Below are 115,343 nucleotides of genomic sequence, written 5' to 3'. Positions count from 1 at the left end.
TGACTATAAAGATTTGGAAATTTTACAATCATTACATGACGGAAAAAGCATAATTGCTCAGTTCCATCAGCCTCGTCCAGATTTATTTGTATTAATTAACTCAAACCCAGTGTATTGTAACGATGAAATTATTGGAGCAGTCGTTTCAGAAACTGATGTTACGAATCAAGTTGCTTTAAATGAAAAACTATTTAATATGTCACATGAAATGCACCGATTAGAACAAGAGGTCGCAAAATATAAAGATGAATTAGACCCTTTCCTTGCGATGAATGGAAAGAGCCCTGTTATACAAAGAACGATACAATTAGCTAGAAAGGTGTGTTCGGTGAAATCAACAGTTTTAATACTCGGAGAAAGTGGTGTTGGAAAAGAAGTATTTGCGAAAGCAATCCATGAAGCAAGTGAAGCAACTAAAGCACCTTTCATTTCAATTAACTGCGGCGCCATTCCAGAAGCGTTATTTGAAAGTGAATTATTCGGGTATGAGCGCGGGGCGTTTTCTGGTGCAAATAGTAAAGGGAAAAAGGGTAAAATAGAGCTCGCGCAAGGCGGTACATTATTCCTAGATGAAATAGGAGAAATGCCGCTCGATATGCAAGTAAAGCTTTTACGTGTACTACAAGAACGAAAATATTACCGAGTTGGTGGAGAAAAAGAGATTCATATTAATTTCCGCATTATCGCTGCTACAAATCGTGATTTACAAGAGGAAATGAGAAAAGGCACGTTCCGAGAAGATTTATACTATCGCCTAAATGTAGTTAGCTTGCATATTCCACCGCTGCGCGAAAGACGCGAGGATATTATTGAATTAACCTATTCTTTTTTAAACGATTTTTCAATCAACTATAACAGACCAATTCGTGACTTACCTTCCAGCATTATGCATGAGTTACTTCATTACAATTGGCCAGGTAATATTCGCGAACTTCGTAACGTTGTTGAAAGACTTGTCGTATTTGCGACTGACGGTATTATAAAACAAGAATATTTACCATTTCATACAACTGAAACGTTAGAGAATCATACGGCTCATTCCCTATTACTCAGCAACAATCATACAATCCTTTCTTTACAAGAAGAAATAGATGAACATGAGAAGAAAGTTATTGAGAGGGCTTTACGCATTTTAAATGGGAATAAATTAGAGTGCGCGAAACAACTCGGTGTTACGAGAGCCACTTTATATAACCGTTTAAAAAAACTTGGTTTACAATAACCGTTTCCCTCCTCTATATTGGCATAGTTTTTGCATTATATAATTTGTGCAAACCGAACTAGAGGAGGAATACATATGACGAATAAAGATCATGTAATTGTTTGTCGATGTGAAGAAGTTACATACGGTCAACTTCAATCGACAATTGCTGAATATAATTGCTCGGCGAGAGAATTAAAACTAAGAACACGTGCTGGCATGGGATTTTGCGGTGGCCGCACATGTAGAATGATGATAGATCGAATGATTGAAAGTGCAAATCCTGAAGTAACTACTAATGAAATTCCATTAAAATATCAACCACCAGTGCGCGCAGTTACCTTTGGAGCGGTAGGTGAAAATAAATGAATAGAATTACCCATCATCCTGTTTTAGGGAGTTTAAATAGTAGTAATCGCATCACTTTCCAATTTAACGGGCAACAATATGAAGCATATGAACATGAAACGATTGCGGCCGCTTTACTTGCAAACGGAATAAGAACTTTAAGAGTGCATGAAGATAGCGGGACGCCGCGAGGTATTTACTGTAATATCGGGCATTGTTCTGAATGCCGCGTGACAGTAAACAATCAAACGAACGTACGAGCATGCTTAACTGTTGTTGAAAAAGATATGGTAGTTAATAGCGGCAAACAGCATCCAAATATCGTGAGAGAGATGGTGAAAAAGCGATGAATGATGTCATTATTATTGGAGCTGGACCAGCAGGTTTGTCAGCCTCCATCTCTTGTGCTCGTTTTGGACTAAATGTACTTGTTATTGATGAATTTATGAAGCCTGGCGGAAGGTTGCTCGGACAATTACATCAAGAACCTACTGGAGAATGGTGGAACGGAATAGAAGAATCAAAACGCCTTCACGAAGAAGCAAAATCACTTTCAGTTGATATTCGATGCGGCATTTCCGTCTATAATTTAGATAAAGATGAAAGTTCTTGGTTCGTACATACGAATATCGGTACGTTAGAAGCGCCGTTCGTTTTACTTGCTACTGGCGCTGCTGAGTACTCCATCCCCCTTCCTGGTTGGACACTTCCAGGAGTCATGTCGATTGGTGCAGCCCAAGTAATGACAAATGTACATCGCGTTCAAGTTGGGCGAAAAGGAGTAATTATTGGCGCTAACATTTTGTCATTCGCTATTTTAAATGAATTACAATTAGCGGGAATTAAAGTGGAACATATCGTACTTCCTGAAAAAAATGAATTAAGTCAAAAGGCTGGTGAACCAGAAGAAGTATTAAACTCACTCTTACACGCTGCCCACCTTGCCCCGTCACCTTTATTACGTATAGGTAGTCGATTGATGAAATATAATTGGGCGAAACAAGTTGGATTAAACTTCTACCCTAATAAAGGTATGAAAATAAATGGAACACCACTTCACCTTCGAAAAGCAGCTCTTGAAATTATCGGTACAGATCAAGTTGAAGGTGTACGCGTTGCTAATATTGATACGAAAGGAAACATCATAACTGGATCGGAACAAATATATGAGGCAGACTTCGTTTGTATTGCCGGTGGCTTATACCCTCTTGCTGAGCTTGCTGCTGTAGCTGGCTGTCCTTTCCGTTACATTCCGGAATTAGGCGGCCATGTTCCACTGCATTCCGAAACGCTGGAAACCCCTCTTCCCGGTTTATTTGTAGCCGGCAATATAACTGGCATTGAAAGTGGGAAAATTGCAATGGCACAAGGAACTGTTGCTGGATATTCAATCGTAAAACAGGCAAATAATAAATCCCATTCGGTTGAACAACACTTGCAACAGGCGATCCAACATGTACATATCGTACGACAACAAGCTGCCATTCAATTTAATCCGATGATTGATGTCGGTAGACGGAAAATGAATGAAATTTGGCGTGATTATTCCCTGGCATATACACATACTAAAAAGAGCTGCTGAGATTACTCTCAACAGCTCTTTTTTCTACTCATCTGAGTTATTAAACTTTGCTAATGCGTAAATGCCTTCTTCTTCATCTAATTCAAGTTGTAATCTTGCTGCAAATGAATTGACATTATATTCTCTGTCAAGTAATAAGCGTAATGCTTCAATTAAGTTCGCTTGAATTAAAATTTGCTGGCGACCATTTACCTCTACTTCAGCAGAGAAACCGTAGTCATCATCATACATTAGTTCAACTAAAACTTCTTCTGGACCAACTTGTCTTTTTTCAGCGATATATACACAAAGCGCATTGATAAGTTCTTGTTCAGAAATTTTTATTGTTTCCATGCTACTTCATCTTCCTTTTTCTTACGTTGATCTTTGAAGTATTTAAATGCACGAACTGCTAACATTACGATACCAGCCATTACTAACATATTTACCATAAACGCTAATACAGAACCAAGAGCTCCCATATTTGCAAATAGGCTACCCATTAGTAAACCACCAAGACCACCTAGTAATAAACCTTTCATAAAGCTTCCTTTATTACTCTTTGGTGCTGTGTTTGTTGCCTTTGTTTTTGAATCTGTTGTTGTTTTTTGTGAGTTTACGTTATTATCTTTTTTGTTCAAATCAACTTTTGACTTTTGACCAGAACTTGGTGTGTATGATTTTTTACCAGATTTGTAACCCTTCGCTGCTGCGTGATCTACAAACATGAAGCTACTAGCTCCAAAAATAACCATGAATGCTGTCATGACTGCTACAAGTTTTTTCAACATATTATATCCATTCTCCTTTTATATAGATATATGTGAAATCTACCTTTCTAGTAAATTCAGAATGATAGATTTATTTTTAAAAACATTTTAAAGGTTCTTATGAACTTATTATATGAACTTTTGTCGAAATATGCAAGTATTATTTACTTCCGACAGTTTGGTGACAAAGGAAAAATTAAGCAAAACAGAATTGACTTTAAATGAAACAAAACATATTATAGGTTCATAAGAACTTTTTATTATTTTTGGAGGTGAAAAGATGGAAACATTTCATCTCACACGAAACGAAATGGCTACCCTTCTTCTATCATTAAGAGGATGGAATACGAAAAAGCCTCTCGGTATTTTACAAGAAGCTTGGGCAAAGTCACATAAAAAAGATATTGAAAGCGGACAAAGCGTAACTGCTTTTATTACTACCGCACTTTCACCTATTTTTGAAAAACTGATTAAAATTGATGATACAGACGTCGGTTTTTCATTAAATGAAATAGTTGCGCTTGGAAATCAGATTGAAAATACAAGTTTCTCAGTAACAGCCATGCAAAACTGGGTGAAACGAGATATAAAAGAAATGATTGGCTCTCCTCAAAAAGGAAAAAAATATTCAATTGAACAAGCAGCCTTACTATTCATTGTTGAAGATTTAAAAACAGCACTTGATTTTGAATCCATTCGTAAGCTATTACGCCTTATTGTAAATGACCCAGCCGATCGAAGTGATGACTTAATCAATCCTGTTCATTTATATGGAGCATACTCTTCTCTATTTGAAGAACTCAATCAAGGGAATTGCTTACAACTAAATGCAACAGATACAATCCATACAATTGAAAATATCGTGAAAGAAAGAGCTGATAAAATTGCAAGCAAGTTCGATCAGGTTAACAACGAACAACGTGAAGCAATTCGTAATGCGATTATTATTGCCACATTATCTGTGCATACCGCTTATGTACAAATGTTAGCAAAACGTTACGTAACAGCAACTTTATTTTTACAAAATTTAGAAGTGAAACCGTAAAAAATAGGAGCAGAAATGCTTCTATTTTTTTATGAGAAATTTTTAATAATCTTTTCATTTTCTCTTCATGAAAACTAAGCTCATATCCTGTACTATACTACTTATGAGAGACATAAAAGAATTGAAATAGCAATCCCCTATACAAATAAGGTATAATCTACACATAGTGAATCTTTTATGTTATTAAGTATAAGGTTCACCTATTCAAAAATACATAAACTAGAAGGTGCAACAATGGTAAGTAGTTTTATTCATTCAGTATTAACGTTTTTTGAAGGATTAGGTTATTGGGGCATTATGCTTGGTCTAATGATTGAGATTATTCCAAGTGAAATCGTCCTTGCTTATGCGGGATTCTTAGTATTCAATGGTAGTATCTCATTTGTAGGCGCCGTTGTATTCGGTACAATTGGCGGCGTTATTGCTCAAATCTTTATTTATTGGCTTGGACGATACGGTGGACGACCTATATTAGAACGATACGGAAAATATATTTTCATTCATAAAAAACATATAGATGCAGCTGAAGATTGGTTTAATCGTTACGGGACTGGTGTAATTTTCACTGCACGCTTTATTCCAGTAGTACGTCATGCGATTTCAATTCCTGCTGGTATTACAAAAATGCCATTATTACGTTTCACTACATTAACAGCACTTGCAATCATTCCTTGGTCTATTATTTTTATTTATTTAGGTGAAAAACTAGGTCAAAATTGGGAGAATATAAACGATATTGCGGGACCGTATGTGAAGTCTTTCGCAATTGGCGGCGTCATACTTATCCTACTATACTTCATCCTTAAAAAATGGACAAAAAAACGTAAAAATCTTGCTTAAGATAATATAAAAACCGCTATACATTCATTACGAATGTTAGCGGTTTTTATATTAGACTTGATTATGTATTAAAAATTGGATTATTTCTTCCTTATGCTTTAAGTCATGCTGAATGAGTGATGAAAAATAATGATTCAGCATGACTTTTTTAGTACCAATTTGAAAGTCATTATAAAAATTATCGGCAGGAATTCGCTCAATTTCGTCTACTAATTGTTTACGAGTATAGCTAAACTGATTGATAAGCTCTTCTCTTGAAATACCTGATCTTGCATATATCATTGCACTCTTATTCATTTCCTCTACATCTGTTGGAAAATGAGGCACTGATTGAGTACTAAGAAAATAAGGAATTCGATACTTCATTACAAAATCATCCCAAATAATAAAATGTGAAATCACATCTGCAATCCCCCACGAACCATTTTTAAATGATTGAAACCATATATCATCAGGTACTTCCTTCAATGTTTGACACCATTCTATTATATTTAACTTTTCTTCTAAAATATTTTCTTTCTTCATTATGCATTCCTTTCTCGCACTTGTAATTCATTCATATTAATATCTTCTAGAAATTGTATAAAAAGCCTCCATAATTATGTGGATAAGCAACAATTCATTCGTCCATTTCGTATATTAACTCTAAAAGGAGTGATTTCCCTATGCATTGGCAACAAAAAATACAATACTTAATCGGACGCCCTATCGGTATTTCCTTCATAAATGGGCAGGGAACTTCTGGTGTATTATGTTCAGCACATGATGGTCAATTATATGTGTATGAATACCTTTATCAAGCGCAGTTCGCAATGAAGCATTATGATTTTAGACAAATTCAAGATATACATGCCTTTCCGAATTGCCCACATCAAAATACTCTATACTAAAAAAGGAACAGCTTATAGCCGTTCCTTCTTCTCCACTCTTATTTTTCAGTATAAAAGTTTTGTACTGCTTCATCAAAGTAAATCCAGCCTTTCCAACCTAAATGAATTGTATCTTTTAAGAAATACTTATCATATTCATGGCCAGAAAAATCAACTACTGGGTATCCTGCTTTCTCAACTTGTTCCCGAACTTTTTTATAATACACTTCACGGCGTTCTTTAGGGAAACCAGCGTAATCATACCACGGTCCGTTTACAGGTACAGAAATGAATAGTGGCTTAACATTTTTCTCTTTAAATATATTTAAAACAATTTGTAAGTCATCATATTCTGGTGATTCTTCATATGATTCATTTGCTCTAAAGTTTTTTAAACCTTTTAATTTTTTCTTTAAATTATGTTTATAGTAATACGGATTTTCAATTCCGAATGTGTTTGTAGTAGATTCCGTTTTTCCTTCTTCCTCCGCATGTTTACGTGCATCTACCCAAGAAATTGAACGTAGTCCCATATTTGTTTTTTCTTTCATCGGTTCAATCTTAAATAAGGAGTTAAATACATCTCTATGATCTAAAATATTTCGATGCATATAAGCAAGTGGTTTAACTAAACCTGCTTTTATGTTATGTTTCGTATCATTATATACAATACCTTCTAATGAATTTTTTAATATATCATCTTTTTGAACAACTTTATAGTCTAATAATCGTTTCGCAATTTGCTTCTTCATTTCAACATTTATTGTATCATTAAAAATAAAATGATATGCTTGTTGTTTGGAGAAATTGTTAGTAAAATCCCCTTGTGATACACCCGTTTTAGTAAACCATTGTGGTGATAGAACAAAGACTACTTTTTTACCTTCTAACTCATCCATTGTAGACGTCATATTTAATATATGAGCTAAACTTTGTGTACCGCCAATCCCCATTAAATATGGTGTAAAACCTGCAGGATTTACTTTAAAGTAATTAGACGGATGATATGCATCCATTCGTAAAAATTCAGATGAACCATACATCGGTAAATACTGCGAATTCTCTAACATTTTTTGCTGTAAGAAAACACTTTGTAGTTTTTCTTTTTGTAAGGAAGTTGCCGCATCTTCTACCTTCTTATCACTAATAAGTGATACTAAACTTTTCGATGGGATTAATATGATAATGAAAAAAAGCACACACGCTAAAATTATGGGACCGAAAGCATGCTTCATTTTCATCGTCTCTTCCTCTTTCTATCGCTATTAAATTGTAACCCTTGTTTTTGACACGCCATCATTTCTCTCCTTTTTCTCTATACATGTCCCATTCTATTTATCTATTATATACATGTATGTATTTCTTTCCTTGTTCTATTAAGTTCTATACAAATATCGCAAGAAAATGTTTCCATAGAAACACGTTAATTATACAAGATTCTACATAAATTTCACACTGGAATTTTACTAATAATTTTATTTTTAAGACATGAAAAAATATATAAAATGTCTATAATTCATCAGGAGCTATATTAAATTCAAAATAAGATAAGATACGTCCACTATAATCAATATCATGAGTATATGTAAAACCTAACTTTCGTAAAAGATTTTTCGAATTGTCATTTGCTATTTTCACCCTAGCAATTATTCTTTTTACACCCATCGTCTCTTTTGCATATTGAATAGAAGCCCCTGCTGCTTCTGATGCATATCCATTTCCCCAATAGTCTGGATCAAGTAGATACATAATCTCTATTTCATCAGTTTCATCCACTTTTCTTAAACCACAATGTCCTAAAAGCTTTCCTGTTTCACTATTAAATAACAACCATACACCAAAATTATACTGTTCCCAATGTAATATAAGATTCCTGATATAATCATTTGCTTCTTCTTTTGACATTCCTCTTGATTTAGCAAGCCATTTGCCAACAGCTTCTTTCTTTAATATGTTATAAAATTGATCAACATATTCTATACTTGGTTTCCTCATGAACAATCTTTTTGTACATATTACTTCCTTTTCTTCAAACATAAACATCATTCCCATCCAAACATTTTATACAGACCAGTAAATTATACCACGGACTATTTCTCTAACTTTAAATAAGAAAAACAGACTATCACACATGTGAAGTCTGTTTCTCCATACTTTTATTTTTGTACATCTGCCCATTTTAAACTTGTAGCTGGACCGAATTGATGTACATATAAATCTTTCACATGCGGCTTTTGTAAGTATGATAATCCGCGCTGGAATACCGGTGCAATTACTGCATCATCCAGTAACATTTTCTCAGCATCTTGCATTGCTTTCCAACGAGCTTTTTCATCATTACCTAATTCTGTTTTAATCTTCTTAATTAACGCATCATATTCTGGGTTTGCATATTCTGTATTGTTCACACTGCTTCCAGAAAGGAATACTTCTAAGTAAGTCATTGGATCTGGATAATCCGGTAACCAGCGTGATAATGACATTTCATATTCTTTCTTCTTCTCTAACGCTAGTTTTTGCGTGTGTGGTTGTAATTTTACATTTATCTTTAAGCCTGGTAAGTTTTTCTCTAGCTCTTCTTTAATGTATTCTCCTACTTTTTTGAAGTTTTCTAAGTCATAGTTTAATAATTCAAGCGTCACTTCATTTGTACCGGTCTCTTGTTTCGCCTTTTCCCAATATTCTTTCGCCTGTTTTACATCAGTTTTATTAAACTCACCTGCTGTACTTCGAAAATCTTTTTTATCTGGACCTTTTAAAAATCCTTTTGGTACGTAATAGTTAGCAGCAACCGAACCATCATTTAAAAATGAAGTCGCAAGTCCTTTCTTATCAAACACTGTACTTAGCGCAAGCCTTGCGTTTTTATTTTTAAGAATCGGTACATTTTCATTGAATCGGAAGAAGTACATAACCGGATCTGTATATTGTTTTAGCTCTTTATTACTTTTATATTTATCGACGAATTCTGTAGAAATGACAGCTCTATCAACTTTATCTGTTTCATATAAATTTACCGCAGTTGAAATTTCTTTAACAATTTGATAGTTTACTTCATCTAGCTTCACTTCTTTCTTATCCCAATACTTATCGTTTTTTTTCAGTGTAAAACTAGCTTCATGCTTCCACTCTGATAATGTAAATGGCCCGTTATACACCGCTTTATTTGCTTCTAATCCGTACTTATCGCCCTGCTCTTTCGCATATTTTTCATTAATTGGATAGAAGGACGGTAAAATTAGTAGTTTCGTAAAATACGGTACAGGATGTTCTAGTTCTACAACGAATGTTTTATCATCCGTCGCTTTTACTCCTAATTCATCTAAACCTAATTGTTTCTTATTTATTTTCTCCGCATTTTTCACATCGTAAGCAATGTATGCATATTGAGAAGCAGTATCCGGATTAATCAGCTGCTTCCAAGCGTATACGTAATTTTGTGCTGTTACTGGATCTCCGTTAGACCATTTCGCTTCACGCAAGTGGAATGTATATGTTTTTCCATCTTTACTTATTTCATATTTTTGTGCTCCAGCCTCAATCACTTCATCATTTTTCGATAAACGGAATAATCCTTCCATTACGTTATTTATAACGTTAAACGATACCGCATCTGTTACTTTCCCTGAATTTAATGACGGAATTTCACCCGTTTCTAGTAACTGTAATACTTTCTTCTCATCTTTCGGCTTTGTCGTTGTTTTTTCTTTTGCGCATCCTACTAAAAATGAAGAAACTAATAGAGTACTAACTAATGAGTAACGAACAACTTTTTTCATTTGAAAACCCCCTCTATTTTTTAAGGTAAGTAACGACGAGCACCAGCGTATTCTTCTATATATCCTGGTGTATTTAGCGGTATAATCTCTACTGATCTTTCAGCTCTTGGTGAGTGAATCATATTTCCGTCACCAATATACATAGCAACATGGTGAACACTACCTTTTCCTTGATCATGTGCAAAGAAGATTAAATCTCCTTTTTGTAAATTTTCTTTATCAACTGCAACTCCATTTCTCGATTGCGGACCTGAATCCCGCGGAATTGTAATACCGTGTGATTTATAAATCGTATGTGTAAATCCAGAGCAATCAAATCCAAAGCCACTTGTACCTGCCCATATATACGGTAATCCTAAAAACATTTTTCCAGTGTTTATTAAATCATCAGCTGTAGGAGTTGGAATATCATTTTGCGAACGGTAAACTGTCCCATCATTTTTTCGTAGCCAAGCTTTCTGTCCGTTTGGTAACAACACGCGGTACGAAATCGTATCTTCACTAAGTAGTGGCAGTCGCGTATTATAGCTCACTTCAAGTGATTTATGTTGTTCAGAAGGATTTATATATAAAATGGCTGTCGGTTTTGTTACTAATACGAAAGGTTCATTTGTTTTATCAGCAAATTCTTGATTATATGTTAACTGTTTTTCGGGCATCCACCCTGGGTAGCCCTCTTCATTTCGAGGTGTTGGCTGACCATGGACTAACACTTTAACCCAGTCCCCTTTTTTATCAACAACCGTTACTTCTTGACCTAATAACGCTTGCGTTTCTAATTTATTTGCATTTGTTAACCAAAGTTTCTCATCAAGCGTCATTGATTTCGTCCACTTCCACAAATCAACTGGGTTTGTAGCGCTCGGTGCATCAATTGGCCGTAATGAATCAGGCGCAGTCCAAAGTGTTGCGGCAGATACATCGATAAACGCTTTACTATCTTTCTTCTCTTCAGCATTTGCTGATGTAAACGATGAAAATATAAATAAAGTTGTTAAAAATGCAGTTCCTACTTTTTTCATAAATATCCCCCTTAAAAGATAGTTTACTAGTCTCTTCTCCTAAGATTTACTATTCACTGTCGTTTGAAGGTTTACCTTTGATCCAGAATAAGTCATTCCTTCCGGTTCTTCCATTAACCAAAGCGGTGCATCCAGATCGAAGTAATGAATATTAGGATGTGCAGCAGCTAAATGGGCTACAGCGCTAACAGAAAGTGAAGATTCCATCATACTTCCGACCATACATTTTACACCAGCTGTTTCGGCAATATCGGCAATACGCCACGCTTCACGTATGCCGCCACATTTCATTAATTTAATATTAATTAAGTCTGCATATCCTCCTTGAACAATTTTCAATGCATCACTCGCTGAAAATATGCTTTCATCTGCCATAATGGGCGTTTGTACATGATCTTTGACATACTTTAACCCATCCCAATCTTTCGCATGAACAGGTTGTTCAATAAACTCGATATTTAAATTACGATTTTCCATCTCTTTAATGATCGTAACCGCTTCTTTTGGATTCCACCCTTGATTTGCATCTAATCGTAACGTCGTATTTTTTGGTACACTATTTCGAATTGCTTCAATACGTTCTAAATCTAAATGAGCAGATTTTCCCACTTTAATTTTTAAAGTTTGAAATCCTTTTTCTACATGTTGCTTTGCCTCTTTCGCCATAATAAAAGGCTCATCTACACTCACCGTAATATCTGTATGAATTTCTTTCTTTCCGCCTAATAATGCGTAAAGTGGAACGTTTTGGTGTTGACAATACACATCATATAAAGCAATATCTACCGCGGCTTTCGCACTTGGGTTTCCAATACAACTCATTTGAATGTGCTGCAGTAACTGCTGAAATTGAATGATATCTTGACCAATTAAACAGGAACGCATCGGTCCTAAAATTGCTTCTTCAATCCCGTTAGCGAAATCACCCGTAATAACTGGTGTTGCGGCTGCAGCCCCCTTGCCAATAACTCCTTCGTCTGTATGAATATATACATCTATACTTTCTATTTCAGTTACGGTACGAAGCGCCGTTTTAAACGGTGTATGAAGATTTACACGTCTACGCTTTACTTTTACATCCGTAATTTTCATATTGTTCATCCTTTCATTGTCTGACAAAGTGGAACCTTAATCCACAAAATAAATTAGTTTTTTACGGACAATTAATCTCCTCTTTCGCTTACTTTTCATATAGGAGATTAATGTGAAATAAAAAAAATCCAGCCATAAGAAGATTCTTATGGCTGGATTTTGTCTAGGAATAGGTAGACAAAGCAGCAATTTGATTATATTTTTTCTGCGCATCTTTTAACGCTACAAGTAGTGCCTTTTGAGACGAACCGAAGTATCTATTTTTTATTTCTGTTACCAATAGTGGATCATTAATATTTTTATGTAGAAACAAATATTTAACGAATTGAGATGTTAATGCAATTGTCGCTGAGCAATCTGCATCTACAATTTCCCCTGTCTCCTTAACAAGTACAAACGCTACAAAATAACTTTTGAACTTTTCGGTAATAGGATTATTTTGAGGTGCTTTCGCATCCCCTACGATATAAATTGTATTTGAAGCGTACACAGCTATCTTCCTTTCTAATACGGGATAACGGTTTTCTTAATAGTCGTATGAGTGATAAACTCAACGTTGATTAAGAAATGTATCCGCTCACCTTGTATTATAATACAATTGACAGAATTTTAACAACATTTATTTCAGTGTATATTCCATAAGTATAAAAACAGCTCAAACTCTTCATTTTTACAATATGTGATTGTTACTTGTACCATGCCATTCATACATAAAAAAACAGCTAGCAATCGCTAACTGTTCTATTACACTACTTCGGCAACACAAATATAGTTTCATTTGACTTTGAAAATTGATATTCTTTTCTCGCAAACTTCAAAATTTCTTCCTCATCGTCTGTTAAATTTTCTATGTTAGTCTTTAAAGAATCCTGGTCTTTCTTTAAAGAGACCAATTGTTTTTTTTGATTCGTTATTGTATCTTTTTTTTCTACGATTATTTCTTGTTGTTTCGTTAAAATAAATTGAAGGTACAAAGTAGCCGCCGCAATAAATATAAACATGAATATAAATCGTCTTAGTTTTTTCTTATTAATTGCTCGCTTCTCATTAGGCTGTGATAGTTGCTCTTCTATATTAGGAACATTTATTCGCTTGAGTTTCCTCATTATGAAATCCCCCTAACACATATATTTTCACTACCCTCGGCATAATCCCTTACTAACTATAATTCTATTCTTATAAAATAAGCTCCTTCACAAAAATATCTTACAAATCAACCAATTAAAGATAGCATTCGACGACATTTCCATATTTACTTTGAATTTTTTTATGTATGCTGCCATAAAATAGTAGTTTCTGTTATTCTTTTTCTATTATTGTAGAAGAGTTTTTTTACACACAAAATACCTTCCCTACATATCGATGTTATAACATGCTTACAAGGAGGAAAAAGATAAAGTGAAACTTTAATTAGTGGGGTTTTTCTTCATCCCCCACTGATTATTAGTTGAACCAATCGGGCTTTTATGGGCAGCCCAACCCCCACCTAACTTCTTTGCCTTCGCTGAATTTTGAGGTGAGGGTCTTACTGCCCATTAATGCGGGATAAATTGTCGTATATTCGATAAAACTGGAATTACTGTTTTAGAACTAAGATTTTGAGCATAGATCACCTGTTAGGAAACTTTACTAAATAAAAAAGCCCCAATTGGGCTTTTTTATTTTACAATTCAATTTCATATTCCATGCTTTTTGCTGTTTCCTCAGCAATCTCCACACCTAACAAATTTTTCACAATATGAAATGACATGTTAATACCAGCTGAAATACCTGCAGATGTAATAATGTGTCCTTCATCTACAAATTTCACATTCTCCATTACTTCTACATTCGGAAAATCTTTTTTGAAGGTTTGAATACTAGCCCAATGCGTTGTTGCTTTTAAGCCTTCCAGTAAACCGGCTTTCGCAAGTAATAGCGCACCCGTACAAACTGAAGTCATTAGCTTTACTTCTTTCATTTGCTGACGAACCCAATTTATTATAATATCATTTTGTACTTCATTTTCCCGAACACCTTTACCACCTGGAATGATTAAAATATCAACTGGTGGTAAATCTTCAATACTATAATCTGGCTTTACCTTTAATCCGTTTCTTGCTGTAATCATTTCTCCATTTTGGCTAACTGTGTAAACAGTAAATGGTTTTTCTTCATCCGCTTCAGTTACAGAAAAAACTTCAAATGGCCCCGCGAAGTCTAACACTTCTACCTCGTTAAATAAAAATATGCCTACGCTCCACTTATTTATCATACGTTCACTTCCTGTTTTAAATGGTGTAAAAGGTGATCATATTCTTTTTCTAACGCAATATCATACGCTGTTTTTCCATCATTTTTCTTAATCGCTTTATTAGCTCCATTTTCAAGAAGTAACATAACTATTTCTTCACTTCCTAATAATGCTGCTTCATGTAACCCTGTCCAACCCCCACTTTGTATAGCATTTACATCTGATCTACTTTCAATTAAGTAAGCAACAAGCTCACTTTGTTTATTCGCTATGGCCGCTTGCAAAGGTGTATTTTCATTTTCGTTTTTTGCTCTAATATGTATATCTGCCCCACTTTCTAAAAGAAAACTTGCTATCTCTTTTTGTCCAAAATAAGCCGATAAATGAAGTAGAGTCCAACCATCGTCACTAAATTCGTTAACAGCACTTGGATTCGTCTTTATAAACTCCACCACTTCTTCCTTATTACCACTTATAATAGCTTGTACTATTGATTGTAAAATCGCCATAATAATCTCCCATCTTTCAAAATATTTAAGTATACTCTTCTATATGTTCTATTGATTATTATAATTTCCTGTTAAAATAACAGTTTACATAATAATATTATCACTCTAATCTCTATCTTTTGTTTTAAATATTAAAAATTTATGTTAAAACAAAAATAATCATGTTTAATACGGAGGAGAAATTATGTTAAAAGTAATGCCTTTAAATAGTGAAGACTATGATTTAATTACAGCTGCTGAAAAAGTAATCGAAAAAAACTATAAATATGGTCGTCATCATATCGGATCAGCTGTAAGAACTAAAACAGGTAATATTTATGCAGCAGTGCATGTTGAAGCGAATGTCGGAAGAATAACAGTGTGCGGTGAAGCTATGGTGATTGGAAAATCTATTTCAGAAGGCGATCATGAATTTGATACCATTGTAGCAGTTGCTCACCCACACCCTCATGAAGACATAGAAAAATGTTGGGTTGTTGCTCCATGTGGTATGTGTCGAGAATTAATAAGTGATTACGGAAAAAATACGAACGTTATACTTTCTTATAATGGTGAACTTGTAAAATGTAACGTAATGGAATTATTACCTGAAAAGTACACAAGTGAAGTAGAATAATCATTCCTGTTTTCCATTCATCAAATAATATTATTCCAATAAAAAACAATCCATTTTAAAAACGGATTGTTTTTTATTTCTTTTATATGCAGTTTATTTTATTTTTCTATTTTCGATAATTATAAAATTATCATTAACAAAAATGAAATTCAAATATTCAAGTACGTATTGCGGTTCGTTTTTCATTTGAAAATTAAAATCCTTTTTCTCCTTACATTCGAAAAATATCAATATAAATTCTCTAAAATAAGCAGTCTTATCATACTAATCTATAACAATTCTGTCTTCTTCCCTTACCTGTTTCCTTTAACACATATGATTTTAAAACAAGCGCTGTTAATGAATCTGTTAATGTTTTATATGATAAATTAGATAACGCTAATAGATCGTTCGTATATAACATTCTATGCTTCTCTAATAATAATAGTACTAATCGTTCCGACGGTTTTAATGCCTCATCACTTTCTAGTATAAAGTCTATATTTTTCATTTCTCTAATTGTTACTCCTTATATAAAAAAATACTTGCACAACTAATTTAATATAAAAATAATACACAACAAGATTTGAAGTATATTAAAATAACATCGTTTCGAAACACTATTATACTATAACATAGAAAAAGCATTTCCCGAAATAGGAAATACTTTTTAAAATTGCTTATATGTTTCTTCCAAACTTACATTATATTTCGAATTCTTATCCGTACAATTTCCTCCTAATTTTTGCTGGTCATACCGATGTATTTGTAATCAATCGAGTTCTTCTAAAATAATATAAACAAATAAAAACGGTTAGTCTATCATACTCTAAACATGAATGAATAACCGTTTTCCAGCTTCTTCTCAAATACATGTACTACCTTAAATATTTCTTGCAATATGCGGCTTACTGTAATGACTTGTACCACCACCGCCTACTACTACTTTACCGCCTTTTTCAAAAATTAATAGTTTACTTGAACCATCTGCAAGAAGTACTATTACTTCAGCATTATTACTTGTTGCTACATAAATTACATAGCCACTTTTTGATATACATGTTTCCCAATTCGCATCAAATTCTGATCTTACTACACGATTGGAATACACTTGATTTTCAATTCTGTCTTGTTCTACGTTTTCCAAATTTATCCCCTACTTCTCTAAAATATCATTTATAGAAAAATAACATTTCTATTTGAAATAGTAACTGCCTTTAATATAAGTAGTATATGTAGTTAGTAGAAGAATGCTTGGACAACCGGAACGTAATACCATGTAAGTAATATACAATTGAAATAAGGCAGCCGATATTATATCGATTGCCTTATTTTCATACATAGTTCTTTATTTTTCGTTTCGCACAGCTTCAAAAGTAAACATTTGACTTGCATTTGACGGTTCTTTTTCATAAACATAGTCAGCGGAGTAAGTAATGTTAGAGAAACCTATACTTTCTAGCAGAAGTTTAAACTCTTCTATTCCATACCAGCGTATCGCAAAGCGTTGTAGTTCTGTTTGTACTAACTGCCCTTTACTCCATTTTTCATATTTTAAATATGATAGAGTAACTTGGTTCAGCCAATCTATTTCAATTGATTTATTTTCTAATGTAATTCCGTCTCCACTCGGCAAAGAAAAAGTCGATGTATGAATCTCTCCTGTTTTCCAGTCATGCGGAAGCATAATATCTACGATTAATCGCCCGCCTGGATTAAGATGTTCATAAAAACATTTCAATGCGTTTATAGAATCTGTACGATTTTCAATTAAACAAAAAGATCCAGTTGGAATGATAATTGCCTCGTATTTATGTGGCAGTGAAAATTGTTGTAAGCTTCCTTCATATAAATTAGGATGTAAGTTTCTCTCTTTACATCGCACGCGGCACGATTCTAGCATTTCAGGTGAATAATCTATCCCATCTACTGTAAAACCAGCTTCAAGAAGCGGGATAATGACACGCCCTGATCCTACCGCTGCTTCGAGAATTCTTCCCCTACAATTTTTTAAACGTTCCTCGTAATACTCAATATCACCATTTAAAGAATAACCGACAGGCTTAGTGAAATCATAAAGTTCCGTGCAAAGTGTACTATAAAAACTAAACATTTATTTTCTCCTCCGTTTTATACGTACGGAAGATTTTCATTCAATTAATCTTCCTGTACCTTTATTTTTAATAAAAATTCGAAAGAGCTGACTGTCATATTATATCACTCGCTTTCCATACAATATAATTATATTGTATAATATTCCATTCAAAATGAACATATGAAAATTCAGAATTATATTGAAAGGAGGATATGATGAATTCATTAATTGGATTTATTTTTCTTCTTATCACTTTTAATACACTCATTTTCTTTATAGCAAAGAAATATCAACGAATATGGAAAATAGCCAGTGGTATTTTCATACTTTCTTCGCCACCTTGCACGTAATTGATGAAAAAGTAGGAGATGGATTCGCTGGAGGTTTTGCTGGGCTTACCTTTAGTGGTCTATTGATCGTGAATGCAATTTTTTTATTTGTTGTAAGCATTTTTGTATCTACTAATAAACATTCACATTAAACTCCCCATTTCAAAGTTTAAAGAGCTTACTATGCAGTAAGCTCTTTATTCATAACTATTTATTTCACAATCGGCAATATTACTTCACTTAATTTTACTGTAAGCTTCGTGCCTGCTTTCGGTCTAATCGTATAATCATAGTCACTAGCGATTAAAATGCCCCCTATTTGATGCCCCGCTTTAAATACATAATCATCAGGCTGCATATCCCATGTGAATGTATAATCTTTGCCCGGTTGAATCGCTGTTGAATTTTCTATACTCTTTAAGTTTTGTGGATCCATCCAGCCTCTCGTTACAATTTCCGGCTTTGCTCCACCATAATCAACAAGTAAAGCAGTTAAATTTGATACAGATCGATCAATATTTCCTGTAATTGAAATCTTTGGTGTACCGCTTATACGCGTATCTTTTTGAAGTACAGGCATTGTATACACTAATCGATTGGCTACTTCTAATTCTGGGTTTTCTATTAATTGATTTGATTTCATTTTTGCATCATCCACGAATGAGAAAACTTTATTTGCAGAGCCCATACTTAATGGCAAATTAACTGCTTTGTTACTTAAATACATACGAACTTTTGACGGTACAGCTGCTGGATCCGGCCAATTTTTTATTTTATCCCAAGTTTTATTTTCACGTTGTACATCCACCATCGGTTCATTCATAATCCCATTTTCAATTCCATACAACCAGTAATCGAACCATTTATTTTGTGTTCTTTGCCAATCATTTGTTGATGTTCCACCGTGTCCACCTTGATGTAACCACATTTTACGAGGGACATCATTTTCTCCAAGTGCTTCCCACCACTGCGCAAACTGCTTCGTCTTTACATTCCAATCATTTAAACCATGAACAACAAATACACTTGCTTTTACATTTTTAGCATCTTTTACATAATTACGTTTATCCCAAAAATCATTATAATTACCAGTTTTCCGGTCCTGTCCAGCTGTTAGCTCTTTTATTACTTGTCCGCAAACTTCAGGATTTTCTCTTGTTAGAACTGCTTCTGCCATGTTATCTGTATCTTCTCCTTGGTATCCACCAGGCGCAATGACTGCACCGTTTGCACGATAATAATCATACCAACTACTAATCGCTGCGATTGGAATAATTGTTTTTAACCCTTCCACGCCAGTCGTCGCAACTGCATTTGGTAACGTACCATTATAAGAAACGCCTGTCATACCTACATTTCCTGTTGACCAATCAGCCTTAACTTCCTCACCATTTTCTGTATATGCTTTCGCACGCCCATTTACCCAATCAATGACAGATTTCGTCCCTAATATTTCTTGCTCATCCCCAGTAGTTGGACATCCGTCTGATTTTCCAGTTCCTATACTTTCACCTAAAATGACTGCATAGCCTCTTGGCACATAATAATTTCCGTATGAACCAAGATTAACAGCTCCATACGGTTTCCCTTCATACGCATACAATTCTTCATCTACATTATATACAGGAACATCTTTTAAGCCAGATCGATATGGACTCATTTCATAAATAACGGGAACTTTCACATTCGAATTAGTTTTTGGACGCATAACTTTTACTGATACACGATCCTTTTTTCCATCTCGATCACTATCAACTTCCGTCTCTACAAATAGATTTTCGATAATTGCTTCATCAAGCGAGTAAATCGGTTTTGTCATCCCATTTTCTAATTCGATCTTCGTATTTGATTGTACTCCTTCTGAAACTTTCACATTTAACTTCACGTCATTCTCATTTATGTAGTTTGTTTCTTTATTGTCTGCATACGCAGTCATACTAGAAACTCCTGATGTGACTGATAAAGATAAGATTGTTGATAATGTAATTGCTATTTTCTTTTTCCCCATACTTTTTCCTCCCCATATATGTCTCCTTTTACTATACAACAAAATAACAGAAAATTCAGTTTATATTTCATGCAACAACTTGAAAAATTTGTAGAACACTCTTCAAACGAGCTTTCGAGGTTATACATTCTGATTTACTACTCTCATATAATCAAAAAAAACATCGCCTAATAATAGACGATGCTTTTTATAGTTTCGAATTAGTCATTCTTCATATTAATATAAAATCTTATATCTCGCTCTATTGTAGAGACTCCATAATCAAAACCATGTCTTTCTAAAATACTTTGCACTATCGCTAAACCTAGTCCTGTACCAGAATGGTCTTTACTACGAGAAGATTCTAAGACGTAAAAAGGTTCCCAAATTTTATCGATATCTTTCATTTGTTCAGCATTCATACCATTTTGAATTTGAAAATATATATTTTCATTTCTATCTTCTAAAGTAATTTTTATATTTTGATTTGCTGTATATTTTATCGCATTAGATATTAAATTTTGAAAGACCATTTTCATTTTATTTACATCAGCATTAACAACTGCATCGCTAACATTATAGTTCACTTGCAAATTGATTTCTTTCGATTCCAGTTCAATCTTATGCTTATCTAATATACTTTGGACTAGTGATTTAATATCGAATTCTTCTTTTTCTAAAACATCTCTTTCTAGTTTAGAAAATCGTAATAACTCTTCAATTAGGTTTGAAATGTGATCAGTTTGTTTAATGATTGTATCTATGTATGTACCATCATCTAAACCATCTTTTATTCCCATAGAATATGCTTTCACTAATGCGATTGGAGTCTTTAATTCATGCGTCACATCACCCATAAATCGTTTTAAATGTTCATTTCGATCTGTTAAATCTTCATGCGCTTCATTTAGTTTTTCACTCATGATATTAATACTATTAGCTAAGTCCCCTATTTCATCATTTGTTTTCACTTTCGCTCGTTCAAATTTCAAATTTGAAATATCTTCTGCAACATTACTTAATTCTTTCAATGGTCTGGTGATTGTCGTTGAAAGTATCCATACAAGTACGATAATGAGAAAAATCGTAATGCCAAAAATGTAAAAATAAAATGAATTTAACACTTTTATTATTTCATTAGAATGTGCGATCGAAACTCCTACTAAAATTAACATATCGTCTTTCGCAATGTATTTCACAAAAAAACTAGATTTAATCTTTTCTTGATCATATATTTTATTCGCTTGCCCGAAGTTCTTTACTTTCATTACTTCTTCTTTTGTAATCCAAAGTTTATTAAGGGCAACCCTTTTCCTTGTAAGTTGCATACGTAACTCATCATTAATTCGATCTTCCGAATTGTTAATTGATGTATACGCAATCGTAACATTTCCTTTATTTTCAATGCTAGTAATTGCTTCATCCAGTTGTTTGCTCGGTATGGACTGTATTTGTGCTGTAATACCTTCTAAACTTTCTCGCGTTTTGTAAATATTATATTTCGGTAAAAGATAGTTAATTAATAATAAAGAGATTGTAAAAATAAGAATAACAGTTATAGAAATGCTGAGAAATAGCTTTTTTCCAAGTTTATTCACTCTGCTCCTCCAAACTATATCCTAAACCACGATGCGTCTTTATAATATTTTCTCCTACTTTTTTACGTAATCTTCTTACATGTGTATCAACAGTTCGCTCTTCTCCGAAATAGTCAAATCCCCATACGATATCTAACAATTTTTTTCGAGTTAAAATCATGCCTTTATGATTTAAAAAACACTTTATCAATTCTAACTCTGTTTTTGTAATATCTAACTCTTTGTCATTTTTATAAACTTTATTTTTAGTGAAATCTATTTTCAAATCTTGAACTTGAATGACATCATCATGCTGTATAAGTTTTTTCGCTCTAGTTATTAATACGCCTGGATGAAATGGTTTTTTTACATATTCATCTGCGCCACTTTGAAGTGCTGCTAATTCATCTTCACTTTCACTTTTCGCTGTAAGCATTAACACTTTTACGCTTGAATTCTTTTTTATTTCCTGACAGACAGTAATACCACTATGTTTCGGCATCATCCAATCTAAAACAGCTAAATCAACTTTTTCATCATAAAATATTTGAAGTGCTTCTTCTCCATCTTTTGCTAATAAAACTTCGAAGCCTTCTTTCTCGAAATAAGCCTTTAAAATCCTTAACATATCTTGTTCATCATCTGCTATTAATACTCTCATACATTATCCTCCATTGCTATTAAACAAAAACCAATTGTATTATACAACTTCTTTGTTACATCAATGTGACAGAAAAATATTTGAACGTTTTAAGGGTATAGTAAAAACGAGGTGTTGTATTATGATTAAAAAAATCGGGGTTATTACTCTTCTTTGTTTCTTATTATCAACAAATGTGTTCGCAAATACAAATCAACAAATTGAAGTGTTTGATTGTCAAAAAGAAATGGTCGTTCAAAAACAATCTTTAGATCCAGCTATTCAAAAAGAAGCTGTTCAATACGCTAAATCCATTACTGGCCCGTTCAAAAACTTAAACGTCGTTCCAAAAGATGGTCACATGATAAAAATCCCATTATCTAAACCAATTTCTATTACAAATCAATGGTTACATACAACAATTGATGAAGTACTTATTCTCCTCCCGCTTAATCAAAAACCTTATATTATGCTTTACGATGATGAAAACAATCCGCATTTTTATTATGTGAAAGGTGATCCGAAGGGATTATTGAAACAAATGAATGTTAAATTATAATGTAAGAAAGATCCCACAAATATCATTTGCGGGATCTTTTATTTATCAGTTAGCAACTACATTTTCATTTAAAAAATGAATAACCTGTCTTTTATGATGATTATCATGATCTATAAATTCTTTAATAATATATATAAGAGAATACGGCGTTCCAGTATGAGGACAATGTGATACCCCATTGGCTGTTAAAGGTGTCTTTAGATTTTCATCAGGCAGTAATCTAAGTTCTTTTACGAGTAATTCTCTTTTAGCTTTTGCTTCTTCAAGAAGTTTCACCTTAGATATACCTGATTTAGCATAATTAGATGCTAGTTTATTATATGTATCAAAATCAGGGAACTCCATTCCCTGTCCATTTCTCACTGATAATAATGTCTCACATAAAAGATAGTCATCCCAGTTCATAATATGTGATATGATCTCGCTAATAGTCCATTTCCCCTCTGATATTGGAGCCACCCACAATTCCTCTTTCATACCTTTCAATGTATTTAACCAAATTGAATATTCATTAAAATCATTAATAATTTTATTCTCTCCCATTATCTAATTCCCCATTCTAATAATAGATTCTAATAAATTATACCATCAATCTATACAAAAACGAACAAAAGTTCTATTAGAGAGATAAATATTAATTCACTACATCCTTTTATGTAAGTTCAAATAATGGCTTGCTCCCACAAATTTTATCCCTTTCAAAAATCCACTCGAAGTATAAAATTTGTCACCCTGTTCTGTATCTGTATGTAAGACAACAATATTAAAATATTTTTTCGCTTCGCCTAAAATTCGCACTAACAGTAACCTCCCTAATCCTTTCCTTCGGTATTCTTTTGCAATATAAAATCTCCTTATCCTACCAATCCTATTGTTTTCTGTATATGGGTCCTCATTTAACCCTCCTATTCCAATTAACTTTTCCCCTTGAAAAATACCATATAAACATTCTCCAGTTTTATTAAATATGTTTATTTTATTTTCATATTCACTTATTAGTTTTATTAAGAAATTAAATCCTTCTTCTTTGCTTTCTTGAACAAGATAATCGTGCTCGTATTTCATTAAATCTTCAATTTGTTGAATATGTATATCTTTCAAGTAAATTCCCCCTTAATATAAAAATACGTAAAAATGCTCAAGAATTATTTATTCTGAGCATTTTTATGGTTGTTCTTTTATTTAATTCGTAGTGTGCGTATTCTTCACTTCAGATGTAAATCGATAATATAGTTGTTTTATTTTATTATGAAAATATAAGAGCCTTGCTACACTCTAGTGTGTGGTAAAGCTCTTTAAAGTTGTTTAATTTCTATACATATAAAGATATTTGTACTCAAAAATCATTAATAAAGTTGTTTAATTCTTATTGAACTAAGGCAATTGTTTGTTTAAGTGAATACTTTTACATTTATAATATCTTTCAAATATAATATTAGTTTATATATTCACTATTCTTCTCTAACAGGTTCAAGATAAATTATAATTTGTTAATCGATACGTTTGTGTAACCACTGTTCAAATATCTTGAACTGTTCTTCAGTATGAAAATAATGTTCACCTGTCTCCATGACTTCTAATTTACAACGATGTTTTTTTGTAAAATAGTTAATAGTTTCAAATTCGCACAGTTCATCCTTGGATCCGTACATAATATATGTATCTGTATTCCATGTATTAATAGGATGTTCTTTTACATAACATAAATAATCCCAATATAACTTTTGACCAATCGGTGTCTCTATAGTCATTTCTTTTTGCAAAAGCTCTGGTGTTACATTAAACCATTTCATCATATTTTCGATAATTCGTTCCATATTAACTACTGGTGATAAAAATAATGCCTTTTCTATCACATCATTTTGATAAGCTAAAAGGCTAAAATAAGCTCCTATACTACATGCAAACACGCTTACTTTTTTCCAATGTTCTTTTGCGTAATTCATAATTATCGATAATTCACTAACACAAAACTGTACTTTGCAAGGAGTATTATCATTTTTTCTGTCTCCATGCTCAGGTAAATCAAAGCTTAATACTTGATAACCTTTTTGATTAGCTTCTTCAGCTAATATTTGAATAACTGTATCTTCCTTATTTGACCTATTTCCATGTACTGCAATAAAAACTTTTTCACTTTTATCTCCCCACAAAACCGCGGGAATATTACTAATGTTAAAATTATCTTTAAGCATATTTCCTCCGTGGAATAAGATATATAGGAATTGGCAAAAAACTGCACACACTTTATAATCCTCTACTCAGTTTTTTTAAAAATCAAACTATTACTAATTTATCACAAATGAATTCTACTCCATTCGTGGAAGAAGGATTTTTAAAATATTATATGATTTTTTAAATGAATTTATAATCTCTGCACAGTAGGCAATATTCCCTTCAACTCAAGTAAATCATCTATTACTAAATCCGCCTGCGCAAGTTCATCTTCTTGTGCAAAATCAAAGTTGCATCCAATCGCAATCAAGCCATTATCTTTCGCTGCACGTATATCAGATAACCGGTCCCCAACTACAGCTGCTTCTTTTATATCATATTTGTTTAAAATACTTTTTACTAAGTCGCTTTTATTAAGTGAGTTTATTTGCTCAATACTAAATGTTTCAGTAACCCATTGGTCTAAATCATAATAAGATACGATTGCTCGTAAATATTTAGTTAAACCATTACTAGCAATATATATTGAACAATTATTTTCTTTTATGTATGTAAAAACTTCTTTTACGTTCGGGTATAAAGCACCTTTTCCGCTCTTAATGTTTTCAATTAATCTTTCTAAAAAATATGCATCTGTTTGTTCTCTTACTTCAATAGAATGATTCGGTAATAAAGCTTCCCAGACTTTCGGCAAAGGCACACCCATAATTTCACGGTATTTTTCAATAGGTGTTACCGTATCCCATAATTGTAGTGATCTTAAGTAATCAAAAGTATCATCTAACGATAATTCTAAAATTTTATCAGTTTGAAATAACGTTCCGTCCATATCAAAAATTAATGCTTGTAACATGTCATTCTCCCCTTTTGAACTATAAGTTTTACTCGATATATTTTTCAGCATCTCAACGATAATTTCTGAACAATAATTTGCGGCAGTTTTCGCGAAGTCGTCATAAGAAATTTGCGCTTCATCATCTGCACTGTCAGAAATACATCTTATAACGAGAAATGGTACTTCATTTATGTAAGCAACATGGCCAATTGCTGCACCTTCCATTTCAGTACAATGCGGCGCATATTCGTCTATTAATCTCGCTTTTAGTTTTGAATCTTCAACAAAACATTCACCACTGACGATTCTTCCTTCATGAACCTCCATATGTAAACTACTACTATTGCATGCTGTACGTGCTAACTCAACTAATTCCATACTTGCGACAAATTCTTCTTGGAACGGGAATAAGTTTTTCATTTGAGTTTTACTTACATCATGGTGGGTAACATTCGTTGAAATAACGATATCACCAACTTTTACATCTCGGTGTAACCCTCCAGCAACACCTGTATTGATGATAGCATCTACATGAAATTTATGAATTAATGTTTGCGTACATGCGGCTGCATTTACTTTCCCTACACCAGAACGTGTAATAATTACTTTTGTTCCCATGAATTCGCCAATGTAAAAAGGCATTCCCGCAATCGTCTGTTCTTCTTGTATAGCTAGTTTTTCTAAAAGTAAGTCTATTTCGATTTGCATTGCTCCGATAATGCCGATTCTGTTCATGAATGTTATCTCCTTTTTTCTTATAAGTCTGCCAATATATTATGTAATGCACTATAATTTTCAGCTATCCAATTCATTTCATCTGCAAAACGTGAAGGTGGTACACTATTCTGATCCATATTAGTATGAATCCACCATGTACTCTCCATATACCAAAGCATTTGAATTGCCCGAACAATACTCCCTATTGGAAAGTCTAATTTATTACGGTATCCGGCTAAAAATGATGCAACAAGACTCTTATTTAATACTCCATCATGTAAGGCACAAGATATAACCGCACGCCCAATATCCAACTCTACATAATCATAATCCATACGATCAAAATCTAGAATTGCTGAGACTTCATCATTATGGAATAAGAAATTATCTACCCATAGATCACGGTGCACCCATCCTTTTTTACTACTATAAAATTGATCTATATTTACTAATTGTGTTGCTTCTTGCTGCAATTTTATATGGGAGAGAATATGTTCTTTTCCTAACTGTTCTGCTTCTTTCCTTTTATCTTCCCAATGTTTCAACCTTTCCTCTTTAGTAGGCGGAACAAATTTAGGGTTTTCTCCTTCTATTAAAGAGCCATCATTTAACAAATTATGCATTTGACCTATTGTCTTACCAAGAGAGTAGATTTCCTTTTCATTCACTTTTCCTGGTGAAATTAGATTACCTTCTTTATGTTCTAAAACTATAAATCTTTCATTATTTTTTGATGTATGCATTACATTATTTTTATAAGTTAGAAGCTTCGGACAACATACACCATTATTATGTAGTCTTTGCTGGTGATGTAATGCTTGTATTAAAAGTTCTGGGTTATACATTTTGTACCGTTCTTTATTATATTGCTTTAATACAAAAGATCCTGCATCCGTTTCGAGTTTCCACTTCAAATTTAGCCAACCACGATGAATAGGTATTGCTTTTTGAATTTTAAATTCAAATAAATATTCACATTCTACTTTCAGCTCTCGAAAAATTTCTTTAGCTTTTTCATTAGATAACGGCTCTATCATCTTGTTTATCCTTTCTTAACTTGGTGTTCCTTTCATCCTCTCTACCATAACTGAAATTAAAAATTTCGGAAGTACGAGTTGTCTCTTTAACCGTTTCGGCTGCGAAAGTAACCTATACAGCCATTCAGTTCCTGTATCCCTCATAATTTTTGGTGCTCTTTTTACAGTACCAGATATTATATCAATCATGCCTCCTATACCAATAGATAGCGGCACGTTTAATGTTTGTATGTTTTCATAGATGAATTCTTCTTGTTTTGGTGAACCTAGTCCTACTAGTAGTAAGTGCGGCTTGAATTGCTTAATTTTCATTTTTACTTCTTCTATTTCTTCGCCATTTACAAATCCATGCTGTCCTTTAAACTGTGCTCCTGGGAACTGCTCATTTAATTTTTTTAGTGCCTTTTTATTACTTTCTGGCGCAGCTCCAAAAAGAAAGACACGATATTCATTGTCATTACAATATTTTATTAAATCGTGAGTGATATCTGCCCCAGTAACACGTTCTTTCAAAGTTCCTTTTAATATTTTCGAGCCTATTATGACGCCAATCCCATCCGCTGTTATTAAATCTGCAGAAAGTAACATCTTTTTAAACTGCTTTGATTTAGCCGTGCTTTCCTTTGCAGACATAACAATTTCAGGATTTGCAGTTACTACAAACCTTGGTTTCTCTTGTTGTTCATGTAGCCAACCTTTTAATAAACTTATAGCTTTTTCATATTCTAAAGTTGAAAAAGGTATTCCCTTTATAAGTTGGTGATCCACTATACTCTCTCCTTACATAAGCCTCAAATATTCATCAACATCTTTCGAAATTTGTCTAAAAGCTTTATACCAGAATACATAGCTTGTTATATCGATTTCAAAATGTTTTTTCATAAGTTCTTCCACTGGAGCTTTTCCTGTTTCTCGTAAAAACTCCTTATATTTCGGATGAAAAGTACTTTTACTTTCTTGAGCCATCTCTAATAAACTAAAACTAGCTAAATACCCAAATGTGTATGGATAATTATAAAAAGGAACATCTGCAATATAAAATTGAATGTATTTCATCCAAACAAACGGCTGATATTCTGATAACGCATGCCCATATGCTTTTTCTTGCGATATAATAGATAATTTCTCGATTTCATCAGCACTTAATGGACCTTCTTTACACTTTTCATAAAAATTCTTCTCAAATTCAAATGATGCTCGAATTGCCATTACATAATTAAAACAGTTTCTTATTTTCCAACTAAGCAATGACTTTTTCATATCTATACTATCTGTTGTTTGAATTAGATAGTTTAAGAGTACCGTTTCAAAGCAAATAGACGCCGATTCAGCCGTACTCATTGGCAAATAATCATCTAAAAAAGAAGTAGATTGCTCAAAACTCATATTATAAAAATGCCAAGCATGTCCTAGTTCGTGCGCAAGTACTCTTACACTATCGATGCTTCCGTCATAACGCATAGAGATTCGTGATTCTTTTTCACTGAAAAAAGGAGCACAAAATCCACCAGGTGGTTTATTATCTCTCGGTTCCGGTTCCGCATCCACCCATCCACTCTCTATTGCATTCCGTGCAAATTCTGCTAATTCTTTATCTATATTTTCAAACGCATCGTATATGTTTTGAACTGCTACTGAAAAAGGGATATGAATCTCATTATTTTCCTTTACGGTCATAAGTTCATGCCATGTAATCGAAGCTTCCCCCTTCTTATACACGTTTAAAACACTTACTAATGTATCAAGATTTTCTTCTGTCGCATTCCACATTTGTAATAATACAGTTTCAGTAATACCATTAGCATGTAGAGATTGCGTTAAAATCTCTCTATCTTCTAATTCATTACTCTTTGTATTACGTAATCTCCCTATTTGATTTAATACAGTAGCAAAAATTTCTTTTTCCTTATGTAAGGCATTTGTTAATAACTCGAATACTTCTACTCTTTCCTTTTCATTATCACTATTCATTGCAATATTATTTGCTTGTCCAAATGATATTTGCTTATTATTGTGCTCTATTTCTATCTTATTTCTTAATTGTATGTACATATTTTCCCATGCACCAAGTTCATCTTTTATTAAATTAGTATTAATATTATTGGAAGTTTCCATTTCACTTTTCTGTATTACTTGCTGTACTTCTTTTTTCAAATCTTTTACTGTCATAGTCGATATAGTAAGGTCAGATGAAATACTTTCTTCAGCAGATCGGCAATACAAATAGTATTCTGCTTTTTCAATAGATTGTATAAGTTTTGAAAGAATCTCTACATCTTTTGTCGCATAATATTGTTCTTTCAACCTCAATATTGGAGTTACAATATCCTCAATTGGATACAATCGATCTAAATCCCACCTAGTAATTTCATGCATTTTTATAGCCGCCTCCTATTTTTACAAATAGTTACAGATATTTACCCTCACAATTATAAACGAAATGTAAAAAATTTAATATCTTTAAATATTTAGATTTCTACAAACGCATTCTTATTTATATTCTTTTCTTCTGCTACTGCAACGTACATAGCATAAACAGATAAACGATACAGCTACTGGAATCAGTATTACTCCTCCAATAAAAGGATAAACAACCACACAACATGTAAAAGCTACTATAGAAAAAATTTTACCTAACCTATTCTTTATTAATTTCATTCCAGCTGCAGTACCGACTATGTATGTAACAATCCCCAACGAATTCGGTATTAAAACAATTTTATCTATGCTAATATGGAAAACGAAACTTATTAACAAACCTATTATTGCAATAAAACTTACAACTTTTACTGCATTTGTTGGTGTTTCTCTTTTTTTATTAATCTGCGCTAAATAACACGGTGCAACTTCTTCTTTTCCTAGTGAATAACCTAAGCGCCCGATACTTGCGATAAATGCATTTGTCGTCCCTAAACAAATGATAAAAGCTACAAATCCAATTATCCATGCAAATTGGTCGCCTAATGCTTGCTTCATTACAAGCACAAGAGCTGTAGTATTATCAGCATTTATATGATAGGATTTCGTTCCAATTACTGATAATGCAATACCTATATATAAAACTCCAATAATAACAATTGCAAATCCCGTAGATAAAATAATATTTCTTTTTCTAGGTGATTTAAATTCAGGAGCTAAACTTGCAATAGCTTCCCACCCAAAAAACGACCAAAAAATTAATAATGATGCCTCTAAAATCGGATTTATTTCTTGCATAGAAATATGTACATTTATATTTTTTATTTCAATATAAGGTAGTGAACTAATAATTGTTATTAGCAAAATAAAGAAAGTTAATAAACCAATACATACTTGAAACAATCCACTCATTTTTAATCCATATAAATTGAAAACTATTGAAATACTTAAAATAATAAACGCTATTACGTAAGAGAAATACGGTGATAAAGCAAACACTTTCACGATATACATTCCACCAGTCATTGAGACAACAATTTGCCCAACGCTACCTGCAATAAAAAAACACCATCCTATAATAGCACCTATATTTTTACCGAAAGCTTTTTCTGCAAACGTGGCAATTCCACCTGCACTTGGGTACTCAATCGATAAAAAAGCGAATGTGAATGCAAGTGGAATACTAAGTAATATCATAATAAGCCAAGAAACAATCGCATTCCCTTCTGCAACACTCGCTGTCATACCAGGTAATATAAGAATTCCTGATCCTAAAACCGCTCCGACATATAAGGCTGTTCCCTTTTTAATAGAAATTGTTTCATCAAAATGATTAGACATTACATGCACCTCCATTTATATTTTAATTATAGAAAGTTATCAATCTATTCAATATACAAAAGTGCATGTAATTTAACATGAGATTTTATATTATGTATTTATTTCAGAAATTTACTTTCAATTTTGTAAAGGAGCATAATTCATGGATGAAATTGACAAGAAAATTACGTTATTACTACAAGAAGATGCCAGAATGACAATTACAGAAATGACCGAACACTTACACCTCAGCCGCCCTAGTGTTACAGAAAGACTAAAGAGATTACAAGATACTGGAATACTTGAGAAATATACAGCTCGGATATCATTAGATGCAGTTGGAAAATCAATTCAAGCATTTTTAAGAATCGAAAATTTAAAGATTCCATGCAAAAAATTTGAGGAGAAAATATACACAGAATATAGAATACTTGAATGTCATCGGGTGACAGGTGAAAGTAGCTATTACTTAAGAGTAGCGGTTCACTCAATGAAAGAATTAGAGGAATTAATTGATATCGTTATACCATTTGGTACAGTAAAAACTTCGATGATTTTATCTTCACCGATACCTTATCGACCAGTAATTATAGAATAGTAATAAAAAAGAGGCTATCCAAAAGGTATAAAATACCCTACTCTTTTGGATAACCCTTTACAATTTATAAGAATTTTTACTAAACTTCTTTATAAATCCATTTTATTTTCAACTGATATTTTATAAAATTTCGCAGATAATTTATAAGAGCGATTTTCATTATAAAAGTTACCTAGTTCATAGGATAGTTCAGCAACTAAGCGATGTTGTTTTTTTTCTAATCCCACTTCAATTGCTTTTTGCATATTTTTCTCATATTCATAATAATCCCCACGTATTTTGAATACTTTAGCTTTCAAACCATATAGTTGGACAAATGCAATTGGCACATCATAAATCGATAAAAAATGAAATGCTTCATTCATAGCCTTATTAACATTTTTCCAATCTTTAAGTTCTATGTATATCTCCAACATGTTTCGTAACGCATATACTTTTTGATCTTTCTGTGATAAAAATTCACTTAATTCCAAAGTTTTTTCGTAGTATTTAATGGCATTCGTATAGTCTTTCAAACCTTGATAAATTTTACCGTAATCATATGAAATGATAGGTAAATACTTTGAATCATCATTAGTAGCCAAACTATTTTCTACTTTCTGTAAAATTTCAAGTGCCTTTTCATATAACTCATCCATAATATACAATATTGCAAGCATTAAAAGTGTATTTATTACGTTTTTCTGCATACCATTTTTTCTGTATATGTTGTAAGCTTTTAGGGCATACAAACGACTAATACTTTTATCTTTATAAAGCTCCTTATATACATGACATAAATTATAGTATATATGGCCATGTTGTTCAGTTTCTTCTGCACCAAGTAAACTCTCAGCCTGTACATAAATATCATGAGCAGCAATGTAGTCTTGTTTATTATAAAAATATAAACCTCGAGCTTTTAAATAATAAATATAATCTTCAGGATCTTGCATTTCGACTTGACTTGGTATCATTTGCGAAGCTTGATCTATAAGTAACTTCACATATGGCACGTTTTTTTGTCGAGCGTGGTAGTATATCAGTACACCATATACCTTTAGTAATAAAGGGATTGAATCCACTTCACGAACATATAATTCTAACAAAGATAAGTCAGCTTCTGTAATAGTTTTATCTTTTTTATATTTATTACATATTTTAAAAATAGTAAGCTTTATCTCCTCGTAATTTCCATTTATAAGATAATCGCTCTTAACTTCTAACTTCTTAGAAACCTTTTTTATAAAAGAAGATGACGGTTTTATTTTTCCACTTTCTATTCTACTTAAATATGTTATTGAACATATTCCTGATACGAGTTCCCCCTGTGTTAATCCTTTATGCATCCGAACATGGCGAATACGTTCCCCTATTTCCATCTTTCTACTCTCCCTGCTTAACCATTTCATACTTTTTACTAAATAAGCCATTATGTATTGCATAATCTTTCATACTAAGAAAATACATAACTTTACAAATGTAAAAAAATGTATCATATATTTTAATTTTACATTCATACTATGATTATTTCTAGATACTTTGTTAAATTTAATGGTTAAAATTTAGATTTTTCGTCCATTTTTTTCATGTGATTTTACTACTTGTTATTAACAAACACAGAATCATATACTTACATTACGATAAACTTAATGAAAAGGATTTAACTACATGTAAGCTATCATTCTTCATTTAAATAGTTATAGTTCATTACATTTACCTAATACATAGAAAATATCTATTGTAAACCAAATAAATTTAATAGATGAATTATTAATATCAAATCCTAGAAATTAGTTTGTCGAATTATTCAATAAAAACGAAAGGATGATAAACATGATTGTAAAATTTAAAGATGAATCCTCACGAAAAATAGTAAGATATGTTGGAGGCGCTGTTTTACTTTTAATAATCGCTTCTTTCCTTTATCAGTGGAAAAATGACTTAGTAATTGATCAAACTGAAAGATTTAGCTTTGGACTAGCTATTATCACTTTCCTATCTACCTTCTTACCTTTTAAAGAGAAAGTGAATAAATAATTACATATAAATGAGATTAAAAAAGGATTGATCAAAAGATCAATCCTTTACTCTACTTCATTTAAGAAGAACAATGTTAACGCACCAGGTCCTGTATGCGCTCCGATTGCAGCTCCAATTGTATTTACGATAAATACTTCACAGCCAAATCTCTCTGTAATTAATGCTTTTAAAGCTTCAGCTGTTTCTATGTCATCACCATGAGTCATAGCGATTGTTTGACCTTTAAGGTCTTTTCCACGCTCTTCCATAATATCTACAATTCGGCTTAGTACTTTCTTTTTCCCTCTTACCTTTTCAAGTGGTACAAGTTTTCCTTCTTGCACGTTTAAGATCGGTTTAATGTTTAGTAAACCACCGATAAAACCAGCTACTTTACTTAAACGCCCACCTCTCACTAAGTACTGCAAGTCAGCTACTGTGAAGATATGTTCTATATGGTTCATTAGAAAATCAACACGTTTTAAAATATCTTCTTTTGATGCGCCGTCTTTCGCCATTTTAGCAGCTTCTAATACGACAAGCCCTTGACCAAGCGAAGCACATTTCGTATCAATAATTTCTAAATCTAAATCAGCATATGTTTCTTTCACTTCTTCTTTAATAACAACTGACGATTGATATGTACCAGACAGTTCAGATGAAAAAGCTAAATATATACAAGGATTACCTTCTTTTGCATAAGAAACAAATTTTTCTTGGAAAGTTTCAAGTGAAGGCAATGACGTTCTATAAACAGCGCCTTCTCTCATGTTTTGCAATAATGTAACTGACTCTAATGTAACTCCATCTAAATACTCTGTTTCTGCTTCATCATAAACACGGAGTGGAATTAAATCAATATCATATGCTTGCAGCAATTCTACCGGTAAATCCGCCGCACTATCCGTAATGATTTTAACACCCATTTTTAAACCTCTATTCTGTTATAAATATAAAAAATATAAAATAAAAATAGTACTTTTAAATTATATACGTAAAACTTAAATGAAGAAAGGAAAAGACTTTATATTGTATGCACTATTCTTCAAATGTTGAACTGTTAATAAAAATCATTCCAATTTAACCAATTGTTTATTGTTATTTTTTCTATACCACGAATAATTTTAGGGATTTTTCATTATTATATTTAAATTACTTAATTTAATGTGGTCTTTTCAAATTTATACTGTTTAAAATTAAAAGGCCAAATCCAATAAAGGAAACGGCTTTTTAATTTTTAAAAAAATAACCAAACTTTATTTTCCATCACATTGTTTGTTAACCTTATTATTCATGCAATGTTAAATATTAGTCCAATTATGATTAATATTTTAGCCTGTACTATAATTAAAAAAGTGAATACTTATCCCTAAGAAGCACCATATTTAAAAAACAGGTCAAATATTTTATAGAATATTTAATTTTACTAGTAAAGCTAATAAAATTTGGAGAAGAATTTGAACATTTACTGCTATGTCTGTATCCGTAGTCGTAACTGTAACATTTCTAGAATTTCTAATGACAGTTTCTTGTTTATTAACTTGTTTAACAGATGATTTTTGAAACAATTCTTGTGCTACACGGTCAGCTTTTTCACTATCTGCTATAGAAATACTTATTATAACCACGATAGCTGCTTGTAATGCTGCTTGAATAGATAACGCAGCTTTTGTATCTGTAGTAGTAACTTCTACATCTGCTGAATCAACAATTGTAATAGACTCTTCAGAAATTTGATAAGTTTTGCTTTCTTGTGCAGCTGCTTCTGAAACATTGGCATTTTTAAAAGATGGATGAGGATTTGAAGAATCTAATGCACTCCACTTTTTATTTTCATCTGTATGGCATGCTTTGTCCATAAGTTCACCCCCTTTCAATCTAAATAATTATTAACCTGTGATTGTATTTCAGAAACAATACTTTTAATTTGCTGTTTTTTTTCTGGCGATAAATTTTTTAACCTTTCTTCATTTATCCCATGCCTATTAAAAATATCTGAGAGTAAAAGGTCTATGATTATATTCTTTTGATCCTTATCAAACTTAAAGGAAGAAAATTTGTTTAAATCATCCATTTACAATATTCACTCCAATCAATTTTCTATAAAATTTTTAAATAACTACCAGCATTATATGTAATTTAATAAAAATTGCTTGGACAAGTAACTCAATCTTCTATTTCCACTTATTTTTACTAATAAAATCAAAAAGCTGGCTTCTAATAAGAAGACAGCTTTCCTTCACATAAACATAAGTTTCATTTACTGTTAAATAATGTATTTAAATTTTACTATTTTGCAGTTTTCCACACTTACTTTCCCATTAATATTGAATATTAATTCAGTCATAATAAGAATTCCAAGCTTGTACCACATATTACAACAAAAAATATTTACTTAGAGTGAACCCTTATAGCTAAATATAAACAGATTAGAAACATTATAAAATGTTTAGTTTAACTAATAAAGCTAATAAAATTTGAAGGAGAATTTGAACATTCACTGCAATATCTGTATCAGTAGTTGTTACGGTTACGTTTCTGGAATTTTTAATAAATGTTTTTTGTCTATTAATTTGTTTAATAGATGATTTTTGAAATAATTCTTGTGTTATTTTATCTGCCTTTTCACTATCTGCTATAGAAATACTTACTACAACCACAATAGCTGCTTGTAATGCCGCTTGAATAGATAGCGCAGCTTTTGTATCTGTAGTAGTAACTTGTACATCTGCTGAATCAACTATTTCAATATATTCCTCAGAAACTTGATCGATTTCATCTGCTTGTATAGCTTCTTCTAAAAAATTTGAATTTTTACTAAATGAATAAGAATTTAATATTTCGGAATCCTGTCTTATTGATTCAGAGTCCCCTTTTTTTGGTTCGCAATCCTGTTTTATTGGCTCAGAAACTCGTTTTTTCGGCTCAAACTCCCGATTTAATGGATCTCGGTTTTTCTTTCTTCTACAAACTTCACAATCACACATAAAATCACCCCTTGTAGTCTAAAAAATTAGCAATATGACAATATTGGCTAACTACTAGCATTTTATGTATTTTAAAAAATATTGTTTGGACAAGTAACTTGAATTTTTATTTTATTTCTAATTCTTTTTTCTAATAACAAAAAGCTGCCTTCTAATAGGAAGACAGCTTTGTTTGTGACTATTCTAGAATAGATTTCATACAATATAATTTTTCCTTTCTTATAACCTAAGCTCGTCACTTTAGTTATAAAAATATGAGTATATCCTATAGCCTTTTTGAGGAACCATCCATAATTTATTTCAGAAAAAGTGCTTTGTTTTACTGAAAGGTAGTTGAGGAAACAACCGCCTATTTATTTAAAACAAAATAAAACTTTTATATAAAGGCCCATAATTAAATACACTTAACTTCATATGATATATTGCATCCTTTCTTTTTAGAATGAGTAGTCGTTACTGAAGGGCACTTTTCGAAGTGCTCTTATATTTATATCCCTTTTCTTTTTCTGGAGGATTTTTATCACTCAGACTGATGATTACCACTTTTCCTTAATAGTTTCAATTAATACAGTAGCTACTAACCCTATAAACTCTATACGCTTAAACAATAATGCGTTACCGAACGCATGAACTAATTTTCATTTTGACTATGTAACACTAAATTCACAAGGTTATTATCCTCTGTTTGGTGAAGCTATCATTTCAATACCAACAAACCCACACCTTCAACTAATAACTTAAACAAATGTGCTATAGCTAGTTTTTTTTGATATAGCATCTTACGTTCTATATACTGAAGATAGAGCTAGTATTCTGAAGGAGGGTGTATATGAGTATTCAACTAGCCACATCTAATGATTTAGAATGGATTAATAATCAATATGACTCAATCGGTTTTGTAAGAAGTGATTTAAAAAGGGATAAAGTTGCAATTATTACTTACAACAACGAGTATGCAGGTGTTGGCCGATTAGTCCAAATAGATGAAGATACGATAGAAATGGGCGGGATTTTTATTCTCACTAAATTTAGAGGCCTACAATTAGCTGGGGAACTTGTTTCATTTTTAGTAGAAACTGCGAAGAAATTACAAGTACAACATGTATACTGTCTTCCTTTTGAGGAATTACAAAACTTTTATAAGAAATATGGCTATACTGAGGTTGATACTACGAAAGAAGTAGTTCATCCAATTATTCTAAAAAAATATAATTGGTGTTTAGATCATTATGATAAGCATGTTTTATTATTTAAGTTGTAAGTATGCCTAAAGAGAGCGTATACAAAAATATAAATTACTAGACCACTCAAATAATAACCGTACTTTATTTGGTCACCATCAGCTTCTACAAGTTATACAATTACTACATACGTTTCCTTTTTCCACTAACCTTACTTTTGTATAAAAGATTATTTTGTTTAAAATTACCTTAATTCGTATTCCAATAAACTAATCTGAAGGTGAATTCCTATATAATACAATTAAGTAATTAAAAGGAGCGTTATTCATGATAGATGTAATAAGACTCGTTATCTTTATTGTAGTTGCAATTGGTGCTATTTTTAACATTTACCTAGAATTTAAAAAACCTAAAAAAAGTATATACTCAATCGTTTTTTTATCAGTACTCTTTATCGGTGCCTCAGGTTTAATCAAAGATATTTTATCTAAACTTTTATAGTTATTGGATTAAAAATTACTGTTCTGTCAATAATGTAAGTAACATGATTGTATTTCTCCATTCTGCTTTGGAGAGGAGCAGTTAGCTTTTGCTAGCTGCTCTTTTATTTAAAAATGATTTCATCTATTATCCACAAAATACGTATCATATGCCTTATCAAAAACATATCCTAGTTTTTCTGCCAGTTTAGCAGACGTAGTATTCGCAGCATCCCAGTTTGGATATATCTCTTTTTCTAAGCAGGCCAAGATTAGCGCTGCACTAACTATAGTCGCCAACCCTTTTCTTCTATGATTGTGATCAGTCGCCACTTCAATTTCAATCCCATTATCATAAATGCTATACGATGATGCACCGCATACAACTTCACCTTGGTACAAAATACTATACCCTATACCTCGTTTTAAATAATCTTCTACTGATTGAAATTGACTTGTAAAATCTTCAGAGACCTTATGTAGTGTAGGGATATTTACGATATGTTCATCTATTCTTCGTAACTCGTATCCTTTTGGAAGCGCTGATATAAAAGATTGTAATTTTGAACGATTAAAAACTTCCGCATTACGTTTGAATTTATAGCGTAAAAACTTATCTATTTTTCTTTCGTAAAATGTTTCTAAACGCTTTTTCCACTCTTCACTATTTACGATTACTAACATTCTATCAGGAATGTTACGTAGTAATTCTTCTGTTTCTTTCCTATTTGGATCCCCAGCATAAAATGTGAAAATCCCTACCGTAACTTGCGCTACTGTTGGGTTTTCAAGATCATTTACCCAAGCAGTACCCATATGTCCTTGTAAATAAGAAAGTAAAACAACGTTATTGAAATCCTCGAACATAGTAACTAATTTTTCTCTCGTATGTATACTCGCTTCATATATCATTTACATTCCCGCTTTCTTTGGAATCAGTTTAACTCTACTTTTCATATATAAACAAAAGTTTATTAAACTATATATAATCGTAAAATATTCGTAAATATAAAATTATTATAACATCTAATAAATAGTAAGCGACTGTCCTGTATAAAGGTTAACAGTAAATATACTTAATAATAATTTGCAATCTACATGTAACCGATTATCATCTTTTATTATGTAATAGCCCTCAATACTCGTTTGAGGGTTCATTTAAATACGTATGTTATAACTCATTCTTATAAATATATGATTCTGTTCCTCCATTTTTATATACTTTAGTCAATTTAACAACTGACTTGTACGTATTATTGTCATTCGTCACCATCTTTTTCATATCTTCTATTTCAGCATTACCAGTTCCACTCTCGATTTTCAAACAGTTCGAAATGTTGAGGTATCCACTCGATGCGAAAAGAATAATAAACGTAAGATCAGGGAAATTAATGAACAGTATTCCAAACTTTAAAGGATTCGTAGTCGTATCAGATAAAACTAATAGAAAGTTTAATAGTTCCGGCACTTGAACAAAATCTTTAGAAACAATCGCTTCACCTATTATAGTAATTTGCTTTACGACATTCCCCATCTCATCTATAAATTCAGTACAACTAGGTGCATCAATTGTTTTTGCTTGTAGTGATAAATTCAATTCTGGATTGTAAAAGTCAAAAAAGAGTGTACTACCCTCTGTTAAACATTGTGGACAAACATTTCCAAGTAAACTAAAATCCTCTTCAATAAATTTAACTTTCGTTTTACAACTACAAACTTTTCCTATTCGAATTGCATCAATCCTAGAGCAATCTACAAAGATAACCTCATTGTCCTCTTGTACGAAGGATACGGTACCATTCCTCTTATTAAATGAAAGAAAATAAGATACTACAATTTCGTTTCCGGCGATTACAATACTCTCAACTTTTGTAAAAGGCTCTAGACTTCGCAAAAATTCACAAATACTATTTTGGCAGCATTGATAATTTCGTTTCGGCTCACAATCCACTTACACTCCATCCCTTCCCTATATGTTTTATCTAATACATATACTATGAACGGAGTATAAAAAAGCTTGGACAATATAACTTTAACTCAGGAATATAGGTACTTACTTATCACATTAATAATGAAATTACGCCAATAATGAGTAATAGCACATAAATTTCCCTATAAATACATATAACAATTTCATCTTTCATGAAAAAAACGTTATAATAAGGTGTAGCCTCTACGATTACGTTATAAAGGAGAATAAAACAATGGCTAAAATTAAAGTATACCAAGCAAAAGAAGAAAATATGGATGCAGTAAAGAACATCATTGATGTTGAGGAACAAAACCCAACTACTGAAAACTTACAAAATCTATATGCATGTGTATTAGAAACAGAAGATATGGCATTGCCTGAATCATACATTGAAGAAGATATCTTAATTGATTCTATGGAAGTTATGGTTAACGCTTCTCAAAACAAACTAAGAGACTTAGGTGCATACGATGTAATCGAAGTTCAAAACAAAGGTAAGAAAACACAAATTTTATTATTAGCAGACGAAGAATACGAAATTATCGAAGGCTAATCTAAATCCGTACATACGAAAAAGCTCCTTTCCAATTGGAAAGGAGCTTTTTCATTACGCTTTTGATGTTTCACTCTTTTTATTCGTTTGCTGTTTCTTAATTACCATACGCTCATTTCCCATAAAGAAAATAAATATGAATGCTAGACCTGCTGGTACTAATGCCCACATAAATGTTTGAACAATGGAGCTAGAAAGAGCGTCAATAATTTTATCTAATATGTGCGGCGGGATTTGAGATCTTGCCGATTCTGATAGAATAGCTCTTGAATCTCCTAAAGCGTTTGTATTCATTCCTCCGCTCATACCTTTAAAAGCTTCTTCTAATTGATCTTGGAAACCTGTTCTTTGAATCATTCCGAAGATTGTAATACCAAGTGTCATTCCTAATGAACGAATGAAATTACTCGTTGAAGTTGCAGATCCGCGCTGTTCCATACCGAAGTTGTGAATAGCTGCCATACTTAGTACAGAGAATGAGAAACCTACTCCAAATCCAATAATAATCATATAAACCGTTAATAATATACGACTTGTTTCTGGCGTTAATGTGCTTAATAAGAATAGTCCAATTAGCATAATAACAGCAGAAATAATCATAATGTTTCGGTAGCTAAGCTTCGTCGTTAAAAATCCACCTAACTGCGCTGTTACGACTGATCCTAACATCATCGGTAAAAGTAATAATCCTGAGTTTGTTGCGCTACCACCGTATACACCTTGAATGAATAACGGTATGTATACAGTTGCTGACATGAACGCAGCACCGTAACATAATGCAATAATGGTACTCATTCCGAATAAACGTTGTTTAAACATTTCAAATGAAATGATCGGTTCTTCTACTTTACGTTCAATAAAAATAAATGCAATAATTAAAATAGCAAATCCGCCAAATAAACTTAAAATAAAGTTAGAATCCCAATCATACTTTTGTCCACCTAGTTCTAAAGCAAACATTAGCGAAACTACTGCACCAACTAAAGTAATTGCGCCAAACCAATCAATTTTTTGCTTTCTATGAACTCGTGATTCTTTATAAAAGAATGTAATAAAAATAAATGCTAAAACGCCAAGCGGTAAGTTAATGTAAAATACCCAGTGCCAGCTTATGTAATCTGTAATATACGCACCAAGCAGCGGGCCAAAAATACTTGATAAACCAAATACTGCTCCGAATAATCCACCCATTTTCCCGCGCTTTTCAGGAGGGAAAATATCAAAAACGATAGTAAACGCGATCGGCACTAATGCCCCGCCACCAATACCTTGAATGGCACGATAAATACCTAACTGTGTAATATTTTCAGCAGTACCACAAAGTGCCGAACCAATCATAAAGACGATTAAACCGAAAATAAAGAATCTCTTTCTACCATACATATCTGATAGTTTTCCGAATATCGGCATACCTGCCATTTCTGCGACCATATAGGCAGAAACGACCCATACAAAGTTTTCAAGGCCTCCTAAGTCACCAACAATCGTTCCCATCGCTGTTACGACAATGGTATTGTCCATTGATGCCATTAAAATACCTAGCAATAAGCCCGCCACAACAAAGCCGAGCTTATTATTCTTCTCAACCATAACCTTGCTCTCCCTCGTACTACTTATATTTGTTTATGTTCTTTTACAACTGCATTACCTTTTTGATTAAAACTAGTATGATATTCTACAACACTAATTTCACATCCTGGACCAATGGTAACGTTATTTCCTCGTACTACTTCAGCAATCGTATGCTCTAAATAAATTTCATCTCCTTCAATGATAGACGTTTGGAGGCTTCCAGCATGACTTGTAAATGGAATAAATCTCGCTTTTTTACGAACGGTAATCTTTTTACCGCCGATTTCTCTCACTTTGCTGCCTTCATAACGAAGTGAAATTTCAATATTTTCAGCATTAAGTAATCCATCACTTTCAAGGCCACCAGTTAGTGATAGTTCTTCAACTTCAATATCTCCTTTCACATTTAAAGCGCCTTTCACATCTACGAAATCACCAGTAAACTTCCCTTTAACTTCTATCATACCTCTTACTTTCGTTTTTTCAATATGGGCATCACTATTCATTTGTGTATTTCCGTATACTTTTACATATTCCGCATCTACATTTCCTTGTACTTCACTATCTCCATACACGACATAATTTTTCACTTTCATATTACCGCGCACTTCACTCGTGCCGTACGTTTTAAATTCATTACAGCTCATATCATTAGAAATCGTTCCTTCACCGCGAATATTCACTTTGTTATAATCCCCACCTGCTGAACTACCAGAGCCATTGACAGTAAGACTATGTTGATGTTCCATATTACTTTCTCCCTCCCATTAAACCTGCTTCATTTCTTTTACATTTGCGCTTTTATCGACAGTAAGAACACCCGTATATTCAATGAGTTCAATCTCACAGTTCGCTCCTACTGTCACATTGTTTCCTCTTACCGTTTTTATGTGAGCATAATCAATATCAATATTGTCACCTTCTAATAGTTCAGCCTCTAACTGCATACCAAATACTGATTTAAACAGTCTACTAAAAGTACTTAGTCTATGTTTTACTTTAATCGTTTGACCACCAATTTCTTTCGCTCGACATGTACCGTGAATATTAATATTTATTTCATCGGCACTTAATAATCCACCAATTGTAAATTGGCCTTCTGAAGAAAAAGTATCCACTTCACAATTACCATCAATCGTCGCTTGACCATTGACTTTAAACTCTTCACCAGTTACATTTCCACCTATCGTACCTTTTCCTGCAATTTTCAAACTGTTCGCCTTCACATCTTGCGTAATTGTTGCTTTTCCATCAATGCGCATCGTTTCCGCGTGTACTGTGCCATCGACTTTACCCGATCCACTAATTCTCGCATTGCTACTTTTCAAATTTCCAGTAACAGCACCATATCCGTTACATTCAAATTGGTCACATTCAATATTTCCATTAACAGTCCCTTTTCCATTTAATTGCACTTTATGAAACTCGCCGCCATTCGATGAACCGTAACCATTTATAATCAAATTATCTGTACGCATACTTTCTCCTCCACTACAACAGTTTCGTTTTTAATGCTTCGGTATATTTCATAATCGCTTCGCGTAAAACAATTTTGGTACCTTTTTCAAAAATTAAATCGTCCACGTTTGAAACTAAGAAACATGTAGAAATCCCTAACTTTCGGACGATGATTAAGTCACAAGTTTTATGCTTAATTGCTTCATAATTTTCACGTAAAACTTGCAAGACCATTTTTCCTTCTTCTAAACTAATCTCTCCCGATTGTAGTAACTCTTCTAACATATACACATAAAGAATATCTACAAATTGAAACTCTGTTGTTTTATTCGTTTGTTCTATGAAGAATTGTAAAACTGGCTCTGATGCAATTCCTTTACGTAAGACGTCTTCTTTTGTTAAAAGAATTTCTCTAACACTCGGTGAAAACATATTTGCTAGTTCATCAAGTGATAAATCTTCTTTCATCGTTTGGATTTTATCAATACGCTCTAATATCTTTTCTTTCGGAAAAAATGTCTCTTGACCCGTGAATGTTGACTTTCGTACAAACCAATCTTCCGGTATTAAATTTTTTCTTTTCCACCTATATAACTGTCCGTATGAAATACCAGTTAGTTCTAATAAATCTTTTTTTGAAATTAAATCTGTACTCAACTGTATAACACTCCTTCCTGACAACAATGTAACATAACACTGTTACGCTGTAAATAGACTTTTATCGTAAGTAGCGTAACAATGTGTAAAACAAACCTGTTTCACACACGAAAAAAAGGCTCTTACACATCATGTAAAATGCGTAAAAGCCCTTATTTATCAACATGTAAACCATATTTCATAAAAATCAATCCACCCTTGTGAATTAATCATTATATTTTGTACTTTTTCGTGAGAAGTTACTTGTTGTTTGTTACGATATAAAGGAATAATATGAATGTGACGTAACAAAGTGTCCTCAATATCGCGTAACAATGTAACTCTATTCTCTAAATCTTCTTCTTTAAAATAAGGGAAGAGCTTTTTATGAAAGTCCATGCTGCTTTGCCCATGAATAAAACTATTTTTTGTAAGAAACATATATAGCAGACTATCTTCTATTCGTTCGCTAATCGTTGCACTATCATGCATCATATCAGCCTTTTGTATCGTACTGATTTCCAATAACTCTTCAACTTCAAGAAAATTATTTTCTACACGAATCCCATACTTCGCACACTCTTTCTGAATCCATTGTGCATCTTCTACATGATCTTGTCCTGTAAATGTGTAGAGTTGTAGCACTTCATGATGATACATACTCTTTTTCACTAAACATTCTATCTCTTCCTTAATCTCTACTTTTCTTTCATTTGCTAATATTAGTTTCTTAGCCACTTCTCCACGTTCTCCGCCGAGTTCTTGAACAATCCTATCGCCATGAATGATTTTATGTAGTGCCTTTCGAAACAGCTCATCTTGCATTGGTCCTTCTTTTACAAGATTGCACGTTACATATGTCACGTTCGATTCAAGCCGAGACAACTCTTTATTAGGCTTTTCTTTATCTTTATATTGCGCCTTTACTAACACGTCATACGTATTTACATTTTGCTCTACATTCATTAGTTCAATTCGGTCAAGAAAAGGTCTTTCACGATAATATAAATCATGCACTTCTAAAACAAATAATTGTGCATTTTTCTCGCGTAATATAAAAGGTCCTGTACCAATAAAGTTTCCTGCTTCATCTTCATTTACGATAGAACACTGTTCTGCACTTAGCATATGTAAAAACATCCTATTTTCCGTATGTAATTGAATTTCAACAACAAATTCATCCACTGCACGGACATTTTCAACATGTTGCAACATCCATGCGTGTGGGTTGTTTTCCGCTTTCATAAATCGATTCAATGAATGTATAACATCATGTGCGGTAAGTCGTTTTCTATTATGAAGATGAATACCTTTTCTTAAATAAAATGTCCAAACCTTTTCAGCGTCATTATATTGCCAGTGAAAAGCAAGTCTTGGCTCTATACAATTTGTTTCCTCATTCACATATACGAGTGTATCAAAAATATGTTTAACCATATGACATTCTGAGCGCATCGTAGCGTAAACCGGATCCAAAGCGATGTCTAGATTCATTTGTACTTGCAACCGAAGTACATCTTTTCTTCCTTCTGGTGTCCTTTCTATTTTATGACCAAATATGGAATCTATCCAAGCTTCATACTCTTTCTTTACTAATGGAAATTGTGAGCTGTAGCGTTCCACAAATGAGATTCCACTTTTCACATCCCCTTTTTTCGTTAGTTCTTTTCCTCTGTCTAAAATTAATATCATCGGTTGCTTTTGAAATATTAATTTAGAGCGATTCCCTCTCCCCCGCCCTGGAAACCAAGCGATCCAATTTAACTCTTCTAATTTTTTTATTATTAATTTACTATTACGCTCCGTACAAAATAAAGTTTCTGCTATCATTTGTACGGTAACTTCTAATTGTTCTCCTTCTTGTCTACCTTTACCATAGGCACACCATAGTTCAATATATTGATTTAAAATAAACATCATAATCCCCCTAAAAGGTGAAAAATAACCCCTTTTGTTTCTACCCTTTTTCCACTCCTCCTTTCATCTTATCATTTCAATATAGAAAGGAGGAATTAATATTGAACAATCTCATACTACGTTATAATAAACCCATTATTATTAGACTGTGCGGCGAATTATTAACCCGAACGACTGAATCTATGTTAGCTCTCATTATGATTATTTACGTTAATAAAATGTTAAACGGTAATATAATAATAACTATGCTCATTTTCGGACTACAACCTCTCTCAGACATTGTATTTACACTTATTGCTGGAGGGGTGACTGATAAATATGGGCGAAAGAAAATTATGTTAATCGGCTTATTGCTACAAGGCGTTGCAATCGGTAGCTTCATCTTTGCTCAGTCTGTTTTTATATTTGCTTTGCTTTACGTCATAAATGGGGTTGGCCGTTCCTTATATATTCCCGCTCAACGTGCACAAATTGCTGATTTAACAAAACAAAAACAACAAGCAGAAATTTTTGCTCTTTTGCATACGATTGCTGCAATTGGTTCCGTAATCGGTCCAATAATTGGTGCTATATTTTATCATACTCACCCTGAATATTTATTTATAATGCAAAGCATTACACTTATGGTATATGCAGTAGTTGTATGGACGCAGCTTCCAGAAACCGCTCCAGTATTTACAAAGCCAAAGCAAAAAGTTGAAGTATCATCTTCAAAACAATTTGTAAGCAAGCATTACGCCGTTTTAGGACTTATGATTACTACACTCCCTATTAGCTTTTTTTATGCTCAAACTGAGACAAATTATCGCATTTTCGCTAAAGATATATTTCCAGATTTCGTATTCATGCTCGCTTTTATTTCAACATGCAAGGCTACAATGGAAATCTTCCTGCAAGTTTTCCTTGTGAAATGGTCTGAACGATTTTCTATGGCGAAAATTATTCTTATTTCTTACACCTGCTATACAATAGCTGCAATTGGCTACGGGATTTCAACAACAATCACGTCACTATTCTTCACATTACTCTTTTTAGTCATTGGGGAAAGTATCGCCTTAAACCATTTACTTCGATTCGTTTCAGAAATCGCTCCTACAGATAAGCGTGGATTGTATTTTTCAATTTACGGGTTACATTGGGATATATCTCGTACGTGCGGTCCTGTTATTGGTGCGGTTTTATTAAGTAAACTTAACGGTAGTATACTATTTTATATTTGTACTTGTTTCTTAATAGCTGGAGGCATTATGCAAGCGCTGTTTGTTCAAAGTGTAGAACGTAATAAAATAAAAAAAGACATTTCGGAGCATACCCCTCATATTTTATAAGCTGCTTTCCTTTTCCTTTTAACAGTAAAAAGAAGGATGTCACAAAGTTTTAAGACTTTGTGACATCCTTTTTCATCACCCTGCCATTTTATTAATACTATCCTCTGGTGAAAATACAGAAATATGATTAACTTTACCTGTCGATTTTGGAATAATGAATTTCAACTCAAACTGATTGTTCACTTTATATACATATATTTTATCTTCCCCATTCACTTTAACTGAAGATGATTTTCCTAATACTTTCTCTATTTCTTTTAATGTAATTGATTTTAGCTCTGCATGATAGGAGCGTACATCAAAAACTTGTGATCCTTTATTAAAACCGAAGGAAACATTTTTATTTATAAAGGTAGCGTACATTCCGTTTTCTGCTTGTTCCGTTTTATCTGCTTTTCCCCACGCTTTTTCTATTTCTTCAATATCTCCTGTATGAGCTGCGAACGGAACATTAGGTACTTTTCCTTCTTTCGCTAGTTCAAACAATTCTTTCACATGGTTAATTGATTTTTGATTGATTACTGTATCTTTCGAGCGTGAATCTGTACCTGATTTTGTTGATCCTTCATTATTTGATTTTGCTTCAGGCTCTTTCTTTTCTTCAGAAGAATTATTTTGTTCGTTTTTACTATTTTCCGAAGTTGGATTTGTTTCCTTTTTTTCGTCTGTCCCTTTACATGCTACTAATGCCAATAGGCATGTAAAAGCGAGAAATAACATAGCTATCTTTACATACACTTTCATACATTTCAGCCCCCTATTATAATCTTATTCCTTTCGATAACCAATCCATTACGCTACTTTTCAAATTATATTTGTTCCAAAAAATAAATGCTTCACTTTCTCCTAGTGCTTGTACAACATCCTCTACAAAAGCTGTTCCTAAAAAATAACCCATTCGGTTGTATCCAAAGTATTGTCCGCCAGATAACCGGAACCACTCTTTCTCTTTTTCGAACGTCCATCCTTCTATATAATCTTCCAAAAAACGATTCTTTATTTGTTTTTCATTTTCTATATAGCATTGTAACCAACGTTCACCATCATTGTTATATGAGTAGTACACTGATTCATTTACACCTTTTATAATTTGCTTTGATAAATATGTTGCAACACCTTCACGATACAAAGTAACTGCCGCGTCAGTCCACTCAGCTTTTGTCCAATCCATTCCATCATTTTGTAACATAACATTATGATATATATGTCCTATTTCGTGAGCGACAATAACACGAAGGTGATTTACATCTGGAGATAATTTTTCTGCCGCAAAAAAGATGTCTCCAATAATTTCCCTTTCTACAAATGCATTAGAGCCAAAAGCTCCAACAAATAAATGAAACTTCATATTTACATCAAAGTTATAATTATTATGATATTCATTCGTTATCTCTTGAATAATAATCGGTAATGTTTCTGCAATGATATGAATATCTTCTATTTTTGCGGGATATCGTTTAATGGCATTAGAAACTCGTTCTCTCGTATATGGACAATGATACTTAAAGTATTCTTCAAATATCTCTGGATGCGAAGTAAAGTATTGGTTGAGGACTGCTAATTCTACATCGTTACTTTCCCATAATTTTAAAAAACTTGGAATTGTATTATTTATCATTTTTTCCATCTCCTTATATATCCCTTCTCGCCATTTACACTGCAATCCTTCCTGAAACGTAGAAAAAGCAACAAAGAAAGATGAGTCTTCTTTGTTGCTTTTTCTGTTTAATCAAACCATTTATCACCATCAGAAATCCATTTACCATAATGCAAACCATAACATTCATCATAATAATAAAAAAAAGCTATCCAAAAAGGACAGCTTTACATATGTATTTTTACACTTCGATTGACTTACCATCTTCAACAATATGATAAAGTAAGTGAGCTAAATGATGAATTGGGCCATACTCTTCCTCTTCTTCATCTGTTTCACCTTGGAACTCAAGATCATTTAAGTACAGTGCTAAAAATTGATAGTATAGTTTTAAATCAAATCCGTAGCACGCAGTTGGCTCTTCATGATCACCTTCGTATTGTAACATTAAGTATTGATCGTTTCCTTCTGCATCTTCTGCGTCAAAGAATACGAAGAATCCAACGTTTGTATCTAAATCAAATAGATGACGAGTGCCTTTTTCTGTTGCTTTGTTGAAGTCCTCTTCACTTAATTTATGTACTGTTGTCGCTTTAGCATTATCTTCTTGATGGAAATTTACTGTAAATGTTTTCAATGCTGACACCTCCTGATTGTATAATACTAGCATAACATATAAAAAGGACTGCTTACAAATGTAAACAGTCCTTACATTCATTTTCGCATTGCTCGTAATAAGAAGCTTACGATGAAAATTAAAACGATCGCACCGATTAAAGCTGGAATAATTGCATATCCACCAATGACTGGACCAAAACTACCAAGTAATTTCGAACCAATCCATGAACCGATAATACCAGCAATAATATTACCAATTACACCACCAGGTACGTCCTTTCCAGTAATTAAGCTCGCAAGCCATCCTAATATACCACCGACGATTAAAGACCAAATCATATGATAACCTCCTTTATATTTTACCAATCAAAATATAATTAGAAACAATTGCTTACCATTAGTTATGTTACATTTTTCAATAGTTATTCATACAGATCAACTATTAGATTATTTCAAAATAATGAAAGGCCAGTTTTTCGACTCGAGGTTGATGTTATTCGTAATACACATATTAAGGACAGTCAGGCTTTAATATTGTCCGCATAAACTCTTCTTTAAATGCAGGATAGTTAAAACCAACTGCAATTTTTTGAATTGGTCTATTATCAAATGTTGTTGGCTCGGCTATTTTTCTAAAGTCTGCCACACTTTGTCCTCTTGTTACGTCATTTGTCGTACTGATCCAAACTGCTGACTTTTTATATTCAAAAATATCATCATTAATAAAGGAAATGAACGGAAGTAAATCGTGAATCGGACTTCCAGCAATACCCGGGTATTCTTTTTTATAAAAGTTCTCATAATAAAAATCGATCATCGGTTTAATAAGTTTCGCCTGTCCTGTTCCTTCTTTATTAATAATATCCACCATTTCAGGAGTAATGAGGGCCGCTTGCGTTACATTTAACGGATAAATAGTCGCATTCTTTGCGTACTTCATCACAATATTTGCGGCGATTGGATCTCCATAAAAATTAGCTTCTGATACAGGAGTAACGTTACCAGGAAATAAAAACGCACCGCCCATAATATAATATGAACATACCTTATCCATTACATTTGGATATAATAAAAATAACGTTGCCAATGTTGTTAATCGTCCAGTCGCTACGATAATAATATCTTCTGGACAAGGCTCGATTAATTTAATTAACTCACAAAAATTTTCCCGTTTACAAATCCTCATATCAGGTGGAATAATCGGTCCCAAACCGTGATCCCCATGAATTTCGGGAAAGAAAAATGGTTCTTCCGCTGTCATTGGTCTAGCTGCACCCTCAATGATTTTCACTTCTGTAGCATAGTATCTTTCTAAAAAATACACATTTTCTGTTACGATTTCTCGCGATACATTCCCATATTCAGCAACAATACCTATAATATCTAATTTACATGTTTTATTTGCATAAATTAACGCCACAGCATCGTCAATACCAAAGTCTCCAAAAAAGATGATTTTCTTTTTAACTATCCTCACCCCTCTTCAACATAATCTACTATTATTATTATGTAAAAAAGACAAGGCTGTGAAACAGTGCAAACTAAAAAAGCCGCCTATTTATTGGCGACTTCAATCCTTTTATATGATAAATATGCTAATACATTCTTACTTGAATCGTATTTTGGATTATTCCCTTTTCTCGGTTCTCTCATATGTGTTTTTTCAAATCCAGGAATGTCCGGCATTTTCTCCATAAATTCAAGCATTTCTTCTTCAGTTCCTTCAATACGTACGCGAATCATTATTACTTTTCCTCAATTCTCATTTTCTCTGTACTAAGTATAACGTACTTTGAAAAGACTGCAAGAAATTTATCTTTTTAATGTCGCGCTTTTTTTACATACAAACAATGCCATTTCAGTATAAAACGAATTTATTTTATTATTTTCAATTTGAATATTAAAGAATTCTTGCATTTCAACTGGTGTTTTCATCATACACTCTGTTAATTTCATACGTTTCTGCAAAGGTACATTCATCATATCGCACCACCAGTCAAATTCAAATCTCTTGTCAAAAGTAAGACATGACTGCATTTGCAAACCGTTTTTTTCTAACAAGGTAATCCATTCTGTTTTTTTCAGCGCTCGTTCATGACTCGGATCCCGCTTTTTTTCTATAAAATTATAAAATGTATCGTATTCATTATTTTCCGGTGAAACATTATCTATTAAAATAAACAATCCATTATGTTCTAACGTACGATTTACTTCATATATAAACTGAGGTGGATTCGTAAAATGATGTGCTGCAATTCGGCACGTAATTGTATCAAAAAAACCATCAGCAAACGGTAAACTTTCAGCGTTTCCAGCAATAAAAGATACATTTTCATGTCCATTACTGATAATAAAATTTTTCGCATTCTCTAACATTTTTTCTGTTAAGTCTAAGGCAACTACTTCTTTAAACAATGGAGCTAATATATTCGCAACATGTCCACCGCCAGTAGCAATATCAAGAAGACGATTATTATGACGAGACTCAACTTGTTGAACTACATATTGTAAGTCTGGTCCATTAGCATGAATTTTACTTTTTACATATTTTTCAGCATTATTACCAAACTGTTGTTTCACAAGCTCTTCTTTACTCATTTTATCATCTGCTTTCTATTGTTATTTACATATAGGATTCATATAATAATTAAAGTTCTCTTTATGTATTTTCAAATCCTCTTTTCAGCTTACTTCTTATCACGCTTTCCTATCATCAATATAATATAAATTTTACGTTTTATTCCTAAACAAAAAAGGCTACGGAAACTTGTCCCCTAACCTGACTAAATATTTATTACATTTTTACTTTTTCATATACATCTATATAATATAAATCCTCTTTTAACTTCATAATAACGTCTACTTCGTTATAAGTAGCCTCACGAGCATGTAAACCAAATTGATCCATACCAATCCATATCCATTCAGGTGTATGCTGTAGAACATCTATGTTAAAATAATCTAATTTAATAAGCTCCGATTTTATAAATTTATCTTTATTAGCGATTTGTTTATCCATTAAGCCGTATTCTTTTCCATTTTCAAGTAGCGATATAATTTTCCCTAAAATCGGATGTTCACGTATAATAAAATGATATTCCCTTTCGTCTATATTCGCCATAATTAAACGAGAATTAGATAAATCTAATCCCAAACTCGGCATATTTATTTTAATCACCTCCAATATTGGTTTCATCTCCATCCTAACAAACAAATATTTAAATAATATTAATATAATATAAAAATATAAAGGCTGATTTCCCTTTAGAAATCAGCCTTTATATTTTTATATCGTTTCTTTTTCCTCATTATTTCTAGAAACTAAATTTCCAATAGCATCTGCCGTTACTTCAACTACAAATTCACACATACCTGCTACAACTTCTCCAATTACTTCATCCATCTTTTTCCCCCCTTATTTTATGTTACATATTTCTAGTATAGGAGAGGTTGGTTATTTTTAACTATCGGAAAACGTGACAACAACATTACAGTTTTGTAAGCTTTTTCAATTTACGTAGCTTCTATCCTTTGAAACTCCAAGTATGATTAACAAGCATATAGGCCATCATAATATTAATTAAGTTCCAATTATGCTAGAGGAGGCGTGTAAAATATACTACGTAAAATTAATTAAAGGTCAATCATTCTATGCTTTTGATCATCGTTTCTTAATGTCTGAAGAAGAAAAGGTTTCCGAGAAAGTTTATAATTACTTACGTCGTAATGAATTTTTCGAAGTACGTAAAGAAGAATATTCTGCTTAATAAAAAAAAGCATCAAGAAATATATCACGTAATTGTGATATATTTCTTGATGCCCTCATGTAATCTCCCTCTTTTGATCAATTTTGCTCAATTCTCTTAAAACATTCTATTATTTGTCCAAGCTATTTTATCGTAAATTTCATATTTTAGTATATGAGGAGGTGACAAATATGACTCATATCATTGATTACCAAGCTACTCAACCTATAAGTAAAACTGGTGAAACAACTTTTGCAATCCCAGCTTCTCCAAATAAAGCAATTCTAGCAAATTTGAAATTAAGAATTTCAAGTAGAGATTCACGTAATAATCGAGTAGAATTAATAGCTACAGTTGGTGTAGAAGGTATAACTGAGATTTCACAAATTTTATTCCGAATTTTCCGTGATAACATTGAAATTTTTAATACACAAGTAGGTATTGAATCTACAGATTCTGAACAATTCTATGCTCAAACATTTCAAGCTATAGATCAAAATGTTAGTAGTGGAACACACGAATACTCATTAACTGTAGAAAACCTAACTAGTGGTGCAAGTGCAGAAGTTATTGGTCCTCTATCTTTTAGCGCTTTAGCTATTGGACAAGAACGTAAATGCTGCTAAGCCAATCTAATATTTAATTTTGTACTTGAGAAAAGCAAGACGTAGTATATGCGTTCTTGCTTTTCTAATTTCTTTATATTTATCCTTATTTTTAATAGACACTTCATCATAAAATTTTTACATTTTCATTGCTTATTTTAGCAACTAACAAATCAAATTTTTGACAAATCAAAAAGATTGAAATCCACTCATGAAACACGTAATATAGACTCTGACTCTAAAAAAGTTCGTTAAAAATAATACATAAAATAAGGAGGTTTTATATACGAGTTTTTCATTTTAAAAGACGGAGAGGTTTTACATTATGTGGCGTAATAAAAATGTTTGGATTGTATTAATTGGGGAGTTTATTGCTGGTCTAGGGCTATGGCTTGGTATTCTTGGCAACCTTGAATTTATGCAAAAATATGTCCCTTCTGATTTCATGAAATCAGTTATATTATTTATCGGACTATTAGCTGGTGTACTAGTTGGTCCTATGGCTGGTCGTATTATCGATCAGTATGAAAAGAAAAAAGTTCTTCTTTATGCTGGGTTCGGTCGCGTTATTAGTGTTATTTTTATGTTTTTCGCTATCCAATTTGAAAGCATTGCCTTCATGATTGCATTTATGGTTGCTCTTCAAATTTCTGCAGCATTTTACTTCCCTGCATTACAATCTGTAATTCCACTCATCGTACGTGAGCATGAGTTATTACAGATGAACGGTGTACATATGAATGTAGGTACAATCGCTCGTATTGCAGGTACTTCACTAGGTGGAATTCTTTTAGTTGTAATGAGTTTACAGTATATGTATGCCTTCTCAATGGCAGCATACGCTTTATTATTCCTCTCAACTTTCTTCCTACAATTCGAAGATAAGAAATCAACAACACCAAGTAAACAAGCTGCGAAAGATAATAGCTTTATGGAAGTATTTCGTATTTTAAAAGGAATTCCTATTGCTTTTACAGCACTTATATTAAGTATTATCCCTCTATTATTTATAGCCGGATTTAATTTAATGGTAATCAACATTAGTGAAATGCAACATGATCCAACGATTAAAGGCTTTATATATACAATTGAAGGTGTCGCATTTATGTTAGGGGCCTTCGTTATTAAACGTTTATCTGACCATTTCAAACCTGAAAAATTATTATATTTCTTCGCTGTTTGTACCGCTTTTGCACACCTTTCCTTGTTCTTTAGCGATATAAAATGGATGTCTCTTACATCATTTGGTTTATTTGGTTTTAGTGTTGGTTGCTTCTTCCCTATTATGTCGACAATTTTCCAAACGAAAGTGGAAAAAAGCTATCATGGTCGTCTCTTCTCATTCCGTAATATGTTTGAGAGAGTTATGTTCCAAATTGTCTTACTCGGCACAGGCTTCTTCTTAGATACGATTGGATTGCAATATATGGTTCTCATTTTCGGTGTGATTTCATTATTAATTATTTTCATTTCATTATCTAAACAGAAACAATATGAAAAACAACCTTCGCAATCTGCGAATTTATAGCATAAATAAAGACGCATGGACCATATTAGATTAATCCATGCGTCTTTGTTATATAAAGCCTTATTTATTACGCTTATTATAATTATTTAAAGGAGTACCCTCTTTCACTTTCGAATACAGTATACTAACATGATATATACAGGAGGTGCGAAATTGTCTGATGGTATGCAGTTATTTAGTATCTTTATTTTTGTATTAGCTCTGTTTAGCATCATAAACTTTTTAGCAATTTCCTTATCTGGACATAACCTTAAAAGAAGAATTATCGCAGGTTTCATTTTTTTAATACTAACTCCTATTGTTTTTTTGCTACCGTAGCATTCGCTTCTATATTTGATAAAGCTGGATTTGGCGCAGGTGGGCTAGCCTTCATTGTTGCAATTATATATATTTTAAATGGGATAGTAATCCTATTTTCCTCTTTATTTTTCCTCAAAAGAGACATAACATAGGCTACTGTACTCGGCATGGATCTGACTTTACACTAGATTCATGCTTTTTCAATTCCGCCTAAATTTTTATGTGAAATTAAATAATTCTTTATAAAAATTTAAACTTTATTTATTACAATATTCGTATCGTATTCGCACGTTTATTAAAAATGAAAAGAAAGGAGTACAAAATGAAAAAGGTTCTATTAATTATTCCAATATTCATCGTTCTACTTAGCGGATGTAGCAATAATGATATATACGGTTCTTGGGAAGTCGTTGACAACAAAAATGGTCTTTGCCCTGCATCTTATAAATTTGAAACAGTTGTAAAAGAAGAAAAGAAAGAAAAAATTGTTCAATATTTAGTGGAGATGCAAACATCAAAGGAAAAAGAAGATTTATACAAAGGCTCATTTGTAAAGAATTCTAATGTATATCACATTGATTATGGTAACTCATTTACATCGGATCAAACTTTAAAAGTTGTCGATGGCAAATTAAATGTATACTTTTATGCAGTGGAAAAGTTATGTACATATAAAAAGAAATGATTACACTTCATATAAGACGCAGAAAATATTTTCTGCGTCTTATATGTTTCTCCTTATTATCCTCCCTCTAAATTTGTCAATCGTTTTAATTTTCATAAAAAAATGATAAAATGTAAACATGTGTTTTCAGAATAATTAAAAACGCAGAAAGAAAACACTGTTTTTAGGAGGGGTTTTGATGACTTACACGTTAGCAACTAGAATGAAAGCATTCCAATCTTCTATATTTAGTGAATTAGGGGCTTATAAAAAAGAAAAAATTGCAGCAGGTCACAAAATGATTGATTTAAGTATCGGGAATCCGGATATGCCGCCTGCTGACTTCGTAAGAGAAGAAATGGTACATACAGCAAGTGAAAAAGAAAGCTATGGATACACATTAAGTGGTATTCCAGAATTTCACGAAGCTGTAACTGAATATTACAACAACACTCATAACGTTAAATTAAATGCCGATAAAGAAGTTTTATTATTAATGGGTTCACAAGACGGACTCGTTCATTTACCTATGGTTTATGCAAATCCGGGAGATATTATATTAGTTCCGGATCCAGGATATACAGCTTATGAAACTGGAATTCAAATGGCTGGTGCAACATCTTACTACATGCCATTAAAGAAAGAAAATGATTTCTTACCTAACTTAGAGCTAATTCCTGAAGAAATTGCCGATCAAGCGAAGATGATGATTTTAAACTTCCCAGGGAATCCGGTTCCAGCAATGGCTCATGCAGATTTCTTTAAAGAGGTAATTGCATTCGCGAAAAAGCATAACATTATTGTTGTCCATGATTTTGCTTATGCTGAATTTTATTTTGATGGTAATAAACCAATTAGCTTCCTCTCTGTACCTGGTGCTAAAGAAGTTGGAGTAGAAATCAACTCTTTATCAAAAAGTTATAGTTTAGCAGGTAGCCGTATTGGATATATGATTGGAAACGAAGAAATTGTTCGTGCACTTACTCAATTTAAATCAAATACAGATTATGGTGTGTTTTTACCAATTCAAAAAGCGGCATCAGCGGCACTAAGAAATGGCGCTGCGTTTTGTGAGAAAAATCGCGGTATTTATCAAGAACGTAGAGATACTTTAGTTGATGGATTCCGAACATTTGGTTGGAATGTTGATAAACCAGCTGGTAGTATGTTCGTCTGGGCCGAAATTCCGAAAGGCTGGACTTCGATAAATTTTGCTTATGCATTAATGGATCGTGCGAATGTCGTTGTTACACCAGGTCATGCATTTGGACCTCATGGAGAAGGCTTTGTACGTATTGCACTTGTTCAAGATAAAGAAGTGTTACAACAAGTTGTTGAAAACATTAGAAAAAGCGGTATTTTTTCTCTTGAAAAAGTAAATGAATTAGTTAAAAATTAATGATAACTCCCCTGCTTAACTGTAGCAGGGGTATTATTTATTGGAGGTACTTTCATATGCATATTCAAGACACTCTTCCTCATCGTTATCCTTTTTTAATGATTGATAAAGTAACAAATGTAAAACATGGTGAATCTGTTACGGGATATAAACTGATTTCAAATAATGAGTGGTTTATAAATGATAATCAAAAACATATGCCTCATATGTTAATTGTAGAAGCACTTGCTCAGCTTAGTGCATTTGTAAATACAAGTGACTCTAAAGGTCTAGGCTTCCTCTCTTCGTTGGATGGGGTTGAATTCCATGGAAACGCATATCCCGGTGATAAACTTGATTTACATTATAAGCTTACTCGCAATCGTCGAGGTTTTATTCTCGGTAAAGGTACTGCAACTATTAACGATCAGCCGATTGTAACTATAGAAAAGCTATTAATATATCAAGCAGAATAGAGACGATGTAATTCGTCAGGATATCTCCCTCCTACAAATTCGTCTCACCAACATGAACAGAGTAAACAAATTACTTGGTTAGGAGCAGGAAAATGGAAAGTACTATCGGTATCGATGCTGGAGGAACATTAACGAAAATTGCTTATTTGAACGAACAAAAGCAATTAGCTTTTGAAAAATTTTATTCAAATGAACAAGATAAAATAATAGATTGGCTTAAGAAAAGCACTCGTATAAAACAAATATGTATAACAGGTGGTAAAGCAAAACAATTACAGCAACTACTTTCAGACTCATATAATATAGTAGAACTAAACGAATTTGAAGCTACTCTTGTAGGTGTCCGATACATATTAAAAGAAGAGCAATATGATATAAACAACTTTATTTTAACAAATATAGGTACAGGTACTTCCATTCATTACGTTTATAATGAAAAATATATTCGAGCTGGTGGAACGGGTGTTGGCGGTGGTACTATTATGGGGCTTTCAAAATTGTTAACAAATATAGATCATTTTGAAGATGTGATTCCTTTAACAAAATTAGGTTCTAGAAAAGAACTAGATATTACGGTCGGTGATATTTATGGTGGCATTCTCTCTCCTATTGATAATAGCTTAACTGCAAGCAATTTTGGTAAAGCTACCAAAACAGATTCAAATTTTAGTAGTGCTGATATACTAGCAACTGTGCAAGGACTTGTCGGTGAAGTTGTTACTGCATTAAGCCTTCAATTCGCCGAAACAAAAAACATTGACCATATTATTTATATTGGTTCCACTCTATGTAATAACGTACACCTTCAAAATATTATTAGTAACTACACAAAATATCAAAATAAAACACCAATCTTTTTAAGAGATGGTGGTAATAGCGGTGCGATTGGTGCTTTACTTCATATTACGGATAAAAAAAGCTGACTTTTGTCAGCTTTTTAAAATGCGGATTTTATACACTAAAACAGTCTCTAAATGTGGGATATTATCTTTTCTACCGTAAAAAACAACTAGTTCCCCCGTTAGAGGTGCTTATTGACGTAAAATTTGTTAGCTGTAGTAAAAAAGCTCATTTCTTAGCTTTTTTTAATAAAATTTCAATAATTCATTTATAAATACACTAACTTAATTATCAATTTACTGCAGTTTTTTTGAGTAATATACTGAAAGTAAGTTAAATTCTACATGCAATAATATTGGAAAAACAATTGATAGTGAGGAATCCGTAATCATACCATGTATGATTACCCCTAAAAATGCGAAAAGCATAAATTTTATACTAGTCTGATTAAAGCTGTAATATTGTAAGTGAGATACAGCAAATAGAAAGGCAGATATTAGAATTGGTAGCGTAACTGGTATGTAAGCTATTTCAAAATAAGGGTGTATTGAGAATGAGTTGTTAAGTATTGGTATAATCATCCCTCTAAAGATTACTTCTTCAAAAATTGGATACATAATTACAAAGTTTAAGATATTCTTTTTCCCACTTGGATTATATCCTGAGTATCGTGAAATGAAAATATTCGTTATCACGGCAATCAAGATTAATACAACAATTGATTCATAGTAAGTTGGTAAATGGAATACATAATTATCTTCATAAAAATAACTAATTATCGTCAGTAGTGTTCCCTATATATAAATAAGCTCATTTTTAATCTTACGATACAACTTTTTTTCCAATAACAACGCTAACTGTAATATCAACAATTTTATATGAAAAAGCTAATAAAACAGCAAGTACTAACGAAATAAAGTAGCTCATATCGATTTACCCCCCATCTCACAAAGACCTTTTTTCACTTCATGCATTTGTCTCTTTTGAACACTACTCATTTATTTCCTATATTATAAAATTTTACCATATAGTGGTGATTTATAGAAAAAAAGATTAGTTGAATACGATATAATGATTACAAAACAACGACTTCTAAATAGAGAAGTCGTTGTTTTTACAATGTGTGATTACTATTTTCCCGCCAAACTTTCCTAAACTTTATATAACTAGCTATTCTCCACGGAATAATATACGATACTGCAACTACGTAAAATAATAAACCAATCGTTTGTTGATCTAAGTCAACAATATATTGTCTTGAACCATATCTTAAAAAGACAAGTGCAATAAAAGTAATTAAAAAAGCTGCGCTTTTTTTCGTATAAATATTCCCATCCTCTCTTCGTTCGTAATTTGTTAGTACTATAAGTGGTACGGCGAAAATAATTCCAATGAATGCTGCTATTATAACTTGTAAAATAGCTGGATGTACGGGACCTAAAAACCATACAATACCTGGTGTTAAAAATAGTAATGGCCATAAAATACGTTTTCCTGTTCCTTTTATTGGCTTATGCATAGAACGATAACGACGCCAAAATATGAGCAGTGCAATGCATAAAAAGACTGTAATTAGTGAAGAAGTGTCTCCCATTTGTTTTTCCTACTCTCCTCAAATATATACTTAATTATATTTTAAATTGTTTGCTCAAATGATACCTTTCGAATAAATATACCGCTAGTCACGACATAGACGATAGTTAATATAATTGAAATGACAATAAAATATTGGATATCTATTAAAGATAGATTAGATGTAGAATTTAAATCCTGTATTCCTACTTCTGCATAAAGCACACTATTCAATGATATAAAAAATGTTCCACCAATCATAAGACCAATCCACTTAAAACGTTTCTTAATCACTACTACTACTTGAAAGAAAGTTGCTATTGTAAGATACAATAATAGTTGTACAATAAACTGTTTAACTGATTGTTCTCCTAAACTAATATTTACTGTACTATACAATGTATTTTTTAAAAAAATCACTTGAAGGAATGAGAAAACCACAGCTTGTAATAAGATATAGAAAACTGATCCAATGAAAAACTGTAATCTCGTTACTCCAAATGAAACTGCTAAACGAAACACATCATCCTGTATGATAAAAGTACTTACTACTATAAACAATGTAATTGCAATCGAAGGATTATTTAATATATGTTGTAAAAATCCTTCTCTTATTTCTTTCAAATCCATTACACTTGTAATTCCTTTTATAAGTAATGCTACAGTCCAAAAAATAAGAATGGCTTTATAATGATATTTTATATGTAACTTCAATTGCTTCATTAACATCGTCATTTCACTTCACCACCAGTTATGTGTATAAATAGTTTTTGTAATGTAATTCTATCAATCAGTAACCCTTCTTTTTCAAGAGAGTAATAATCTTCATTAGAAAGTTCTTCCCATATAACAGCAATCCCCTTATTTCCATAAACTTCTCGATTTATTATTTTTTTATTTATCGAAAACTCATCTACTTTATCTTTTTTTCCTGAAATATCCCTATTTCCCTTCCTTCGTAATTTTTTGAATCATATCCATCAATTCATCTTTGGATATTTCTAGTACTTTTGCTTCTTCCCACACTTTAGGTAAATATTCAGTCATAAAAGTATTTTGTCTTTTTTTAAGTACGACTTCTTTCGCTCCCTTTGCAACAAACATCCCAATCCCTCTCTTTTTATATAGAATCCCTTCATCCACTAATACATTTACCCCTTTAGCTGCAGTAGCTGGATTTATTTGTAACATCTTCGCAAATTGATTTGTTGATGGAACTTGTTCTTCTTCAAGTAATATGTCTTTTAAAATATCAGATTCAATCGTTTCTGCAATTTGTAAGTATATTAATTTATTTTGCTCCAGAGTAGGTTTCACAATTTCACCACCTTAGGTTCTTAGGTTCATTACTTATGTAATTAACCATACCACATTAAAATTTTTATTTCCATAAATTTCTTTTACAAAAAAAGAGAGTCATTCGTTTAAGAATGACTCTCTTTTCTAAAATTCCAAAGTTTCAACTCTTGTTCTCAAATTCTTTTCATTTATTCCATTTTGACAAAAGTTAAATTGTTGTTCCGTTATGGACTTTGTACGATCTACTACTTGCCCTAAATGATAACTTGTATGCTCCGCTAAATGTAATAAGCTATGAAGATCCATATGCTTTTTTTCTTCGCATGCTTGTAAATATGCTTTTCTCCATTCATCAAATACTTCTTCAACGTACTGTAGCAAAACTTCAGTACGTTGTCGCTTTACTGGAAAATACTCCTCGATTCCCTTTTCAAAAACTATATTTGGATTTTTATAACGACTAGTATTTCTCTGTATATGTTCACTAATATGCAGTACGATTCCACCAATTGAATTAATAGAGTCCCTTTGTTTCCACAAATCTTCTTCACTAACGAGGCTAATTGCCTGTAATAACTTAGGTAAATAATGATCTTGCATTCGATGATAAGTAATTTTGTATACTAACTCAACCTATTCTCCTCCTATCATTTCAACTACTGCACTGGATATTTAACAAATATAGATTTCCGAAACTCTTTCTCATTTATAAACATTGTAATTTTTTCGCTATTATCGTTAAGGAACTTTACTACTTTCTTTTTATCCCATATATCATTTTCTTTTGGAAAATCATCAAATTTTTCATACAAGATTGATAGTATATCTTCTCTTTTTATCGTGAAATTTTTATTTTCTACTTGAAACTCGTAACTTTTCGCATTTGGTACTAAAATCGCTAGATAAATAACGTTAAAGAGAAAATTCTTCTCCATTGTGTCCTTGCCATCAAACCAATACGTCTCAACAATGTCTTCTGTCAGAGTTCCATTTGCACCATAGTTTACCTTTATACTTTCATTCTCCAAACTAATACTTTGAAATGTATCACCACCGGGTAAATGATTAACAATTGCAACTACATCTGAGTTATTACCAACGTATGTCCCAGCATATTTCTTAAAGTCACTAGGTTCAACATCAGATATTTCTTTTATTCTTTCTCCGCTAGAACAAGCAGTAATACATAAAAAAATTGTTAGCATAACAACTACATTACGATGCATATATTTCATTTAGCATCCCCCATTTTATCGATATTTCGTTCATTACAATACTTCTTTCCAAAACCCTTTAAAATATACGCATTTTAATCAAAATTAAAAATTTTCAATTTTTATGTTTACAATTATCCATTAATTGTATATACTTACTAACGTAAGAAAAAATTCTAAAAGGAGGTCGAAGGAAATGATGAAATTACAATTACATGCTTTAACTTTAGCGTTAACTGCACCTTTGTTTTTCGGACAATTAAATATGAATTCGACCACCCTAATGGAGAATTGAAAATCGCACTTTATTTCTATTAATTCATAAATTCGCCACAGGAGGTCGTATACTTTCCTGTGGCCTTTTGACGCCCAGCCATAGGAGAACTATATCTTCCTGTGGCTTTTTTGTGCGATTTTTTAGCCTCTTATATTATTTTTTAAAGAAAGGAGCAACATTCGATGACCATTAGCGTATTGTTTTTAAGTATTACGATTCAAAGAAATACAATTTCCAAAGATGAAATTTTTCATAATGAGCAAATTGAAAAAGCTATGAATGATGTTAAGGAGCGCCAAGCGCTTTATTGTGATCACCTGTAATTCCTTTTCGAAAGGAGGAATTCATTTATGACTTTTCATATTTTCTTTTTTACAACTGTACTTCAGAAAAACACTTTATCCGAAGATGAAATCATTCGTAAACAACAATTAAAACAACTGACTGATAAAATGACTGACATTAAAAGTTCATACTATACGCAAATGTATTAAAAATATATTTTAAAGGAGCAATACCTTCATGAAATTCAAAGCATTCTTTTTAACAATCACCATTCAAAAACGTAAGCTTTCTCAAAGTGAGATTTTGCGTGAGCAACACATTCAAACTATTATGGACGAAGTGAAAGAGCACCAAGCTTCTTATTACAGCCGTCTTTTCTAAATAACTTTTAAAGGGGAAAAAACAAATGAAATTTAAAGTATTCTTTTTAACGATCACCATTCACAAAACTAAGTTCTCAGACAGTGAGATATTGCATGACCATCAAATTAATAAAGCTATGGAGGATGTAAAAGAACGTCAAAGTCACTACTGTAGCCATCTATAATTCCTTTCGAAAGGAGGAATGTATCATGAAGTTTCACCTTTTCTTTTTAACAATTACAATTCAGAAAAAAAACTATTCTGATGCGGAATTAAAACAAGAACAACAATATAAACAGGTTATAGACGAAATTCGAGATCGTAGAAGCAAGTACTACTCTCATCTATAATCTTTTAAAAATATAAAATTTGAAAGGGGTCGATTATGATGTTGCTAGCACGCTGTAAGGAAATGATTTGGATAGTTCAGAGGGATTCCACATAGTTTTATTGGGGCTATATCATACAAGTTTATCGTTATATTTGATATGTAATAAATATATAATAAAAGTTTATGCATACACTTTTTTACATTGATTAACAAACAAAAGATACACCACTTAAAAAGCGGTGTATCTTTCTCAACTTATACTATTTTCGATTACTTCGTTTCGTCTTAAACAATCTCACTAAGTTCGATACAACTGTTTTTGTTACTGCATAAACTGGTACTGCCAAAATCATTCCGATAATTCCCGCAAAGTTACCTACCCCTAAAATTAAAATAATAATTGTTAACGGATGGATATTTAATTTTGAACTCATAATACGCGGTGAAATGATGTTACTTTCAAACTGTTGTACAATTGTTACGATAATAATTACGTACAACGCTTGCATCGGAGATACGAACAGACCTACAATAACAGCTGGTGCTGCACCGATAAATGGACCTAGGTTAGGAATGATATTTGTAAATGCTGCTATAATTCCTAAAACGAAAGCGTACGGTAAATCGATAATTAAATAACCGATAAAAGTAAAAGCACCTACAAATATACAAACGAGCGCTTGTCCTTGAATATATGCAGATAATGTTTCGTTCGTTTCCTTAATGATACGAAGTCCTTCTTCACGGTAAGACTCAGGTAATAGACTAACTGCTTTCCCTGGAAACGCATGTCCATCTTTAAACATATAAAATAAAATAAACGGTACTGTAAAGATAACTAATGCGACGTTCGTTATAATACCAAATAAAGCCGTTGCACTCGACGTAATTGTGTTTGGTATATCCTTTAAGTATTCAATTGCATTTTTTTCAATTGTTTCAATGGAAACATAGTTTTGTGTAGATAACCATTCAAACAATCTATGATGGGATAAATCTTGTATGTATAGTTTTCCCTCTTTAATATAACCGGGCATATTTTTTACTAAATCCATTAACTGTTGCGAGATCGTTGGAACAACTACCCCAACTCCAACTGCAGTTAATGTTATAATAAAAAGATATAACAGTAAAATCGCTAAATTTCTAGGTACTTTTTTATTCTCCAAAAAGACTAACAATGGGTTAAATATGAAGTATAAAAATAACGCGATTAAGATTGGGAAAAACAACGTTGATATGAAGATACCAATCGGTTGAAATAGAAACGATATTTTTGTGCAAATAAATATGATCGCTACAACCATTAGCACTTCTAATGTCCAAAAGTGCACTTTCGATTTCAAAAAAACGTCCTCCTTTAAACTAGCACTTCTCTTCATTGTACCAAAATAAGCAAGAATTTCACATAATATTTTCCTTTACAATATTCCAAAATACCAATAAATACACTACAATGAGATTACATACAAATTTGCAGGTAAAGGTGATAAAAATGACACAATGCATCATATGCAGAAAAGATACGAAAGAACTTAGTGAACAATATGTCATCCCCGAAATATTATGTGGATATTATTTCACAAACTCAATTTGTGATACTTGCCATGAACAAATGACAGCAAATATTGATCGCCCCTTAATTCGGCATAAATTAAGTCAATTTAAGATTGAGCAAATGAAAAAACAAATTGATTCCCCGCTCTATACGAATGAACATGGTGAGGAACTTGCGGCTGCTGAGACAGATGTTGTTGAAGTAAGTGATGAAATACTTTATTCCAATGCATTAATTATGAAACTATGTAAAAAGCACGATATTTCGCTACATAATGAAATTTGGAAAGAAGAACGTGTAACGAAAGTAGCTAGCTCTATTCAACGTGAATTACTTTTAGATAACCGTAAATACAAAATGAGTGTATTAAAAACAGCTTATACTTTCGCTGTCCAAGCTGTTGATGGCTATTTTGAAGATCCAGATGCGATTGTTATTTCTAACATTCTATCAAATGCCGATTTTATGGAATTAAAAGAAAAAAGTATAGTTCGCGATTTAAGTAAAAGTTCTTTATGGAATACATTAAATACAAATAGCGAGAACCATTACTTTATTTTATTAAGTGATAAAGATGGCCTGTTCTGTTTCATTCGTCTATTTGATATATTTGACGTTGTCGTTCATTTATCAGAAAAGAGATATGAACTTTCATCTCCAATTGTCGGCGTAAATGATGTAAATAGGCAGGAATTTTATGTCCAAACTTTAAAACAGTATATGGATGGGCTATTTAAAGAAAAAAAACCTACTATTTAATCGAAATCAGAACATACGGTCTCCTTTCTTGATGAAAAGACACTGTGTTATAATAAGTATGAAAAGAACAATACAATCACATAAACCAATTATTAATTGTAAATAAATAAAAAAGACCAGTGTGCGGCTACACACTAGTCCACGTAACTTAGCAGATTGGATTGTTCATTTATCCTATTTGTTTCTTACAAACAAAACAACCCACATTCTATTGGCATAGGTGGGTTGTTATTTTTTGAGCTTGTCTATTAAAACGACGACGAACGTTAACAATGCAACGAGAAACAGTCCACCCTGCAGTAGCAACGCTATTTCACTCACGTATTATCACCCCCCTCCTATTTGGAGAAGTGATAATTGAACAACCAACCGTACCTTAAGTTACTATTTAATTTTACCATATTTTCTAATAGTTTACGACGAAAACCCGCAAGTGAAATACTTGCGAGTTTTTTTATCCCGTATTAACAGGCAGTAAACAAAATGAAGCAAAACATAGGTGAAACTGCCTGTTAATAGCCGATTGGTTCAACTTTATTTCTCACTATTTTTTTAATGCATATGCATCAGCTATCATTTCACCAACAATTTTATTTTCTTGTTCCTTCTCGTCTTTCAATAAAGGAAATAACAGTTCTGCCACTTCATATGCCTCTTCTAAATGGGGGTATCCTGATAATACAAACGTATCAATTCCTAACGCTTCATATTCTTTTATTCTTTCTGCTACTGTATGCGGATCTCCAACAAGCGCAGTGCCAGCACCACCTCTTACAAGCCCAATTCCAGCCCATAAGTTAGGACTTATCTCTAACGACTCTCTCGTTCCTTTATTTAAATGTGTCATTCGTTTTTGTCCAACTGAATCATATCTTACAAATGTTTTTTGAGCGAGCTCAATTGTTTCATTATCTACATATTGAATTAACCTTTCAGCCTCTTCCCATGCTTCTTCTTCTGTCTCTCTTACAATTATGTGTAGTCTAATACCAAATCGTACGTTACGCCCCTTCTCTTCCGCAAGTTTTTTTACTTCATCTATTTTCTCTTTCACTTGCTCTGGTGGCTCTCCCCAAGTTAAATATACATCACTATGTTCAGCCGCAACTTCTTTACCTGCAGCGGACGATCCGCCAAAATAAATTGGTGGATACGGTGTTTGAACCGGAGGAAATACAACTTTACTCTCCGTAACTTTAATATGTTTTCCTTCTAAAGAGATCGTTTCACCTTGTAATACTGACTTCCAAACCTTTAAAAATTCATCTGCAACTTCATATCTTTCATCATGTTCAAGATACAATCCATCACCTTGCAATTCAACAGGATCTCCTCCAGCTACTACATTAATAAGTAATCTCCCATCTGAAATTCTATCAAATGTAGATGCCATCCTCGCTGCAACTGTCGGTGACATTAACCCTGGTCTAACTGCTACTAAAAATTTTAATTTCTCTGTCTCAGCCGCAAGAGCTGATGCTAACACCCATGGATCTTCACAACCTTGACCAGTTGGAAGTAATACACCAGTATATCCTAAATAATCAGCTGCCTGTGCAACTTGCTTATAATAACCATATTCAGCTGCTCTTCCTCTTTTTGTCGTTCCTAAATATCGACCATCTCCATAAGCCGGAATAAACCATAATAATTCCATATCTTTACACACCCCTTATTTATTTTGAAACGTATACTAACATACTCTATATAAATTACCCCTAATAATTTACCCCGCTATTTGCGGGCAGTAAGATCCCGATTGGTGAGGGCTGATAATCAGTGGGGGATGTCCCCTACTGATTAAAGTTTCACTTTATATGTTAATTCCCTGTCTCTCCTTTAAAATTATCTCGCCATCTTAAAAACTTCACTTCTAGTAAACGTACGAGTGAATCAGAAAACTTTCCAACGAATGCAAAAATAATAATGCCGACAAATACGATATCTGTATTTGAAAATTGCCTTGCATCCATAATCATATAGCCGATACCTTCTGTAGACCCCATAAGTTCTGCTACTACTAAACTCACCCATGCAACTCCTAATGATAATCTTGCTCCGAGTAATAGGTTCGGCAATGCTGCTGGTAAAATTAATTTTGTAATTAATTTTCTTTTACTAAACTCTAACACTCTGGCAACATCGAATAACTTTGAATCTACACCTCGTATCCCTAAAAACGCGTTTACGTATAGAGGAAAAAATGCACCGTCCGCAATTAATAATACTTTCGATGTTTCTCCAAAACCGAACCATAATACGAAAAGTGGCGCAACAGCTAAATGAGGTACAGTTCTTAACATTTGTACAGATGGATCTAAATATTGCTCACTTCTCGTTGAAAATCCAACAATCGTTCCTAAAATAATTCCTAAACTCCCGCCGATAAAGAAACCAGCCGCAGCCCTAAATACACTGATACTTAAATGACCGAATAACTCTCCTGTTTTAATAAGTTCTTGAAAAGCTAGTAATATATCTAATGGCGTTGGTAAAACTGTTTTAGAAACTAAATCGAATACGCCGGCTAACTGCCAAATAATTAATACGATAATCGGTATAGTAATCGCTCTTACTAGCACTTTTACATTCGTCTTTCGCACTTTCTTTACATTGTTTTTGCCAATCGTTATACTCGCCCTTTTCATAACAGCTTTCGTATTCTCCAATTTACAAAACCTCTTTTCATTTCGCCTTTAATGCTTTTTCTACGAAAGAATTATCTACAACTTTATCTGTTTTGATTTCTTTCTTTATAGAGCCGAGCTTATATTGAAAATCCGCTGTCTTTTGCTGTTCGGCTATTATTTCTTTCGTTACCGGAACTAAAATTGGTTTGTCGTGATCAAACACTTCTTTTACAATTTCTTCATCTATCTTCTTTGCAGAAGTATATATTTTTATCGCTTCATCTAAGTTTGACTCTTGCCATACACGTGCTTTTTCATAAACTTTAAGGAATTTCTCAACTAATTCTGGATGTTCCTTCGCAAATTTTGTTCTCGCAATTAAAAACTCTGGTGAAGAAACATTTAATAGTTCACCATCTGCAATAACCTTTGCCCCTTTATTTAACGTATGTAGTGAAATGAATGGATCCCAAATGGCCCATGCATCTACTGATCCGGATTCAAATGCCGGCTGCGCTTCATCTGGTTGCAGTTGAATGACATTTACATCTTTCGCATTTATACCTTCTTTTTCTAATGCTCGATATAATAAATTAAATGCGCTACTTCCTTTTGCTACTGCAATTTTTTTACCTTTTAAATCTTTTACACTCGTAATCTTGCTATCTTTTTGTACAAGAATCCCTGTTCCTTTTCTCGCATAACTTGTATTAGCAATTTCAGTAAATTCAATACCTGCAGCTTGCGCTGAAATAACTGGGGAGTTCCCCACTTCACCAAAATCCAACCGATTTGATGCGATTGCCTCAAAATAAGGAGGTCCGCTTTGAAACTCTGTCCATTTCACCTTAACTCCTTCTTTTTTCAACTCCTCTTCAAACCACCCTTTTTTCTGTGCCAGTAAGAGCGGGCTTAATCCTTGCTGTATACCAATTTGTATTGTTACCTCTTCTTTCTTACTACTTGCAGTGTTTTTTTCACATCCTAATAAAAGTAAAGATATAACTAATGCAAAAGAAAGAACCTTACATTTTTTATACATATATAATCCACCCTTTTCCTATATACTTGTTTGAATCAGTCCCCCGTGTTCAAACTGATGTAGCACCTTCGTTCGAAGTTGTTGGAACGATTGAGAAGTTTTATTTCGTGGATAAGGCAAACTATTTTCAATAACTTTATGTATTTTCCCAGGCTTTGCACTCATGATGATAATTCGGTTTGAAAGATATATCGCCTCGTCTATATCATGAGTAACAAATATCATTGTCGTTTTCTTTTGTTCCCAAATGTTCAGCAGCACTTCTTGCAAATGACTTCGAGTAAAAGCATCCAGTGCCCCAAATGGTTCATCAAGTAATAATACATTCGGATCTCTTAATAAAGCCCTCGCAATCGCAACACGTTGTGACATTCCGCCTGAAATTTCTTTCGGATATGATTTTTCAAAACCATCCAATCGAATGATTTCAACCCATTCCTTTACCTTGTCTTTTACATACTTATCTTTTAACGACAGATCTGCAGCAACATTTTCTTCAACTGTTAACCACGGAAATAAACGATGTTCTTGAAAAATAAAACCTTGTTTTTTACTCGGTTTTACAATTTGCTCTCCATCGATGATAACTTCACCTTCAAATTCGTTATCTAACCCCGCAACAATTTTCAAAAGCGTACTTTTCCCACAACCACTCGGTCCGATTACAGTGACAAAATCACCTTTCTCTAATTGAAAATTAATATCTTCTAATACTTGAACCGTACCAGTTTGTTTCGAAAAATATTTTGATACCCCATCAATTGAAACAGTCACTTCTTCCCCTCCTTGAAATGATTCATTTAAATGAATAGATTCAGCATTTGTATAATAAAAAAACCAAAGGCATTTTATCAATAGATAAAATGCCTTTGGTTTCTCCAATCAGCAATACGTTATAGAATTAACTACATATTATACAAATATTTCCGATAAGTCAACTAGGTTTTAATGAACGATATTTATTTTTTTATAAAGAGTAGCAGTTTCTGAAATGATTTTTGGAAGTGACTCTTGAATTGTGTTTTTGACTGTATGAAGAGCCTTTTCTACATACCCGTCTTCAAATTGTTCTAACGACTCAGGTAATTCATCCTCATCCAATATAAAAAATTCTCCACTTGGAAGTATCATAATATCAAGGATTAAATCTTCAAAGGATACCACTTCATCCGTTATACATGTATTCTTTACAATATTAAAATACGAACCTAGATACCCCCCATCCTGATCTCTCCAAACGTATAAATTATATGGAAGATTTACCCAGTAATATGCAACTGTATAACTTCCTTTCGGGATTGTTAACTTCTTATCGTTTGCTGCCATTGTAAAAGAATACTGTACTTCATGATATAAAATAATTTTGTCCTGCTGCGCTTCTATTAGTAAACAAGCATGATCTATAGTTGTACCATCATATCGGATTTTTCTTTCAATAATTTCAATGTCTGACGTACGTAAGCAACTCATTTTTTATTTCCCCTTTTATTTTAGTTCTTTCATTATATCCCTTTATATTTCCATTAAGAAAGCGTTCAGTCAATTCATTCATTTTTTTTAGTTAATATTTATATAATCTCATTTTCTACTTCACAAAAAAGCCCCTTCTAAATTAGAAGGAACTCCAGTATTATTATTATTTTATAACCCATGATTTGTAAGCCTTTACTTCTAAACTAAACTTAGATTCTTTTAACCACTCTACAGCACTACATACAAGAGGAGATGAATTATCTTCAGTAATACTTTCTATTGGAATCCATCTAGCTCCTAATGAATCTTGCTCTTCAAATTGTTCCGGTACTTTGAATTCACCTCCGCACCTTTCTACAAAGTAAAAAACTGCGATATGATGTACATGTGTGTACTCATTAAATTTTGATGGAAATTGAAAATCAATTGTACATACTTGTTTTACTACCGTTACATTTAGCCCCGTCTCTTCTTTAATCTCTCTATGAAGTCCAGCTAATAATGATTCTCCATCTTCTAAACTACCACCAGGTAGATCATTACGATTTCTATATGGACCTTTAATTTTATCAATTACTAATAAATTATTGTTTTCGATACAAATGCCATACACACCAAACGCACGATGAAAATTAGTAGCATTATTCATGCTTCAACTTCTCTATAACCGCATCATAAAACTTCCGTTCCTCATCAACATTTAAGTGAACACGACTTACTGTTTTAGAAAATCCATATAACAATTGTGCTTTCACTGGCTCTTTTAGCGTTATTTCAAATGTTGGAGGTTCCTTTATAAATTCCATCACAGTTGCGTCAAGAACTTCTTTTTCTTTCTTTAAAGGTTCGCCTTTATAAAATGCAATTTTATCAATTTGTGTAAATGGTATAACAATTTTCTTTCCTAATCCGATTTGAATGATTACTCGTTCTTCTGTAACAATAATTGGATTTTTACGCATTGCTTGTATTTCAGCTAAAAAATAAAACATTGCGTATGCGTTTAAAATAAGTAAAATCCATGCTACTACTGGATTCCATTGATGAAGTAAATAATGAAAACCAATACTTTCTATTATGGTCGCATGAATGATCATGATATATACACCTATTGCACCGGTCTTTTTGTGATATGAGTATACGGATTCACCTTCCGGTACTTTTATATGCCACGATAAAAATGCATAATAGATTAACTTACACTCTGTTACAATGATATCTACTAATTTATTTCTTTTCATAGTAGCATCAAACGCTGCATCAATCGCATAAGAAAATGAAGAATATTCTCTTCTATATTCTTTATATCTTTTGATTGTATTAGGAAGCACTTTAACGATTTTATACAACAGGAATAGTTCTAGACCTACAAAAGCAATTTCTCCCGCAACTATAATATAAGAAACGTTTGAAAAAGCTTGTAAATAGTCACTTGGAATAATAAATCTCACAAATATATATCCAGCTATTACGACAGGAAATATATACGTTAGCGAGTATCTTTTTTGAATAATAAAGAAATATGTAATAATCGGAATTACAAACATACAATCTAACAAAGAACCAAGCACTACTTCTTTCGGAGCGGCTGGTACAATCGGAAGGGCATACAATAAATAGTTTGATAACAAGATGAAAGATACGAGTCCAATCCAAATGCCTTTTCGCCTTCGTGATAGTTTGGCATTCATACGTTCACTCCTCTATTTAAAAACCTCGTTTAAATGATCTTTATAAAATGTAATCGCACGTTCAAATTCTTTAACTTCGTCTACTTTTATAACCGTTTCAAGTAATAATTTCATCGCGGATTCATGATCGTTAACGTTATATTTTGCTAATGATAAAAATACTTTTATCACGTCATTATCCGGAAACTGCTGCAAACCTGTTTCTAAAACTGTAATTGCTTTGTCATACTCACCTATACAACGATATGTACTTCCAAGACCGATATATGCACCGCAAAGTGACTCACCATCAAGACCATTTGCAATTGCCTGTTCATAATACGGCACAGCGTCTGTTTCAAGTCCCATTACATCATGTATCCAGGCACATTGAAAAAGCACTTCTGCATCCCGCGTAAAATTGGTTAACCCCATTAGTATCTCTCTAGATTGCGCATATTTCTTTTCATTTCTTAGTTTAATCGCTTGCTTTAATAAATGTTCCATAGAATCCACTCCTCACCAATTATTTTATGTATCCATCTTGAATGGTTAACGTTTGTGTAAAAGTAAAATTCCCATAAATTAAAGTTTCGCTTACCTATATATACTATGCGGATTCACTCTTATCCAAATACTTAAAATTATAAAGCAGTAATGTGATTACATAGTACCTCTAACCTTTTGACAATTTCTTTCGCCGTTTCATCTTTCCCATTACATAACTTCCCTTTACCGTCCTGTCCAATTACGTAGTGCACCGCTCCACGTGAATATAAAGAATGTGGTGAATTTGCAATCATTACATTTGCCTTAGATTCTTTCATTCTATTTTTCGCTCTTTCAAACAATTCTTCTTCATTTACATCACTTTCAAGCTTAAAGCCAACGAGTACGGTTTCTGGATCCCACTCTTTTATTTGCTTTAATACTTTTGGAGCCTTTTGAAAATGAATAATTGGCGCTATATCACTTGAAATTTTCCCATTCATATTAAGAACATTACCATCTTGATCACAAATTTTGTCTACAACCCAATCTGATCCAGCCGCTGCCATAATGACCGCATCGACTTTTTCATGTGTAATTATACTTTTCATTTTATCTTGTAAATCAACAATTCCTTCAAATGGGTGTAATTCTAATTGATTGTTTACATCGTTCGGTTTCTCAGCGAAATAACCGTGTAAATATATAACATGTGCTCCTTTACTTATAAACTCTTCAGCGATTATTCTACCAATTGTTCCTTTTGCCATATTCGTATGACCACGCACTTGGTCCCATTTTTCTAAACAACCACCACTCGTAATTAATACCTTTTTCCCCTTCATTGTAACCATCCCTTACTGATTTTTCTTACGAAACCATTCTGTTCCAAAGTCAACTATATCTCGTTGCTTCATAAGACGGCACGTTGCATTTCCTATTTTTCCATTTGTTACAGTTCCTTTTCGCTCAAACTCTACACCGATTTCTACAAACTTATCAGAATCGTAATCCATATCAACAAACTCTTTCCATACTCTTGCACCATTCTCTATAATTGGTGCCCCTACTTTTATTAACTCACATGCACCAGTACGTACTTCAGATAAATGTACAGACGTATTGGAATCATATCCAACACCAATTAATAATATGTATCCATCTAAATCGTATATTTTTCTTAATGGAGATTCCTCTCCTAAACTCATTGATAGCGACTGATTCATCGTTATTTCTTCCGCATGTTTTCCCCATGCAGCAAAACTTCCTAATGGATGGTTGCTACGTACTACATTCGGATATGTACGAAAACATTCAACTACTTTTCCCATTGCCCTTGTTGGTGTTATATGTGGCTCAAACGCCGGGACGTTATCTCGAATAATTTGCCACCATTCTTCAGGTACAGGTGGTCTTGACCAATGTTTCGGATCAGATAAATCCGAAGATTGAGTTGGCATAATAATTGTTCCCTCTTCCGTAATAACTTTCATTAACGCCTCTACTACCGCAACGGCTCCGCCAGATACCCAGCCAATAGAACTGAGCGAAGAATGCACAATAACCGTCATTCCTTTTTCTAACCCTAATTCTCTTAAATCATTTGTAATTGTTTTGATTGTATTTGGCAATTGTGTACTTGCCACTATGTCATTCATTTTCACGATTGTTCCCCCATTTTTTAAAACTAATACATACATATATTATCATATTTTTCTTAATTTTTAACTTAATCATTTCTGTCACTTCAAAAAAAGGTTATAAATTCACATGCATAATAATCAAATGACAATATATCGATCTCAAATAACAATAGCAGATAAATAAAAAAACTTTATTCTCTTTTCTACTATTTGAACTAATTTGCTTAATTACATACGTTTTTTCAGTATGAAGAAAAATAAAAGTGATACGTCAAAACAATACAAACACTATATATAAACGAAAGAGCCCATCACAACTGATAAGCTCTTCCGTTTCATTTACCCTTCAATTGTAACCCCTGTAAACATCGATAAGTTTCCCGTTATTTTCTCGCCTACACGTAAAAATAACCCTGCGGCTCTCCCGCTAATACAGTGTGAACCAATTAATAGTTTACCAGTATACGGACCATCCCATGTGTCAATTGTATAGTCAGGCATTTCTATGTATTGCTGATATATTTTCCGTTGTTCAAAGTAATACTTCGTTTTATCTTCAGCCAATAGTTCATCATTTTCGTATATAGATACTCCTCCGCCTTCACGGCCGTATAAAGGTTTAGAAACATATGATTCATTTCTTTCTATAAACGGTTTATTTGTAAAATATGTTGGCAAGAAGTAGTTCTGAATGATTTCTCGCTCTTCTTTCTCAAAGAAAACTCCCTCTTCGAACAGTTGCCAAATTAATGCGAGTACACTTTTATTTTGCATAAGAAAAGAAGCAGGTGGATTAATAATTTTCACTCTTCCTTGCGCTATATGATCTAAAAGCTGAAGTCCAATTCTTTTCCCATTTTTATCGGTATCTGAAACTAAATATTCAATTGGATATAGTCTATATAAATAATGGATTCGTTCGCCACTTGGCGTATATATACCATCATCTGTAACGACGATATCTTGTATTCCTATATAGTCTGTTGATTGATCTAAGCAATAGCTTCTTAAAAATTGAACTGTTTGATGATCTTCATCGTGCCAATCATAACTAGTAAAATATATCGTCTCTTCAGGACCTATATTATAGTCATGTTTAATTTGTTCCCACGCCTGCACAATATGCTCTTCTATATGATTTGGGTGATTCACGTCGTGATAACGGCATAACACTTCATTTGCGACAGACGGCTCTAAATAACCTGTTGGTGTGTCACAATTTACTTCTATTAACTTTATATCTTCACCATTTACGATAAAGTCAAACCTTGTAAAATATGAAAACAAACCAATATGTTTCATTCTCGCAATTTCCCACGTTTCAGCTGGAAATCCTAGTTTTTGAAAATCTTCTGTTGTATTGACAATATATTGATACGTTCTATATAACACGTACATAACTTCCTCTGTCGCTTTTGAAATAGCAGTATAAGTTTTTACTGGCATACGATACATACCTGTTGCCATATATTGATTCCATTCTTCATTTTCTAATAGACTCGGCCACGTAAAACCATTCCGACCAGCCTCTTCCGCAAGTGAAAACCATACTTTCATATACTCTTTCTGCTCTTGTTCTGTATACATGATCCTATTATCCTTTCGTGTTATGATCCGGCTGGCGCTTTTGCGTTTCCAATTCCACTTGAACCAGAATTCACTTTCGGCGTTTGAGTAGTAGATGATTTCGGCGTATTTGTATCTGGCGTCACTTTATTTGAGGAATTGGGCTGTTGTTTGTTTAAATCTACTTTATTGGAAGAATTATTGTTGTTACTGTTAGTTCCACCGTAGTATCCTCCACCACCGCTGCCACCAGTTCTACTTTGGTCTTTTTCACGATATGGAATAATATTATTTGCATACGGTTTTTTCATTACATTGGGTTTTGCTGAATAATTCATATTCGAAGTTCTGCTTGCTAATAAATATCCCGCTACGAATGGCAGTATCGGTAAATGTGAGTTTTCATTATACGATGAAAACGATGGATTAATTTCCTTGCATAACTCATCATTTTCTACATTTTCATTGGTAGGAGTTTTATCATCACAATGTAAAGTTTCTTGTTCATTTCCTTGTTTTCCACCATCCGTTTTAACAGCAGTACTTTCTTGTTGAGCAGTATCTTCTTCATAATCGCCACATCCAGTTAATAAAAAAGATGATACCCCTATTGAAGTAGCAATTTTTATAAATTTACTTTTATCCATTCTCATGTGTTATACACCTAATTTCTTTTATCTATATTTTTCCAGATACCTTTATTATATAATGTAAATCTTACTTTTTTCAAACTATACCTTAGATGTACATTTGCATATTTTATGCTTTTTATTCCATGAATAAAAACAAACTATCATTAGATTATAATTTTATTTATAGACTATAATAAATTGAAAGACGACCTAATACCTGGGTCGTCTTTCAATTGTTTTATTTTTATATATTAAACGTCTCAATAAAATCTCTAATGGTCCATTCAGATTGTTTTTCTCCATTATTGTAGCTAATATGACAGACAATATCCAAATACTTATAGCTATCAATGCAGCAAGAGCGTTACTTACATGCCCTCCTAAATCAAATGCTACAGGTGATAAAAGTATAACAAGCAGTGCCTCATTCAAAACAAAAAATGTTAATGAGCGCTTTCCCAAAGCAATTAATGAAAGGCTAAAGTACCCTAGATTTTTCAATTTACTCCCTATTATACCGAAACCCGTTGCATATGCTAATCCTCCAACAATTCCAGTTAAAATATGGATTCCATTTATCATTCCAGCTGTAAATACACTTGGATACCATAAAGTCCCTATAAAAGATAGAGGCAAAGCACCTATTAAGGAAATTGCTAATCCTATAATTGTTATATAATATAATTTTTTCAAATTTTGCTCTGGTTTTATTAATAACTGATATCTAGCAATCCACAAACCAAGAATTACCGAAGGAAGAATTGGGAACATAAAATGGATGAGAACAGGTATAACAGGAAAGAAAAGTAATCGTAACATTGTAGTACTTAGATACGTGTCTTTTGCTGAAACATCTGGTGAAAAACCGTAATCGCCTATTGCTTGCATATTAAATCCCCATATTATTGGGATAAAAATGATATACAATATAGTGATAATCGTAAATGTTCGAATTAATGTTTTCATTTTACACTTTAATAGCGGGCTAACAAGAAGCCCGGCTATACCATAGGCCATAAGAATATCTTGTCCTCCAATTAATACTGCTAACACAACCCCAAACAGTATTAAATACCAAGAGCGTCTTCTTACTATTTTTACAGCATGATTTTCATTTTTCCCTTTTGATATTTGCCCTTCGAGTGCTAGAACCAAACCGTAGCCTAATAATACGGCAAACATCGCTCTTGCACGGTTATCAATTATGAATATACCAAAAAGGTTTACAATTTGATCAAAGAAACTTCCGCTTTCCACCCTATGCATAATTCCAGGATCTGCAGCATACAAGTAAAGCGGTGCATGGGCAAGTACGATTAATAGTAACATAGTACCTCTTGCTAAATCTAATGAGACTGCACGCTTCTTCTCAATTGTTACATTATTTATTGATTTACTCATATTTTACTTCCTTCCTTAGCATCAACTAACCATTCCGACCTTTCTTACATTTTTGTCAAAAACTAATAACTAGTTGCTATTAAAATTAAAACAAATAAAGTGAAACTTTAAGCAGTGGCAGTTTCGTTCATCACCCACTAATTATTATTCCGTACCAATCGGGCTTTTACGAGCTTCAGGGCTTCCACCTAGCTTCCTTACTCCAGCCAAATTTTGAGGTGGGAGTTTTACTGTCCACAAATAGCAGGATACATATAAAACGAACTATTTCTTCAAATCCTATTCCGGATATTATATTCTAAGATGATTTTAATATGTTTTATTTTTAAAATACACATGAAATCTTTCAATCCCCGGATATCTTTCTCCTAAACTTTTAACCTGAAAACCAATTTTTTCATAAAATTCTACTGCCTCATTGTCTGTCTCTGCTTCTATATAAGTTAATTGAAGCATTTTTACTACTTCTTTTATCATTTGCAACGCAATTCCTTTATTACGATATTGTGGAGCGACTGCTATGTGACATATTCTCGCTTTATTTGCTCCGATTATTTCAATACCTATACAAGCCTCTTCTTCATATCTGTACAAAGTCCCTTTATTACTCTCATAATATAAAACTGCTTTCTTTAAGCTAGTTTCACTTGGCCCGACTGCATACTGTAACACATTTAAAATTGGATCTTTCACAATTTGTTCCACGCGTTGCAAATTCATTTCTACATTCCTTTCCATGAAAAAAGATTAGCTCTTTCTATAAAGAGCTAATCTCATTACGCTGTTATTTTTTCTTCTTTTTTCACAACGACCGCTACATAACTATGTAGTATCATTCCGACAATAACAAGACTCATTCCGATCCAAGATAAAGATGACGGAATTGGCGCAGATAGTAAGATAAGCTCTCCTACTAGCGCAAATAAAACTTCACCGGACTGTGTTGCTTCTACTGTTGCTAGTTTTTGTGGATCATCTTTTACAAGATCTGTCGCAAAGAAGAATAGTACTGTCGCGATTAAACCAGAACTAACTGCTACAATAAAACATTGGAAAACTTGGCTACTTGACGGTAATCCGCCTGTTGATACTTCATAACCAGATAGTAAAAACCAAAATGGTAAACTTGCTAATGTCATACCGAGAACTCGCTGGAATACATCTAATTCGCCTTTACAAACTTGCATCATTTTTCGATTTCCAAGAGGATACGCAAACGCTGCAATAAGTACAGGAACTACACATAAAACGGTTTCTCGAATTCCTAATGAAGAAGCATGTTCTACTTGCATGAGTACAACACCGCATAAAATAACCCCAGACATAACTAATTCCTTTATTGGAAGTTTTTTATGTAATGGATCTACTGCAAAAAATGGTGTTAACAAAATTCCTGCGACAATCGTAATTTGCCAAGTTGATGCAACAAGCCAACCAGGTCCAAAAGCTCCGGCAAAACTAAGTGGTGCATAGAAGAGACCAAATCCAACGATACTCCACACTAACCATTCTTTCGGATTATTTTTCATATATTGAAAGAGTTGCTTTAAGTTCCCTCTATACATGACAATAAGTAAAAGCATTGGAACCATAAAGTAGTACCGTAATGAAGCACTCCAAATCCAGCTTCCACCTTCTAAGTCCATCGCCCGGTTTAAAACAAAGGTAAAGGCAAAGAAAAATGATGCCAATATCCCTACTGCAATAGCTTTCATTATAAAACCCCTTGTTTAGTTTCTTCTTATACTATACAACAAATTAAATATAATTAAAATTCGAAATCTTTATCTCGCATCTATTCTAGCTCTATATAGTTTTCTTAACTGACTAATATGAGCTTGATGGTACCGATTATGATCGGCTATATGCCATATTCCCCACCTTATAGTCGCAGTTTCTCCCTTCTCATAAAAAACTTCCCTTGTTAAATCATTTTCTGTTAGTTTCATACACTCCTCATAAAACATATGTTGCACCGCTTCATAATCTTGCATTAATTGTTGCAACGTCTGTTTTCTTAAACTTGGTAGTTCTCCTACATCATTTAACATAGTTCCGTATTTATTTTCAAGCGCGAGGGGAACTGCTTCTCCTTTTAAGCGATACACCCAGTTCAAATCAACCACTGCCAAATGTTGAAGTAGTTGTCCGATGCTATTTTCATTATTTTTTGCCCCTTTGAAGGACAGTTCTTTCTCATCAGTACCTTCTACTAACTTTTGCAGTCGTTTAAATGTATCAGTAACCGTCGCATACAAAATTGCTACTTGCGGGTTCATATTTTTTTCTAAATGGAGATCTTTCATACTAAACTCCCTCTATTAAAAGAACAAGACCATATGTTCATCATCACTATACACACCATTCATCTTTATAGCTCTCTTTTCAATCCCATACGTTTTAAAGCCCATTGATTCATACAATTTTTTTGCTGATTCGTTTGTAGATACAACACCTAAGTTCAATTGTTCTAAGCTCATTTCTCTTGCTCTTTCAATTGCCTTACGTATTAACTCACGTGCAAGACCACTTCTTCGATTACTTGCATCTACATACATTGCAACGATATGACCTTTATGTTTATACGCCTCTTTCTCTTCTGTTAGTAAAGTAACCACTCCAACTAATTGATTCTTTTCATTAAAAGCACCGAATGTACAGCTAGTAGTAGCTGTTAAATTATTTTCCACTCGCTTAATAGGATTTTCTTGACGAATCGCCTCTTCATAAGTTGTTACAAATGCCTCTGGATTTACTTGTAATGCCTGTAAACGTAACTCCCAATATTGTTTTGCATCTTCTTTCGTAAGTAATCGAATCATATATCTCCAGCTCCTTTAAGTTAACATAATATTTTTATAAACTACTATTTATAGATTCGTATTCTTCTCTTAACATACTATAACGATAACGATGAATGAACTTTCCTTGACGTAATCGATCATTTCTCATTAATCCTTCACAAACAAAACCAGCTTTTTCATAACTCTTTCTAGCTTGAAAATTATCTTCATCTACACGTAGCCAAACTTTTTCTAATTCAAATTCAAAGAATCCCACATGTAACATTCTATATAGGGCTGCTAATCCATATCCTTTACCCCAATACTCTTTATTACCAATTACGATTCCCAGTTCTGCATTTTTATTTGTTTTATCAAAGTTTTTAAGATCTACCCACCCAATATGTATTCCGTTTTCTGTAGTGATAGCTCTTTGTTCATAACCATTTTTTCGATTTATACATGCTTCAATCCACTTTTTCGTATCTTCACGAGTGAACGGTGGATATTGATCCGGTACAACTAAATGATTTGTCACTTCTTTATCTAATGACCATTGATATCGCTCTTCTACATCATCTAGTGTCAGTTCTCTTAATTGAACGATTGGTACATTCATTATGCTATCCCCTTTTTATTTTCCTATAGAAAACCCTTCGAACATTCTTCCTCCATACTGTTCTAGCGTTTTTTCTACAAAAGTAATTAAGTTTCTTTTCTCACCCGTTGTATAAAAATGATCGAACGCCTCTACAAATTGATCTGCGTAATGTTCATCATATTTTCTAAGTACCCTTATAAACCATTTTGAACTTCCAAGCCATTTCCCATTTACTCTTAATATATATTCATGTAATAAATCAGCTAATAAATTCGCGATAAACAATTCTTCTTCTCTTTTTGATGCACCAATAAAATCGTCCAAAGTATCCGTAATAAAATACCGTTTCTGCTTCATCATTGCTTCAGTCCATTTAGCTGGCCCTTTATTTAGTAAATCATTTGCTTCTCTTTTTAATTTCTCAACAATTTCATTTTCTCCTTTTAATACAATACCCTCTGAAACTAATTGTGGTAACGAAGGTCTCCCTCGGTCACAATCCATTTTAAAAAAGGTTTTACACGTTTCAAAATTATGTACAAACACTTCAACAGGCCATCCATTACTATAGAAAGATTCTCTATAACAAGACGGTAAATTTTGATCAACTATAACAATGTCCAGATCAGATGTTTTTGTCGCTTCTCCTCTTACAACGCTTCCTCCCAGTAAAGCTACATCACAATTCGGAAATTGTGATGTAATTATGCTTTGTGCTGCTTTCATTGGTTTCATAACCGTTCCCCTTTTCTTATTTCACTTTCTTTTTTTCAGCTCTTTCTCTCGCCTTTTGTATATACGGTTCTGCGTCTGGTGTTTTGCATGACGTTGCCCCGTGATCAACTTGTACTTTCCCAATTTCACGTGCAATTTCAATCGCTTTTCTCTCAAAGTCTTCATTACGAATTCCTATCGCGATTAAAGCACTATTCATCGCTTCTTTTTTTCTATTTTTTTCATTATGTATATTTGCTTTAATCTCTTCTAGATACGGAGTGAAGAATTCATCATGTAACGTTTTATTTTTAATCGCTATATTTGCTAATAGAGACCATCCTGCTCTTCCAATCCATTCATCATCAGACTTTGTCCATTCTTCCATTCTTTCTATCGCGATTGGCGACGTACAAATAGCCGTCATCAAAACGTCCATTAAACAATAATAATCAACTTCCTGTACCCATTTGTTTAGCTGTTCTGTCGTAACTTGCTTTGGTTCTAAAATCATTGTTGCTAAAGTCATTGCATCCATATTTTTTGTTTTCCATAATGAAATTGCTAAATCATGATCTTTTTTTATCTTCTTTTTTAACAATTTTAAATTGGCAAAACTAACTCCGAATAGTGGCTCTTTCGCTCCGTGGTTTTTATACGTTTTACGATTTTGTTCTGTTCCATATTTCTCTAGTTGCTGCATTACTTCTTCAAGTAACATATGCCCACCTCTTTATCTTTTATGTTAACTTCATATATGTATGTACGATATATTCTACATTACTTTTTGGTTTTCCTATATTTATTTCTTTAAATACGGTATGTGAAATTTTAAAGTTTCTACAGATAACTAACACAACCACGAAAAACCTGTACATTTTACATATACAGGTTTTCATTTCATCAATTTTCCAAAGTATAAGAAATAGAATATGAAAGAACTTTTATTTATTCGATTTTCTCTATATTTGTTGTAAGCTCTTTACATCTGACCACTCTTCTATAGACACTGCGTCCGGAAAAACTGTAACTACATTAAAATTCGCACCTTTTTCTTTTCCAATTTGTTTAGCAGCTAATAAATTCGCTGCCGCAGACGTCCCTATTTTCATACCAGTTTCATTATAAAAACGTGCTATTTCATACAAAAAGAGCTTCTTTATTCAAATGCGTTCATAAGTACAATTCTCCAACCATCTGGATCCTCTATTGTGGTCCCTTTCTCTATCCAATACGGATTTTCTGGTTCTACCTCATGATAGCCCATATTACTTAATCGATTCACTATTTTTTCAATTTCATTTTTATTAGGCATATAAAAAACTAGTAAATTATCTTTTGTCGGTGCCGGACATGGACTTCCATTAACATGCGTTGTAAACTCCAAATGATACTCGGCATCCGGTAATCCAAACATAACTCCATCATATCCTTCATGATTGTGAAATTCTCCTATACGCTTTAATCCTAACCCCGTCTCATAAAAACTTATAACTTCTTCAAATTTATCTGTTGGTCTTGCCATTCTAAATTGAACCCAATTCTTCATGCAAATCTCCTCCTTTTCATTTTCCAAAGCTTTATAGTAATTATTATAAGTTACATATATTTCCTTTCATATCCCTCATTAGTGTGAGAACTACCTAAGTTGAAAGACCTATTAGTTTATAAATAGTAGGACTTTAGTATTAAATTCATATAAAAGTAGTTATGTAAATATTGAGATGAAATAAATAGTTCTTCCGATAATATCAAATGTTCCCCAGACTAAAATTTAATTTTTTCTATACCAATATTTTAATAGAAAACAAAAATATTCGAATCAATAATTGGAATGAAAATGAAATGCTACGAAAGTATGATTAGTCCCCTTTCATTTTGATATCGATTCTCCTAAAAACCACCTACATCATTATTAGAAGAACCAAATTTAATTCCTGAAAATTTTCATAATAAACATTAAAATCACCCTGTTTTTTCAAGACTGCAATTGATACAAAATCTTGCATATTTTTGAACAAACTTTTTTGCACTTGTAAAAAAGTTTTTTTGCAATTACCTCCCTATAATTGCTAATATAGTAGAGTAGAACTTTTATAGAGAGAAGGAAAATTATGCACAATGGAATTCGAATGACAACTTTAGTAAAAAGGGCTATGTTGATTTGCGCGGGGGTATTATTTACATACGAAGCAGCTTTAGGATCAGCACATATTGCTCTAGCAAGTACAGAGGATGAAGCAAAATCTGTTCAACTTGTAAGTGAAATTCAATCATCTCTTGCACCGAAAGAAGCTCCAAAACAATATAATGGGCAAGTTAGAAAAGTAGCTTATTTAACATTTGATGATGGTCCTGGAAAATACACAGCTGAGCTTTTAGATATGTTAAAGAGAGAAAATGCAAAAGCAACATTTTTCCTAATTGGTTCAAACGTAAAAGCATTCCCTGATCTTGTAAAACGTGAAGATGCTGAAGGCCACTATGTTGGGATGCACAGTATGACTCATAACTACAAGAAACTTTACACAGAAGGTCATTACGTAGATGAAATGAAGGAAGACCAAGGCTTAATCGCTGGCGTTCTAGGTAAATCACCAGTATTAACTCGTCCATCTTACGGTTCAATGCCAGGATTAAATGAAGCTCTTCGTAACAAAGTTGTTGAAAATGGCTTGAAAGTTTGGGATTGGACAATTGATTCTTTAGACTGGAAATATAACAAAATGCCTGTTGATGCTGCATCAGCTAAAATTGTCGAAAACGTTCTAAATGGTGCTAACAAACCGACAGAAGTTATTCTTATGCACGACATTCATCCACAATCCGTTAAAGCAGTACCTGGAATTATTAAGGGGCTGAAAGAAAAAGGATATGAATTAGAAAGTTATAGTGAGAACGAACACTTCCCATTAAACTTCTGGCACGATAATCGTATGTAATGAAAAAGACTTGATTTCCTCTAGTAGGTTATTGAGTCTTTTTTTATCGCATTGGGTATTACTTCTCGTATATTCAATTCAACTCCCTACTTCCCTTATATGAATAGAAATTAAGAATCACATTAATTTAAATTAAAAACATGTCATGTTATACTATAGGCTAATTTAAATGAGTAGGTGTCACATGATAGTATATACAGTTCAAACTGAAACAGCATGGAAACAATTTAAAAAACTTGGTTATTTAGAAGGAAGTAAAGAAAACATCGATCCCGATTTTATATATTCATACGATTGGATGGTACGTGTAGCTAAAAAAAGATTACCCCACTACGAAGGTAACTATCCTATTTGGGTCTGGGAAGCAAATAATTATCCAGATCGAAATACTAAAGCCTGGGGTAGAGAAAATTCAAAAATGGTAATTTTAACACTTGATGTGCCGAATGAATGGGTACTATGGAGTGATATTAGTTACTGGTGTTGTGCCATGACTGCTAGCTCTATGTATTTTCATCAAACAAATAAACGAACATTAAAAGACTGGTTTACTTTTATGGATGAAGAGTACAGATTAATATTCGACTTCGACTATTTATTATCTCATCCTGATTGGTATAAAGGTAAAGAGGCCTCATTAGAAAAACAAGGTGTTATCGGCAAAATCCCCCTTTCCTTTGTAAAAAAAGTCAGACGTTTTCGTGCTAAGGAAGATAAATCTATTAATGAAATCAGAAGTAATAACTGGGATAATAGAAAAGAAAATCGTATCAAAAAGATGAATCGAAAATTAAGAAAAAGAAACGACAAGCAAAAAAAATTGCAAAAGCGAATTATACGGCATTAAAACATATATATCAAAATACAGTAAGAAATTATGGATTGAGTATACAAATTCAATCCTATTTTTTATATTATCAACACTTTAGCACATATTACTCTTAAGGAGTGATGTGTATATGGATTTTCTTTCAACCGAATATTTGTCTGCCTTACTTGCCATCATTGTAATTGATTTAGTGTTAGCCGGTGATAATGCCATTGTAATTGGGTTAGCAGCAAGGCGATTACCGAAAGATCAGCAAAAGAAAGTTATTATTTGGGGAACTATCGGGGCAATCGCGATTAGAGCCCTCGCTACTTTAGTTGTCGTTTGGTTATTAAAAATACCAGGGCTACTTCTAATTGGTGGTGTACTCCTTATATGGATCGCTTACAAATTAATTGCTGAAGGTAAAGATCATGATATTAAGGCAGAAGAAGGATTTTGGTCTGCTATTAAAACCATTATTATAGCTGATGCATTAATGGGAATTGATAATGTTCTCGCTGTTGCAGGAGCTGCGCATGGTAATTTTTCTTTAGTAATCATTGGACTATTAGTATCTATTCCAGTAGTAGTATGGGGCAGTACCTTAATTTTAAAATGGGTCGATAGATTCCCTGTCATCATTACGATTGGAGCAGCTGTTTTAGCTTATACTGCTGCGAAAATGATTGTAGATGAGAAATGGTTCGCTGGATTTTTCGAAAGTAATCCTTTCATAAAATGGGCATTTATCATTATTATCATTGCCGGTGTAGTATTCTTTGGAAAGATGAAACAAAAAACAAAAAACGAAAGATAATTCTATATAATGACAACGTTATATGTACAAACAAAAGCGCTACTCAAATGAGTAGCGCTCTTTAATATTTATTTCGTTTCCCCGTCTTCAGTCGTCTTTACCTTCGTTTTATTTTTATCACGATGGTTATAGTTGTACTTCGAACGATCTACTGGTGTAAAACCTTCCGGTGTGTAGAATCGTAATAAGTCTCCGTTTACGACTTGGTCAGAGTATTTTAGTGATTTTTGAACCATTTGTTCATTTTGTTTTATTTCGTCTGTTAATTCAACAGCGTTACCAGTCGCTGTATCATAGTATTTGCCGTTTAGTGCAGTCACTGTTGGACTTACGTAGTTACCGTTACGGAATGGAACGACTTGTTTATGCTCTGGTGATAATAAATCTGATCCGAACTGGACATAATTTTTCGTATCTGTACCTAGTAAGTGTAATAGTGTCGGCAGAACATCAATTTCTCCGCCGTATTGATGTTGTACGCCGCCCTTCATTCCTGGGACACGAATGATTAATGGCACACGTTGCAGTTGTGCATTTTCAAATGAGTTCATTTCTTTACCCATTACTTGAGACATTGCTGCGCCATGGTTATCTGAAATACCGTAATGATCACCGTACATAACGATAATTGAGTTATCGTATAAACCAGATTGTTTCAAGTAATCCAAAAATCCTTTTACAGACTCATCTAAATAACGTGCTGTTTGGAAGTACGTATCTACTGATGAATCACCTGTAGTCGCTGGTTCAATTGTTGCTTCCGCTTTATCAATTGGATAAGGGAAATGGTTCGATAACGTAATGAACTTCGTATAGAACGGTTGTTTCAATGTTTGTAATAACGGAATTGATTCGTTAAAGAACGGTTTATCTTTTAATCCATAGTTTACTACATCTTTTTCATTCATATCATAGTACGACGCATCAAAAAATTTATTGAAACCAAATGATTTATAAATATCATCACGGTTCCAGAACGTTTTGTAATTACCATGGAATACAGCTGATGTGTATCCTTGTTGACCTAAAATAGCTGGTGCTGATTGATACGTGTTATGAGCTTTATTTGTAAAAACAGATCCTTGCGGTAACCCATACATTGAGTTTTCTAGCATGAACTCAGCATCAGATGTTTTACCTTGTCCTGTTTGATGGAAGAAGTTATCAAAGTATAGCGTATTCGCATCTTTTGTAAATGAGTTTAAGAACGGTGTAACTTCTTGCCCATTTAATTTATAATCAATTAAAAAGTTTTGGAATGATTCTAAATGAATATAAATTACGTTCATTCCTTTTCCTTTACCAAAGTACTCAGGATTTGGACTTGCATATGTTGATGCAAGATAATTTCTAACCTCTGTCATATTATCTCCATCAGCTAACGCTCGTTCTGTTGATGCTTTCGCACTTTGAATGCCATCATAAATCGTATAGTTGTATGCCCCTAAATATTTCACAATATAATTACGGTCAAATGTTCTTGTTAATAATTCAGGACGATCAGATTCTGCAAGACCTAAGTTAATGCTGAATAATAAAATACCTGCTACAAATACTAGTGATAATTTATGTTTCGCAACACGAATTGGTTTTGGATTTGCAAATTTTGTTGCAACTAAAACAATTAAAATGATTGTATCTAGGAAATATAGTGGATCATATGCGTGTAGCAATGCAAAAATACTACCACCTAAATCTCCAAAGTTATTCGTTTGTGTTAATGTCGGGAACGTAATAAAGTCACTGAAAAAGCGATAATATACTACGTTTGCGTATAACAGTATAGACATTAACAAATTAATAACAATTAACCAAATGTAAGCACGTTTCCCCTTTGCAAATAATGCGAGCCCTAAAAATAAAACTGCTGAGCTTAACGGGTTGAAAAACAGTAAAAACTTTTGGATTGTGTTGGATATCCCTAAATTAAATTCTGTCACATATGCTGCGTATGTTTTTAACCAGAATAAAATAATGGCAAACACGAAAAATCCAAAGTGATTGCTTAACACTCGCTTACTCTTTAATAGTAATTGCTTCATCTCTCCACCTCTTTTGATCATCCAAGGCTTATTTTTTTATAAGTCTGTCTCTATTCAATTTTTTATCTTCAAATAGATTTTGTTTGTTTAACTAAATGAAGAATATTAGTAATTATAATTTGAAGCTAGTATTTATTCAACTATTTCTTTCTAGACATTTTGACCTTGGTTTCTATTTAATAAAATAAATTTGTAACATTTTCTGTTTTCTCCCAAGTCTCATCCACTAATTATGACTCCACATACTATAAACCTTTATTTACTGCTTCGCAAATAAATATTTCTCCAGTTCTGGAACATTAATGTAATATAGTGAAATTTACAATAGATAGTATTTGTTTTTTTCGGTGTATATTAAATTCCTTCATATATTTCAAGTTTATTCTTAATTACAGTCCTTTCTCTATATGTAACATCAAAAGGTCTTTTCTTCTCTAAAGTTATTTCTGTATAATTATTCACAATTCATAAAATAAAAGATTATAAAAAAACCTCGCTCTCATAAAGAGAGCGAGGTTTTTCATCATTTATTATTGACCTTTGTACATTGCTTCTACTTGTTTTTGAAGTTCTTCATTTTCTAAGAACTCATCGTAAGTAGCCTCTTTATCGATTACACCGTTTGGCGTTACTTCGATAATGCGGTTTGCAATTGTTTGTACGAACTGATGGTCATGAGATGTGAATAACATTGTACCTTTAAATGCGATTAAACCGTTGTTTAATGCAGTGATAGACTCAAGGTCTAAGTGGTTCGTTGGATCGTCAAGTGTGATTACGTTCGCACCACTTAACATCATTTTAGATAGCATACAACGAACTTTTTCGCCTCCAGATAATACAGAAACTTTCTTCTTAACTTCTTCACCTGAGAATAACATACGGCCTAAGAAACCACGTAAGAAGCTTTCTGACTCATCTTGTGGAGAGAATTGGCGTAACCAATCAACTAAGTTGGAGTCACTGTTCTCAAAGTATTTAGAGTTATCTCTTGGGAAGTAAGATTGAGATGTTGTAACGCCCCATTTGAATGAACCGCTATCTGGCTCCATTTCACCCATAAGGATTTTAAATAATGTTGTCATCGCAATATCGTTACGACCGATAAATGCAACTTTATCACCTTTATTTAAAGTGAAGTACACATTATCTAACACTTTTTCACCATCAATTGTTTTAGAAAGACCTTCAACAGTTAATAAGTCATTTCCTATTTCACGCTCAGGTGTAAAGCCAACAAATGGGTAACGACGTGATGATGGTCTAATATCATCTAATGTAATTTTATCTAATAATTTTTTACGAGAAGTTGCTTGTTTCGCTTTAGATGCGTTTGAGCTAAAGCGTGCAATGAAGTTTTGTAACTCTTTTACTTTCTCTTCTTTTTTCTTATTAGCATCTTGTGTTAATTTTAAAGCTAATTGGCTTGACTCATACCAGAAGTCATAGTTACCAACATAAAGTTGAATTTTACCGAAATCAAGATCAGCCATATGCGTACAAACTTTATTTAAGAAGTGACGGTCATGGGATACAACGATTACTGTATTTTCAAAGTTCATTAAGAAGTTTTCTAACCATTGAATCGCTTTTAAGTCCAAGTGGTTGGTAGGCTCATCTAGTAATAGAATGTCAGGTTTACCGAATAATGCTTGAGCAAGTAATACTTTTACTTTCTCTGCCCCAGTTAATTCTGACAATTTCTTATCATGAACATCTTCACCAATACCTAAACCTTTAAGAAGGATTGCAGCTTCTGATTCTGCTTCCCAACCGTTAAGCTCAGCGAACTCACCTTCAAGTTCAGCAGCACGCATACCATCTTCATCACTAAAATCTTCTTTCATGTAAATGGCATTTTTCTCTTGCATTACTTTATAAAGTTGCGTGTGACCCATAATTACTGTTTCTAATACTGGGAACTCTTCATATTCGAAGTGGTTCTGTTTTAACACTGCTAGACGCTCACCTGGCGTAATATGTATATCACCTGTTGATTGTTCGATTTCTCCAGATAAAATCTTTAGAAATGTTGATTTACCCGCACCGTTTGCTCCGATTAAACCGTAGCAGTTACCTGGCGTGAATTTTATGTTAACATCTTCAAACAATTTGCGATCCGCGAAACGCAAACTAACGTTACTTACTGTAATCATTTGTGTCCTCCTACTAATACCGCTTATTTCAGCGTTTTCTCACCGATTGTCTTAAAAAATCGCATATTACGACTCAATTATTGTAGACTATAGCTATTATATAGTAGAAGATGGATGAATAGCAACGGTTGATTGCTATTCATCCCTTTTCTACCTTGAATAAAATGTTTGTTTTTTAACGAAACAATATTATATAGAAGCAAATTTCACAATTTAAAGAGGAGTTATTTTGAACAAAATATTTATAATTGGAGCATAATGTTTATCGCTCACTTCCTATACAAATAAATGGCGAAATGAAAGATGAAAAGTTTGCAAAATATAAAGACGTGATGGAAAAGTTTATTAAATAAGAAGAATCCCCTTTTAAAAGGGGATTCTTCTTATTTTCTTTTACTTAATTTCTTCGTATAATTCTTCATTTTACTCGTTAATCCTATTAAAGCAGGTAGTAATATTGGCATCACAATGATAGCTAGTAGTAACAGTGCAACACCAACAACAGATGCTACTTGTATAAGCGTCAATACACCTGAAGGGATTAATGCAGCAAATGTACCGCCTAAAATAAGTGCCGCCGATAATACAACTCCTCCTATGTGACGAGATGCATTTACAATTTTCGTTGCGGGATCCCCTTCTAACTCATTGTATCGCATCATTACGAAAATGCTATAATCCACACCTAAAGCGACAATCATAATAAAACTAAAGAATGGCACATTCCAGCTTAATGACTCTACGTTTAATACGTGTGTACTAATTTGTTCACTTATGCCAAGTGATGCAAAATAAGCTAATATTAAAGATCCAATAATAAAGATTGTATTTAAAAATGACCGTGTAATAATGATTAATACAATCGCAATTCCAATTAACATAATTGTAGCTGTACGTAAGAAATCTTGGCCTGTTACTTCTTTTAAATCAACGTTTCTAGCTGTTGTGCCGCCGATTGCTTTTTTCGCCGATTTTAATTCTGTACCATTTAACGTACCGTCTATCGTTTTATTAATTTCTTCAATGATTGGCATCGCTTCTTTTGAATATGGATTTACGTCTAAAATGATTGTCATTTTAGCAGTCTTTCTATCATGTGACATGTACGTATTCAATGCTTTTTGGAAATCTTCTCCCTCTAACACTTCTTTTGGGATATAAAATTTCTCAGAGCTTTTTGATTCATTTAGTTCCCCTAAATATTTTTGAGCATCTCCTAGGCCGTTACTTACCTTTTCAAGCCCTTCTGTACTTTTAGATAATCCTGATTGTAATTGCCCCATCTGTTCTTGCAAGTCTTTCAGCCCGGTTAATAGCTGACCTTGCCCGTCGTTTATTTTTGTTAATCCGGTTTGTAACTCAGATGACTTGTTCGCAATTTGTTTTGAACCTGTAGCACCTTCATTTAATCCATTTTTAAGATCAGCTGCTCCTTTTTGTAACTTAGTAACTCCATCGCTCATGCCTTTTAAGCCGTTATCCACTTTCGATAACGCTTGATTCGCTTCTTTAAATGAACCCATTGCCGCTTTATGTTGCGTTGCTAATTTATTTAATTCATTTGAAAGCTCACCTAATTGCTTTTGAGCCTCTTTAGCGATTCCTATCGTTTGCAGTATGTTCGGATCATTTGCTAATTCTGGTTTCGTTTGAATGAAATTCGTCATTAACATTTCAATTTGTTCATAGCCTTTTTTCGCACCATCAATCGCTTGAGAAATACTTCCGAAGTATTGATCGTAAGAACTTAAACCTTTTTCTAACTGCGAATAACCAGCATGAAGTTGTGAAGTTGCATTAGATAATACACTAATATTTTCATTTACTGAAGTTAACCCACTCTCAATTTGCTGCGCACCTTGTGCTCCGTCATTTATGCCATTTGAAAGTTGATCTAAAGCTGTTCCTAATGCTGTTACACCATTTTTCGCTTCCGTTGTTCCATCAATTAATTTTTGAACGTTTGCAAGACTATTTGAATCTTTACTACCCATTTTATCTTTCGCAGTAGTTAATCCATCATTAATTTCCTTTATACCACCATTGGCATCTCCTAATCCTGTATTTAGTTCTCCCGCTTGTTTATTTATATATAGTTCTTTTATCCTTTCACCGGTTGGACGCGTCGGTGAATATACTTCTGAAACACCTTTCACTTTCAAAATCTTATCAGTTAGTTCGTCTAAAGTTTGAAGCGAACTCGCCTCATCTAACTTGTTATCTGATTGAATGACTAACGTACTTGGTGAAGAAAAACCTGGTGGAAAATGCTCTTCTATTACGTTAATCCCCATTTTCGATTCATATTTATTATCTACTTCAAATAAATCATTGTAATTTAGTGTGTTAGAGTATTTCATTACGAAAGGAATCGATATCACAAATACAATGATTAAAGCGACAAATGGTCTTGCTACTGAGTTTTTCGCAAGAAATCCCCATAATCGACTATCCTCATGACCTTTAAATGTTTTAACTGGATAAAACATTCCTTTTCCTAAAAGCACCATGAAAAATGGATTTAACGTAGTTAATACGAGTAATAATACTGCGACACCAATTGCTACTGCTGAAGTAGATTGATATAATTTAAAACTCGCTAAAGCAAGAGATGCAAAACCGATTAGTACTGCTATCCCGCTATATAAAACGGTTTTCCCTGCTGATTTAAACGTTTCTTTCGTAGCCAAAAATGCATTTTCTTGTTTACTTAATTCTTCTTTAAATCTTGTATATAATAAAATGTTATAGTCTGTTCCAACTCCAAACAAGACAACAACTACAAACACTTGTGTAAAGTTAGAAAACGGAAAATTAAATTGATCTACTAGATGGGCAATAATCCCCATTGAAACTAAATATGATACACCCACTGTAAGAAGAGATACAATTGGAACAATTGGTGAACGAAATACAATGATTAATACAACTAGAATGAAAATGATAGAAATAACTTCTGTCTTCTTCACTCCCTCTTGAGAGGAAGTAAGAAAATCACCCGCTATTAAATCACTTCCTGTTAAGTACGTTTTTACCCCTTTCGTTTGCACTTTTTTATGAAGCCCATTTGCAACTTTTGATATTTCACCATTTTTTTTATCTACTGAGATTTGCGTTAAAATGGTCGTATTGTCTTTAGATATCAACTGTTTTTCCAAATCTTTATTATCTAAATGTGAAACAACTTCCTTAATTCCTAATTGCTCTTTTTCATTTTGTAAAGCATTGATTGTTCTTATTATTTCCTCTTTTTGCTCAGTTGTTAAAGCTGTTTTACTTCCACTATTAAAAACAGCTATAATTTCATACTTTTCAGTCCCGTCTTTATCCATCTCTTTTATCATCTTGTCAGCAATACTACTTTGTTCTGTATTAGGAATCGTAATGTGCCCTTTTTCTTTCACTAATTTATCCATATTAGGCATCGTTACGATCATTGTAATAGTAATAACTATCCATAATAGAAAAGATAAACTTCTCCAATTTTTCAGCTTACTCATTTTAATCATCTCCTTTTTGAAAATTTAAAGGGAATGAATATTCATTCCTATCCTTTTAAAAATACTTTTTAGGAATGAACGTTCATTCCTATCATTCTATTACATTATTTTTTAAACTCTATTAAACTACCTTTACCGGAATGAATGTTCATTCCTATTGTTACACAAATATCCTCTCCTACTCACATGTTTTAAATATATTCAGGAATGAATATTCATTCCTATACTTATAAGCTATAGAATCAGATGATTCTAATAGCATTCCAAGAGCTTTCTTCCAGTTCTTTTACTAACTCTTTCGAGTATTCTAATTGCCCTGTTGCAATTACTTTCGTTAATTGTTCTAACGGTTGATATACAATAATAATTAAAGCAACTGGAGGCAATGGACGAAGAAAACCTTTTGCAATTCCATCTTCAATGATATTCATAAAGAAGCCTATAAAATCATCAAATATTTTCTTACTCTGTTCATCAAGAAAATAACTATCGCAGTGAGAGTTAGTAAACAAAAAAGCGTCCACATTGTTTCTCGCAAATTCAAATAAACGGTTGTACGTATGACTAAACTGTTCACGAATATTTGCTTCAACAGGAAAATCCGTTTTTATCATTTCAGAAAGCTCTAACATACTTTTTGAAAATAATGAGTTAACAAGTGCCTCTTTATTTTCAAAATAGCGATAAATAGTACCCGCACCGACTTTTGCCTTTTCAGCGATCATTGGAATTGTCGTACCATCGTAACCACGCTCTGCGAAAAGTTGCATCGCAGCATCAAAAATATCCTCTTGTTTGTTTTTAGCCATTTTTTCCACCTCTATTTCCAGGAATGAAAATTCATTCCGTTTTTAATTATAAATTACAGGGAATAAAAGTCAAGTGCGTGACAAAGTATGGTTGCGTTTTAGTGAAAAAATTATATCAACGATTATTAGAATATATCAGCGCAAATCTAATTATATCAGCGATTCTCAGGATATATCGGCGCATCTCCAATTATATCAGCGTTTTTCAAAATATATCGACTTACCGACAAAAACCGACAACCAAAGAGAAAGCTGTCCCAAAATTTGATTTTGGACAGCCCTATTTTTTAAAAGAAATCATAAATAAATGCTTCTCGTACCGGAACTATATCCTCAAACGCTCGTATTTCCTCTTCACTTCCGCTAATTAATTCTAGTTCATTAAGTTCTAACGGACGTTTGTATCCAAACATTATAGTAGATAATGCATTTATATCTAGCCTAATTCCTTTATCCTTTATTTCTTCATCTATAATTGTTATTTCATGATTTGCAAGCCTCACTGTAACGTTATTCCACGGTGCAAATGAATCTATAATATGTAAAATCACTTCTTGCTGTGCATTGTTCCAATTCAACTCATATTGTTTTAAGAACTGCTCCACATCTACAATTCTGCCCATAAAATAGGGCTTTATTTCTGCTTTTACGCGTGGCTCTTTTAGTGTATATAATAACGGTTCATTTTCACTTACTGTCATTTCAAGTTCTTTAATCATAGAATCATGCTGGCAAATAAAGTTCCACAGACCATTTCGCGCTTCATTATGCAGTGGAACAAATTCTTCTACTGTCATTTTGTTTTTTTCAATTTTATATAACATGTAGCCAGCTGCCGTTTTATTTTTATCGTAATAAATCGCTAATGTTAAATCATCATAAACAGCTTGTAACCACCATTTTTCATCGCGAACTAGCATACCGGAAAAACGTTCTGCAAATGTTTCATAAATCTTTTCGACCTCTTCTGGGTGATTTTCTTTATTGAAACGTTTTACAGTACCATTTACTTGTTTTTTCATAACTAAATCACTCTTTGTCATATGACATACAAAGAGATTCGCACAAAGTTCCCAGCCGTATTTACGGTAAAATGAAACAGCAAATGGATGTAGCATTGATACTGTATATCCGTCATTTTTCATCGTTTGAAGTGAGTGTTGAAGCAATTCTTTTACATACCCGCTTCTTCTATACTCTGGATACGTCGCTACCCCTGCAACGCCTCCCATTTTAAATTTTTCTTTGCCTATGTATATATGAAACGGAATAAGATGCAGTTTTGCTGCTACATCTTTCCCTTCCATAATACCGTATATTTCATGACTTTCTTTCATCCTTGTAAGTTGTTGTTGCAATCGTTCCTCATCAACTTTATATTGAAAAGCGTATTCCGATAAGCGTAATGCTTCTCTAAAGCTATCTTCTTTTAATCGTATAACGTTCATATATTTCTCCTCCATTCCTTGTTTGAATTGTACCATAATTCTCAATATTCCAGTGCGGTGAATGAAATTATATGGACTTAACGACACGAATCCAATATAAAAAGCAGATACATCCCGTATCTGCTTTTTATTACTTTATTTGGCTAACTTTTGAAGTTCTTCGAAGAATGTAGGATATGATACGCCTACTGCTTCTGCGTCTTCAATTGTTGTTTTTCCTTCTGCTAGACAGCCGGCAATTGCAAGCATCATTCCGATGCGGTGATCACCGTAACTATTTACTGTATTGCCTTTTAGTGCTGATTTTCCGTAAATAATCATCCCGTCATCAGTTGCTTCTATGCGAGCTCCTAGTTTCGTTAACTCCGCAACAACTGTATCAATACGGTTCGTTTCTTTTACTTTTAATTCGTGTGCGTCTTTAATAACTGTAATTCCTTCTGCTTGCGTTGCCGCTAAGGCGATAACAGGAATTTCATCGATTAATCTTGGGATAATATCTCCGCCAATTTCGATTCCTTTTAATGAAGATGTTTCAATTGTAATATTTGCAGCTGGTTCTGATGCTCCTTCGTTAATTGGCTCTACAGTAAAAGTAGCACCCATTTTCTCTAAAACATCAATAATACCTGTACGAGTTGGGTTCATTCCTACATTTTGTAATACTAGTTTACTATTTGGAATAATTGCACCTGCTACTAAGAAAAATGCTGCTGATGATACGTCACCTGGTACTTGAACGTCTGTCGCTGTTAACTTCTGTCCACCTGCAAGTTTCACTGTTTTTCCCTCGCGAGTTACGTTAACACCAAATGCTTCAAGCATTCTTTCCGTATGATCACGCGAAATATGTGGTTCTGTAACAGCTGTTACACCTTCTGCACGAAGACCTGCAAGTAAAATAGCTGACTTTACTTGCGCACTTGCTACAGGTGAAGTGTATTCAATTGCTTTTAAATCTCCACCACGTATTGTTAACGGTGTAAACGTCCCTTCTTCGCGGCCATCAATGTTTGCACCCATTTGTTTTAATGGATTTGTAACACGTTTCATCGGTCTTTTTGCGATAGATGCATCACCTTGTACGCAAGAGAAAAATGGTGTATTTGCCAAAATTCCTGACATTAAACGTATTGTTGTACCAGAATTACCAACATCTAATACAGCTTTCGGTTCTTGTAAGCCTTCTAATCCTTTACCAACTACAGTGACTTCATCACCATTTTGCACGATTTCTACTCCCATTTCTTTAAAGCAAGAAATTGTACTTAAACAGTCTGCACCGGGCAAGAAACCTTTAATTGTTGTTTTTCCTTCTGCAATCGCGCCGAACATGACAGCGCGGTGTGAAATGGATTTATCTCCTGGAATTGTAATAATACCATTTAATCCGTTATTAACAGGTTCTATTGTTCTTTCCTTCATGTTTTCACCTTCTCATTTAAATTGTTTCATAAGTTTGGTATTTTTCTTCTCTAAGCGCTAGCTTTGCTTTCATACGATCTTCTTCTCTTTGGAAGCTAATACGTAATACCCCAAGCAACCCTTCACGTGCTTCTAATATTTGCAAGTTCGTAATACTAATTTCTTCACGTGCCAAAATACTCGTAATATGAGCCAATGCCCCTACTTTATCTAAAACATCGACGTATAAGTCGTGATAGGCAGGAATTGCCCCTCTCTTTCGTACTGGTAAAGAGTCACGGTATTCTTTCGCGTCTGCAAAATAGTTTTGAATCTCGCCTGCATCTCCGGTAGAAACTGTATCATATAAATCTTCCATTTCAGAGATCCACTCTTTTAATAATACCATTAAATGCTCGCGATTTTGCTTAACAATATCACTCCACATTTTTGGGCTACTAGATGCGATACGTGTAATGTCTTTAAACCCTCCGGCAGCTAATTGATGAATGAGCGGATTATCTCCTGCATGTTTCTCCACTTGCTTTACTAATCCAGCTGCGATAAGATGCGGAAAATGACTAACGATCCCTGTTACATAATCATGTTCCTCCGTATTTAGAACGAGAAAATGAGACCCTGTTCCTTGTAACCAACGCTTTAGTTCTTCCACATGTTCATTTGGCACATGATTCATCGGCGTTAAAATATAAAATGCATTTTCAAATAAATGTGCTTTTGCACTTTCAACTCCCGTTTTATGAGAACCTGCCATCGGATGTCCACCAATAAAAGAAACTTCCTTTGAAAATAAAGCTTCCGCTTCATTCATGATCGTCCCTTTTGTACTACCAACATCTGTTACAATAACATCTTCTCGTAAATGAAATGACGCTAATTTGTGTAATAACTTCTTCGTTTCTTCAACTGGAGAAGCAAACACAATTAAATGCGCCTCCTCACATGCATGCTGTAAATCTACTGCTACTTCATCTACTACATGCAATTCTTTTGCACGCTCTACTTGTTCTTGAAATATATCATAACCTGTTATCGTTACATCGTGCTCTTTCTTAATTGCTAATGCGAGAGAGCCTCCGATTAAACCAGTTCCAATTAAAACTACCTTTTTACGCATTTTCCTCATCTCGAGACTTTCTTTTTTTATTTTCAAAGTGTTGTTTTAACACTGAAATCACTCCTTCATTTTGCTCCCTTGTTCCGACTGTAATACGGACACCATTTGGGAACGGACGAATAATAAATCCTGCGTGTGCACAAGCTTCATAAATCTCCCCAGCATTCTCAACTGGCAAGAAGATGAAATTTGTTTGCGATGGATAAAACGGAATTTCATTTCCCTTACAAAAGCTTTCGTATTGTTGTAATCCCTCTGTATTCACACGAACTATTTCCTCAATAAACTCGTCATCACCAAAAGCAATCGTCGCTGCTTTTTGCGCTAATGAAGATACGTTAAATGGCAAACGTACGACATTTAATTTCTCGATTAGCTCTTCCTGTCCAATTGCATATCCAACGCGGAAAGAAGCTAATCCGTACGCTTTAGAAAATGTTCTAAGTACAAGAATGTTTTTATGTTTTTCTAAAAGCGGTAATGTCTCTGGGAAATCCTTTGCTGTTACGTATTCATAGTACGCTTCATCAATGACAATTAACGTATTTTCACTAATACCTTCAATAAATTGAGTCAATTTTCGATCATTCACATATGTGCCTGTCGGGTTGTTCGGATTACAAATCCATACGATTTTCGTATTATTATTTATTGCTGACGAAATTTCGTCTAAATCGTATACACCGTTATTTAAAGGGATTTCTTTCACTTCACAACCTTCAATAATTGCATGATGACGGTACTGCGGGAATGTTGCACCAGCCGTTACGATGTTATCTCCTGCTTTAAGTACTGCACGGCTTATTATTTGAATGACTTCATCTAAACCACTACCGCAAAGTATTTGTTCCATTTGAACATGTAACTTATTTGCAATTGTTTGACGGAGTGCTGTAGCACCTCCGTCAGGATATAAAGCATGTTCCAACCACGATTTTTGCAACTCATCTAAAACACGTGGTGAGCAGCCGAATGGATTTTCATTTGATGCTAATTTGACAAATGAATGATCTCCGTACACTTCTTTCATTTGTTCAGGTGATTTACCTGGTTTATATGGTTGTAATGATGATAGTTGATCTTTTACTTGCATGTTAAAACCACCTTTTTATTAAAATTCTTTTGCGTATTTATTATGTTGCGTAATGTTTTGCTGAATTAAATCCATACGATCTTTTCCGAATTGTTCGACTAGTGCATGTGCAAGTTCCCATGCTACAACAGATTCAACTACTACACCTGCTGCTGGTACTGCACAACTATCAGATCTTTCAATACTCGCTTGGAATGCTTCTTTCGTATCAATGTCAACACTTGCTAACGGTTTATATAATGTAGGTATTGGCTTCATAACACCTCTTACGACAATTGGCATCCCTGTTGTCATACCACCTTCTAAACCGCCGGCATTATTCGTTTTTCTCGTGTATCCATTTTCTTCATTCCATAATATTTCATCGTGTACTTTACTTCCTGGCTGTCTTGCTGCTTCAAAACCAACGCCAATTTCAGCACCTTTAAATGCATTAATACTCATAATTGCACCAGCAAGTTTTGCATCTAATTTACGATCGTAATGAACGTAACTACCAACGCCAATTGGCATACCTTCTGCAATGACTTCAACAATACCGCCGATTGAATCCCCACTACTTTTAGCGTTATCTATCGCATCCATCATCTCTTGTTCTACTTCTTTATCTAAACATCGAACTGGTGAATTTTCAGTAATCGTTTGAATTTCTTCTATTGGTAAGTTTGAAATTCGTTTCGCTTGTACCCCACCAATTTCAAGAACATGCCCTGCAATTTCTACACCTAATTCTTTCAAAATTTGTTTCGCAACTGCACCAGCAGCTACACGAACTGTCGTTTCTCTTGCAGATGAGCGCTCTAATACGTTTCTTATATCACGATGTCCATATTTAATTGCACCGTTTAAATCTGCATGTCCTGGACGTGGTTTTGTAATTGTACGTTTCATATCTTTACTTTCTTTTTCCGAAATTGGCTCTGCACCCATTACTTTCGTCCAATGTTTGAAATCATCATTTTTAACGATTAACGTTATTGGTGAGCCAAGTGTCATCCCATGACGAACACCACTTACAATTTCAACTGTATCAGTTTCTATTTGCATGCGTCTTCCGCGTCCGTGCCCTTTTTGTCTTCTTAGTAATTCTTTATTAATATGTTCCGATGTTAATGTTAAACCTGCTGGTACACCTTCTAAAATAACTGTTAACTGCGGTCCATGTGATTCTCCAGCTGTAATGTATCTCATTTCTCTTGCCCCTTTACTATTTTTTTGTACAAAAAAGTCCCTACTGAGCGCTCAGTAGGGACGATGTTTATCGCGGTACCACCCTAGTTGTAGACAACTATCGTCTACCTCTCTTCTTCTGTAACGATCGTTTGACCGTCTTTCCCTCCAAAAGTTGGCGGAAAAGATGCTCCAAGGCTGTAATTCATGCTTATCTTTGTACTGATTCACACCGACCATCAGCTCTCTTTAACAGTGAGATAAGCACTACTGTTTCCTCTTCAGCGCATATATGATATGGAATTAAGATAATTTATTTTTGAAACCTTTTAACTCATCCATGAATCTATGGAATTCTGGAATATCCATTTGTTGTGCAGAATCTGATAATGCAACCGCTGGGTCTGGGTGTACTTCAGCCATTACTGCATCTGCACCAATTGCAAGTGCTGCTTTCGCTGTTGGTAATAATAAATCTCTGCGTCCAGTTGAATGCGTTACGTCAACGATTACTGGTAAATGTGTTTCTTTCTTTAAAATCGGTACTGCTGAAATGTCTAATGTGTTACGTGTCGCTCTTTCGTATGTGCGGATACCACGCTCACATAGAATAATTTGGTCGTTACCTTGTGCAATGATGTACTCAGCTGCGTTAATGAACTCATCAATTGTTGCTGCTAATCCACGTTTTAATAATACTGGCTTGTTAACTTTACCTACAGCTCGTAATAAATCGAAGTTTTGCATGTTACGTGCACCGACTTGAATTACATCAACGTAGTCTAGCGCCATTTCAACATCGTTCGGATTTAAGATTTCACTAATGATCGCTAAGTCGAACTCATCTGCTACTTGGCGTAAAATTTGTAATCCTTCTACTCCTAAACCTTGGAAATCGTATGGAGATGTTCTTGGTTTGAAAGCACCACCGCGCATTAATTTTAGACCTTGGTCTTTCATCGCTTGCCCTACTTGGCGAACTTGCTCTAAGCTTTCTACCGCACAAGGTCCCATGATGAACGTTTGTGTTCCGTTTCCAATCAATTCACCTTTTACATTAACGATTGTATTTTCTTGTTTCTTTTTACGTGATACTAGTAATGCTTTACGGTTATCATCTTCTTGTAATTCTAAGCTAGCTTTGAAGATTGTTTTGAAAATGTGTTGAACTGTTGACGTTTCGAATGGTCCTTCGTTATGCTCTGCGATCATATCAAGTACTTCACGCTCACGTACTGGATCAAAACGTTTCGTACCTTGTACTTGCTTTTGCTCCCCAATTTTTTGAACGATTTCACCACGTTTGTTTAAAAGGTGTAATAGTTGTAAGTTAATTTCATCTACCTGTTTACGTAATTGATCTAATTCATGATTTGCCATTTGGAAATCCTCCTCTAATGTTTTAAAAGTATAGTAAGAGAATGAAAAATTCTCTATTTTCTGAACTGATAAATTATACAAAATTTAAGTGGAATCGATACCTCTTCTTATTTTAAACGAATACTTACTATAAGGACACTATCAACTCAATCAAAACCCACTTTTTTGTACAAAAAATCCCTACTGATTCAATCAGTAGGGACGATATTTATCGCGGTACCACCCTAGTTGTAGACTTATTTCGTCTACCTCTCTTCATTGTTAACGATCATCTGACCGTCTTTCCCTTCATAAAGACAATACTATCTTTACTACGAAAAAGATGCTCTAGGACTGTAATTCGCTCTTGTTTTTGTACTGGTTCGCACCAACCACCAGCTCTCTGTTACAGGGAAACAACAACTACTGCTTTTCCTTTCAACGCATATATATTTAATTTTCAAGTTAGACCACTAAAATACAAAAAGTCCCTACTGAATAAATCAGTAGGGACGATATTTATCGCGGTACCACCCTAGTTGTAGACTAACTTTCCGTCTACCTCTCTTCACTGTTAACGATCAATTGACCGCTTTTTCTTCATAAAGACAATACTATCTTTACTACGAAAAAGATGCTCCAAGACTGTAATTCATGATTATCCCTGTACTGGTTCACACCAACCACCAGCTCTCTGTTACAGTAAGACTAACCACTACTGTGATCTCTTCATTGCACTTTGTTTATTCAAATGTTTTTGAAATTGAATAAGTATGATTCGTATTATAGAACGCTTTTCAAAACACTGTCAACAACTTTTTATATTTTTTTTAAAATTCCACTTCCGCCCTACATTTCTTCTTGTAAATTCTCCATAACAATTCCGATGCGAATTATCTCATTATCTATTGCATTTAATACATATTTTTCTACTCCATACTGGATTAATATTTCTTTTATTTGAATGATTTCAGTTTCAAGTAAATCGGCTTCTTGAAGCGTTTGTAGTAAAGTGAAAAATACATTTGCATACAATTCTTTATACATTTTTATACTCTCTGTCTTTTCAAGTATTTCATTAAACAACTGTTTTAACTCCGTTTGATTCCCTTTTCCAACCAAACCTGAAAATGTTTTTATTATAGATAATCCTCTTTCTACTATTTCATCCATAAATAAAATAATACGCAAAAGCATTACATATTCTCTAGCTGTGATTTCACCCATTTTCGGTCGCTCTCGCAAAAATACACTGAGCCAAGATGCCCAAAATTTTTGTTGTTCTTTTGCACTTAACGTTTTGACGTAATAGCATAAAAACTGCATAAATTTAATTTTATTTTCTTCATTTTCTTGTATAAGTAACGGGTATAACCAATCTGTTTTTTGCTCCCAATACAGTACACATTTAATAAATACAAAACTGAGCCATTTCAAGAAAGCTTCCCTCGTATGCGGATGTAATACTACCAAATGTTCTACTGCATACTTAATAAATCGTTTCATTTCTGTAAATAAAGGTAAATTGATTTGCGTGTAACATAAGCCTGCCCATGCATATTTCGTAATCTCATTTTCTTTCTTTAAATCTAAGCATGGCAACAAATATTTTCGGCACCATTGCTTCTCAATATGATAAAGAAATGTAACATCTGCTACTAAACGAGCTAACATAAAATTTGTCCGTACTTTACTAACTCTTACTTGTTCTTCAAATAAAAATAAATATTCATATACATTACGATCGTATAAATGATCATATGATAACAGTTTTAATAATACAGCTGTCATTTTCCCAACAGGATGTTGGATCGATTCATTGTAAAAGTCTTGTTTTCCAAGCTTAAAATCTGTATCACTTTTCATTACTTGAGGGAATACCGAAAAAGCAAAACGTTTCACACTGCGTATACTATTTTCCTCTAACTCTTCTAATCGATTACTAATTTCATATAGAAAGCTACTAATTAACCAATGAAAAGAAGTATTTCTAACAAATTTCTGTAATAGCGGAATTACTTTTTGGATTTGTTCATTTGTCAATCCTCGATTATTTCGCCACTCTCTAATACAAACAAACCATACTTCATTACTTATTTCGTGCATACCAACTAATTGATAGGCAAATGAAATACTCCATTCTGTATTCAACTTACATGCTTTCGATAACATCTCTAAAAAATGGCGTTGTTCAAAAACACCATCTTGAGAAAATTGACGAACTTGCTTCATAATTTCATCGTCTTTCAACTGCAATAATCCATCAGCAGTTACATTACAAGTAATACTTTGATCTGCCGTCTCTTTCTTTTGTACACTATATCGATCAGAATGAAAGTGAGGATGTTTTTTCTTCATTAACTCATAACCTTTTGCTGTAGATGGACTATTCGAATCACAAGTGAATAATAAATCTAAAACTAAACAAGCATCAAATGCTCTCTCCTCTGCAAGGTCCTTCAATACAATTTGAATAACCTCTTCCTTTGTTTTTTCCAAAGAGAGTGCGAAATGATTTTTTATAAGTTGAAAAACTTCGTGTTTATACGTGATATCTAAAAAAAGTCCTTCCTGTAACAACCATTTCATTTTGGCATCAGCGCTAACGAATCTATTTTTATTCATCGCATCAATTGCAATTCGGTTCTGAAGCATGCTGTTTGCTTCTATCATTTCTGTAATATAATAATTTGCTTTTTTTTCATTATTTTCACACAAATAAGCTAAACACTCTTTTACAATTTGAATTAAAAATGCAAGATCATTTTGCTGAAACTCTTTTTCAACATTTTCCTTATCCTTTTTTTTCAGTGCCGTTTGTCGTAGTGATAACATTCGCATCTTCTCTATTCCCATCATCATAATTGGTACGGCGTAATAGGAAATATGAGGTTTCATCTTCTCATTCCAAATTTGCTCCACATAAGAAAATGTAGACACTGGTAAACGACTCGATTCCTCAAGTTCTATTGATTCTTGCGTATCATTTCCCCATTTTCTTTCCCGCTTCAATTTCAGTTTTCCGTCCAAAATAAACGTTAGTAATAATAAAGCAATTTCTTTATGCTCAGGAAAAGAACATTTTTGCAGTAAGCAAGAAATTTTTTCAATAGATTTACTATCTTTTTCAGCTGTTTCTAATAAAAGAAGTGTCCATCTTGCAAACAACAACGGGTCCATTTTAATTTTCGTTTCGTTTAAGTAGCTACAAATTGTTCTCCATAATAACGGAGATATTTTAGAATGATTTTTAAAAATTAATTGAAATAATTCTTTTTGATGACTAAAAAGAAATTGTTCCACCAACCATTCTGCAAGTAATTCATCTACCTCATTATCGTTTGATGTAACTAAAAATAAATTTTGTAATTTCCCTTCTGCTTCAAGCCATTCCACCCATTCATAATCATGAGCAAATTCAACAAAGTAGCGGACTGTTTCAATTTTTTTTATGGATTGTTTTATGTATGATAATTGTTCCTGCTCTACTGACGGTGGAACTGTTACTATGTCACGAATTCGCATTCGTTTTGTAATATAATTATCTCCCATTAATTCTGCCCATCGCTTCACTGCTTTAACAAGAGATTGATGATTATTACCTTTATTCGGGTATACAATCGGCCGTATTCCTAAATGCTCCCAATGGTACGTATTTTCCCCTTGTGCAACAAATGCATAACGCCTTGTACTTGGCGGTAAACCAGTAGCCAAATATTTCATTACTGGGTCATTATGGCTATATCCAACGAATAAAACAGTATAATTCGAGAATAAATCAACTAAAAACCTTCTTGCCCAGCCTTCGGTCAAGTAAGCCCTTCCAAAATCACCATCTGTTAAAATTAAAGCTTCTTTCTCTTGTTCTATATTGCCATGTATGTAAGCGAGTCCTTTAAACGCTCTACCTGTAGGTAACGCAGGTGCGTAATATACGTTTAATTCTCTATTCATTTCTTTCATCGCAGTTGTAAAATGCCGATCAAAATTTGTCGTGACAATGCGGACTTCCGTATCTAAAGGAAACAACCTCGGAATCGCATAATGAAGCGGATTCGGCTTTGATTTTTCAATATGAACTAAATCTCTTGCAACTTGATGTATATCTTTTGTTTTCGCAATTTTACCAAGATAATAATCATGAGGTTCTGTTATTTCACGCGTTTCTACATATAACGTTTTCGCAATCTCATCAACTAGATCATCAAAATTCGGTAAGTTTGATTTCCCTTTCATAGAAACTCCCGCTCCAACAAATAGTACTAACTTTCCTTGTTCAAGATGATCAATTAACTCCTCTGGAATTTCTACTTCTGAAGTAATCCACATCATGGATTCCCCCTTACCTAAAAATGTCATATACTCTCATTTTACTATAACATTTTTTCTTTGTTTTTTTAATATTTAGACAAAAAAACGAACATGAAAAAGTTTTATGTAAATATATTCGTTACAATGTATGAACTCCTAAATTTATTGTAAAACTATGTATAAATCGGAGGTGTAAATATTGAATGGTTTTACTGTAGTACTTATCAAATTTATATCGTGCATTATCGCATTTAGTATTGGACTCGCTTTATTTTTCCCTGCAACGTTCGTCCAAATTATTTCATTTAGTCTCTTTGTTACAATCGTTTCCTATATGTTCGTCGATAAAATCATATTAAACCGAATAGGTAATACCGGTGCCATTATGTCGGATTTCTTACTAACGTATTTAAGCGTATGGATTTTCGGTAATATTTTATTAGACAATTACATGCAAATTGCATGGGGGAGTTTCCTTTCCGCTACTGTCTTTACATTATCTGAAGTAATCGTTCATCGCTTCTCTCACTCACACACAAGGCACAACAATGATAACATTCATATTAATCGCCGCTTTGCATATGGTACGGAATTTGCTGAAGAGCAGAATGTGTTGGATAAAGATAAGAAGAAGTAACATTTTGATGCAGGAGCGCCTCTTTTAATTATGTGGTGCTCCTTTTGTGTATTTTCATTATGGTATGTGAAATTATACGAACAATTTTTTTAATATATCTTATAATAAAAAACTGCCTCTTATTTAGAGGCAGTCACTTTCAAATCTTTTAACGCAACAACATTAGCAAACGCTCCAAACACTACATTATGATGCTTTACAATGTCTTCCGCACGTAACACGTCTGTATGAAACGTACTATGTGCATCACTCACTAACGTTACTTTATAACCTTCACTAAACGCTCTTCGCGTTGTCGTATCCACACAGTACTCTGTTTGCATTCCTGAAATAATAACGTGTTCAATGCCTTTTTCTTGTAATACTTCGTTTAAGTTTGTCTTATGGAAAGAATCTGGCGTCGTCTTTTCAACGATACGATCCCCTTTTTGCGGAGCAATCGCCTCATGCACTTTCCAGCCCTCTGTACCTTTTTCTAACGGATGATCTTTTGGTCCGTTATGTTTTACATAAATAACTGGAATATCATTAGAACGACATTCCCCAATAAGCTCTTGCAATATTTCTAAAAACTTTTCCCCGTTATGTACTGGCATTCCCGCTGTATACATACCTGCTTGCACATCAATTACTAATAAAGCTTTTTTCATTTCGCGCAGCTCCCTTTGTTTGTATTCTATCATCCAACAATCTTCTAATTTCCCCTCATGCAGCTCATGTTCCTTTAATATCTTCACTTTTTTAAAGCCGCATTTTTCATAACATTTTATCGCACGTTCATTATTTACTTTCGGATCCATTGCGATTGCTTCTGCTCTCGTGTTCTCCATAATATATGTAATTGCTGCCTGAACGAGTTTCGTTCCAATTCCTTTTCCCCAATAAGTCGGCTCTCCGATAAATTGATCCATTCCCCATACATTTTGTGATTCTTCATAGCCATATAATGTTTTCCACTCAGAATCAATTGGGTACATTTGTATGTAACCAATTGGAACAGCATCAAACTCTATTAAACATCTTTTTTCATGACTATTTGGATTATGTATAAAATGATTCAGTACCATTTCTACAGATTGCGGATTATCGCGTCCTTCGTAATACCGCAAGACTTCTGGGTCTGTTAGCCATTTTGAAATGATTGGTGCATCCTCTTCTTTTACGTATCTAATCGATATATTATCTTTTTGAAATAGCATATAATACCTCTTTTTAATTATTTATATTTTTTCTTGTTGTGAAATCTTTCATTACACCTATTAGTGCGTATGGTAACAATGTAATCGCAAAAAGAGCTGTAAACACATTAAAATGAGGGATTTCATATGGAGTGAACCATTCCGTGAAAAATTGGGAATGTAAAATTCTATTTGAAATTTTCCCACTAGGTTTAAAGTTTGGTGCACATCCTGTACTCTCAAACATAATAAATAGTAATTGAACAATTATAAATGCCCCTAAATAACGAAACCATGTCCGTTTCTATATAGGGTGTGTATTCTTTAATGTATCTTCCATCTAACCCCCTCCTTTAAATATCCATCATATTGAGTATACACTTTCTTTACTTCATTTGTTAAAATTTTCTATATAATCATTCGTGTTGGAGGAATACATTATGTCTAATTCTATACTTAAATCAACTTTAATCATTCTTAGAGGAAACTCCGCAAGTGGTAAAACAACAATCGCAAAGCAACTACAAGAACATTTCGGACAAGGTACACTTTTAGTATCGCAGGATGTTGTACGTAGAGATATGCTTAGCGTACATGATACGATGGGGAACTTATCTCATGATCTACTATTTGAAATTACGAAGTACGGAAAAGGAAAGTGTGAGTATGTTATTTTAGAAGGTATTTTAAACAGTCGTAGATACGGTGAAATGCTAAAAGAGTTAATACATTTTTTTGAAGGAAAGGCATATACATATTACTTTGATTTATCATTAAAAGAAACGATTCGACGACATAACACAAGGGACAAACGATATGAATTTGGTGAGGGTTCCCTACAAAAATGGTATAATCCGCACGATACAATTGAAGTTGCTCGAGAAACTATTTTTACAGATACATTCACGCAAAAAGATATATTTAATGCGATTCTTACTGATGTTGCGATACAAAAATAAAAGCCAGTCTCAATAAAGAGAACTGACTTCTATCTAGATAACTTTATTTATTAAAGAATTTTAACTTTAACAGTTTGTCTTCCCCAATTCATAGCTTTACTTTTTGAGCCCATTAAAACATCAATACGATTTCCTTTAATAGCACTTCCAGTATCACCAGCAATTGCTTCGCCATAACCTTCTACCCATACTTTAGATCCTAATGGGATTACTTTCGGATCTACTGCGATAATTCTCATATTCGGATTAGCCGTTAAATCATGCCCCATCGCAGTTAAAACACGTCCACCATATGTACCATTTTCACTTGGATCAGCAGTATATGCTGTCGCAACTACCGTTAATTCACGTTTAGCAGACTGTATGTTATTTTTAGACTCTTCTCTTGCTTTTGCTTCTTCCTTAGCCTTTGCTATTTCTCTTGCTTTCTCTTCTTCTTTAGCCTTTGCTATTTCTCTTGCTTTCTCTTCTTCTTTAGCCTTTGCTATTTCCCTTGCTTCGGCCTCTTCCTTAGCTTTTGCTTCTTCTTGGGCTTTCACGTCTTCTTTAGGCTTTACTATTTCTTGTACTTTCGTTTCTTCCTTAGGCTTTACTACTTCTTGTACTTTCACTTCTTCTTTTGGCTTTACTACTTCTTGTACTTTCACTTCTTCTTTAGGCTTTACTACTTCTTGTACTTTCACTTCTTCTTTTGGCTTTACTACTTCTTGTACTTTCACTTCTTCTTTTGGCTTTACTACTTCTTGTACTTTCGCTTCTTCTTTTGGCTTTACTACTTCTTGTACTTTCGCTTCTTCTTTTGGCTTTACTACTTCTTGTACTTTCACTTCTTCTTTTGGCTTTACTACTTCTTGTACTTTCACTTCTTCTTTTGGCTTTACTACTTCTTGTACCTTCACTTCTTCCTTAGGCTTTACTACTTCTTGTATTTTCACTTCTTCCTTAGGCTTTACTATCTTTTGTGCTTTAACTTCATCCTTAGCTTTAGCTGTTTTGTGTACTTTCGCTACTTGCTTCGTTTTCTCTTTAGCTGTTTTTTCAACTGGTGCTGTACTTGATAGGAAAGAAACATTAACATAAGCTGTTTTTCCTTTATACTCAAATTGTAACCAACCGTCTTTTACTTGATGCGTTGATTCAATTACATCATTTGTTTTTAGTCTGCCAAGTATTTCTGATTCTGTACTTGCATCAGAACGGACATTTAACAAATTCGCTGTTACATAATACACATCTTTTGTAAACTCCGCACTTACAAACACTTCTTTACCATTTAAATCAATTTTGGACCATCCTTCTTCCGTATGTATAACCTTTAACTTTTCTCCTTCTTTTACTTTTTTGACAACTTTTGATTCAGTAGTCGGTTTTTCACGTACGTTGAGTACATCTGCTGTTACGATTGTTTCTGCGGTAGCAGTTGTAGTAAATGCTCCCAATCCAAAAACAGTTGCTGTTGCTGCGCCAATTATTTTTTTCATATTAGCCTCCATTATTTTTTTGAATTCTATCAAATACTTCCATAAAATTAGGAAAGCATTTGTAACAGTATATTAATACGACTTAATATACTGCTATTAAAACTCCTTACTCCAATACTATCAAATTCTCATTTTTAATTCTATATATTATAAAGTGAAACTTTAATCATTGGGGGTTTTGTTCATCCCCCAATGATTATTAGTTGAACCAATCGGACGTTTACGGACAGTTGATCTCCCACCTAACTTCTTTGCTCCAACTGAATTTTGAGGTGGGAGTTTTACTGTCCGTTAACGCGGGATAAATCTCACTATCTTCTATAAACTCTTCATACTAAATAGTTGTCACAATTCCTGCCAAAAACAAACTTACGATTGCTAAAAATTTTGTGCCGACTATAGCCCCTCTTAAATGAAACTTATAATCTTTATATCCCTTCATGCCTTCTGTACTAGGAATAACAACAAATCTTGGGGTAATCCAGCAAAAGATTAGCCAATCAATTATAAACAAATCTACTAAATTGAAAATCATTAAAATACCAAAAGTATGTAAATAGGCATCAACATATAATAATTTTTCATGTTTATGTAGTATATATGTAGAAACGACAGGCGTACCGAAAAGAATAGCATTATATGCAATATTAAAGTAGATTGTTTGCTTTTTTTCATGAATCGATTTTGGAAAAACTACCTTTTGAATATCTTTCGGATATTCAGTTAACGAAAGACGAGGATTATAATATAAAGATCCTAAAATCATTACAGATAGTACAATAGACATAATGACACCAACGTACATCATTTGCTCAAATGGATTCATATGCTTCATTCACCTTTTTCTTTAATTACTATGCTTCTCCTTTACTTAATTACATATTGTATGCTCACAAATAACCAAAAATTAATAACACCTTTAACACCCAATCAAAATTCTTGCAATGCAAAAACAATTTTTATAAAGTGAAAGCCAAATTAGTTAAGTAAGGATTGGTGAAAACTGTGAAAATAGAACATATTGCAATATGGGTAAATGATTTAGAATTAATGCGTTCTTTTTATACAAAGTACTTTAATGGTAAAGCGAACTCTTTATATCATAATAAAGCAAAACAATTTGAATCTTATTTTATTACGTTCGAATCTGGTGCAAGACTTGAAATTATGCGTAAAAAAGGTATAGAAAAAGAGCCGAACCCCAACATAACTGGCTATGCTCATATGGCTTTCTCTGTCGGTAGTGAAGAACGTGTAAATGAATTAACTACAACATTAAAAAATGATGGTTATCCTTTATTAAATGGACCACGTTTCACTGGAGATGGCTATTACGAAAGTGTGATAAGCGATCCTGAAGGTAATCAAATTGAAATTACGATTTAATTTATCTTTTTTCTGAAGAACAAATGAAAATTAGTTTGGAGGAATATTATACAAAAGCTAAATTTGAAGAAACAGATTTTAATTTATATTTCCAACTCGTATTCAATAAAGAAGTAATGGCGCAAATTACCGAACGCGCTATTCCGTTAGATGAAGCGAAAAATGACTTTACAAGGCTGGTAAAGCGCAATGAAAATCATCAACTATTCGGCTCTTATAAAGTATATGATTCTATTACAAATGAGTATATCAATCTTGGACATGTTACGGTAAACGAGGATAATGTTAAAGAGGCTGAAATTGGTTATATGCTTTTGCCAGAGCACTGGGGAAAAAGGTATAGTAGTAGGATTGCAAAGGAACTAATGAATATAGCGAAGCAGACAGATATAAAGGTACTAAAAGCAATTATT

At 33.2% G+C, this 115,343-nt stretch carries 123 protein-coding genes, 7 pseudogenes and 3 other annotated features (2 of these 133 running past the window's edge); of the genes and pseudogenes, 37 read left to right on the top strand and 93 right to left on the bottom strand.

The annotated features are described in order from the left end of the window. The 4 genes from AC1DMU_RS05670 to AC1DMU_RS05655 all read left to right on the top strand — a co-directional run. On the top strand, nt 1–1,222 hold the 3' portion of the coding sequence (locus AC1DMU_RS05670; protein WP_088063713.1) for a sigma-54 interaction domain-containing protein. Its footprint begins 440 nt before the window's first position; the window shows 1,222 of its 1,662 coding nt (coding positions 441–1,662); the start codon falls outside the window, past its left edge; its stop codon occupies nt 1,220–1,222. Nucleotides 1,223–1,297: 75 nt separating this feature from the next. Then, entirely contained in the window at nt 1,298–1,570 is a 273-nt protein-coding gene (locus AC1DMU_RS05665) for a (2Fe-2S)-binding protein (RefSeq protein ID WP_088063714.1), read from the top strand. Beyond that, nucleotides 1,567–1,899, top strand: coding sequence for a (2Fe-2S)-binding protein (locus AC1DMU_RS05660; RefSeq protein ID WP_088063715.1), 333 nt, complete (start codon nt 1,567–1,569; stop codon nt 1,897–1,899). Before AC1DMU_RS05665 ends, AC1DMU_RS05660 begins: the two co-directional genes overlap by 4 nt. Continuing rightward, entirely contained in the window at nt 1,896–3,131 is a 1,236-nt protein-coding gene (locus AC1DMU_RS05655; RefSeq protein WP_088063716.1) for an NAD(P)/FAD-dependent oxidoreductase, read from the top strand. The genes AC1DMU_RS05660 and AC1DMU_RS05655 overlap by 4 nt, the downstream gene beginning before the upstream one ends. A gap of 24 nt (nt 3,132–3,155) precedes the next feature. Here the strand turns inward: AC1DMU_RS05655 and AC1DMU_RS05650 are convergent, their stop codons facing one another. Further along, complete coding sequence (locus tag AC1DMU_RS05650; protein WP_060487081.1) at nt 3,156–3,464, bottom strand: YxcD family protein; 309 nt, start codon at nt 3,462–3,464, stop codon at nt 3,156–3,158. Next, nucleotides 3,452–3,901: a hypothetical protein gene (locus AC1DMU_RS05645; protein ID WP_000914471.1), complete on the bottom strand. Its 450-nt coding sequence runs from the start codon at nt 3,899–3,901 to the stop codon at nt 3,452–3,454. The genes AC1DMU_RS05650 and AC1DMU_RS05645 overlap by 13 nt, the downstream gene beginning before the upstream one ends. A gap of 259 nt (nt 3,902–4,160) precedes the next feature. Here AC1DMU_RS05645 and AC1DMU_RS05640 point away from each other — a divergent pair, with 259 nt between their 5' ends. Then, complete coding sequence (locus tag AC1DMU_RS05640) at nt 4,161–4,925, top strand: DUF1836 domain-containing protein (protein ID WP_000447225.1); 765 nt, start codon at nt 4,161–4,163, stop codon at nt 4,923–4,925. Nucleotides 4,926–5,159: 234 nt separating this feature from the next. Then, the gene (uptA, locus tag AC1DMU_RS05635) at nt 5,160–5,765 is read left to right on the top strand and encodes an undecaprenyl phosphate transporter UptA (protein WP_061664652.1); all 606 of its coding nucleotides are present in this window, start codon (nt 5,160–5,162) and stop codon (nt 5,763–5,765) included. 51 nt (nt 5,766–5,816) lie between these two features. Here the strand turns inward: uptA and AC1DMU_RS05630 are convergent, their stop codons facing one another. Then, nucleotides 5,817–6,290, bottom strand: a complete 474-nt coding sequence (locus AC1DMU_RS05630; RefSeq protein WP_088063718.1) for a DinB family protein — start codon at nt 6,288–6,290, stop codon at nt 5,817–5,819. 140 nt (nt 6,291–6,430) lie between these two features. Here AC1DMU_RS05630 and AC1DMU_RS05625 point away from each other — a divergent pair, with 140 nt between their 5' ends. Next, the gene (locus AC1DMU_RS05625; RefSeq protein WP_000558704.1) at nt 6,431–6,655 is read left to right on the top strand and encodes a hypothetical protein; all 225 of its coding nucleotides are present in this window, start codon (nt 6,431–6,433) and stop codon (nt 6,653–6,655) included. 38 nt (nt 6,656–6,693) lie between these two features. On the opposite strand, the gene dltD is transcribed toward AC1DMU_RS05625, so the two are convergent. From dltD to AC1DMU_RS05580, 9 genes are all read right to left on the bottom strand, one after another. Beyond that, nucleotides 6,694–7,875, bottom strand: a complete 1,182-nt coding sequence (dltD, locus tag AC1DMU_RS05620) for a D-alanyl-lipoteichoic acid biosynthesis protein DltD (protein WP_088063719.1) — start codon at nt 7,873–7,875, stop codon at nt 6,694–6,696. Between the two features lie 268 nt (nt 7,876–8,143). Next, nucleotides 8,144–8,671 carry a GNAT family N-acetyltransferase gene (locus AC1DMU_RS05615; RefSeq protein WP_048547882.1) on the bottom strand — a complete coding sequence of 176 codons (528 nt, stop codon included), beginning with the start codon at nt 8,669–8,671 and terminating at the stop codon, nt 8,144–8,146. A gap of 119 nt (nt 8,672–8,790) precedes the next feature. Then, complete coding sequence (locus AC1DMU_RS05610; protein WP_088063720.1) at nt 8,791–10,413, bottom strand: peptide ABC transporter substrate-binding protein; 1,623 nt, start codon at nt 10,411–10,413, stop codon at nt 8,791–8,793. Between the two features lie 20 nt (nt 10,414–10,433). Further along, nucleotides 10,434–11,435 (bottom strand): C40 family peptidase, encoded by a 1,002-nt coding sequence (locus AC1DMU_RS05605; RefSeq protein ID WP_088063721.1) that lies wholly within the window; start codon nt 11,433–11,435, stop codon nt 10,434–10,436. A gap of 39 nt (nt 11,436–11,474) precedes the next feature. Continuing rightward, on the bottom strand, nt 11,475–12,536 hold the full coding sequence (locus AC1DMU_RS05600; protein WP_141555007.1) for a dipeptide epimerase: 1,062 nt from the start codon (nt 12,534–12,536) through the stop codon (nt 11,475–11,477). Nucleotides 12,537–12,690: 154 nt separating this feature from the next. Continuing rightward, a complete protein-coding gene (locus tag AC1DMU_RS05595) occupies nt 12,691–13,017 on the bottom strand; it encodes a DUF3870 domain-containing protein (protein WP_048547447.1) in 327 nt (108 codons plus the stop codon). A gap of 259 nt (nt 13,018–13,276) precedes the next feature. Then, entirely contained in the window at nt 13,277–13,633 is a 357-nt protein-coding gene (locus AC1DMU_RS05590; protein ID WP_001228712.1) for an FtsB family cell division protein, read from the bottom strand. A 557-nt stretch (nt 13,634–14,190) separates the two neighbouring features. Then, entirely contained in the window at nt 14,191–14,781 is a 591-nt protein-coding gene (locus AC1DMU_RS05585) for a DJ-1/PfpI family protein (protein ID WP_088063722.1), read from the bottom strand. Continuing rightward, nucleotides 14,778–15,269, bottom strand: coding sequence for an ankyrin repeat domain-containing protein (locus AC1DMU_RS05580; RefSeq protein ID WP_142291758.1), 492 nt, complete (start codon nt 15,267–15,269; stop codon nt 14,778–14,780). The genes AC1DMU_RS05585 and AC1DMU_RS05580 overlap by 4 nt, the downstream gene beginning before the upstream one ends. A gap of 184 nt (nt 15,270–15,453) precedes the next feature. On the opposite strand from AC1DMU_RS05580, the gene AC1DMU_RS05575 reads away from it, so the two are divergent. Further along, the gene (locus AC1DMU_RS05575; RefSeq protein WP_088063724.1) at nt 15,454–15,885 is read left to right on the top strand and encodes a cytidine deaminase; all 432 of its coding nucleotides are present in this window, start codon (nt 15,454–15,456) and stop codon (nt 15,883–15,885) included. A gap of 259 nt (nt 15,886–16,144) precedes the next feature. Here AC1DMU_RS05575 and AC1DMU_RS05570 read toward each other — a convergent pair whose 3' ends face one another. The 3 genes from AC1DMU_RS05570 to AC1DMU_RS05560 form a co-directional block, all read right to left on the bottom strand. Next, complete coding sequence (locus AC1DMU_RS05570) at nt 16,145–16,375, bottom strand: hypothetical protein (protein ID WP_000789031.1); 231 nt, start codon at nt 16,373–16,375, stop codon at nt 16,145–16,147. A 372-nt stretch (nt 16,376–16,747) separates the two neighbouring features. Continuing rightward, complete coding sequence (locus AC1DMU_RS05565; RefSeq protein WP_000432423.1) at nt 16,748–17,011, bottom strand: hypothetical protein; 264 nt, start codon at nt 17,009–17,011, stop codon at nt 16,748–16,750. 201 nt (nt 17,012–17,212) lie between these two features. Continuing rightward, nucleotides 17,213–17,977: a class I SAM-dependent methyltransferase gene (locus AC1DMU_RS05560; RefSeq protein ID WP_088063725.1), complete on the bottom strand. Its 765-nt coding sequence runs from the start codon at nt 17,975–17,977 to the stop codon at nt 17,213–17,215. A gap of 197 nt (nt 17,978–18,174) precedes the next feature. On the opposite strand from AC1DMU_RS05560, the pseudogene AC1DMU_RS05555 reads away from it, so the two are divergent. Beyond that, nucleotides 18,175–18,440: pseudogene (locus AC1DMU_RS05555) on the top strand (hypothetical protein). A 59-nt stretch (nt 18,441–18,499) separates the two neighbouring features. Here the strand turns inward: AC1DMU_RS05555 and AC1DMU_RS05550 are convergent. The 3 genes from AC1DMU_RS05550 to AC1DMU_RS05540 all read right to left on the bottom strand — a co-directional run bounded on the left by AC1DMU_RS05550 (nt 18,500) and on the right by AC1DMU_RS05540 (nt 22,513). Continuing rightward, nucleotides 18,500–20,296, bottom strand: coding sequence for a Xaa-Pro dipeptidyl-peptidase (locus AC1DMU_RS05550; RefSeq protein ID WP_088063726.1), 1,797 nt, complete (start codon nt 20,294–20,296; stop codon nt 18,500–18,502). Between the two features lie 200 nt (nt 20,297–20,496). Further along, nucleotides 20,497–21,873: a sensor histidine kinase gene (locus tag AC1DMU_RS05545; RefSeq protein ID WP_088063727.1), complete on the bottom strand. Its 1,377-nt coding sequence runs from the start codon at nt 21,871–21,873 to the stop codon at nt 20,497–20,499. Further along, nucleotides 21,866–22,513, bottom strand: coding sequence for a response regulator transcription factor (locus tag AC1DMU_RS05540; RefSeq protein ID WP_046959692.1), 648 nt, complete (start codon nt 22,511–22,513; stop codon nt 21,866–21,868). The genes AC1DMU_RS05545 and AC1DMU_RS05540 overlap by 8 nt, the downstream gene beginning before the upstream one ends. Nucleotides 22,514–22,634: 121 nt before the next feature. On the opposite strand from AC1DMU_RS05540, the gene AC1DMU_RS05535 reads away from it, so the two are divergent. After that, on the top strand, nt 22,635–23,051 hold the full coding sequence (locus AC1DMU_RS05535) for a hypothetical protein (RefSeq protein ID WP_046954155.1): 417 nt from the start codon (nt 22,635–22,637) through the stop codon (nt 23,049–23,051). A 45-nt stretch (nt 23,052–23,096) separates the two neighbouring features. On the opposite strand, the gene AC1DMU_RS05530 is transcribed toward AC1DMU_RS05535, so the two are convergent. The 8 genes from AC1DMU_RS05530 to AC1DMU_RS05495 all read right to left on the bottom strand — a co-directional run bounded on the left by AC1DMU_RS05530 (nt 23,097) and on the right by AC1DMU_RS05495 (nt 31,574). Beyond that, the gene (locus tag AC1DMU_RS05530; protein ID WP_088063728.1) at nt 23,097–23,594 is read right to left on the bottom strand and encodes a DinB family protein; all 498 of its coding nucleotides are present in this window, start codon (nt 23,592–23,594) and stop codon (nt 23,097–23,099) included. 99 nt (nt 23,595–23,693) lie between these two features. Next, nucleotides 23,694–24,152, bottom strand: a complete 459-nt coding sequence (locus AC1DMU_RS05525; protein ID WP_088063729.1) for a GNAT family N-acetyltransferase — start codon at nt 24,150–24,152, stop codon at nt 23,694–23,696. 389 nt (nt 24,153–24,541) lie between these two features. Beyond that, the gene (locus AC1DMU_RS05520; RefSeq protein ID WP_142291759.1) at nt 24,542–25,246 is read right to left on the bottom strand and encodes an alpha/beta hydrolase; all 705 of its coding nucleotides are present in this window, start codon (nt 25,244–25,246) and stop codon (nt 24,542–24,544) included. Between the two features lie 170 nt (nt 25,247–25,416). Further along, nucleotides 25,417–26,796 carry a 5'-methylthioadenosine/adenosylhomocysteine nucleosidase gene (locus AC1DMU_RS05515; protein WP_088063731.1) on the bottom strand — a complete coding sequence of 460 codons (1,380 nt, stop codon included), beginning with the start codon at nt 26,794–26,796 and terminating at the stop codon, nt 25,417–25,419. Nucleotides 26,797–26,816: 20 nt separating this feature from the next. Beyond that, the gene (locus AC1DMU_RS05510) at nt 26,817–27,815 is read right to left on the bottom strand and encodes a phosphotransferase (RefSeq protein ID WP_088063732.1); all 999 of its coding nucleotides are present in this window, start codon (nt 27,813–27,815) and stop codon (nt 26,817–26,819) included. Nucleotides 27,816–27,830: 15 nt separating this feature from the next. Next, complete coding sequence (locus AC1DMU_RS05505) at nt 27,831–28,583, bottom strand: WecB/TagA/CpsF family glycosyltransferase (RefSeq protein ID WP_088063733.1); 753 nt, start codon at nt 28,581–28,583, stop codon at nt 27,831–27,833. A 12-nt stretch (nt 28,584–28,595) separates the two neighbouring features. Beyond that, nucleotides 28,596–30,191, bottom strand: coding sequence for a M3 family metallopeptidase (locus AC1DMU_RS05500; RefSeq protein ID WP_088063734.1), 1,596 nt, complete (start codon nt 30,189–30,191; stop codon nt 28,596–28,598). 114 nt (nt 30,192–30,305) lie between these two features. Next, nucleotides 30,306–31,574, bottom strand: a complete 1,269-nt coding sequence (locus AC1DMU_RS05495) for an APC family permease (protein ID WP_088063735.1) — start codon at nt 31,572–31,574, stop codon at nt 30,306–30,308. 142 nt (nt 31,575–31,716) lie between these two features. Between AC1DMU_RS05495 and AC1DMU_RS05490 the strand changes: the two genes are divergently transcribed. After that, nucleotides 31,717–32,151 carry an Lrp/AsnC family transcriptional regulator gene (locus AC1DMU_RS05490; protein WP_088063736.1) on the top strand — a complete coding sequence of 145 codons (435 nt, stop codon included), beginning with the start codon at nt 31,717–31,719 and terminating at the stop codon, nt 32,149–32,151. Nucleotides 32,152–32,240: 89 nt separating this feature from the next. On the opposite strand, the gene AC1DMU_RS05485 is transcribed toward AC1DMU_RS05490, so the two are convergent. Further along, nucleotides 32,241–33,512, bottom strand: a complete 1,272-nt coding sequence (locus AC1DMU_RS05485; protein ID WP_088063737.1) for a helix-turn-helix domain-containing protein — start codon at nt 33,510–33,512, stop codon at nt 32,241–32,243. A gap of 454 nt (nt 33,513–33,966) precedes the next feature. On the opposite strand from AC1DMU_RS05485, the gene AC1DMU_RS05480 reads away from it, so the two are divergent. Then, nucleotides 33,967–34,170 carry a hypothetical protein gene (locus AC1DMU_RS05480; protein ID WP_075307469.1) on the top strand — a complete coding sequence of 68 codons (204 nt, stop codon included), beginning with the start codon at nt 33,967–33,969 and terminating at the stop codon, nt 34,168–34,170. Between the two features lie 47 nt (nt 34,171–34,217). On the opposite strand, the gene AC1DMU_RS05475 is transcribed toward AC1DMU_RS05480, so the two are convergent. The 4 genes from AC1DMU_RS05475 to AC1DMU_RS05460 all read right to left on the bottom strand — a co-directional run bounded on the left by AC1DMU_RS05475 (nt 34,218) and on the right by AC1DMU_RS05460 (nt 37,139). Further along, on the bottom strand, nt 34,218–35,078 hold the full coding sequence (locus AC1DMU_RS05475; RefSeq protein WP_088122376.1) for a DegV family protein: 861 nt from the start codon (nt 35,076–35,078) through the stop codon (nt 34,218–34,220). Between the two features lie 480 nt (nt 35,079–35,558). Continuing rightward, nucleotides 35,559–36,011: a spore coat protein gene (locus AC1DMU_RS05470; protein WP_088063739.1), complete on the bottom strand. Its 453-nt coding sequence runs from the start codon at nt 36,009–36,011 to the stop codon at nt 35,559–35,561. A 14-nt stretch (nt 36,012–36,025) separates the two neighbouring features. Continuing rightward, nucleotides 36,026–36,226, bottom strand: a complete 201-nt coding sequence (locus AC1DMU_RS05465) for a hypothetical protein (RefSeq protein ID WP_060487103.1) — start codon at nt 36,224–36,226, stop codon at nt 36,026–36,028. Between the two features lie 364 nt (nt 36,227–36,590). Next, the gene (locus AC1DMU_RS05460) at nt 36,591–37,139 is read right to left on the bottom strand and encodes a spore coat protein (protein WP_088063740.1); all 549 of its coding nucleotides are present in this window, start codon (nt 37,137–37,139) and stop codon (nt 36,591–36,593) included. Between the two features lie 829 nt (nt 37,140–37,968). On the opposite strand from AC1DMU_RS05460, the gene AC1DMU_RS05455 reads away from it, so the two are divergent. Together AC1DMU_RS05455 and AC1DMU_RS05450 are read left to right on the top strand one after the other, a co-directional pair. After that, nucleotides 37,969–38,400 (top strand): GNAT family N-acetyltransferase, encoded by a 432-nt coding sequence (locus AC1DMU_RS05455; protein ID WP_060487105.1) that lies wholly within the window; start codon nt 37,969–37,971, stop codon nt 38,398–38,400. Nucleotides 38,401–38,647: 247 nt separating this feature from the next. Further along, nucleotides 38,648–38,821 (top strand): hypothetical protein, encoded by a 174-nt coding sequence (locus AC1DMU_RS05450; RefSeq protein WP_088063741.1) that lies wholly within the window; start codon nt 38,648–38,650, stop codon nt 38,819–38,821. A gap of 119 nt (nt 38,822–38,940) precedes the next feature. Here the strand turns inward: AC1DMU_RS05450 and AC1DMU_RS05445 are convergent, their stop codons facing one another. Further along, on the bottom strand, nt 38,941–39,711 hold the full coding sequence (locus AC1DMU_RS05445) for a GNAT family N-acetyltransferase (protein WP_087983809.1): 771 nt from the start codon (nt 39,709–39,711) through the stop codon (nt 38,941–38,943). A gap of 259 nt (nt 39,712–39,970) precedes the next feature. Beyond that, nucleotides 39,971–40,750 carry a BC_2878 family exosporium-associated protein gene (locus AC1DMU_RS05440; protein ID WP_088063742.1) on the bottom strand — a complete coding sequence of 260 codons (780 nt, stop codon included), beginning with the start codon at nt 40,748–40,750 and terminating at the stop codon, nt 39,971–39,973. Between the two features lie 253 nt (nt 40,751–41,003). On the opposite strand from AC1DMU_RS05440, the gene AC1DMU_RS05435 reads away from it, so the two are divergent. Further along, the gene (locus tag AC1DMU_RS05435; RefSeq protein ID WP_046954336.1) at nt 41,004–41,324 is read left to right on the top strand and encodes a hypothetical protein; all 321 of its coding nucleotides are present in this window, start codon (nt 41,004–41,006) and stop codon (nt 41,322–41,324) included. Nucleotides 41,325–41,378: 54 nt separating this feature from the next. On the opposite strand, the gene AC1DMU_RS05430 is transcribed toward AC1DMU_RS05435, so the two are convergent. The 5 genes from AC1DMU_RS05430 to AC1DMU_RS05410 all read right to left on the bottom strand — a co-directional run bounded on the left by AC1DMU_RS05430 (nt 41,379) and on the right by AC1DMU_RS05410 (nt 46,907). Beyond that, complete coding sequence (locus AC1DMU_RS05430; protein WP_476941480.1) at nt 41,379–42,914, bottom strand: MDR family MFS transporter; 1,536 nt, start codon at nt 42,912–42,914, stop codon at nt 41,379–41,381. Nucleotides 42,915–42,937: 23 nt separating this feature from the next. Continuing rightward, nucleotides 42,938–43,645: a cytoplasmic protein gene (locus AC1DMU_RS05425; RefSeq protein WP_088063743.1), complete on the bottom strand. Its 708-nt coding sequence runs from the start codon at nt 43,643–43,645 to the stop codon at nt 42,938–42,940. Between the two features lie 18 nt (nt 43,646–43,663). After that, nucleotides 43,664–44,374 carry a bactofilin family protein gene (locus AC1DMU_RS05420; RefSeq protein ID WP_088063744.1) on the bottom strand — a complete coding sequence of 237 codons (711 nt, stop codon included), beginning with the start codon at nt 44,372–44,374 and terminating at the stop codon, nt 43,664–43,666. Between the two features lie 13 nt (nt 44,375–44,387). Next, complete coding sequence (locus AC1DMU_RS05415) at nt 44,388–45,011, bottom strand: YhbD family protein (protein ID WP_087980731.1); 624 nt, start codon at nt 45,009–45,011, stop codon at nt 44,388–44,390. A 159-nt stretch (nt 45,012–45,170) separates the two neighbouring features. Next, a complete protein-coding gene (locus AC1DMU_RS05410; protein WP_088063745.1) occupies nt 45,171–46,907 on the bottom strand; it encodes an ABC transporter substrate-binding protein in 1,737 nt (578 codons plus the stop codon). Between the two features lie 101 nt (nt 46,908–47,008). Between AC1DMU_RS05410 and AC1DMU_RS05405 the strand changes: the two genes are divergently transcribed. Beyond that, complete coding sequence (locus AC1DMU_RS05405) at nt 47,009–48,235, top strand: MDR family MFS transporter (protein WP_088063746.1); 1,227 nt, start codon at nt 47,009–47,011, stop codon at nt 48,233–48,235. Nucleotides 48,236–48,310: 75 nt separating this feature from the next. On the opposite strand, the gene AC1DMU_RS05400 is transcribed toward AC1DMU_RS05405, so the two are convergent. The 8 genes from AC1DMU_RS05400 to AC1DMU_RS05365 form a co-directional block, all read right to left on the bottom strand. Beyond that, the gene (locus AC1DMU_RS05400) at nt 48,311–48,979 is read right to left on the bottom strand and encodes a YjgB family protein (RefSeq protein WP_088063747.1); all 669 of its coding nucleotides are present in this window, start codon (nt 48,977–48,979) and stop codon (nt 48,311–48,313) included. A gap of 16 nt (nt 48,980–48,995) precedes the next feature. Then, nucleotides 48,996–49,853, bottom strand: a complete 858-nt coding sequence (locus tag AC1DMU_RS05395) for a gluzincin family metallopeptidase (protein WP_088063748.1) — start codon at nt 49,851–49,853, stop codon at nt 48,996–48,998. 220 nt (nt 49,854–50,073) lie between these two features. After that, entirely contained in the window at nt 50,074–50,469 is a 396-nt protein-coding gene (locus AC1DMU_RS05390) for a hypothetical protein (RefSeq protein WP_000847587.1), read from the bottom strand. A 77-nt stretch (nt 50,470–50,546) separates the two neighbouring features. After that, nucleotides 50,547–50,789, bottom strand: coding sequence for a GlsB/YeaQ/YmgE family stress response membrane protein (locus AC1DMU_RS05385; protein ID WP_000638305.1), 243 nt, complete (start codon nt 50,787–50,789; stop codon nt 50,547–50,549). Between the two features lie 172 nt (nt 50,790–50,961). Beyond that, nucleotides 50,962–51,927 carry a nucleoside hydrolase gene (locus tag AC1DMU_RS05380; RefSeq protein ID WP_088063749.1) on the bottom strand — a complete coding sequence of 322 codons (966 nt, stop codon included), beginning with the start codon at nt 51,925–51,927 and terminating at the stop codon, nt 50,962–50,964. 77 nt (nt 51,928–52,004) lie between these two features. Further along, on the bottom strand, nt 52,005–52,193 hold the full coding sequence (locus AC1DMU_RS05375; protein ID WP_088063750.1) for a DUF3970 family protein: 189 nt from the start codon (nt 52,191–52,193) through the stop codon (nt 52,005–52,007). Between the two features lie 69 nt (nt 52,194–52,262). Next, nucleotides 52,263–53,048 carry a class I SAM-dependent methyltransferase gene (locus tag AC1DMU_RS05370; RefSeq protein ID WP_088063751.1) on the bottom strand — a complete coding sequence of 262 codons (786 nt, stop codon included), beginning with the start codon at nt 53,046–53,048 and terminating at the stop codon, nt 52,263–52,265. 196 nt (nt 53,049–53,244) lie between these two features. After that, nucleotides 53,245–53,613, bottom strand: coding sequence for a hypothetical protein (locus AC1DMU_RS05365; protein ID WP_088063752.1), 369 nt, complete (start codon nt 53,611–53,613; stop codon nt 53,245–53,247). A 451-nt stretch (nt 53,614–54,064) separates the two neighbouring features. Between AC1DMU_RS05365 and AC1DMU_RS05360 the strand changes: the two genes are divergently transcribed. The 8 genes and pseudogenes from AC1DMU_RS05360 (at nt 54,065) to coaW (ending at nt 60,070) form a co-directional block, all read left to right on the top strand. Beyond that, nucleotides 54,065–54,217 carry a YqbF domain-containing protein gene (locus AC1DMU_RS05360; protein WP_071723536.1) on the top strand — a complete coding sequence of 51 codons (153 nt, stop codon included), beginning with the start codon at nt 54,065–54,067 and terminating at the stop codon, nt 54,215–54,217. A gap of 170 nt (nt 54,218–54,387) precedes the next feature. Beyond that, nucleotides 54,388–54,822 (top strand): exosporium protein ExsC, encoded by a 435-nt coding sequence (gene exsC / locus AC1DMU_RS05355; protein WP_088063754.1) that lies wholly within the window; start codon nt 54,388–54,390, stop codon nt 54,820–54,822. A gap of 304 nt (nt 54,823–55,126) precedes the next feature. Next, nucleotides 55,127–56,329 (top strand): MFS transporter, encoded by a 1,203-nt coding sequence (locus AC1DMU_RS05350; protein WP_000269247.1) that lies wholly within the window; start codon nt 55,127–55,129, stop codon nt 56,327–56,329. Nucleotides 56,330–56,494: 165 nt separating this feature from the next. Further along, a pseudogene (locus tag AC1DMU_RS05345) lies at nt 56,495–56,781 on the top strand (hypothetical protein). Between the two features lie 170 nt (nt 56,782–56,951). Continuing rightward, nucleotides 56,952–57,314 (top strand): hypothetical protein, encoded by a 363-nt coding sequence (locus tag AC1DMU_RS05340; protein WP_061673347.1) that lies wholly within the window; start codon nt 56,952–56,954, stop codon nt 57,312–57,314. Between the two features lie 178 nt (nt 57,315–57,492). Next, nucleotides 57,493–58,692, top strand: a complete 1,200-nt coding sequence (locus AC1DMU_RS05335; protein ID WP_142291760.1) for an LL-diaminopimelate aminotransferase — start codon at nt 57,493–57,495, stop codon at nt 58,690–58,692. Between the two features lie 56 nt (nt 58,693–58,748). Beyond that, a complete protein-coding gene (locus AC1DMU_RS05330; protein WP_088063756.1) occupies nt 58,749–59,147 on the top strand; it encodes a 3-hydroxyacyl-ACP dehydratase FabZ family protein in 399 nt (132 codons plus the stop codon). 92 nt (nt 59,148–59,239) lie between these two features. Further along, entirely contained in the window at nt 59,240–60,070 is an 831-nt protein-coding gene (gene coaW, locus AC1DMU_RS05325) for a type II pantothenate kinase (protein WP_088063757.1), read from the top strand. A gap of 213 nt (nt 60,071–60,283) precedes the next feature. On the opposite strand, the pseudogene AC1DMU_RS05320 reads toward coaW, so the two are convergent. The 7 genes and pseudogenes from AC1DMU_RS05320 to AC1DMU_RS05290 all read right to left on the bottom strand — a co-directional run bounded on the left by AC1DMU_RS05320 (nt 60,284) and on the right by AC1DMU_RS05290 (nt 64,093). Further along, nucleotides 60,284–60,914: pseudogene (locus AC1DMU_RS05320) on the bottom strand (lysostaphin resistance A-like protein). A 187-nt stretch (nt 60,915–61,101) separates the two neighbouring features. After that, nucleotides 61,102–61,581, bottom strand: coding sequence for a CcdC family protein (locus tag AC1DMU_RS05315; protein WP_088063758.1), 480 nt, complete (start codon nt 61,579–61,581; stop codon nt 61,102–61,104). A 41-nt stretch (nt 61,582–61,622) separates the two neighbouring features. Continuing rightward, the gene (locus tag AC1DMU_RS05310) at nt 61,623–62,294 is read right to left on the bottom strand and encodes a DUF4052 family protein (RefSeq protein WP_088063759.1); all 672 of its coding nucleotides are present in this window, start codon (nt 62,292–62,294) and stop codon (nt 61,623–61,625) included. Further along, nucleotides 62,291–62,497: pseudogene (locus AC1DMU_RS05305) on the bottom strand (ABC transporter ATP-binding protein); the annotation flags it as partial. The gene AC1DMU_RS05310 and the pseudogene AC1DMU_RS05305, both read right to left, overlap by 4 nt. 4 nt (nt 62,498–62,501) lie before the next feature. After that, entirely contained in the window at nt 62,502–62,876 is a 375-nt protein-coding gene (locus AC1DMU_RS05300) for a GntR family transcriptional regulator (protein ID WP_000805192.1), read from the bottom strand. A gap of 126 nt (nt 62,877–63,002) precedes the next feature. Continuing rightward, on the bottom strand, nt 63,003–63,458 hold the full coding sequence (locus AC1DMU_RS05295) for a DinB family protein (RefSeq protein WP_088063760.1): 456 nt from the start codon (nt 63,456–63,458) through the stop codon (nt 63,003–63,005). A gap of 56 nt (nt 63,459–63,514) precedes the next feature. Continuing rightward, nucleotides 63,515–64,093, bottom strand: a complete 579-nt coding sequence (locus AC1DMU_RS05290) for a DUF4825 domain-containing protein (protein WP_088063761.1) — start codon at nt 64,091–64,093, stop codon at nt 63,515–63,517. 438 nt (nt 64,094–64,531) lie between these two features. Between AC1DMU_RS05290 and AC1DMU_RS05285 the strand changes: the two genes are divergently transcribed. From AC1DMU_RS05285 to AC1DMU_RS05265, 5 genes are read left to right on the top strand one after another with little or no spacing between them, the layout of a single operon-like run. Then, a complete protein-coding gene (locus AC1DMU_RS05285) occupies nt 64,532–64,672 on the top strand; it encodes a YrzI family small protein (RefSeq protein WP_000156189.1) in 141 nt (46 codons plus the stop codon). 27 nt (nt 64,673–64,699) lie between these two features. After that, complete coding sequence (locus AC1DMU_RS05280) at nt 64,700–64,843, top strand: YrzI family small protein (protein ID WP_000142721.1); 144 nt, start codon at nt 64,700–64,702, stop codon at nt 64,841–64,843. A 28-nt stretch (nt 64,844–64,871) separates the two neighbouring features. After that, nucleotides 64,872–65,015, top strand: a complete 144-nt coding sequence (locus AC1DMU_RS05275; protein ID WP_017560126.1) for a YrzI family small protein — start codon at nt 64,872–64,874, stop codon at nt 65,013–65,015. Nucleotides 65,016–65,040: 25 nt separating this feature from the next. Then, the gene (locus tag AC1DMU_RS05270) at nt 65,041–65,181 is read left to right on the top strand and encodes a YrzI family small protein (protein ID WP_064469812.1); all 141 of its coding nucleotides are present in this window, start codon (nt 65,041–65,043) and stop codon (nt 65,179–65,181) included. A gap of 25 nt (nt 65,182–65,206) precedes the next feature. Then, the gene (locus tag AC1DMU_RS05265) at nt 65,207–65,347 is read left to right on the top strand and encodes a YrzI family small protein (protein WP_064473550.1); all 141 of its coding nucleotides are present in this window, start codon (nt 65,207–65,209) and stop codon (nt 65,345–65,347) included. Nucleotides 65,348–65,588: 241 nt separating this feature from the next. Here AC1DMU_RS05265 and AC1DMU_RS05260 read toward each other — a convergent pair whose 3' ends face one another. Further along, a complete protein-coding gene (locus AC1DMU_RS05260) occupies nt 65,589–66,674 on the bottom strand; it encodes an AI-2E family transporter (protein ID WP_000837880.1) in 1,086 nt (361 codons plus the stop codon). Between the two features lie 149 nt (nt 66,675–66,823). On the opposite strand from AC1DMU_RS05260, the gene AC1DMU_RS05255 reads away from it, so the two are divergent. Then, complete coding sequence (locus AC1DMU_RS05255; protein ID WP_060487133.1) at nt 66,824–67,645, top strand: HNH endonuclease; 822 nt, start codon at nt 66,824–66,826, stop codon at nt 67,643–67,645. 228 nt (nt 67,646–67,873) lie between these two features. Here the strand turns inward: AC1DMU_RS05255 and AC1DMU_RS05250 are convergent, their stop codons facing one another. The 23 genes and pseudogenes from AC1DMU_RS05250 to AC1DMU_RS05140 form a co-directional block, all read right to left on the bottom strand. Continuing rightward, nucleotides 67,874–67,966 (bottom strand): putative holin-like toxin, encoded by a 93-nt coding sequence (locus AC1DMU_RS05250; RefSeq protein ID WP_001289320.1) that lies wholly within the window; start codon nt 67,964–67,966, stop codon nt 67,874–67,876. Nucleotides 67,967–68,189: 223 nt separating this feature from the next. Continuing rightward, nucleotides 68,190–69,302, bottom strand: coding sequence for an FMNH2-dependent alkanesulfonate monooxygenase (gene ssuD / locus AC1DMU_RS05245; protein ID WP_088063763.1), 1,113 nt, complete (start codon nt 69,300–69,302; stop codon nt 68,190–68,192). Nucleotides 69,303–69,465: 163 nt separating this feature from the next. After that, nucleotides 69,466–70,314 carry an ABC transporter permease gene (locus tag AC1DMU_RS05240; protein WP_048566196.1) on the bottom strand — a complete coding sequence of 283 codons (849 nt, stop codon included), beginning with the start codon at nt 70,312–70,314 and terminating at the stop codon, nt 69,466–69,468. A 16-nt stretch (nt 70,315–70,330) separates the two neighbouring features. Next, a complete protein-coding gene (locus tag AC1DMU_RS05235) occupies nt 70,331–71,317 on the bottom strand; it encodes an aliphatic sulfonate ABC transporter substrate-binding protein (RefSeq protein WP_088063764.1) in 987 nt (328 codons plus the stop codon). 18 nt (nt 71,318–71,335) lie between these two features. Further along, the gene (locus AC1DMU_RS05230) at nt 71,336–72,091 is read right to left on the bottom strand and encodes an ABC transporter ATP-binding protein (RefSeq protein WP_088063765.1); all 756 of its coding nucleotides are present in this window, start codon (nt 72,089–72,091) and stop codon (nt 71,336–71,338) included. Between the two features lie 171 nt (nt 72,092–72,262). Next, nucleotides 72,263–72,787 carry a ribonuclease FAU-1 family protein gene (locus tag AC1DMU_RS05225; protein WP_088063766.1) on the bottom strand — a complete coding sequence of 175 codons (525 nt, stop codon included), beginning with the start codon at nt 72,785–72,787 and terminating at the stop codon, nt 72,263–72,265. A gap of 166 nt (nt 72,788–72,953) precedes the next feature. Continuing rightward, nucleotides 72,954–73,439: an NUDIX hydrolase gene (locus AC1DMU_RS05220; protein ID WP_088063767.1), complete on the bottom strand. Its 486-nt coding sequence runs from the start codon at nt 73,437–73,439 to the stop codon at nt 72,954–72,956. Next, on the bottom strand, nt 73,432–74,481 hold the full coding sequence (locus tag AC1DMU_RS05215) for a hypothetical protein (protein ID WP_088063768.1): 1,050 nt from the start codon (nt 74,479–74,481) through the stop codon (nt 73,432–73,434). The genes AC1DMU_RS05220 and AC1DMU_RS05215 overlap by 8 nt, the downstream gene beginning before the upstream one ends. Nucleotides 74,482–74,493: 12 nt before the next feature. Further along, on the bottom strand, nt 74,494–74,967 hold the full coding sequence (locus AC1DMU_RS05210; RefSeq protein ID WP_137036125.1) for a tetratricopeptide repeat protein: 474 nt from the start codon (nt 74,965–74,967) through the stop codon (nt 74,494–74,496). 137 nt (nt 74,968–75,104) lie between these two features. Next, a complete protein-coding gene (locus AC1DMU_RS05205) occupies nt 75,105–75,794 on the bottom strand; it encodes a phosphopantothenoylcysteine decarboxylase domain-containing protein (protein WP_048566190.1) in 690 nt (229 codons plus the stop codon). Between the two features lie 12 nt (nt 75,795–75,806). Beyond that, complete coding sequence (aacC, locus tag AC1DMU_RS05200; protein WP_131233603.1) at nt 75,807–76,607, bottom strand: BA2930 family N-acetyltransferase; 801 nt, start codon at nt 76,605–76,607, stop codon at nt 75,807–75,809. Between the two features lie 324 nt (nt 76,608–76,931). Next, nucleotides 76,932–78,179, bottom strand: a complete 1,248-nt coding sequence (locus tag AC1DMU_RS05195) for a glutathionylspermidine synthase family protein (RefSeq protein WP_088122404.1) — start codon at nt 78,177–78,179, stop codon at nt 76,932–76,934. Between the two features lie 20 nt (nt 78,180–78,199). Next, on the bottom strand, nt 78,200–78,811 hold the full coding sequence (locus AC1DMU_RS05190) for a hypothetical protein (protein WP_088063770.1): 612 nt from the start codon (nt 78,809–78,811) through the stop codon (nt 78,200–78,202). Between the two features lie 189 nt (nt 78,812–79,000). After that, nucleotides 79,001–80,191: a DUF418 domain-containing protein gene (locus tag AC1DMU_RS05185; RefSeq protein WP_088063771.1), complete on the bottom strand. Its 1,191-nt coding sequence runs from the start codon at nt 80,189–80,191 to the stop codon at nt 79,001–79,003. A 309-nt stretch (nt 80,192–80,500) separates the two neighbouring features. Continuing rightward, nucleotides 80,501–80,911 (bottom strand): GNAT family N-acetyltransferase, encoded by a 411-nt coding sequence (locus AC1DMU_RS05180; protein ID WP_088063933.1) that lies wholly within the window; start codon nt 80,909–80,911, stop codon nt 80,501–80,503. 56 nt (nt 80,912–80,967) lie between these two features. After that, on the bottom strand, nt 80,968–81,906 hold the full coding sequence (locus AC1DMU_RS05175) for a DMT family transporter (protein ID WP_087980770.1): 939 nt from the start codon (nt 81,904–81,906) through the stop codon (nt 80,968–80,970). A gap of 69 nt (nt 81,907–81,975) precedes the next feature. After that, nucleotides 81,976–82,497 carry a DinB family protein gene (locus tag AC1DMU_RS05170; protein ID WP_088063772.1) on the bottom strand — a complete coding sequence of 174 codons (522 nt, stop codon included), beginning with the start codon at nt 82,495–82,497 and terminating at the stop codon, nt 81,976–81,978. A 15-nt stretch (nt 82,498–82,512) separates the two neighbouring features. After that, entirely contained in the window at nt 82,513–83,013 is a 501-nt protein-coding gene (locus tag AC1DMU_RS05165) for a GNAT family N-acetyltransferase (RefSeq protein ID WP_088063773.1), read from the bottom strand. 34 nt (nt 83,014–83,047) lie between these two features. Continuing rightward, entirely contained in the window at nt 83,048–83,593 is a 546-nt protein-coding gene (locus tag AC1DMU_RS05160; RefSeq protein ID WP_088063774.1) for a GNAT family N-acetyltransferase, read from the bottom strand. Nucleotides 83,594–83,608: 15 nt separating this feature from the next. Next, entirely contained in the window at nt 83,609–84,310 is a 702-nt protein-coding gene (locus AC1DMU_RS05155) for a nucleotidyltransferase domain-containing protein (protein WP_088063775.1), read from the bottom strand. A 16-nt stretch (nt 84,311–84,326) separates the two neighbouring features. After that, on the bottom strand, nt 84,327–85,010 hold the full coding sequence (locus AC1DMU_RS05150; protein WP_088063776.1) for a DNA alkylation repair protein: 684 nt from the start codon (nt 85,008–85,010) through the stop codon (nt 84,327–84,329). Nucleotides 85,011–85,251: 241 nt separating this feature from the next. After that, nucleotides 85,252–85,437, bottom strand: a pseudogene (locus AC1DMU_RS05145) (cysteine synthase family protein); the annotation flags it as partial. Between the two features lie 11 nt (nt 85,438–85,448). After that, nucleotides 85,449–85,838, bottom strand: coding sequence for a VOC family protein (locus AC1DMU_RS05140; RefSeq protein WP_087983772.1), 390 nt, complete (start codon nt 85,836–85,838; stop codon nt 85,449–85,451). A 565-nt stretch (nt 85,839–86,403) separates the two neighbouring features. Between AC1DMU_RS05140 and AC1DMU_RS05135 the strand changes: the two genes are divergently transcribed. The 3 genes from AC1DMU_RS05135 to AC1DMU_RS05125 all read left to right on the top strand — a co-directional run bounded on the left by AC1DMU_RS05135 (nt 86,404) and on the right by AC1DMU_RS05125 (nt 88,859). Then, nucleotides 86,404–87,231 carry a peptidoglycan-N-acetylglucosamine deacetylase gene (locus AC1DMU_RS05135; protein WP_060487153.1) on the top strand — a complete coding sequence of 276 codons (828 nt, stop codon included), beginning with the start codon at nt 86,404–86,406 and terminating at the stop codon, nt 87,229–87,231. 184 nt (nt 87,232–87,415) lie between these two features. Then, nucleotides 87,416–88,078, top strand: coding sequence for a DUF3841 domain-containing protein (locus AC1DMU_RS05130; protein WP_088063777.1), 663 nt, complete (start codon nt 87,416–87,418; stop codon nt 88,076–88,078). Nucleotides 88,079–88,190: 112 nt separating this feature from the next. Then, entirely contained in the window at nt 88,191–88,859 is a 669-nt protein-coding gene (locus AC1DMU_RS05125) for a TerC family protein (protein WP_060487154.1), read from the top strand. A 68-nt stretch (nt 88,860–88,927) separates the two neighbouring features. Here the strand turns inward: AC1DMU_RS05125 and ltaS are convergent, their stop codons facing one another. The 11 genes from ltaS to AC1DMU_RS05070 form a co-directional block, all read right to left on the bottom strand. Then, nucleotides 88,928–90,901: a lipoteichoic acid synthase gene (gene ltaS / locus AC1DMU_RS05120; protein WP_088063778.1), complete on the bottom strand. Its 1,974-nt coding sequence runs from the start codon at nt 90,899–90,901 to the stop codon at nt 88,928–88,930. A 530-nt stretch (nt 90,902–91,431) separates the two neighbouring features. Further along, complete coding sequence (locus AC1DMU_RS05115; protein WP_000633870.1) at nt 91,432–93,057, bottom strand: ABC-F family ATP-binding cassette domain-containing protein; 1,626 nt, start codon at nt 93,055–93,057, stop codon at nt 91,432–91,434. Between the two features lie 383 nt (nt 93,058–93,440). Beyond that, on the bottom strand, nt 93,441–96,557 hold the full coding sequence (locus tag AC1DMU_RS05110) for an MMPL family transporter (protein WP_142291761.1): 3,117 nt from the start codon (nt 96,555–96,557) through the stop codon (nt 93,441–93,443). Nucleotides 96,558–96,799: 242 nt separating this feature from the next. Then, nucleotides 96,800–97,366 (bottom strand): TetR/AcrR family transcriptional regulator, encoded by a 567-nt coding sequence (locus AC1DMU_RS05105; protein WP_088063780.1) that lies wholly within the window; start codon nt 97,364–97,366, stop codon nt 96,800–96,802. 287 nt (nt 97,367–97,653) lie between these two features. Continuing rightward, entirely contained in the window at nt 97,654–98,814 is a 1,161-nt protein-coding gene (locus AC1DMU_RS05100; RefSeq protein WP_142291762.1) for a GNAT family N-acetyltransferase, read from the bottom strand. A 135-nt stretch (nt 98,815–98,949) separates the two neighbouring features. After that, nucleotides 98,950–100,239, bottom strand: a complete 1,290-nt coding sequence (gene aroA, locus AC1DMU_RS05095) for a 3-phosphoshikimate 1-carboxyvinyltransferase (protein WP_000664597.1) — start codon at nt 100,237–100,239, stop codon at nt 98,950–98,952. A 16-nt stretch (nt 100,240–100,255) separates the two neighbouring features. After that, on the bottom strand, nt 100,256–101,356 hold the full coding sequence (gene tyrA / locus AC1DMU_RS05090) for a prephenate dehydrogenase (RefSeq protein ID WP_001228146.1): 1,101 nt from the start codon (nt 101,354–101,356) through the stop codon (nt 100,256–100,258). Then, nucleotides 101,349–102,449: a histidinol-phosphate transaminase gene (gene hisC, locus AC1DMU_RS05085; RefSeq protein WP_088063781.1), complete on the bottom strand. Its 1,101-nt coding sequence runs from the start codon at nt 102,447–102,449 to the stop codon at nt 101,349–101,351. The genes tyrA and hisC overlap by 8 nt, the downstream gene beginning before the upstream one ends. Nucleotides 102,450–102,467: 18 nt before the next feature. Then, nucleotides 102,468–103,640: a chorismate synthase gene (aroC, locus tag AC1DMU_RS05080; RefSeq protein WP_088063782.1), complete on the bottom strand. Its 1,173-nt coding sequence runs from the start codon at nt 103,638–103,640 to the stop codon at nt 102,468–102,470. 53 nt (nt 103,641–103,693) lie between these two features. After that, nucleotides 103,694–103,913, bottom strand: a binding site (T-box leader). Between the two features lie 9 nt (nt 103,914–103,922). After that, entirely contained in the window at nt 103,923–104,999 is a 1,077-nt protein-coding gene (locus AC1DMU_RS05075; protein ID WP_001273578.1) for a bifunctional 3-deoxy-7-phosphoheptulonate synthase/chorismate mutase, read from the bottom strand. Between the two features lie 194 nt (nt 105,000–105,193). After that, nucleotides 105,194–105,429, bottom strand: a binding site (T-box leader). Nucleotides 105,430–105,483: 54 nt separating this feature from the next. Beyond that, nucleotides 105,484–105,720: a binding site (T-box leader), on the bottom strand. Nucleotides 105,721–105,827: 107 nt separating this feature from the next. Continuing rightward, nucleotides 105,828–109,307: a DUF4020 domain-containing protein gene (locus AC1DMU_RS05070; RefSeq protein WP_252196012.1), complete on the bottom strand. Its 3,480-nt coding sequence runs from the start codon at nt 109,305–109,307 to the stop codon at nt 105,828–105,830. 181 nt (nt 109,308–109,488) lie between these two features. Here AC1DMU_RS05070 and AC1DMU_RS05065 point away from each other — a divergent pair, with 181 nt between their 5' ends. Further along, nucleotides 109,489–109,926 carry a YndM family protein gene (locus tag AC1DMU_RS05065; RefSeq protein WP_060487163.1) on the top strand — a complete coding sequence of 146 codons (438 nt, stop codon included), beginning with the start codon at nt 109,489–109,491 and terminating at the stop codon, nt 109,924–109,926. A gap of 119 nt (nt 109,927–110,045) precedes the next feature. On the opposite strand, the gene AC1DMU_RS05060 is transcribed toward AC1DMU_RS05065, so the two are convergent. From AC1DMU_RS05060 to AC1DMU_RS05050, 3 genes and pseudogenes are all read right to left on the bottom strand, one after another. Further along, a complete protein-coding gene (locus tag AC1DMU_RS05060; protein ID WP_252196044.1) occupies nt 110,046–110,576 on the bottom strand; it encodes a cysteine hydrolase family protein in 531 nt (176 codons plus the stop codon). A gap of 15 nt (nt 110,577–110,591) precedes the next feature. Then, nucleotides 110,592–111,125 (bottom strand): annotated as a pseudogene (locus AC1DMU_RS05055) (GNAT family N-acetyltransferase); the annotation flags it as partial. Between the two features lie 13 nt (nt 111,126–111,138). Then, nucleotides 111,139–111,444, bottom strand: a pseudogene (locus tag AC1DMU_RS05050) (YfzA family protein). Nucleotides 111,445–111,544: 100 nt separating this feature from the next. On the opposite strand from AC1DMU_RS05050, the gene AC1DMU_RS05045 reads away from it, so the two are divergent. After that, nucleotides 111,545–112,063, top strand: coding sequence for a kinase (locus tag AC1DMU_RS05045; RefSeq protein WP_476941479.1), 519 nt, complete (start codon nt 111,545–111,547; stop codon nt 112,061–112,063). A gap of 50 nt (nt 112,064–112,113) precedes the next feature. On the opposite strand, the gene entB is transcribed toward AC1DMU_RS05045, so the two are convergent. Beyond that, on the bottom strand, nt 112,114–113,544 hold the full coding sequence (gene entB, locus AC1DMU_RS05040) for a cell wall-binding protein EntB (RefSeq protein ID WP_088063785.1): 1,431 nt from the start codon (nt 113,542–113,544) through the stop codon (nt 112,114–112,116). Nucleotides 113,545–113,878: 334 nt separating this feature from the next. After that, the gene (locus AC1DMU_RS05035) at nt 113,879–114,370 is read right to left on the bottom strand and encodes a nitroreductase (protein WP_075307578.1); all 492 of its coding nucleotides are present in this window, start codon (nt 114,368–114,370) and stop codon (nt 113,879–113,881) included. Between the two features lie 179 nt (nt 114,371–114,549). Between AC1DMU_RS05035 and AC1DMU_RS05030 the strand changes: the two genes are divergently transcribed. Next, nucleotides 114,550–114,930: a VOC family protein gene (locus tag AC1DMU_RS05030; protein ID WP_060487169.1), complete on the top strand. Its 381-nt coding sequence runs from the start codon at nt 114,550–114,552 to the stop codon at nt 114,928–114,930. A gap of 23 nt (nt 114,931–114,953) precedes the next feature. Beyond that, on the top strand, nt 114,954–115,343 hold the 5' portion of the coding sequence (locus AC1DMU_RS05025) for a GNAT family N-acetyltransferase (protein ID WP_370513117.1). The gene runs 111 nt beyond the window's last position; 390 of the gene's 501 nt are visible here — the first part of the coding sequence; it begins with the start codon at nt 114,954–114,956; the stop codon falls past the right edge of the window.

It is taken from the genome of Bacillus sp. 01N45, assembly GCF_056399205.1.
This window is presented reverse-complemented; position numbering and strand designations above follow the sequence as displayed.

Bases quoted from the DNA above. Each gene is read 5' to 3' on its own strand.
- AC1DMU_RS05275 (WP_017560126.1), top strand. From the start codon at position 64,872: ATGAAATTCAAAGCATTCTTTTTAACAATCACCATTCAAAAACGTAAG.
- AC1DMU_RS05485 (WP_088063737.1), bottom strand. From the start codon at position 33,512: ATGGAAATAGGGGAACGTATTCGCCATGTTCGGATGCATAAAGGATTA.
- AC1DMU_RS05460 (WP_088063740.1), bottom strand. From the start codon at position 37,139: ATGTGTGATTGTGAAGTTTGTAGAAGAAAGAAAAACCGAGATCCATTA.
- AC1DMU_RS05155 (WP_088063775.1), bottom strand. From the start codon at position 84,310: ATGAAACCAATGAAAGCAGCACAAAGCATAATTACATCACAATTTCCG.
- AC1DMU_RS05220 (WP_088063767.1), bottom strand. From the start codon at position 73,439: ATGAATAATGCTACTAATTTTCATCGTGCGTTTGGTGTGTATGGCATT.
- AC1DMU_RS05180 (WP_088063933.1), bottom strand. From the start codon at position 80,911: ATGAATTTGCAACGCGTGGAACAAATTGTGAAAGATCCAATTTTAAAT.
- AC1DMU_RS05580 (WP_142291758.1), bottom strand. From the start codon at position 15,269: ATGGCGATTTTACAATCAATAGTACAAGCTATTATAAGTGGTAATAAG.
- AC1DMU_RS05280 (WP_000142721.1), top strand. From the start codon at position 64,700: ATGACTTTTCATATTTTCTTTTTTACAACTGTACTTCAGAAAAACACT.
- AC1DMU_RS05140 (WP_087983772.1), bottom strand. From the start codon at position 85,838: ATGAAGAATTGGGTTCAATTTAGAATGGCAAGACCAACAGATAAATTT.
- AC1DMU_RS05185 (WP_088063771.1), bottom strand. From the start codon at position 80,191: ATGAGTAAATCAATAAATAATGTAACAATTGAGAAGAAGCGTGCAGTC.
- AC1DMU_RS05350 (WP_000269247.1), top strand. From the start codon at position 55,127: ATGTGGCGTAATAAAAATGTTTGGATTGTATTAATTGGGGAGTTTATT.
- AC1DMU_RS05315 (WP_088063758.1), bottom strand. From the start codon at position 61,581: ATGGGAGACACTTCTTCACTAATTACAGTCTTTTTATGCATTGCACTG.
- AC1DMU_RS05660 (WP_088063715.1), top strand. From the start codon at position 1,567: ATGAATAGAATTACCCATCATCCTGTTTTAGGGAGTTTAAATAGTAGT.
- AC1DMU_RS05645 (WP_000914471.1), bottom strand. From the start codon at position 3,901: ATGTTGAAAAAACTTGTAGCAGTCATGACAGCATTCATGGTTATTTTT.
- AC1DMU_RS05235 (WP_088063764.1), bottom strand. From the start codon at position 71,317: ATGTATAAAAAATGTAAGGTTCTTTCTTTTGCATTAGTTATATCTTTA.
- AC1DMU_RS05335 (WP_142291760.1), top strand. From the start codon at position 57,493: ATGACTTACACGTTAGCAACTAGAATGAAAGCATTCCAATCTTCTATA.
- AC1DMU_RS05195 (WP_088122404.1), bottom strand. From the start codon at position 78,179: ATGTATACAGAACAAGAGCAGAAAGAGTATATGAAAGTATGGTTTTCA.
- aroA (WP_000664597.1), bottom strand. From the start codon at position 100,239: ATGAAGGAAAGAACAATAGAACCTGTTAATAACGGATTAAATGGTATT.
- AC1DMU_RS05445 (WP_087983809.1), bottom strand. From the start codon at position 39,711: ATGATATATGAAGCGAGTATACATACGAGAGAAAAATTAGTTACTATG.
- AC1DMU_RS05455 (WP_060487105.1), top strand. From the start codon at position 37,969: ATGAGTATTCAACTAGCCACATCTAATGATTTAGAATGGATTAATAAT.
- AC1DMU_RS05370 (WP_088063751.1), bottom strand. From the start codon at position 53,048: ATGAGTAAAGAAGAGCTTGTGAAACAACAGTTTGGTAATAATGCTGAA.
- AC1DMU_RS05650 (WP_060487081.1), bottom strand. From the start codon at position 3,464: ATGGAAACAATAAAAATTTCTGAACAAGAACTTATCAATGCGCTTTGT.
- AC1DMU_RS05570 (WP_000789031.1), bottom strand. From the start codon at position 16,375: ATGAAAAATATAGACTTTATACTAGAAAGTGATGAGGCATTAAAACCG.
- AC1DMU_RS05210 (WP_137036125.1), bottom strand. From the start codon at position 74,967: ATGGAACATTTATTAAAGCAAGCGATTAAACTAAGAAATGAAAAGAAA.
- AC1DMU_RS05255 (WP_060487133.1), top strand. From the start codon at position 66,824: ATGACACAATGCATCATATGCAGAAAAGATACGAAAGAACTTAGTGAA.
- AC1DMU_RS05615 (WP_048547882.1), bottom strand. From the start codon at position 8,671: ATGTTTGAAGAAAAGGAAGTAATATGTACAAAAAGATTGTTCATGAGG.
- AC1DMU_RS05665 (WP_088063714.1), top strand. From the start codon at position 1,298: ATGACGAATAAAGATCATGTAATTGTTTGTCGATGTGAAGAAGTTACA.
- AC1DMU_RS05655 (WP_088063716.1), top strand. From the start codon at position 1,896: ATGAATGATGTCATTATTATTGGAGCTGGACCAGCAGGTTTGTCAGCC.
- AC1DMU_RS05035 (WP_075307578.1), bottom strand. From the start codon at position 114,370: ATGAATCCATTTGAGCAAATGATGTACGTTGGTGTCATTATGTCTATT.
- AC1DMU_RS05190 (WP_088063770.1), bottom strand. From the start codon at position 78,811: ATGAGAATGGATAAAAGTAAATTTATAAAAATTGCTACTTCAATAGGG.
- AC1DMU_RS05310 (WP_088063759.1), bottom strand. From the start codon at position 62,294: ATGACGATGTTAATGAAGCAATTGAAGTTACATATAAAATATCATTAT.
- tyrA (WP_001228146.1), bottom strand. From the start codon at position 101,356: ATGCGTAAAAAGGTAGTTTTAATTGGAACTGGTTTAATCGGAGGCTCT.
- AC1DMU_RS05465 (WP_060487103.1), bottom strand. From the start codon at position 36,226: ATGGATGATTTAAACAAATTTTCTTCCTTTAAGTTTGATAAGGATCAA.
- AC1DMU_RS05605 (WP_088063721.1), bottom strand. From the start codon at position 11,435: ATGAAAAAAGTAGGAACTGCATTTTTAACAACTTTATTTATATTTTCA.
- AC1DMU_RS05130 (WP_088063777.1), top strand. From the start codon at position 87,416: ATGATAGTATATACAGTTCAAACTGAAACAGCATGGAAACAATTTAAA.
- AC1DMU_RS05630 (WP_088063718.1), bottom strand. From the start codon at position 6,290: ATGAAGAAAGAAAATATTTTAGAAGAAAAGTTAAATATAATAGAATGG.
- AC1DMU_RS05045 (WP_476941479.1), top strand. From the start codon at position 111,545: ATGTCTAATTCTATACTTAAATCAACTTTAATCATTCTTAGAGGAAAC.
- AC1DMU_RS05550 (WP_088063726.1), bottom strand. From the start codon at position 20,296: ATGGGGAAAAAGAAAATAGCAATTACATTATCAACAATCTTATCTTTA.
- dltD (WP_088063719.1), bottom strand. From the start codon at position 7,875: ATGAAAATGAAGCATGCTTTCGGTCCCATAATTTTAGCGTGTGTGCTT.
- AC1DMU_RS05135 (WP_060487153.1), top strand. From the start codon at position 86,404: ATGCACAATGGAATTCGAATGACAACTTTAGTAAAAAGGGCTATGTTG.
- AC1DMU_RS05410 (WP_088063745.1), bottom strand. From the start codon at position 46,907: ATGTTTATTTTAAATCAATATATTGAACTATGGTGTGCCTATGGTAAA.
- exsC (WP_088063754.1), top strand. From the start codon at position 54,388: ATGACTCATATCATTGATTACCAAGCTACTCAACCTATAAGTAAAACT.
- AC1DMU_RS05165 (WP_088063773.1), bottom strand. From the start codon at position 83,013: ATGATTCGATTACTTACGAAAGAAGATGCAAAACAATATTGGGAGTTA.
- AC1DMU_RS05100 (WP_142291762.1), bottom strand. From the start codon at position 98,814: ATGAACGTTATACGATTAAAAGAAGATAGCTTTAGAGAAGCATTACGC.
- AC1DMU_RS05175 (WP_087980770.1), bottom strand. From the start codon at position 81,906: ATGAAAGCTATTGCAGTAGGGATATTGGCATCATTTTTCTTTGCCTTT.
- uptA (WP_061664652.1), top strand. From the start codon at position 5,160: ATGGTAAGTAGTTTTATTCATTCAGTATTAACGTTTTTTGAAGGATTA.
- AC1DMU_RS05420 (WP_088063744.1), bottom strand. From the start codon at position 44,374: ATGCGTACAGATAATTTGATTATAAATGGTTACGGTTCATCGAATGGC.
- AC1DMU_RS05425 (WP_088063743.1), bottom strand. From the start codon at position 43,645: ATGGAACATCAACATAGTCTTACTGTCAATGGCTCTGGTAGTTCAGCA.
- AC1DMU_RS05625 (WP_000558704.1), top strand. From the start codon at position 6,431: ATGCATTGGCAACAAAAAATACAATACTTAATCGGACGCCCTATCGGT.
- AC1DMU_RS05515 (WP_088063731.1), bottom strand. From the start codon at position 26,796: ATGAACAGAATCGGCATTATCGGAGCAATGCAAATCGAAATAGACTTA.
- AC1DMU_RS05590 (WP_001228712.1), bottom strand. From the start codon at position 13,633: ATGAGGAAACTCAAGCGAATAAATGTTCCTAATATAGAAGAGCAACTA.
- AC1DMU_RS05520 (WP_142291759.1), bottom strand. From the start codon at position 25,246: ATGCTTAAAGATAATTTTAACATTAGTAATATTCCCGCGGTTTTGTGG.
- ltaS (WP_088063778.1), bottom strand. From the start codon at position 90,901: ATGAAGCAATTACTATTAAAGAGTAAGCGAGTGTTAAGCAATCACTTT.
- AC1DMU_RS05365 (WP_088063752.1), bottom strand. From the start codon at position 53,613: ATGCCGAGTTTGGGATTAGATTTATCTAATTCTCGTTTAATTATGGCG.
- AC1DMU_RS05125 (WP_060487154.1), top strand. From the start codon at position 88,191: ATGGATTTTCTTTCAACCGAATATTTGTCTGCCTTACTTGCCATCATT.
- AC1DMU_RS05225 (WP_088063766.1), bottom strand. From the start codon at position 72,787: ATGAGTTGCTTACGTACGTCAGACATTGAAATTATTGAAAGAAAAATC.
- AC1DMU_RS05265 (WP_064473550.1), top strand. From the start codon at position 65,207: ATGAAGTTTCACCTTTTCTTTTTAACAATTACAATTCAGAAAAAAAAC.
- AC1DMU_RS05435 (WP_046954336.1), top strand. From the start codon at position 41,004: ATGGCTAAAATTAAAGTATACCAAGCAAAAGAAGAAAATATGGATGCA.
- AC1DMU_RS05270 (WP_064469812.1), top strand. From the start codon at position 65,041: ATGAAATTTAAAGTATTCTTTTTAACGATCACCATTCACAAAACTAAG.
- AC1DMU_RS05070 (WP_252196012.1), bottom strand. From the start codon at position 109,307: ATGTGGATTACTTCAGAAGTAGAAATTCCAGAGGAGTTAATTGATCAT.
- AC1DMU_RS05540 (WP_046959692.1), bottom strand. From the start codon at position 22,513: ATGAGAGTATTAATAGCAGATGATGAACAAGATATGTTAAGGATTTTA.
- AC1DMU_RS05475 (WP_088122376.1), bottom strand. From the start codon at position 35,078: ATGGGTGTTAAAATCATTACGGATAGTGCGGCGGATTTACCGGTAGAA.
- AC1DMU_RS05295 (WP_088063760.1), bottom strand. From the start codon at position 63,458: ATGCAAGATCATTATTTACCTAAGTTATTACAGGCAATTAGCCTCGTT.
- AC1DMU_RS05480 (WP_075307469.1), top strand. From the start codon at position 33,967: ATGATTGTAAAATTTAAAGATGAATCCTCACGAAAAATAGTAAGATAT.
- aacC (WP_131233603.1), bottom strand. From the start codon at position 76,607: ATGAATGACATAGTGGCAAGTACACAATTGCCAAATACAATCAAAACA.
- AC1DMU_RS05105 (WP_088063780.1), bottom strand. From the start codon at position 97,366: ATGGCTAAAAACAAACAAGAGGATATTTTTGATGCTGCGATGCAACTT.
- AC1DMU_RS05500 (WP_088063734.1), bottom strand. From the start codon at position 30,191: ATGCATGAAATTACTAGGTGGGATTTAGATCGATTGTATCCAATTGAG.
- ssuD (WP_088063763.1), bottom strand. From the start codon at position 69,302: ATGGAATTATTATGGTTTATTCCGGCTTATGGAGATGGTCGATATTTA.
- AC1DMU_RS05375 (WP_088063750.1), bottom strand. From the start codon at position 52,193: ATGATTCGCGTACGTATTGAAGGAACTGAAGAAGAAATGCTTGAATTT.
- AC1DMU_RS05170 (WP_088063772.1), bottom strand. From the start codon at position 82,497: ATGAAAGATCTCCATTTAGAAAAAAATATGAACCCGCAAGTAGCAATT.
- AC1DMU_RS05160 (WP_088063774.1), bottom strand. From the start codon at position 83,593: ATGAATGTACCAATCGTTCAATTAAGAGAACTGACACTAGATGATGTA.
- AC1DMU_RS05290 (WP_088063761.1), bottom strand. From the start codon at position 64,093: ATGAAATATATGCATCGTAATGTAGTTGTTATGCTAACAATTTTTTTA.
- AC1DMU_RS05640 (WP_000447225.1), top strand. From the start codon at position 4,161: ATGGAAACATTTCATCTCACACGAAACGAAATGGCTACCCTTCTTCTA.
- AC1DMU_RS05490 (WP_088063736.1), top strand. From the start codon at position 31,717: ATGGATGAAATTGACAAGAAAATTACGTTATTACTACAAGAAGATGCC.
- AC1DMU_RS05285 (WP_000156189.1), top strand. From the start codon at position 64,532: ATGACCATTAGCGTATTGTTTTTAAGTATTACGATTCAAAGAAATACA.
- AC1DMU_RS05450 (WP_088063741.1), top strand. From the start codon at position 38,648: ATGATAGATGTAATAAGACTCGTTATCTTTATTGTAGTTGCAATTGGT.
- AC1DMU_RS05330 (WP_088063756.1), top strand. From the start codon at position 58,749: ATGCATATTCAAGACACTCTTCCTCATCGTTATCCTTTTTTAATGATT.
- hisC (WP_088063781.1), bottom strand. From the start codon at position 102,449: ATGCAAGTAAAAGATCAACTATCATCATTACAACCATATAAACCAGGT.
- AC1DMU_RS05205 (WP_048566190.1), bottom strand. From the start codon at position 75,794: ATGAAGGGGAAAAAGGTATTAATTACGAGTGGTGGTTGTTTAGAAAAA.
- AC1DMU_RS05395 (WP_088063748.1), bottom strand. From the start codon at position 49,853: ATGATAAATAATACAATTCCAAGTTTTTTAAAATTATGGGAAAGTAAC.
- AC1DMU_RS05495 (WP_088063735.1), bottom strand. From the start codon at position 31,574: ATGTCTAATCATTTTGATGAAACAATTTCTATTAAAAAGGGAACAGCC.
- AC1DMU_RS05385 (WP_000638305.1), bottom strand. From the start codon at position 50,789: ATGATTTGGTCTTTAATCGTCGGTGGTATATTAGGATGGCTTGCGAGC.
- AC1DMU_RS05470 (WP_088063739.1), bottom strand. From the start codon at position 36,011: ATGGACAAAGCATGCCATACAGATGAAAATAAAAAGTGGAGTGCATTA.
- AC1DMU_RS05600 (WP_141555007.1), bottom strand. From the start codon at position 12,536: ATGAACAATATGAAAATTACGGATGTAAAAGTAAAGCGTAGACGTGTA.
- AC1DMU_RS05215 (WP_088063768.1), bottom strand. From the start codon at position 74,481: ATGAATGCCAAACTATCACGAAGGCGAAAAGGCATTTGGATTGGACTC.
- AC1DMU_RS05075 (WP_001273578.1), bottom strand. From the start codon at position 104,999: ATGGCAAATCATGAATTAGATCAATTACGTAAACAGGTAGATGAAATT.
- AC1DMU_RS05610 (WP_088063720.1), bottom strand. From the start codon at position 10,413: ATGAAAAAAGTTGTTCGTTACTCATTAGTTAGTACTCTATTAGTTTCT.
- AC1DMU_RS05560 (WP_088063725.1), bottom strand. From the start codon at position 17,977: ATGTTTAGTTTTTATAGTACACTTTGCACGGAACTTTATGATTTCACT.
- AC1DMU_RS05575 (WP_088063724.1), top strand. From the start codon at position 15,454: ATGTTAAAAGTAATGCCTTTAAATAGTGAAGACTATGATTTAATTACA.
- entB (WP_088063785.1), bottom strand. From the start codon at position 113,544: ATGAAAAAAATAATTGGCGCAGCAACAGCAACTGTTTTTGGATTGGGA.
- AC1DMU_RS05115 (WP_000633870.1), bottom strand. From the start codon at position 93,057: ATGATTACAGTAAGTAACGTTAGTTTGCGTTTCGCGGATCGCAAATTG.
- AC1DMU_RS05510 (WP_088063732.1), bottom strand. From the start codon at position 27,815: ATGATAGAGCCGTTATCTAATGAAAAAGCTAAAGAAATTTTTCGAGAG.
- AC1DMU_RS05060 (WP_252196044.1), bottom strand. From the start codon at position 110,576: ATGAAAAAAGCTTTATTAGTAATTGATGTGCAAGCAGGTATGTATACA.
- coaW (WP_088063757.1), top strand. From the start codon at position 59,240: ATGGAAAGTACTATCGGTATCGATGCTGGAGGAACATTAACGAAAATT.
- AC1DMU_RS05400 (WP_088063747.1), bottom strand. From the start codon at position 48,979: ATGAAAGTGTATGTAAAGATAGCTATGTTATTTCTCGCTTTTACATGC.
- AC1DMU_RS05430 (WP_476941480.1), bottom strand. From the start codon at position 42,914: ATGGTTGAGAAGAATAATAAGCTCGGCTTTGTTGTGGCGGGCTTATTG.
- AC1DMU_RS05535 (WP_046954155.1), top strand. From the start codon at position 22,635: ATGATTAAAAAAATCGGGGTTATTACTCTTCTTTGTTTCTTATTATCA.
- AC1DMU_RS05530 (WP_088063728.1), bottom strand. From the start codon at position 23,594: ATGGGAGAGAATAAAATTATTAATGATTTTAATGAATATTCAATTTGG.
- AC1DMU_RS05150 (WP_088063776.1), bottom strand. From the start codon at position 85,010: ATGTTACTTGAAGAAGTAATGCAGCAACTAGAGAAATATGGAACAGAA.
- AC1DMU_RS05585 (WP_088063722.1), bottom strand. From the start codon at position 14,781: ATGATAAATAAGTGGAGCGTAGGCATATTTTTATTTAACGAGGTAGAA.
- aroC (WP_088063782.1), bottom strand. From the start codon at position 103,640: ATGAGATACATTACAGCTGGAGAATCACATGGACCGCAGTTAACAGTT.
- AC1DMU_RS05110 (WP_142291761.1), bottom strand. From the start codon at position 96,557: ATGAGTAAGCTGAAAAATTGGAGAAGTTTATCTTTTCTATTATGGATA.
- AC1DMU_RS05340 (WP_061673347.1), top strand. From the start codon at position 56,952: ATGAAAAAGGTTCTATTAATTATTCCAATATTCATCGTTCTACTTAGC.